At 72.2% G+C, this 112,774-nt stretch carries 97 protein-coding genes (1 of these 97 cut by a window edge); 42 read left to right on the forward strand and 55 right to left on the reverse strand.

The features are described 5' to 3' along the window. Positions 1 to 86 precede the first annotated feature (86 nt). Positions 87 to 1,439, forward strand: coding sequence for an MFS transporter (locus tag AB0M29_RS23070; RefSeq protein WP_365385405.1), 1,353 nt, complete (start codon positions 87 to 89; stop codon positions 1,437 to 1,439). Here AB0M29_RS23070 and AB0M29_RS23075 read toward each other — a convergent pair. From AB0M29_RS23075 to AB0M29_RS23085, 3 genes are all read right to left on the reverse strand, one after another. After that, the gene (locus tag AB0M29_RS23075; RefSeq protein ID WP_365385408.1) at positions 1,379 to 2,233 is read right to left on the reverse strand and encodes a fused MFS/spermidine synthase; all 855 of its coding nucleotides are present in this window, start codon (positions 2,231 to 2,233) and stop codon (positions 1,379 to 1,381) included. The two genes, AB0M29_RS23070 and AB0M29_RS23075, sit on opposite strands and share 61 nt — an antisense overlap. 168 nt (positions 2,234 to 2,401) lie before the next feature. After that, positions 2,402 to 3,583 carry an elongation factor Tu gene (tuf, locus tag AB0M29_RS23080; protein WP_365385411.1) on the reverse strand — a complete coding sequence of 394 codons (1,182 nt, stop codon included), beginning with the start codon at positions 3,581 to 3,583 and terminating at the stop codon, positions 2,402 to 2,404. A gap of 133 nt (positions 3,584 to 3,716) precedes the next feature. Further along, positions 3,717 to 3,857, reverse strand: coding sequence for a hypothetical protein (locus AB0M29_RS23085; protein ID WP_365385413.1), 141 nt, complete (start codon positions 3,855 to 3,857; stop codon positions 3,717 to 3,719). A 158-nt stretch (positions 3,858 to 4,015) separates the two neighbouring features. Here AB0M29_RS23085 and AB0M29_RS23090 point away from each other — a divergent pair, with 158 nt between their 5' ends. Beyond that, on the forward strand, positions 4,016 to 5,239 hold the full coding sequence (locus AB0M29_RS23090) for an MFS transporter (RefSeq protein WP_365385416.1): 1,224 nt from the start codon (positions 4,016 to 4,018) through the stop codon (positions 5,237 to 5,239). A gap of 171 nt (positions 5,240 to 5,410) precedes the next feature. Beyond that, entirely contained in the window at positions 5,411 to 6,187 is a 777-nt protein-coding gene (locus AB0M29_RS23095; RefSeq protein WP_365385418.1) for a TVP38/TMEM64 family protein, read from the forward strand. Here the strand turns inward: AB0M29_RS23095 and AB0M29_RS23100 are convergent. Further along, positions 6,141 to 6,755 carry a flavin reductase family protein gene (locus AB0M29_RS23100; protein WP_365385421.1) on the reverse strand — a complete coding sequence of 205 codons (615 nt, stop codon included), beginning with the start codon at positions 6,753 to 6,755 and terminating at the stop codon, positions 6,141 to 6,143. The two genes, AB0M29_RS23095 and AB0M29_RS23100, sit on opposite strands and share 47 nt — an antisense overlap. Before the next feature lie 152 nt (positions 6,756 to 6,907). Between AB0M29_RS23100 and AB0M29_RS23105 the strand changes: the two genes are divergently transcribed. Next, the gene (locus tag AB0M29_RS23105; protein WP_365385424.1) at positions 6,908 to 7,561 is read left to right on the forward strand and encodes a winged helix-turn-helix transcriptional regulator; all 654 of its coding nucleotides are present in this window, start codon (positions 6,908 to 6,910) and stop codon (positions 7,559 to 7,561) included. Positions 7,562 to 7,579: 18 nt separating this feature from the next. Beyond that, positions 7,580 to 8,365 carry a methyltransferase domain-containing protein gene (locus tag AB0M29_RS23110; RefSeq protein ID WP_365385427.1) on the forward strand — a complete coding sequence of 262 codons (786 nt, stop codon included), beginning with the start codon at positions 7,580 to 7,582 and terminating at the stop codon, positions 8,363 to 8,365. Here the strand turns inward: AB0M29_RS23110 and AB0M29_RS23115 are convergent. After that, positions 8,358 to 11,279: an AAA family ATPase gene (locus AB0M29_RS23115; protein WP_365385429.1), complete on the reverse strand. Its 2,922-nt coding sequence runs from the start codon at positions 11,277 to 11,279 to the stop codon at positions 8,358 to 8,360. The two genes, AB0M29_RS23110 and AB0M29_RS23115, sit on opposite strands and share 8 nt — an antisense overlap. Before the next feature lie 279 nt (positions 11,280 to 11,558). On the opposite strand from AB0M29_RS23115, the gene AB0M29_RS23120 reads away from it, so the two are divergent. Next, positions 11,559 to 12,023, forward strand: a complete 465-nt coding sequence (locus AB0M29_RS23120) for a recombinase family protein (protein WP_365385432.1) — start codon at positions 11,559 to 11,561, stop codon at positions 12,021 to 12,023. Here AB0M29_RS23120 and AB0M29_RS23125 read toward each other — a convergent pair. Further along, positions 11,927 to 13,300: a tetratricopeptide repeat protein gene (locus tag AB0M29_RS23125; RefSeq protein ID WP_365385653.1), complete on the reverse strand. Its 1,374-nt coding sequence runs from the start codon at positions 13,298 to 13,300 to the stop codon at positions 11,927 to 11,929. The two genes, AB0M29_RS23120 and AB0M29_RS23125, sit on opposite strands and share 97 nt — an antisense overlap. 200 nt (positions 13,301 to 13,500) lie before the next feature. Here AB0M29_RS23125 and AB0M29_RS23130 point away from each other — a divergent pair, with 200 nt between their 5' ends. Continuing rightward, on the forward strand, positions 13,501 to 14,418 hold the full coding sequence (locus AB0M29_RS23130; RefSeq protein ID WP_365385435.1) for an EamA family transporter: 918 nt from the start codon (positions 13,501 to 13,503) through the stop codon (positions 14,416 to 14,418). A gap of 41 nt (positions 14,419 to 14,459) precedes the next feature. On the opposite strand, the gene AB0M29_RS23135 is transcribed toward AB0M29_RS23130, so the two are convergent. Next, positions 14,460 to 16,841, reverse strand: coding sequence for a discoidin domain-containing protein (locus tag AB0M29_RS23135; RefSeq protein WP_365385438.1), 2,382 nt, complete (start codon positions 16,839 to 16,841; stop codon positions 14,460 to 14,462). A gap of 424 nt (positions 16,842 to 17,265) precedes the next feature. Between AB0M29_RS23135 and AB0M29_RS23140 the strand changes: the two genes are divergently transcribed. The 3 genes from AB0M29_RS23140 (at position 17,266) to AB0M29_RS23150 (ending at position 20,592) form a co-directional block, all read left to right on the forward strand. Beyond that, positions 17,266 to 18,663, forward strand: coding sequence for an alpha/beta fold hydrolase (locus AB0M29_RS23140; protein WP_365385441.1), 1,398 nt, complete (start codon positions 17,266 to 17,268; stop codon positions 18,661 to 18,663). A gap of 82 nt (positions 18,664 to 18,745) precedes the next feature. Further along, positions 18,746 to 19,495: a neprosin family prolyl endopeptidase gene (locus AB0M29_RS23145; RefSeq protein ID WP_365385444.1), complete on the forward strand. Its 750-nt coding sequence runs from the start codon at positions 18,746 to 18,748 to the stop codon at positions 19,493 to 19,495. Positions 19,496 to 19,731: 236 nt separating this feature from the next. Then, on the forward strand, positions 19,732 to 20,592 hold the full coding sequence (locus AB0M29_RS23150) for a neprosin family prolyl endopeptidase (protein WP_365385446.1): 861 nt from the start codon (positions 19,732 to 19,734) through the stop codon (positions 20,590 to 20,592). Positions 20,593 to 20,696: 104 nt separating this feature from the next. On the opposite strand, the gene AB0M29_RS23155 is transcribed toward AB0M29_RS23150, so the two are convergent. From AB0M29_RS23155 to AB0M29_RS23165, 3 genes are read right to left on the reverse strand one after another with little or no spacing between them, the layout of a single operon-like run. Continuing rightward, entirely contained in the window at positions 20,697 to 21,524 is an 828-nt protein-coding gene (locus tag AB0M29_RS23155) for a carbohydrate ABC transporter permease (RefSeq protein ID WP_365385448.1), read from the reverse strand. Then, the gene (locus tag AB0M29_RS23160; RefSeq protein WP_365385451.1) at positions 21,521 to 22,516 is read right to left on the reverse strand and encodes a sugar ABC transporter permease; all 996 of its coding nucleotides are present in this window, start codon (positions 22,514 to 22,516) and stop codon (positions 21,521 to 21,523) included. Before AB0M29_RS23160 ends, AB0M29_RS23155 begins: the two co-directional genes overlap by 4 nt. Position 22,517: 1 nt before the next feature. Further along, positions 22,518 to 23,831, reverse strand: a complete 1,314-nt coding sequence (locus AB0M29_RS23165) for an extracellular solute-binding protein (RefSeq protein ID WP_365385453.1) — start codon at positions 23,829 to 23,831, stop codon at positions 22,518 to 22,520. Positions 23,832 to 24,062: 231 nt separating this feature from the next. Here AB0M29_RS23165 and AB0M29_RS23170 point away from each other — a divergent pair, with 231 nt between their 5' ends. The 7 genes from AB0M29_RS23170 to AB0M29_RS23200 all read left to right on the forward strand — a co-directional run bounded on the left by AB0M29_RS23170 (position 24,063) and on the right by AB0M29_RS23200 (position 32,286). Beyond that, the gene (locus AB0M29_RS23170) at positions 24,063 to 25,091 is read left to right on the forward strand and encodes a LacI family DNA-binding transcriptional regulator (protein ID WP_365385454.1); all 1,029 of its coding nucleotides are present in this window, start codon (positions 24,063 to 24,065) and stop codon (positions 25,089 to 25,091) included. Further along, entirely contained in the window at positions 25,088 to 27,256 is a 2,169-nt protein-coding gene (locus tag AB0M29_RS23175; protein WP_365385456.1) for an alpha-galactosidase, read from the forward strand. Before AB0M29_RS23170 ends, AB0M29_RS23175 begins: the two co-directional genes overlap by 4 nt. Positions 27,257 to 27,298: 42 nt before the next feature. Continuing rightward, on the forward strand, positions 27,299 to 27,751 hold the full coding sequence (locus AB0M29_RS23180) for a DUF5990 family protein (RefSeq protein ID WP_365385458.1): 453 nt from the start codon (positions 27,299 to 27,301) through the stop codon (positions 27,749 to 27,751). Positions 27,752 to 27,847: 96 nt separating this feature from the next. Continuing rightward, positions 27,848 to 28,045, forward strand: a complete 198-nt coding sequence (locus tag AB0M29_RS23185; RefSeq protein WP_365385460.1) for a DUF1918 domain-containing protein — start codon at positions 27,848 to 27,850, stop codon at positions 28,043 to 28,045. A gap of 101 nt (positions 28,046 to 28,146) precedes the next feature. Beyond that, positions 28,147 to 28,923 (forward strand): hypothetical protein, encoded by a 777-nt coding sequence (locus AB0M29_RS23190; protein WP_365385462.1) that lies wholly within the window; start codon positions 28,147 to 28,149, stop codon positions 28,921 to 28,923. Positions 28,924 to 29,120: 197 nt separating this feature from the next. Further along, positions 29,121 to 31,811, forward strand: a complete 2,691-nt coding sequence (locus tag AB0M29_RS23195; protein ID WP_365385464.1) for a hypothetical protein — start codon at positions 29,121 to 29,123, stop codon at positions 31,809 to 31,811. Between the two features lie 265 nt (positions 31,812 to 32,076). Beyond that, entirely contained in the window at positions 32,077 to 32,286 is a 210-nt protein-coding gene (locus tag AB0M29_RS23200; protein WP_365385466.1) for a hypothetical protein, read from the forward strand. Positions 32,287 to 32,400: 114 nt separating this feature from the next. On the opposite strand, the gene AB0M29_RS23205 is transcribed toward AB0M29_RS23200, so the two are convergent. The 12 genes from AB0M29_RS23205 to AB0M29_RS23260 all read right to left on the reverse strand — a co-directional run bounded on the left by AB0M29_RS23205 (position 32,401) and on the right by AB0M29_RS23260 (position 44,827). Next, positions 32,401 to 34,053: a ubiquinol-cytochrome c reductase cytochrome b subunit gene (locus AB0M29_RS23205; RefSeq protein WP_365385467.1), complete on the reverse strand. Its 1,653-nt coding sequence runs from the start codon at positions 34,051 to 34,053 to the stop codon at positions 32,401 to 32,403. Positions 34,054 to 34,259: 206 nt separating this feature from the next. Continuing rightward, complete coding sequence (locus AB0M29_RS23210) at positions 34,260 to 34,430, reverse strand: hypothetical protein (protein WP_365385469.1); 171 nt, start codon at positions 34,428 to 34,430, stop codon at positions 34,260 to 34,262. A gap of 22 nt (positions 34,431 to 34,452) precedes the next feature. Continuing rightward, entirely contained in the window at positions 34,453 to 34,809 is a 357-nt protein-coding gene (locus AB0M29_RS23215; protein WP_365385471.1) for a PRC-barrel domain-containing protein, read from the reverse strand. A 100-nt stretch (positions 34,810 to 34,909) separates the two neighbouring features. After that, positions 34,910 to 36,514 (reverse strand): CYTH and CHAD domain-containing protein, encoded by a 1,605-nt coding sequence (locus AB0M29_RS23220; protein WP_365385473.1) that lies wholly within the window; start codon positions 36,512 to 36,514, stop codon positions 34,910 to 34,912. 168 nt (positions 36,515 to 36,682) lie between these two features. Then, positions 36,683 to 37,123 (reverse strand): hypothetical protein, encoded by a 441-nt coding sequence (locus tag AB0M29_RS23225; RefSeq protein WP_365385475.1) that lies wholly within the window; start codon positions 37,121 to 37,123, stop codon positions 36,683 to 36,685. 128 nt (positions 37,124 to 37,251) lie between these two features. Next, on the reverse strand, positions 37,252 to 38,337 hold the full coding sequence (locus AB0M29_RS23230) for a hypothetical protein (RefSeq protein WP_365385477.1): 1,086 nt from the start codon (positions 38,335 to 38,337) through the stop codon (positions 37,252 to 37,254). Further along, positions 38,334 to 39,248, reverse strand: coding sequence for an ABC transporter ATP-binding protein (locus AB0M29_RS23235; RefSeq protein WP_365385478.1), 915 nt, complete (start codon positions 39,246 to 39,248; stop codon positions 38,334 to 38,336). The genes AB0M29_RS23230 and AB0M29_RS23235 overlap by 4 nt, the downstream gene beginning before the upstream one ends. Beyond that, on the reverse strand, positions 39,245 to 39,706 hold the full coding sequence (locus AB0M29_RS23240) for a GntR family transcriptional regulator (RefSeq protein WP_365385480.1): 462 nt from the start codon (positions 39,704 to 39,706) through the stop codon (positions 39,245 to 39,247). Before AB0M29_RS23240 ends, AB0M29_RS23235 begins: the two co-directional genes overlap by 4 nt. Positions 39,707 to 39,862: 156 nt before the next feature. Next, complete coding sequence (locus AB0M29_RS23245; RefSeq protein ID WP_365385483.1) at positions 39,863 to 40,693, reverse strand: slipin family protein; 831 nt, start codon at positions 40,691 to 40,693, stop codon at positions 39,863 to 39,865. Between the two features lie 54 nt (positions 40,694 to 40,747). Next, the gene (locus tag AB0M29_RS23250) at positions 40,748 to 41,143 is read right to left on the reverse strand and encodes a helix-turn-helix transcriptional regulator (protein ID WP_365385485.1); all 396 of its coding nucleotides are present in this window, start codon (positions 41,141 to 41,143) and stop codon (positions 40,748 to 40,750) included. Positions 41,144 to 41,180: 37 nt separating this feature from the next. Then, positions 41,181 to 43,997, reverse strand: a complete 2,817-nt coding sequence (locus AB0M29_RS23255; RefSeq protein ID WP_365385487.1) for a molybdopterin cofactor-binding domain-containing protein — start codon at positions 43,995 to 43,997, stop codon at positions 41,181 to 41,183. Then, positions 43,994 to 44,827 (reverse strand): FAD binding domain-containing protein, encoded by an 834-nt coding sequence (locus AB0M29_RS23260; RefSeq protein ID WP_365385489.1) that lies wholly within the window; start codon positions 44,825 to 44,827, stop codon positions 43,994 to 43,996. Before AB0M29_RS23260 ends, AB0M29_RS23255 begins: the two co-directional genes overlap by 4 nt. Positions 44,828 to 45,049: 222 nt before the next feature. Between AB0M29_RS23260 and AB0M29_RS23265 the strand changes: the two genes are divergently transcribed. Then, positions 45,050 to 46,756: a helix-turn-helix domain-containing protein gene (locus tag AB0M29_RS23265; protein ID WP_365385491.1), complete on the forward strand. Its 1,707-nt coding sequence runs from the start codon at positions 45,050 to 45,052 to the stop codon at positions 46,754 to 46,756. Here the strand turns inward: AB0M29_RS23265 and AB0M29_RS23270 are convergent. Then, positions 46,652 to 47,059: a TOBE domain-containing protein gene (locus AB0M29_RS23270; RefSeq protein WP_365385493.1), complete on the reverse strand. Its 408-nt coding sequence runs from the start codon at positions 47,057 to 47,059 to the stop codon at positions 46,652 to 46,654. The genes AB0M29_RS23265 and AB0M29_RS23270 overlap by 105 nt on opposite strands. Before the next feature lie 166 nt (positions 47,060 to 47,225). On the opposite strand from AB0M29_RS23270, the gene AB0M29_RS23275 reads away from it, so the two are divergent. Then, a complete protein-coding gene (locus AB0M29_RS23275; RefSeq protein WP_365385495.1) occupies positions 47,226 to 47,492 on the forward strand; it encodes a hypothetical protein in 267 nt (88 codons plus the stop codon). 101 nt (positions 47,493 to 47,593) lie between these two features. Here the strand turns inward: AB0M29_RS23275 and AB0M29_RS23280 are convergent, their stop codons facing one another. The 5 genes from AB0M29_RS23280 to AB0M29_RS23300 form a co-directional block, all read right to left on the reverse strand. Beyond that, positions 47,594 to 49,978 carry a glycoside hydrolase family 3 N-terminal domain-containing protein gene (locus AB0M29_RS23280; RefSeq protein ID WP_365385497.1) on the reverse strand — a complete coding sequence of 795 codons (2,385 nt, stop codon included), beginning with the start codon at positions 49,976 to 49,978 and terminating at the stop codon, positions 47,594 to 47,596. Beyond that, positions 49,975 to 50,793: a carbohydrate ABC transporter permease gene (locus AB0M29_RS23285; RefSeq protein ID WP_365385500.1), complete on the reverse strand. Its 819-nt coding sequence runs from the start codon at positions 50,791 to 50,793 to the stop codon at positions 49,975 to 49,977. The genes AB0M29_RS23280 and AB0M29_RS23285 overlap by 4 nt, the downstream gene beginning before the upstream one ends. Continuing rightward, the gene (locus AB0M29_RS23290) at positions 50,793 to 51,722 is read right to left on the reverse strand and encodes a sugar ABC transporter permease (protein WP_365385502.1); all 930 of its coding nucleotides are present in this window, start codon (positions 51,720 to 51,722) and stop codon (positions 50,793 to 50,795) included. The genes AB0M29_RS23285 and AB0M29_RS23290 overlap by 1 nt, the downstream gene beginning before the upstream one ends. Positions 51,723 to 51,736: 14 nt before the next feature. After that, a complete protein-coding gene (locus AB0M29_RS23295; RefSeq protein ID WP_365385505.1) occupies positions 51,737 to 53,038 on the reverse strand; it encodes an extracellular solute-binding protein in 1,302 nt (433 codons plus the stop codon). Positions 53,039 to 53,241: 203 nt separating this feature from the next. Next, positions 53,242 to 54,576 carry an AlkA N-terminal domain-containing protein gene (locus AB0M29_RS23300; protein ID WP_365385507.1) on the reverse strand — a complete coding sequence of 445 codons (1,335 nt, stop codon included), beginning with the start codon at positions 54,574 to 54,576 and terminating at the stop codon, positions 53,242 to 53,244. A 165-nt stretch (positions 54,577 to 54,741) separates the two neighbouring features. Between AB0M29_RS23300 and AB0M29_RS23305 the strand changes: the two genes are divergently transcribed. After that, positions 54,742 to 55,089 (forward strand): antibiotic biosynthesis monooxygenase, encoded by a 348-nt coding sequence (locus tag AB0M29_RS23305; RefSeq protein ID WP_365385509.1) that lies wholly within the window; start codon positions 54,742 to 54,744, stop codon positions 55,087 to 55,089. A 152-nt stretch (positions 55,090 to 55,241) separates the two neighbouring features. Next, positions 55,242 to 56,093, forward strand: coding sequence for an isocitrate lyase/phosphoenolpyruvate mutase family protein (locus tag AB0M29_RS23310; RefSeq protein WP_365385656.1), 852 nt, complete (start codon positions 55,242 to 55,244; stop codon positions 56,091 to 56,093). On the opposite strand, the gene AB0M29_RS23315 is transcribed toward AB0M29_RS23310, so the two are convergent. The 8 genes from AB0M29_RS23315 to AB0M29_RS23350 all read right to left on the reverse strand — a co-directional run bounded on the left by AB0M29_RS23315 (position 56,050) and on the right by AB0M29_RS23350 (position 64,155). After that, positions 56,050 to 56,601, reverse strand: coding sequence for a GNAT family N-acetyltransferase (locus AB0M29_RS23315; protein ID WP_365385511.1), 552 nt, complete (start codon positions 56,599 to 56,601; stop codon positions 56,050 to 56,052). The genes AB0M29_RS23310 and AB0M29_RS23315 overlap by 44 nt on opposite strands. Then, complete coding sequence (locus AB0M29_RS23320; RefSeq protein ID WP_365385659.1) at positions 56,598 to 57,632, reverse strand: PHP domain-containing protein; 1,035 nt, start codon at positions 57,630 to 57,632, stop codon at positions 56,598 to 56,600. The genes AB0M29_RS23315 and AB0M29_RS23320 overlap by 4 nt, the downstream gene beginning before the upstream one ends. A gap of 103 nt (positions 57,633 to 57,735) precedes the next feature. Beyond that, a complete protein-coding gene (locus AB0M29_RS23325; protein WP_365385513.1) occupies positions 57,736 to 58,305 on the reverse strand; it encodes a dihydrofolate reductase family protein in 570 nt (189 codons plus the stop codon). A gap of 36 nt (positions 58,306 to 58,341) precedes the next feature. Then, the gene (locus AB0M29_RS23330; protein ID WP_365385515.1) at positions 58,342 to 59,376 is read right to left on the reverse strand and encodes a LacI family DNA-binding transcriptional regulator; all 1,035 of its coding nucleotides are present in this window, start codon (positions 59,374 to 59,376) and stop codon (positions 58,342 to 58,344) included. A gap of 82 nt (positions 59,377 to 59,458) precedes the next feature. Then, positions 59,459 to 60,553, reverse strand: coding sequence for a rhamnose ABC transporter substrate-binding protein (gene rhaS, locus AB0M29_RS23335; protein ID WP_365385517.1), 1,095 nt, complete (start codon positions 60,551 to 60,553; stop codon positions 59,459 to 59,461). Between the two features lie 11 nt (positions 60,554 to 60,564). Next, positions 60,565 to 61,593 (reverse strand): ABC transporter permease, encoded by a 1,029-nt coding sequence (locus AB0M29_RS23340; protein WP_365385518.1) that lies wholly within the window; start codon positions 61,591 to 61,593, stop codon positions 60,565 to 60,567. Further along, complete coding sequence (locus tag AB0M29_RS23345; protein ID WP_365385519.1) at positions 61,586 to 62,638, reverse strand: ABC transporter permease; 1,053 nt, start codon at positions 62,636 to 62,638, stop codon at positions 61,586 to 61,588. Before AB0M29_RS23345 ends, AB0M29_RS23340 begins: the two co-directional genes overlap by 8 nt. Beyond that, positions 62,635 to 64,155 carry a sugar ABC transporter ATP-binding protein gene (locus tag AB0M29_RS23350; RefSeq protein WP_365385521.1) on the reverse strand — a complete coding sequence of 507 codons (1,521 nt, stop codon included), beginning with the start codon at positions 64,153 to 64,155 and terminating at the stop codon, positions 62,635 to 62,637. Before AB0M29_RS23350 ends, AB0M29_RS23345 begins: the two co-directional genes overlap by 4 nt. A gap of 251 nt (positions 64,156 to 64,406) precedes the next feature. Here AB0M29_RS23350 and rhaI point away from each other — a divergent pair, with 251 nt between their 5' ends. From rhaI to AB0M29_RS23370, 4 genes are all read left to right on the forward strand, one after another. Continuing rightward, positions 64,407 to 65,576 (forward strand): L-rhamnose isomerase, encoded by a 1,170-nt coding sequence (rhaI, locus tag AB0M29_RS23355; RefSeq protein WP_365385523.1) that lies wholly within the window; start codon positions 64,407 to 64,409, stop codon positions 65,574 to 65,576. A 113-nt stretch (positions 65,577 to 65,689) separates the two neighbouring features. Next, positions 65,690 to 67,744, forward strand: a complete 2,055-nt coding sequence (locus AB0M29_RS23360) for a bifunctional aldolase/short-chain dehydrogenase (protein WP_365385526.1) — start codon at positions 65,690 to 65,692, stop codon at positions 67,742 to 67,744. A 255-nt stretch (positions 67,745 to 67,999) separates the two neighbouring features. Further along, positions 68,000 to 69,484, forward strand: coding sequence for a rhamnulokinase family protein (locus tag AB0M29_RS23365; protein ID WP_365385529.1), 1,485 nt, complete (start codon positions 68,000 to 68,002; stop codon positions 69,482 to 69,484). 182 nt (positions 69,485 to 69,666) lie between these two features. Further along, on the forward strand, positions 69,667 to 70,653 hold the full coding sequence (locus tag AB0M29_RS23370; protein ID WP_365385531.1) for a LacI family DNA-binding transcriptional regulator: 987 nt from the start codon (positions 69,667 to 69,669) through the stop codon (positions 70,651 to 70,653). 68 nt (positions 70,654 to 70,721) lie between these two features. Here AB0M29_RS23370 and AB0M29_RS23375 read toward each other — a convergent pair whose 3' ends face one another. Together AB0M29_RS23375 and AB0M29_RS23380 are read right to left on the reverse strand one after the other, a co-directional pair. Continuing rightward, the gene (locus AB0M29_RS23375) at positions 70,722 to 72,404 is read right to left on the reverse strand and encodes a beta-propeller fold lactonase family protein (protein ID WP_365385533.1); all 1,683 of its coding nucleotides are present in this window, start codon (positions 72,402 to 72,404) and stop codon (positions 70,722 to 70,724) included. Between the two features lie 374 nt (positions 72,405 to 72,778). After that, the gene (locus tag AB0M29_RS23380; RefSeq protein ID WP_365385535.1) at positions 72,779 to 73,645 is read right to left on the reverse strand and encodes a hypothetical protein; all 867 of its coding nucleotides are present in this window, start codon (positions 73,643 to 73,645) and stop codon (positions 72,779 to 72,781) included. Positions 73,646 to 73,748: 103 nt separating this feature from the next. Here AB0M29_RS23380 and AB0M29_RS23385 point away from each other — a divergent pair, with 103 nt between their 5' ends. Then, on the forward strand, positions 73,749 to 74,072 hold the full coding sequence (locus tag AB0M29_RS23385; RefSeq protein WP_365385536.1) for an L-rhamnose mutarotase: 324 nt from the start codon (positions 73,749 to 73,751) through the stop codon (positions 74,070 to 74,072). A gap of 51 nt (positions 74,073 to 74,123) precedes the next feature. Here the strand turns inward: AB0M29_RS23385 and AB0M29_RS23390 are convergent, their stop codons facing one another. The 6 genes from AB0M29_RS23390 to AB0M29_RS23415 form a co-directional block, all read right to left on the reverse strand. After that, on the reverse strand, positions 74,124 to 74,999 hold the full coding sequence (locus tag AB0M29_RS23390; RefSeq protein WP_365385539.1) for a carbohydrate ABC transporter permease: 876 nt from the start codon (positions 74,997 to 74,999) through the stop codon (positions 74,124 to 74,126). Then, on the reverse strand, positions 74,999 to 75,994 hold the full coding sequence (locus AB0M29_RS23395) for a sugar ABC transporter permease (protein WP_365385541.1): 996 nt from the start codon (positions 75,992 to 75,994) through the stop codon (positions 74,999 to 75,001). The genes AB0M29_RS23390 and AB0M29_RS23395 overlap by 1 nt, the downstream gene beginning before the upstream one ends. A gap of 33 nt (positions 75,995 to 76,027) precedes the next feature. Then, positions 76,028 to 77,356: a sugar ABC transporter substrate-binding protein gene (locus AB0M29_RS23400; protein ID WP_365385543.1), complete on the reverse strand. Its 1,329-nt coding sequence runs from the start codon at positions 77,354 to 77,356 to the stop codon at positions 76,028 to 76,030. A 220-nt stretch (positions 77,357 to 77,576) separates the two neighbouring features. Next, entirely contained in the window at positions 77,577 to 78,500 is a 924-nt protein-coding gene (locus AB0M29_RS23405) for a carbohydrate ABC transporter permease (protein WP_365385545.1), read from the reverse strand. After that, positions 78,497 to 79,507 (reverse strand): sugar ABC transporter permease, encoded by a 1,011-nt coding sequence (locus AB0M29_RS23410; protein WP_365385548.1) that lies wholly within the window; start codon positions 79,505 to 79,507, stop codon positions 78,497 to 78,499. The genes AB0M29_RS23405 and AB0M29_RS23410 overlap by 4 nt, the downstream gene beginning before the upstream one ends. Continuing rightward, the gene (locus AB0M29_RS23415; protein ID WP_365385661.1) at positions 79,507 to 80,820 is read right to left on the reverse strand and encodes an extracellular solute-binding protein; all 1,314 of its coding nucleotides are present in this window, start codon (positions 80,818 to 80,820) and stop codon (positions 79,507 to 79,509) included. Before AB0M29_RS23415 ends, AB0M29_RS23410 begins: the two co-directional genes overlap by 1 nt. An 859-nt stretch (positions 80,821 to 81,679) precedes the next feature. Between AB0M29_RS23415 and AB0M29_RS23420 the strand changes: the two genes are divergently transcribed. Together AB0M29_RS23420 and AB0M29_RS23425 are read left to right on the forward strand one after the other, a co-directional pair. Beyond that, a complete protein-coding gene (locus AB0M29_RS23420; protein ID WP_365385551.1) occupies positions 81,680 to 82,378 on the forward strand; it encodes a glycoside hydrolase family 75 protein in 699 nt (232 codons plus the stop codon). A gap of 279 nt (positions 82,379 to 82,657) precedes the next feature. Then, complete coding sequence (locus AB0M29_RS23425) at positions 82,658 to 83,206, forward strand: hypothetical protein (RefSeq protein WP_365385554.1); 549 nt, start codon at positions 82,658 to 82,660, stop codon at positions 83,204 to 83,206. 95 nt (positions 83,207 to 83,301) lie between these two features. On the opposite strand, the gene AB0M29_RS23430 is transcribed toward AB0M29_RS23425, so the two are convergent. The 4 genes from AB0M29_RS23430 to folE all read right to left on the reverse strand — a co-directional run bounded on the left by AB0M29_RS23430 (position 83,302) and on the right by folE (position 87,019). Beyond that, positions 83,302 to 84,549 (reverse strand): hydrolase, encoded by a 1,248-nt coding sequence (locus AB0M29_RS23430; protein WP_365385556.1) that lies wholly within the window; start codon positions 84,547 to 84,549, stop codon positions 83,302 to 83,304. A gap of 168 nt (positions 84,550 to 84,717) precedes the next feature. Then, positions 84,718 to 85,962: an FAD-dependent oxidoreductase gene (locus AB0M29_RS23435; RefSeq protein WP_365385557.1), complete on the reverse strand. Its 1,245-nt coding sequence runs from the start codon at positions 85,960 to 85,962 to the stop codon at positions 84,718 to 84,720. 11 nt (positions 85,963 to 85,973) lie between these two features. Continuing rightward, complete coding sequence (locus AB0M29_RS23440) at positions 85,974 to 86,345, reverse strand: arsenate reductase family protein (RefSeq protein ID WP_365385559.1); 372 nt, start codon at positions 86,343 to 86,345, stop codon at positions 85,974 to 85,976. A 71-nt stretch (positions 86,346 to 86,416) separates the two neighbouring features. Next, on the reverse strand, positions 86,417 to 87,019 hold the full coding sequence (gene folE, locus AB0M29_RS23445; RefSeq protein ID WP_365385561.1) for a GTP cyclohydrolase I FolE: 603 nt from the start codon (positions 87,017 to 87,019) through the stop codon (positions 86,417 to 86,419). Between the two features lie 210 nt (positions 87,020 to 87,229). Here folE and AB0M29_RS23450 point away from each other — a divergent pair, with 210 nt between their 5' ends. Next, complete coding sequence (locus tag AB0M29_RS23450; RefSeq protein WP_365385563.1) at positions 87,230 to 87,970, forward strand: transcriptional regulator; 741 nt, start codon at positions 87,230 to 87,232, stop codon at positions 87,968 to 87,970. On the opposite strand, the gene AB0M29_RS23455 is transcribed toward AB0M29_RS23450, so the two are convergent. Further along, positions 87,964 to 92,295: a bifunctional nitrate reductase/sulfite reductase flavoprotein subunit alpha gene (locus tag AB0M29_RS23455; protein WP_365385565.1), complete on the reverse strand. Its 4,332-nt coding sequence runs from the start codon at positions 92,293 to 92,295 to the stop codon at positions 87,964 to 87,966. The genes AB0M29_RS23450 and AB0M29_RS23455 overlap by 7 nt on opposite strands. Positions 92,296 to 92,618: 323 nt before the next feature. Here AB0M29_RS23455 and AB0M29_RS23460 point away from each other — a divergent pair, with 323 nt between their 5' ends. Then, positions 92,619 to 93,380: a DeoR/GlpR family DNA-binding transcription regulator gene (locus tag AB0M29_RS23460; protein ID WP_365385567.1), complete on the forward strand. Its 762-nt coding sequence runs from the start codon at positions 92,619 to 92,621 to the stop codon at positions 93,378 to 93,380. Between the two features lie 4 nt (positions 93,381 to 93,384). Here the strand turns inward: AB0M29_RS23460 and AB0M29_RS23465 are convergent, their stop codons facing one another. Both AB0M29_RS23465 and AB0M29_RS23470 read right to left on the reverse strand, forming a co-directional pair. Further along, complete coding sequence (locus AB0M29_RS23465) at positions 93,385 to 94,119, reverse strand: Ada metal-binding domain-containing protein (protein WP_365385570.1); 735 nt, start codon at positions 94,117 to 94,119, stop codon at positions 93,385 to 93,387. Positions 94,120 to 94,165: 46 nt separating this feature from the next. Further along, positions 94,166 to 94,900 carry a 2OG-Fe(II) oxygenase gene (locus AB0M29_RS23470; protein ID WP_365385572.1) on the reverse strand — a complete coding sequence of 245 codons (735 nt, stop codon included), beginning with the start codon at positions 94,898 to 94,900 and terminating at the stop codon, positions 94,166 to 94,168. Positions 94,901 to 95,283: 383 nt separating this feature from the next. On the opposite strand from AB0M29_RS23470, the gene AB0M29_RS23475 reads away from it, so the two are divergent. Beyond that, positions 95,284 to 96,522: a GAF domain-containing protein gene (locus tag AB0M29_RS23475; protein WP_365385574.1), complete on the forward strand. Its 1,239-nt coding sequence runs from the start codon at positions 95,284 to 95,286 to the stop codon at positions 96,520 to 96,522. A 114-nt stretch (positions 96,523 to 96,636) separates the two neighbouring features. Beyond that, positions 96,637 to 98,154, forward strand: a complete 1,518-nt coding sequence (gene adh, locus AB0M29_RS23480) for an aldehyde dehydrogenase (protein WP_365385576.1) — start codon at positions 96,637 to 96,639, stop codon at positions 98,152 to 98,154. Between the two features lie 59 nt (positions 98,155 to 98,213). Here adh and AB0M29_RS23485 read toward each other — a convergent pair whose 3' ends face one another. After that, positions 98,214 to 98,951 carry a hypothetical protein gene (locus tag AB0M29_RS23485; RefSeq protein WP_365385578.1) on the reverse strand — a complete coding sequence of 246 codons (738 nt, stop codon included), beginning with the start codon at positions 98,949 to 98,951 and terminating at the stop codon, positions 98,214 to 98,216. 125 nt (positions 98,952 to 99,076) lie between these two features. Beyond that, positions 99,077 to 100,975 carry a helix-turn-helix domain-containing protein gene (locus AB0M29_RS23490; RefSeq protein WP_365385580.1) on the reverse strand — a complete coding sequence of 633 codons (1,899 nt, stop codon included), beginning with the start codon at positions 100,973 to 100,975 and terminating at the stop codon, positions 99,077 to 99,079. Positions 100,976 to 101,160: 185 nt separating this feature from the next. Between AB0M29_RS23490 and AB0M29_RS23495 the strand changes: the two genes are divergently transcribed. Then, complete coding sequence (locus AB0M29_RS23495) at positions 101,161 to 101,679, forward strand: ATP-binding protein (protein ID WP_365385582.1); 519 nt, start codon at positions 101,161 to 101,163, stop codon at positions 101,677 to 101,679. Positions 101,680 to 101,772: 93 nt separating this feature from the next. Continuing rightward, on the forward strand, positions 101,773 to 102,078 hold the full coding sequence (locus tag AB0M29_RS23500) for a putative quinol monooxygenase (RefSeq protein ID WP_365385583.1): 306 nt from the start codon (positions 101,773 to 101,775) through the stop codon (positions 102,076 to 102,078). A gap of 34 nt (positions 102,079 to 102,112) precedes the next feature. On the opposite strand, the gene AB0M29_RS23505 is transcribed toward AB0M29_RS23500, so the two are convergent. After that, positions 102,113 to 103,084 (reverse strand): LysR family transcriptional regulator, encoded by a 972-nt coding sequence (locus AB0M29_RS23505; protein WP_365385584.1) that lies wholly within the window; start codon positions 103,082 to 103,084, stop codon positions 102,113 to 102,115. A 138-nt stretch (positions 103,085 to 103,222) separates the two neighbouring features. Here AB0M29_RS23505 and AB0M29_RS23510 point away from each other — a divergent pair, with 138 nt between their 5' ends. The 3 genes from AB0M29_RS23510 (at position 103,223) to AB0M29_RS23520 (ending at position 105,865) form a co-directional block, all read left to right on the forward strand. Next, positions 103,223 to 103,546, forward strand: coding sequence for a cupin domain-containing protein (locus tag AB0M29_RS23510; protein ID WP_365385587.1), 324 nt, complete (start codon positions 103,223 to 103,225; stop codon positions 103,544 to 103,546). Between the two features lie 16 nt (positions 103,547 to 103,562). After that, complete coding sequence (locus AB0M29_RS23515; protein WP_365385590.1) at positions 103,563 to 104,468, forward strand: sugar phosphate isomerase/epimerase family protein; 906 nt, start codon at positions 103,563 to 103,565, stop codon at positions 104,466 to 104,468. 74 nt (positions 104,469 to 104,542) lie between these two features. Then, on the forward strand, positions 104,543 to 105,865 hold the full coding sequence (locus tag AB0M29_RS23520) for an MFS transporter (protein ID WP_365385592.1): 1,323 nt from the start codon (positions 104,543 to 104,545) through the stop codon (positions 105,863 to 105,865). Here the strand turns inward: AB0M29_RS23520 and AB0M29_RS23525 are convergent. Next, positions 105,794 to 106,165: a helix-turn-helix domain-containing protein gene (locus tag AB0M29_RS23525; protein ID WP_365385594.1), complete on the reverse strand. Its 372-nt coding sequence runs from the start codon at positions 106,163 to 106,165 to the stop codon at positions 105,794 to 105,796. The two genes, AB0M29_RS23520 and AB0M29_RS23525, sit on opposite strands and share 72 nt — an antisense overlap. Positions 106,166 to 106,313: 148 nt before the next feature. Here AB0M29_RS23525 and AB0M29_RS23530 point away from each other — a divergent pair, with 148 nt between their 5' ends. From AB0M29_RS23530 to AB0M29_RS23550, 5 genes are all read left to right on the forward strand, one after another. Further along, entirely contained in the window at positions 106,314 to 107,099 is a 786-nt protein-coding gene (locus AB0M29_RS23530; RefSeq protein WP_365385596.1) for a glycine betaine ABC transporter substrate-binding protein, read from the forward strand. Positions 107,100 to 107,156: 57 nt separating this feature from the next. Continuing rightward, complete coding sequence (locus tag AB0M29_RS23535; protein ID WP_365385598.1) at positions 107,157 to 108,194, forward strand: zinc-binding alcohol dehydrogenase family protein; 1,038 nt, start codon at positions 107,157 to 107,159, stop codon at positions 108,192 to 108,194. A 198-nt stretch (positions 108,195 to 108,392) separates the two neighbouring features. Then, positions 108,393 to 110,786, forward strand: a complete 2,394-nt coding sequence (locus tag AB0M29_RS23540; RefSeq protein ID WP_365385599.1) for a SpoIIE family protein phosphatase — start codon at positions 108,393 to 108,395, stop codon at positions 110,784 to 110,786. A 70-nt stretch (positions 110,787 to 110,856) separates the two neighbouring features. Next, complete coding sequence (locus AB0M29_RS23545) at positions 110,857 to 112,023, forward strand: substrate-binding domain-containing protein (protein ID WP_365385601.1); 1,167 nt, start codon at positions 110,857 to 110,859, stop codon at positions 112,021 to 112,023. A 33-nt stretch (positions 112,024 to 112,056) separates the two neighbouring features. Further along, positions 112,057 to 112,774, forward strand: partial view of an ATP-binding cassette domain-containing protein gene (locus AB0M29_RS23550; RefSeq protein WP_365385603.1) — the 5' portion only. The gene runs 68 nt beyond the window's last position; only the first 718 of its 786 coding nucleotides appear in the window; the start codon lies at positions 112,057 to 112,059; its stop codon lies off the right edge, out of view.

Below are 112,774 nucleotides of genomic sequence, written 5' to 3' on the forward strand. Positions count from 1 at the left end.
GCGGCGCGGACTCCGTGCCGCGGCCCGGCGCCGTACGCGCGGCAAACCGTTTGGCACGAGGCCAGGTGGGACGCCATAGTCCCGGGATGACCTCGAACGACGCGCGGCGTCACGACACTTCTCAGGACGCCGGGACGGGGCGTCGGCTGCCCGCGTGGGCGGGCCGGAACTTCCGGCTGCTCGTCACCGCGTCGTTCATCACCAACCTCGGTGGCTCCGGCGCCCTGATCGCCGCCGCCTACGCGGTCATCGACTCCGGCGGCAGCGCGACCGATGTCGGTGTCGTCGCCGCCGCGCGGACCGCGGCCATGGTGGTCTTCCTGCTGGTGGGCGGCGCGGTCGCGGACCGGCTGCCGCGCGAGCGGGTCATGGTGGCTTCCAACTGCGTCAACGCCCTCTCGCAGGCGGCCTTCGCGCTGCTGGTGCTGGCCGGGCATCCCACGCTGTGGCAGATGGCCGTCCTCACCGCCGCGGGCGGCGCCGCCCAAGCCTTCTTCTCGCCCGCCTCCGAGGGCCTGGTGCTCTCCACCGTCGACAGCGCCCACGCGAGCAAGGCGTTCTCCGTCTACCGGCTCGCCCAGAACGGCGCGAGCATCGGCGGCGCCGCGCTGGGCGGCGCGCTCATCGCGGCGTTCGGCCCCGGCTGGGTGCTCGCCGTGGACGCGCTCGGCTTCGCGGTCGCGGCGGGCCTGCGGGCCAGGATGAAGGTGGTGCGGGCCCCGCGGCCGCCGCGCGGCGACGGCCTTGTCGCCGAGCTGCGCGAGGGGTGGCGGGAGGTCGTCTCCCGGTCCTGGCTGTGGGGCATCGTGGTGCAGTTCGCCGTCGTCAACGCGGTGGTCGGCGCCGCCGAGGCGGTCTACGGCCCGCTGGTCGCCCGTGCGCATCTGGGCGGCGCCGGGCCGTGGGGCCTCGCGCTGGCCGCCTTCGGCGTCGGTACGGTCGTCGGCGGTATGCTGATGATCCGCTGGAAGCCGCGCCGCATGCTGCTGGTGGGCACCCTCGGCGTCTTCCCGATGGCGCTGCCGAGCGCGGCCCTGGCGCTGGCCTCGCCGGTCTGGCTGCTCTCCTTGTGCATGTTCGTCAGCGGCGTGGCCGTCGAGGTGTTCGCCGTCGGCTGGATGCTCGCCCTGCACCAGGAGATACCCGAGGAGATGATGTCGCGGGTCTCCGCGTACGACTGGCTCGGTTCCGTGGCGATGACGCCGATCGCGATGGCGCTCGCGGGTCCGGCGGCGAGCGCCTTCGGCCGTACCCAGGCGCTGTGGGGCTGTTCGGTGACCGTCGTCGTCCTCACCGCGGCGGTGCTGCTGCTGCCGGGCGTACGGCGTCTGGAGCGGGCCCACGGTGACGGTGAGGTGGTGGCGGCCGCCGAGGCCGCTCAGCCGACGGTGAAGGCGCCGTCCGGCGGTGCGGGCGAGGGCGTCGCCGAGCTGTCGTAGACCGGTGCGGCGCCGCGGACCAGCAGGTCCAGCGCGTCGCCGTGCACCACCCTGGCCGGGAAGGCGTCGGCCGCGCAGAGCCGCGCCAGCGCGTCGACCGGCAGCGGGCGGTCGGCGGCCACCAGCACCGCGTTGCCGTAGCGGCGGCCGCGCAGCACACCGGGCTCCGCGAGCAGGCAGAGGTCGGCGGCGTCGCCGAAGGCCGTCCGGATCGTGGCGAGTTGGGCGCGCAGGAAGGCGAAGGGGGCGGCGTCGGCGATGTTCGCCACGTAGACGCCGCCGGTACGCAGCACCCGGCGCGCGTCCCGGACGAACTCCACCGTCGTGAGCGGCGCGGGCACCCGGGAGCCGCCGAAGACGTCGGCGACGACCGCGTCCGCGCTTCCCTCCCCCGCCGCCGCCAGCCACTGCCGCGCGTCCGCGGTGTGCACCGCGACCGAGGGGTCGTCCAGCGGCAGATACTCGGCGACCAGCGCGACCAGGCCCCGGTCCGCCTCCACCACCCGCTGCCGCGACCCCGGCCGCGCCGCCGCCAGATACCGCGGCAGCGTGCACGCCCCACCGCCCAGGTGCACCACGTCCAGCGCCTCGCCCGCCCCGAACCCGGCCTCCAGCACATAAGCGATCCGCCGCACGTACTCGAACTCCAGATGCCCCGGATCATCGAGGTCCACATACGACTGCGGCGCCCCGTCCACCGTCAGCAACCACGCCCGCTCCCGGTCGACATCGGGCATCAGCTTGGCCACCCCGAAGTCCACCCCCCGCGTCACCGGCACGGCCTCGTCTCCCATGCCCTCATTCTCTCCCCGCCCGCCCACCCCTCATCGCACCGGGGGAACCCGGCCCCGCGGGGGCGCGGCGGCGGGCACGCCGACGGGCGCCACCCCAGCGAGCCACCGGCCGGAGCGTGCTGGGTGACCCGCGCGGCGCGTATGGTCACGCGCCGCGCGGGCTGGCCTTCAGGCGAGGGCTGTCACCGTGCCCGCGCCGACGGTGCGGCCGCCTTCGCGGATGGCGAAGCCGAGGCCGGGCTCCAGCGGGAGGGGGCGGCCGAGGTGGACGGTGATGTCGGCGGTGGCGCCCGGGAGGGCGATCGCGCCGGGGCCGCCGAAGTCGACGTCGCCGACGACGTCCGCGGTGCGGAGGTAGAACTGCGGCCGGTACCCGGTGGTGACCGGGGTGTGGCGGCCGCCGTCCGCCGCGGGCACCAGGAAGACGCGCGCGATGAAGCGGCGGTGCGGCGTCACACTGCCCGGCGCCGCGACGATGTCGCCGCGCCGCACCTGTGTGCGCTGCACCCCGCGCAGCAGCAGCGCGACGTTGTCGCCCGCCTGCGCGGACTCCATCGGCTTGCCGAACGTCTCCAGCCCGGTGACCACGCTGGCCAGCGCCGCCTCCCCCTCGCCGTACACCTCGACCTTGTCCCCGGGACGCACGGTCCCGCGCTCGACCGCCCCGGTCACGACGGTGCCGCGACCGGTGATGCTGAGCACGTTCTCCACCGACACCAGGAACGGCGCGCCGGTGTACCGCACCGGTACCGGCACCGCGGTGTCGACGGCGTCGAGCAGCTCGCCGATCGCCTCGGTCCACCGCGGGTCGCCGTCGAGCGCCCGCAGTCCGGAGACGCGGACGACCGGCAGCGTCGCCCCGGGGTAGCCGTGCGCGGTGAGCAGCTCACGTACCTCCAGCTCGACGAGGTCGATCAGCTCGGGGTCGCCCGCGTCGGCCTTGTTCAGCGCCACCACGATGTGCTCGACCCCGACCTGACGCGCCAGCAGCACGTGCTCGGCGGTCTGCGGCATCACGCCGTCGAGCGCCGAGACCACCAGGATCGCCCCGTCGAGCTGAGCCGCGCCCGTGATCATGTTCTTCACGTAGTCGGCGTGCCCGGGCATGTCGACGTGCGCGTAGTGCCGGGTCGCGGTCTCGTACTCGACGTGCGAGATGGTGATGGTGATGCCGCGGTCCGCCTCCTCCGGCGCCCGGTCGATCCGGTCGAACGGCACGAAGGTGCCGGTGCCGCGGTCGGCCAGGACCTTGGTGATGGCGGCGGTCAGCGTGGTCTTGCCGTGGTCGACATGGCCCATGGTGCCGATGTTGAGATGCGGCTTGGTACGGATGTACGCCTGCTTGGACATGACGGTCTACGTCGCTTCCTGTGACGATGCGGCCGCTGTCGCGTGGGACGCGGCGGCCGGCTGACGGGCCCGGACCCCGGGGAGTGACCGACCCTCCCCCTGCGGGGTCCGCCGGATGACTGTCCGGGGAGGGTCAGCGTCGTGCGCCGTCGAAGAAGGCGAGCCGTGCGGCCTGTGCGGCCGGTGCGCACCGCGCGTTCCGGGCAGCCTTCAGCGCGACCGCTGCTGCGGCGGCGTCTGCGAGGAAGGTCTGCGGGAACATGTCAGCGATCATGACGGCTCCGGGGCCCGTCCGTCGAACGGTTTTCGCCCGCCCGTCACACGCGGGAAATCCTCGGGATGCGAGAATGCGGTGAGTTTGTTTCGACGAGGAACTTACGCCCGCCTGGCCCGTACAGTCCGCACAGCCGCACCTACCCCAAGGAACCCTCCATGCCCCTGGCCATCCTCGCTCTCGCGGTGAGCGCCTTCGGTATCGGCACGACCGAGTTCGTGATGATGGGCCTGCTGCCCAACGTCGCGGGCGACCTGGGCACTTCGGTGCCCACCGCGGGCTACCTCGTCTCCGCCTACGCCCTCGGCGTCGTCCTCGGCGCCCCGCTGCTGACCGCCCTCGGCTCGCGTGTCCCGCGCAAGCGGATGCTTCTGCTGCTGATGGCCCTGTTCACCGTCGGGAACCTCGCCTCCGCCGTCGCCCCGGGCTACGACACGCTGCTGGCCGGACGGTTCCTGGCCGGGCTGCCGCACGGCGCGTTCTTCGGGGTGGGCGCGGTGGTCGCGGCGCGGCTGGTCGCGGAGGAGCGGCGGGCGCGGGCCGTCGCCGCGATGTTCCTCGGCCTGACCATCGCCAACATCGTCGGCGTACCGGCCGCCACCGCCCTCGGCCAGCACCTGGGCTGGCGCGCGACCTTCCTGGTGGTCTCCGTCATCGGGCTGCTCTCGCTGGCCGCGCTCGCCCTGCTCGTCCCGAGGCTCCCGCCCGAGGAGCACACCGGTGTGGGCCAGGAACTGCGCGCCCTGCGCGAGCCGCAGGTGCTGCTCGGCCTGCTCACCGCGGTGTTCGGCTTCGCGGGCGTCTTCGCCGTCTACAGCTATCTCGCCTCGATGATGACCGAGGTCACCGGCTTCTCCGACTCCTCGGTCACCGTGCTGCTCGCCCTGTTCGGCATCGGCATGACGCTGGGCGCGCTCGCGGCGGGCCCGCTCACCGACCGGGCGCTGCGGCCCACGCTGTACGGCTCGCTGGCCGCGCTCGCCGTCGCCCTGGTCGGCTTCCACTACGCGGCGGGCTCGAAGGTGGCGGCGCCGATCGCCGTCGTCGTCCTGGGCGCGGTCGGCTTCCTCACCACCACCCCGCTGCAGATGCTCGTGATGAACAAGGCGCGGCACGCGCCCACCCTCGCCTCCGCCTCCAACCACTCCGCCTTCAACCTCGCCAACGCGGGCGGCGCCTGGCTCGGTGGCGCGGCGATCTCCGCGGGCTGGGGCTGGACCTCCCCCGCCCTCGTCGGCGCGCTCCTGGCCGTCGTGGGCCTCGGCATCGCCGTCACGGCGGGCGTCCTCGACCGCCGGGCGTCCGGCGATCCCGCGCCCTCCGCGATCGTCGCGGGTGCCACCGCCGCGCCGCGCGACCAGCGGCGGGCGACCGCGGGATAGGCCGGGGTGGGTACGAGGGCGAGTCCGCGCGGCGTGGGGCGGGTGGGCGGAGAGCCGGAGGGTCCCGAGCCGCGACAGCCGACGGTGGTCGACCGTCGGACGTCGGACGTCGGCCGAGGAGTGCCCGGGCCGCCCCGAACGCCGAGCCCCCGGCTCGGTTAGGCTCCCTGGGTGCCCGCCCGCGTCCGCTCCCCGTACGGCCTCGCCGTCCGCTGCTCGCGTGCGCTGCTCTCGCCCTGGGCACGGTTCGCCCTGCTGGTCGCCGTACTCGCGGCGGCCGGGGCGGCGGTGCTCACCTGGCAGCCGCAGCGCCTCCTCACCCATGGACTGCACCCGCGGGCGTACGGCGCCACGGAGATCGTCGTCTTCGCGGTCGCGTACGGGCTGTGCACCGTCGCGTTCGTGCCACGCCCGCTGCTGAACGCCGCCGCGGGCGCGCTCTACGGCATCCACGCCGGACTGCCCGCCGCCATCGCCGGGACCGTGCTCGGCGCGGGAATCGCGTTCCTGCTGGGCCGCTTCCTCGGCCGCGACGCCCTCCGGCCGTTCCTGCGCGGCCGGTTGGCGCTCTCGCTCGACCACCAGCTCGGCAGGCACGGCTTCCGCAGCACCCTGGCTCTGCGGCTCTTCCCCGGTGTGCCGTTCGCCGCCGCCAACTATGTGGCGGCGATCTCCCGGGTCCGCCTGCTGCCCTTCCTCACCGCCACTGCGGTGGGCAGCGCCGCCAACACCGCCGCCTATGTCGTCGCGGGCAGCCGCGCCGCCTCCCCCACCTCACCGGTGTTCCTGCTCGCGCTCGGCTTCCTCGGCGTCACCGGCGTGGCGGCCGCCGCGGTGGCCCGCCGCGGCCGTGGCGGCGGCGCGGCGGTGGCCTCGGGCAGCGCCGAACCGGCGCCGGGCGTCAGCGGGTCGGACCGCCGTGCCAGTCCGCCAGCCGGATCCGCTTGATCTCCAGCACGTCGCCGATCGTGCCCCACTCGTCCTTGCCCAGCCGCGACAGCGGCCGCAGCTTGCTGATGTCCGGGTGCCCGTCCGTCATCACGGCCTCCGACACCGCGGCGTGCACCACCCGGCCGAACACCACCGTCGAGTCCCCCAGCCGTACGGTGCTGTGCAGCTCGCACTCCAGCGCGACGGGCGACGCGGCCACCCGCGGCGGCTTCACCCGCAGGCTCGGCTCCCGCGCGATCCCGACCTCGTCGAACTCGCTCACCGCCCGCGGAAAGTCCGTCGCCGTCGCGTTGATCTGCTCGAACAGATGCTCCGGCGCCAGGTTCACCACGAACTGCCCGGTGTCCTCCACGTTCCGCACCGAGTCCTTCCGCCGCACGGACGTGAACTGGACGATGGGCGGGCTCACACACGACACGGTGAAGAAGCTGTGCGGCGCCAGGTTGTCGGTCCCGGCCGCCGACGTCGTCGACACCCAGGCGATCGGCCGGGGCACGACCACCGAGGTCATGAGCTTGTAGAACACATTCCGGTCGGTCTGTCCCGGATCGATGTCAATGCGCATGGCGCCCAGTATCCACGCGCCACCCCACCCCCCCGACGCCGCACCTCCGCCACCGGTCGCACCCGCCTCCCGGACGATGACGTCAAATCACTCACTTGATTTTCTCAAGCACACGCTTGAGAAAATCAACCACCGATGCCTATGCTCGGACCATGAGGAGTTACCAGCAGTTCTGCTCGGTCGCCCGCGCCCTGGACGTCGTCGGGGACCGGTGGGTGCTGCTCATCGTCAGGGAGCTGATGGCGATGGGGCCGAGCCGGTACAGCGATCTGAAGCGGGGGCTGCCGGGGATCGCGACGAATCTGCTCGCCGAGCGGCTGAAGGTGATGGAGGCCGAGGGGCTGGTGGAGCGGTACGAGGCGCCGGCGCCGGTGGGGGCCGTGTTGTTCCGGCTGACGGAGAGCGGGCGGGAGCTGGAGGGGGTGCTGCTCGCGCTGACGCGGTGGGGGCTACGGCGGATGACGTCGGGGCCCGGGCCGCGGGACGCGGTGCAGCCGCAGTGGATGGCGTTGCTGGGCGGGCTGGAGCTGCCGGGCCGGCTGGCGCCGGGCGCCGAGGTCACCGTGGGGATCGAGTGCGGTGACGAGGCGATGCACGTGGTGCTGCGGCCCGACGGGTTCGAGATCCGCCGGGGCGCGGACGCGGACGCCGATGTGACGCTCAGCGGTCCGGCCCAGCTCGTCGGCGCCGTCCTGTCGGGGCTGCTCACTCCAGCCCAGGCGGCGGACGCCGGCCTGCGCATCACCGGTGCGCGGGCGTTGTTGCAGGAACTCGTGGACGCGGCGCCGCCCGGCGCGGCCGTCTGACCCGTGAGGAGCACAGTCATGACCTATGCGGAGACCGACATCGTCACCACCATCGAGCGGCTCGCGGGCACCGGAGTGTCGCAGATGCCCCCGGCGCAGTGGGACGGGATCGACCAGTACCACGTCGGCGGGCCCGCCGCGATCGAGCGCCTGATACCGCATCTGGCGCTCACGCCCGGGGCGACCGCGCTGGACGTCGGCTCGGGGCTCGGCGGCCCCGCGCGGCAGATCGCCCGGGCCACCGGGTGCAACGTGGTCGGCGTCGACATCACCCCCGCCTACGTGGAGGCGGCCCAGGTCCTCACCGACGCCGCGGGGCTGGCGGAGCAGACCCGGTTCTTCTGCGGTGACATCGGCGCCTTCGGCCACTCCGGGTTCGACGCCGCGTACACCGTCCACGTCCAGATGAACATCGCGGACAAGAAGGTGTTCTACGCCGAGATCGCCCGCCGTCTGCGGCCCGGGGCGCGGCTGGCGGTCTTCGAGGTCTGCCGGGGCGCGGGCGGCGAGGCCGCCCTGCCGCTGCCGTGGTCGCTCGACGGCACCGACAGCCATCTGGTCACCGGCGACGAGCTGCGCGACGCGATCGAGGCCGGCGGCTTCACCGCGCTGGAGTGGACCGACGAGAGCGCCTGGGCGCGGGAGTGGTTCGACGACCTCGGCCGCCGGCTCGCGTCAGGGCCCGCCCCCGCGACCCTCCCCGCGCTGCTCGCCGACGGCCCCACCCGCATGCTCAACTTCGCGATCGCCGTGGCCTCGGGCGCGGTGACCGTCCACCGGGGAGCGTTCACCGTCGCTACGTGAGCGGGCGGTTGCCGGGTCCCGGCGCCTCCGGCGGGCCCTGGGAGGCACGCTCCAGCGCGGTCCTGACCTCGCCCCGGGTGACACCGAGCTTGCCCAGGACGCGTGCGACATGGTGCTCGATGGTCCGCGGGGACAGGAAGAGTGCCTGGGCGATGTCCTGGTTGCTGAGGTCCTGGGCGAGGAGTTCGGCGACCTGCCGCTCCCGCGGGGACAGGTCCTGGCCGTAGCCGCGGCGGCCGCGCGAGGAGGGGCGGGCCAACCCCAGGTCCCGCAGGGCGTGTTCGCAGCGGGCCCGGTCGGAGGTCGCGCCGAGCCGGGTGAAGATCTCCACGCTGCGGGCCAGATGCGCGGCGGCCTTCGCCGGGTCGTCGTCGGCGGCGAGGGCGTGGCCGAGGCGTTCGTTGGCCAGCGCGGTGTTGTAGGGGCGGCCGATGTCGGCCCACATCCGCTGCGCCGCCTCGAAGTGCGCGGCGGCCGCGGCGCTGTCGGTGTCCCGGTCCAACAGGCCGCGGGCGAGCCGGAGTTCGGCCGCCGCGGCGGGTGAGTCGCAGCCGCGCAGCCCCTGCTCGGCGTCGTCGGCGAGCCGCCGCGCGGCGTCGCGGTCACCGGCGGCGAGCGCGGCCTCGACGGCGGCCGGCACCAGCCCAGTGGCGCGCGCCCACGCCCGGGCCCTGCGCAGCTCCGCCACCGCGGGGGCGGCCGTGGCCCAGGCCGGCGCGGGATCGCCCTGGGCGAGCTGGAGCGAGACGATCGCGGCGGCGGCCCGCAGCGAGGGCGTCACGGTGAACCCGGTCTCCCTGACCGCCGCGACGGTGCCGAAGTGCTCCAGCGCGCGGGCCCACTGACCGCGGGCCGTGTCCAGCCAGCCGAGCGCCATGTGCTGCTCCTCCTCCCCCATCTCCAGGTCGGGGAACTCCCTGCCGATGTCGCCGAAGCGCGCCTCCAGCCCGTTCCAGTCGCCCGCGAGCGAGGCGAGACGCAGCCTGTTGATCAGGACATAGCCCTCGGTCTTGGTGGCACGCGCGCGCCGGCTGACGTCCATTGCCTCGGTGAGCAGTTCCGCGGCCTTCCTGTCGTGGCCCAGCTCGATGGCGAGGTCGCCGACGTTGTACAGGGCCCGCATGCTGTGCCGCAGGACCTCCAGGTCCTCCGAGTGCCGGGGCAGGTCGTCCAGGAGCGTCCAGACCTCGGGGTTCCCCTCCCGGGCCAGCAGGGTGAGCCGGGCGGTACGGACGGCGGCGACGCCCGCCTCGCCGCAGCCGCCGTCCGCGACGGTGCGCTCGGCCCGCTCCAGCCACTCCCAGCCCTCGCCCTTCTCGTCGATGGCCAGCGCGACCATGGCCCGTACCGCCCGGGAGGGACGGGTGGCCAGTTCGTCGACGGCGCGCTCGATCTCCCGGAAGCCCGCCCGGTCGTACGCCTGGGTGACCAGCAGCAGGCCGAGGCCCAACCGGATCTCGCCCCGGTCGGCCACCGGCAGTCGCGGGTCGGTGAGGATCCGCCCCAGGACCCGGGTGCTGGCGGCGGCGTCGGCGAAGTCCAGGGAGATCTTGCCCAGCGCCAGCGCGGCCCGGCTGCGCAGGTCACCGGGCAGATGGTCCTGGTCGAGGATCTGGTGCAGCAGTGTGACGGCGGTGCCGGGGTCGTCGACCGCGATGGCCTCCTTGGCCGCGGCCTCCGCGGCCTTCAGCCACTCCTCCCGGTCCCCCAGCGCCAGCAGGTGGTGGGCGATGTGCACCCGCGGTGGCGGTGTCCGCTCGGTCAGCGCGTCGATCGCCCGGCGGTGCAGCCGACGGCGGCGCGGCCCGGGTATCCGCTCGTAGGCGACCTGCTGGGCCAGCACGTGCCGGAAGGCGTACTGGTCGGGCGCGGTCTCGCGCAGGGACACGGTCTGCAGCGCCTCGGTCAGCCCCCGGCTGCTCTGCTCGGCGTCCAGATCGGCCACCGCGGCGAGCACGGACTCGGCGGCGGGCCCGGCGAGCACCGCGGCGGCGTCCACGATCGCCGCGCCGTCCGGGGACAGTCCCGACAGGCGCTCGCTCACGGTCTCGCGCAGGGCCGTCGGTACGGCGGCCTGCTCCAGGTCGGAGGCGAGGGTGTCGGCGCCGGGCCGCTCCCCGTGGCGTTCCGCGAGGGTCAGCAGATCCTCCTCCGCCACCAGCGGAAGGCCCTCGCTGCGCCGGAAGAGCACCCTGACCAGCGAAGGGCTGCTGTCCTGCCCGAGCGCGGCCTCGGCGAGGTCGGCCACGTCCTGCTCCAGCAGCGGGCGCAGATGGATGGTGGCGCCGGAGGTCCTCGGCGGCCGGCGGTAGGCGGGGCCGAGGACATGGCTGCCCTGCGGCACGTCCTCCGCCCGGTAGGACAGCACCAGGCTGAGCGTCGGCGGCAGGTCCCGCGCGAGCAGGAGCAGCAGTTCCCTGGTGGCGACGTCCACCCAGTGCAGGTCGTCGATGATCAGCACCGAGGGGCCGACGGCCGCCAGCAGGGACCGTATCGCCGCCACCCGCAGCTCCCGCTCGGCCGGGCCGTCCTCGGTGTGCGGCAGCGGGGGCGGCAGCCGGTCCGCGAGGTCCGGCAGCAGGGGTGCCAGCGCCCCGACGGCCCTGGGCAGCCGGGCCACGGGCGGCAGCCACGCCTCCGCCCCGCGCAGCGCGTCGACGACCGGGCCGAAGGGCACCGGCTCGCGCAAGGGGTGGCACAGGCCCTGCAGCACCGGCCAGTCGTCGGCGGCCAGCGCGCTCGCGGCCTCCTGGAGCAGCCGGGTCTTCCCGATCCCCGCCTCGCCCTCGATCAAGACCACCGCGGGCTGGTGGCGCACCGCGTCCAGGACACGCGCCAGCTCCCGGCGCCTGCCGACGAAGCTGAAGCCCGCGCCGGTCGCCGCGGCCTGCTGCCCCCCTGGGTCGTACGTCACGCGCTCACCTGCCACGTCGTCCCGGCTGCGGCCCGGAACAGCTCCGGTGGTGGTCCCCTCCTCAGTCTCGTCGGGCCCCAAACGGCACACAACACGAGAGGCCCGCTGGACCGGCCACGGCCGCCCGCTGACACCGGATTGTGGTGAGTACCCAGTATTCGGCCCAGGAATAGGTGCCCGGTACGTATTGATGCGGTACGCCCCGCGGGGTCTCATGGAGGCCAGGACACCCCGCACGGGGACCGCCCCCGTGCCCGCTCGTTCCGACGGATGTGCTCTATGACCACCACCGGCCGCGGCACCGACCAGCCGATAGCCCGCACAGCGGCCTATCTGCGCTGCTTCCCGTACGACGATCTCGGTACGGGGCCGCACCACAACGCGGTGCTCGCCTACGCCCAGAACCTCTCGCTGCCGGCTCCGGCGATCTACTTCGACAACGGGAGGCTGTCGTCGGGGCCGCTGCCGGAGCTGTCACGGCTGCTGTGCGCGGTGGCTGTCGGGCACTACGACACGGTCCTCGTCCCCGGGCCCTTCGTCCTGTCCCTGGACGACCGCAAGGCGCAGGCGGTCGTGCGGGAGTTCTCCGCCCTCGGCTGCCGGGTGATCGAGGTGCCGTCGCTGAGTGCCCGCGCGGGCACCCTTCGTCAGGTCGCGTCCGGGCCCAGGGTCCGCAGCGGCGGGGTGGCGGGGACCGGGCCGAGGGTGACCGTGCCCGGCCGCGCGAGCCGGGTCAAGCCGTGACGGTAGACGGTGATCGCCTCCTCGGTACGGCCCTGGGCGTGGAGCAGGTCGCCCAGCAGGCGTGAGGTGTCGGCGAGGTCGCCGGTGACGTCGGCCTCCTCCTGCAGGGGGATCGCGGCCCGGTAGTGGCGCTCGGCCTCCGCCGTCTCGCCCCGCTCCTCGTGGATCAGGCCGAGCAGCCGGTGGGCGGCCGCGGCGTGCACGGCGCCCCGGCCGGGTCCGAGCCCCTCCAGCAGGCCGCGCAGCAGCTGCTCGGCGTCGGTGTCGTGACCGCGACGGCGGCGTACGTCGGCGAGTTCGACCTCGACCTGCGCCGCGTAGAAGGTGCCACCGGTCTCCCGCAGCATCTCGCGGGCCGTGTGCAGTTCCTCCTCCGCCTCGGCGAGCCGGTCGTGCTGGGCGTGGAGATAGCCGCGCATCCAGTGGCACAGGGCGAGTTCCGAGCGGATCTCACGGCGCTGGTACAGCTCCTGGGCCTTGACCAGATAGGTCTCGGCGTCGTCGTGGCGGCCGCGGGCGACCAGGGTGCGGGCGACGGAGCGGTGCAGTCCGGCGACGGCGACGGGGTCCTTGACCTGGGGAGCGAGATCGAGGGCGAGCCCGGCGGCCTTGGTGGCGCGTTCGTAGGCTCCGAGGTCCATGTACGGGGTGATGACGGTGGCGTACATCAGCATCAGCGCCTCGGGGTCCGGCAGCCCCTCGGCGTTGAGTTCGTTGATGGTCCGCTCCAGCAGGTAGCAGGCGTAGCGGACGTCGCCCTCCAGCTGGTGGGCGGTGGCCAGCCCGCGCACCGCGTGCACCCGTGACGGGAGCGGCTCGTCCGCCAAGAGGGCGTCGGCCCGCTCGAACTGCTCGCGCCCTGCGGCCAACGCGCCGCGGCGCAGCAGGCAGTGCCCGAGCGGGACCCGCAACCGCGCTTCGAGGTCGCGCAGTTGATGCGCTTCGGCGCGCTCGATGAGGCCGGTCAGCAGGGGTTCCGCGGCGCCGCTCGACCCGCTGTCCATCAGTTCGCTTGCCTGTGCCAGGCCCTCGCGCAGTTCGGCCCGCAGCCCTACGGGGACGCCGGTCGCCAACTGCTCGTAGGTGGTGGCGAGTTTGCCCGCGAAGTAGCGCAGCGCCGTCTCGGACGCCCTGACCTTGCCGGATTCCACGGTGGAGACATACGCGGCGGTGTACTTGGGCTCGGCCAGCTGGCGCTGGGTGAGCCCGAGACCGGTCCGCAGCGACTGGACGCGCTCCCCGATCTCCCTCGCGTCGTCCGTACCACCGATCGGCATGCGCACCTTCCAGTCGTCGCGCGGGCGGATGGTCCGGCCCAAGTCCTATCACGCCCTCCGGTGCGGGCCGTCTCCGGACGCGTCGCGTGACTTAAGATCAAAGATAACTCAACTTACATCACTGTTTACATCCACCTCGCTGGGCCCGCGACCCGGGAAAACCATGTGCCGTGCGGCGCCCGATGGTCGAGAATCCGGCCGTGGCCCCCTCGAACGCCGACACGGCTCGGCGCACCCCGTCCCGCCGGTCCGCGCTGACGGCGCTCGGCGGGCGGACGTCCGGCGCGGTGCCGCCGACGGTGCTGGTGCTGCTGGGCATCGTGAGTGTGCAGCTGGGCTCGGCGCTGGCCACGCACCTTTTCGACGCGGTCGGCAGTTTCGGGACCGTCGCGCTGCGGCTGTTCTTCGCGGCGGCTGTGCTGTTGCTGTGGTGGCGGCCGTCGCCGCGCACGGACCTCCGTACGTGGACGGTGGTGCTCGGCTACGGCGTGGTCCTCGGCACGATGAATCTCTGCTTCTACCAGGCGCTGTCGCGCCTCCCGCTGGGGATCGCGGTGACCGTCGAGTTCCTCGGGCCGCTCGGGGTGGCACTGGCCGGGTCGCGGCGCTGGCTCGACGCCTTCTGGGCGGTGCTCGCCGCGGGTGGCGTGGTCCTGCTGATGGAGGGACGCGGCGATCTCGTCACCGTCGGCTTCCTCTTCGCGCTCGCCGCGGGGACCTGCTGGGGCCTGTACATCCTCGTCGGCGCGGCGCTCGGGCGACACACCACGGAAGGCGACGGCCTGGCCCTCGGCATGGCCGTCGCGGCCCTGGTGGCCGTGCCGTTCGGCGTGGCCGACAGCGGCACGGCCCTGCTGCGTCCCTGGGTCCTGCTCGCCGGACTCGGCGTGGCGCTGCTGTCGTCGGTGATCCCGTACTCGCTGGACCTGGCGGCCCTGCGCCGAATCCCCCCGCGCGTCTTCGGCATCCTGATGAGTCTGGAGCCGGCGATGGCCGCCCTCATCGGCCTCGTCGTGCTCCAGCAGTCCCTGCGCTGGACCCAGTGGATCGCGGTGCTCTGCGTGGTGGCCGCCTCGGCGGGCGCCACCCGCGGCGCCCGCCCCTCGGACGCGGACTGACTCCCGTCGCGCCGGAGACGGCCTGACTTCCGTCGCCTCGGTCAGCGCACCTCGAAGGCGTAGAGCGAGTACCCGTACGTGCTGCCGCGGGTGATGCCGTGCATCCGTACGTAGCGGGCGGTCGTGGGCGGGAAGGTGAGGGTGTCGGCGCCGGACCCGGTGCGGCCGCGGCGGGAGGCGACCGTGGTCCAGGTGGCGCCGTCCGGGCTCGTCTGGATGTCGTAGTCCTTGCCGTAGGCCGCCTCCCAGGTGAGGCGGGCGCTGCCGTACGCGGTACGGGAGGTGCCGAGGTCCACCGCGAGCCACTGGTCGTCGGTGTACGCGCTGGACCAACGGGTGGATGGCAGGCCGTCGGTGGCGAAGGAGGCGGGGAAGGCGGAGGTCTCGGTGGAGGACGCGGTGGTGGTCTTCCGGAGGGCCTGGTCGGCGGGGGCGCGCAGTTCGAAGGCGTAGAGCGAGTACCCGTACGTGCTGCCGCGGGTGATGCCGTGCATGCGGACGTACCGGGCGGTGACGGGTGCGGTGAAGGCCAGGTCGTCGATGCCGGGTCCTGACAGGCCGCGGCGGGAGGCGGCCGTGGTCCAGGTGGCGCCGTCCGGGCTGGTCTGGATGTCGTAGTCCTTGCCGTAGGCCGCCTCCCAGGAGAGCCGGGCCCGCCCGAGGTACTGGGGCGAGCCCAGGTCGACCGCCAGCCACTGGTCGTTGGTGTAGGCGCTGGACCAGCGGGTCGAGGGGTTGCCGTCGGTGGCGTACGAGGCCGGGAAGGCGGAGGTCTCGGTGGAGGACGCGGTGGTGGTCCTGCCTTGGGCGAGGTCGGGGTCCGCGGGGGCGAGCAGCGGGTTGGGCAGGTAGGAGGTGCCGGGGCCCTGGCCGACCGCCCCGGCCGCGCCGAGGAAGACGCCCGTGTCGCTGCCCGCCTTGGTGCCGGACCAGCTCTTGGTGGAGCAGGCCGCCAGGTACTTGCCGACCAGGCCGTGCACGTCCAACTCGGTGTAGGTGGCGTGCACGAGGTCGTTCCAGACGGCGGGCATGGCCCCGAGCAGCCCCGGTTGCTGCGGGGTCAGCGACTCGCTGCCCGCGAAGACGTGCGGCTCCCAGTCGGCCAGGATCGCGGCCGGGTCCAGGCCGTTGGGGTGGTAGTAGGTCGCGAACGGCACCACGTACAGATACGCGTCGTTGGTGTTGATCACCTGGTAGCCGTCCGCCAGCGCCTCCTTGGGGCCGTACCAGCCGTTGTTCCAGCTCTCGACGACGATGTCGCGGTCGTAGCCCGCGGCCGAGCCGGACTCGCTGGTGATGCTGCCCCACATGGCGGGCTTCTTGCCCAGGGTGCGGATGTGGGCCGCGATGGCGTTGACGTACGCCTGGTACTGGGCGGCCGGGCCGTTGTACTCGTCGGCGCCCATGTGGAGGGTCGGCCCGCGGAACCACGGGGCGAACTCGGTGAAGACCGTCTTCATGAACGCCGTCGCGTCCGGGTTGGACAGGTCCAGATGGTCGGACTTGCCGCCGTTCTGGCCGATGGACGGCTTGAAGGCGGTGAACGCCCGGGCGTGGGCGGGCGCGTCGAACTCCGGGATGAGGGTGAGGGCGTTGGCCGCCGCGGCGTCCTCCAGCGCGTCCCAGTCGGCGCGGGTGTACGCGCCGTCGGCGGCGGCGAGCCCGGCGAAGGCGGGGTTGTCGGTCTTCAGCCGGAACGCCTGGTAGGCGGTCGACCAGTCCGACGGGCCGATCTCGTTGTCGTTCAGGTGCAGATGGAAGGTGTTGAGCTTCAGCCACCCCATCCAGTGGATGTACGCGGTGAGGAACTTCGGGGTGAAGTAGCGGCGGCTGGCGTCCAGCATGAAGCCGCGCACCGCGTAGTTGGGGTAGTCGGTCGCGGTGCCCCGCGGCAGCGTTGCCCGGTCGGAGGCGGCCAGCAGCGCCTGCAGCAGGCTGCGGGTCCCGTAGTACGCGCCCGCCTCGGCTCCCGCGGTGATCTGCACGCGGTCGCTGATCGCCAGCCGGTACGCCTCGCCCTTGAGCGCGGCCAGGGCGCCGCCGTACGAGCCGTTCGGGTCCACGGCCAGGGCGATGTCCCCCGCGCCGGCCGTGCCCGTGGCGGCCGTCAGCGTCCAGCCGAGCACCTCGCGTGCGTCCGCGACCAGTTGCGCGGCGATCTGCGTCAGGCGGGCGGACGCCCCCGCGGGGGTGACGACCCGCGCCGTGCCGCCGAGCGTGAGCGTGCCCGTGCCACCGGCCCATTCCTGGATGGCCGGGACGACTCCGAGCGGCGAGGGGCCCAGCGCGGCTGCCGCTGATGTCGCTGCGGCGGCGCGTGCTCGGGCGGGGTCGGCGAGGGCGGCGGCGGCCGCGACGGCGATGGCTCCGGCGAGCAGCGAACGGCGGCTGAGGCCGGGAGCGGGCACGCCAGAAGATGGCATGGTCATGACTACCTCGCAGAGATGAAGGAGCAGCGGTGGGGGCGCACGCACATGGGGGGACAAGCGAGTTGCGGGCTATCAACCCACCCCCGGGGACCGGTGTCAAGACTCGGGCAAATGGCACACAGGTCTATACCTATCTAGCGGAAGACGGTGAACCCGCAGGTCGGAGCGGGTAGTTGGACACGCGAGGCGTACGAAAAATAATTCTGGTCACCGAACAAATGGCGAACACCGGCCGTCCGCACACCCATCGGGCGACTCCTCCGGGCCGGACGACCGTGACGGAAAAAATCCCGGGCAACCCACCGGTAGCCCTTGCGGGGCCGACTCGCGGCCCCTAACTTAACTCGACATGTAAGTGAAGTTACTTCCTCACTTACGTGACTGACTCCGTGCTGGCCCTGGTGATGTGAGGCGGCGTATGTCCCAACCGCAGCAAGCCGTACCGCCCCCGGCGGGGACCCGGTTCCGCGCGGACCGCATCGACGGACCCGACCGCGCCGGGCAGGCGACCGCCTACCGGCAGGCCGGGCTCCGGCTGGCCGACCATGTCTTCACGGTGCCGCTGGACCACCACCGCCCCGACGGCGAGCAGATCGAGGTCTTCGCCCGCGAGGTCACCGCCCCCGGTCCCACCGCCGCCGAACGCCCCTGGCTGCTCTACCTCGAAGGCGGCCCCGGCCACCCGGCTCCCCGTCCGACGGACTCCCAGCTGGAGGGCGGCTGGCTCGCCCGCGCCGCACACGACTACCGCGTGCTGCTGCTGGACCAGCGCGGCACCGGGCGTTCCACCCCGCTGAACCGGCAGACCCTCCCGCTGGTCGGCACCCCTCGCCACCAGGCGGAGCGCCTGCCCTTCTACCGGGCCGACTCCATCGTCCGCGACGCCGAGCTGATCCGCCGTCAACTGACCGGCGGCAGGCCGTGGAGCGTGCTCGGGCAGAGCTTCGGCGGGTTCTGCGCCGTCACGTATCTCTCGCTGGCGCCGGAAGGGCTGAGCGAGGTGTTCCTCGCGGGCGGTCTGCCGGGTCTGGACGCGGACGCCGAGGCCGTCTACCGCGCCGCCTATCCGCGGATGGAACGCAAGAACACCGCGTACTACGCCCGTTACCCCGAGGACGAGGAGCAGGCCAGGGCCATCGGCCGATACCTCTGGGAGCACAAGGTCGTCCTGCCCGGCGGCATCCTGCTCACCGTCGAGGCGTTCCAGAGCCTGGGCATCCTGCTGGGGACCGCCGACGGCGCGGCGCGTCTGCACTACCTCATGGAAGGCGCACTGCTGTCCGGCTGCCGGGGACCGGAGTTGTCCGACGCCTTCCAGCACCAGGCGCAGTCGCTGCTGTCGTTCGCGGCCCGGCCGCTGTACGCGGTGCTGCACGAGTCCGCCTACGCCCAGGACGAGCGGCCGACCGCATGGGCCGCCGAACGCGTCCGCGCCCGGTTCCCGCAGTTCGACGCCGGCGCCGCGCTCGCGTCACCGCACGCCCGGCTGCTGTTCACCGGCGAGACCATCCACCCCTGGCACTTCCATGTCGACCCCGCGCTGCGGCCGCTGCACGACACCGCGCATCTGCTGGCCGAGGACGCGTCGTGGACCCCGCTGTACGACAAGGCGGTGCTGGCCGCCAACGAGGTGCCCACCCGCGCAGTCGTCTACCAGGACGACCTGTACGTCGACGCCGGTGACTCGCTGCGGACCGCGGCGGCCATCCGCGGCGCCCGCACCGTGGTGACCGGCGAACACGAGCACGACGGGCTGGCGGCGAGCGGCACCGCCGTACTGGACCTGCTGCTCGCCCCCGACCGCGCCGACGGCTGACACCCAGCCGTCCTCCACCCCCCACCACTCCCGGTGCCTCCCGCCCGGGCAGCTCCCCCCACACGCACAGAAAGGCCCCACCGTGTCCAGGAGACGCATACTCACCGCGCTCAGCGCGGCACCGGCGCTGGCACTGGCGCTGCTGCTCCCCGCGCAGAGCGCCCACGCCACCACCTGCTGGTACGGCTCGTGCTTCAGTTATGTCTCGGGCCAGCAGGAAGTCAGCGCCACCGGCGCGAGCGTGACCATGACGCAGGCCACCCCCCAGGTCACCGGTGGCCACAGCCTGCAGGAACTCGCCCTGCGCACCGACGACCGCAGCGCCATCGTCGAAGTCGGCTGGACGGTCGACCCGGCCGTCAACGGCGACTACCAGCCGCATCTGTTCGTCTACCACTGGGTCGACAACCAGACGTCCTGCTACAACGGCTGCGGATTCGTGCCGGCCTCCAGCAGCGTCCGGGCCGGGATGACGGTGCGCTCCGGCACCTCGGCGACCTTCACCATCGCCAACTACGGCGGCGACTGGTGGGTCTACTACAACAACCAGGCGTTCGGGTACTTCCCCGGCTCGCTGTGGAGCGGGCGGTTCACCGCCGCGCAGAACGTCAGCGCCTTCGGTGAGGTGGCCGACTCCGGCCAGACGAGCTGCGACGACATGGGCAACGGGCAGTACGGCAGCGGCTCCGGCGCCTCCGCCATCTCCGGCTACCAGGTCTACGGGGCCAGTGCCGCCCCGTACCTGTCCGTCTCCGCGACCGATCCCGGCCGCTACAACTCCGGCCATGTGACCGCCACTTCCTTCACCCTCGGCGGTCCCGGGGCCTGCTGACCGGCGCGCCACCCGACCGGGTGCGGCTGCGGAGGCCCCTCCCTCCCGTCCCAGCAGCCGCACCCCCGCACGTTCGTGACGGACCGTCATCCCGCATCCGCGCGCCGGCCGGACGGCTCCGCCCCGAACGCCCAGGCCACAAGCCGACATCCCAGGTGGCGTGCGTCGACCACGCACGCCACCGCTTCCCGCCCCCCACGAACCACCGTGACCCCTCTCCCGCTTTGGAGCCCGCAATGTTCAGACGCACCGCCCTCGCCGCCGGCATCGCCGCCGCCGCCCTGGCCACGCTGCCCGGCCCGTTGGCGCACGCCGCCGCGCCGTCGACCGCCACCAGCCCCACCGGCGCCGCGTCCGCCGCCAGCGCGCCGACGGTCCCGCCCGCCGCGGGGGCCACGGCCCCGACCGGCCCGACCTGCTGGTTCGGCGCCTGCTACGACTACGTCTACGGCCGCCAGACCACGGACACCGCCGGCGCCTCCGTCCGTATGGAGATCGCCGCCCCCGAGGTCAACCCGGCGCAGACCGGTGAGCACTCCCTCCAGGAACTCGCCCTGCAGGACACCGCGCGCGTGTCCACCGTCGAGGTCGGCTGGACCGTCGACCCCGAGCTGAACGGTGACGCCAAACCGCACCTGTTCGTCTACCACTGGGTCAACGGCCAGGAGTCCTGCTACAACGGCTGCGGCTTCGTACCGGTCTCCACCAAGGTCACCGCCGGGATGGCCCTGCGCCCGGGCCGGGCAGCGGACTTCGCCATCCGCAACATCGGCGGCGACTGGTGGATCTCCTACGACCACCACGACGTCGGCTACTTCCCCGGCGCGCTGTGGAACGGCACCTACAACCGCGCCCAGGTCGTCACCGCCTTCGGCGAGGTCGCCGCCAACACCGACGACGACCCCTCCTGCACCGACATGGGCAACGGCCACCCCGGCGACTCCCCGCGCGCCTCCTGGATAGCCGACTACCGCCTCCTCAAGGCCAAGGACCGCCCCGCCTTCACGGTCACCGCCAGCAGCCCCCAGCTCTACTCCTACGGCACCCCCCGCCCCACGTCCTTCCGCCTCGGCGGCCGGGGCACCGGCCCCTGCTGACGCCTCCACGGGCCCTCGTAGGCGACCCCACACTCGCCTACGAGGGCCCTGGGGCGGCCACCACGACCGGCGCTGCGTGACCGGCCCGGTGGCAGCAGGGGTGGTCAGCCCTTGGTCGCTCCCCCCGTCAGGCCCTTGATGAAGTGCTTCTGGAGGGCGAGGTAGAAGGCGAGGACGGGGAGGGTGGCCAGGAACATCAGGGCGAAGACGGAGCCGAAGTCGGTCTGGTACTGGCCGATCGAGCGGTAGACGCCGGTGGTGACGGTGGTGCCGCGCCCGGGGCCGAGGATGACCAGCGGGTCGATGAAGTCGTTCCAGATCCAGACGCCGAGGAAGATCATGACGCTGGCGCTGGCGGGCCGCAGCAGGGGGAACACGACACGCCAGAAGATCTGGAGACGGCTGGCCCCGTCGACCCGGGCGGCTTCCTCCAGTTCGACGGGGATGGTGCGGACGAAGCCGATGAAGACAAAGACGCCGAAGGGCACGTAGTAGCCGACGTTGAACAGCACCAGGCCCTGGATGGTCGCCATCAGATGGGCGGCCTTGAGGACGTCGGTCACCGGGATGAGGATCACCTGGGGCGGGATCATCAGGCCGGTGAGCAGCACGAGGGTGAGCGCCCTGGCCCAACCGCTCGCGTTGCGCGCCAGATAGTGGCCGAGCATCGCGGACAGCACGGTGAGCGCCACCACGGAGACGCTGGTGATGAGGACGCTGTTGGTGAGGCTGACCCAGAACAGGTGGTCCGGCCGGGACAGCACCGCCCGCACGTTGGCCAGGGTGGGAGGCCAGGGCAGCGCGGCCGGGTGCCCGGAGATCCGGCCGCTCTTCTTGAAGACGTTGGCCAGCACCAGATACAGCGGCACGAAGAACAGGGCGCTGACGGCCAGCGCCACCACGGGCCGCAGCCAGGGCGTCCGCCGGTTCACAGGTCGATCTCCCTCGCTCGCAGGATCCGCAGGGCGACCGCCGTGGCGAGGCAGACGATCGCGAGCATCACGACGGCCATGGCGGAGGCGTAGCCGACGTGGTTGGAGTCGAAGCCGGTGGCCAGCACGTCGAAGGCGATGGTGGCGGTGGTTCCGGCCCCGGGGCCGCCGTTGGTGATCACCTTGATGTAGTCGTACGTCTTGAACGCCGAGATCAGCAGCACGACGGTGTTGATGGTCACCGCGGGCGCGAGAAGCGGCCAGGTCACCGCGCGGAACCGGCCGAAGGCGCTCGCACCGTCGATGGCGGCGGCCTCGTGCAGTTCGACCGGCACACTCTGCAGACCGGCCAGATAGACCACTACGCAGAAGCCGAGCATCTGCCAGGAGATGATCGAGGCCACCGAGTACAGCGCCACATCGGGGTCGGACAGCCACGCCGGGGGGTGGTGGACGCCGAGTCCCCGCAGCGCCTGGTTGAGCGGCCCGTCCACGTCGAGGAGCCGGGTCCAGATGACGCTGACGACGACCGAGCTGAGGATCATCGGCGTGAAGAACACGCTGCGCATCGCGTGGTAGAACCGGCCACGCCTGTCGAGCAGCAACGCGACCAGCAGACCGAGGACGTTGGGGACGATGACCACGATCACGGTTAAAGTCACGGTCACCCGTAGCGCGGTGTGGAACTGCTGGTCGTGCAGCAGCATGCGGTAGTTGCGCAGGCCCACCCAACGGCGCGGTGGATTGAAGGGGTTGGCGTTGGTCAGGCTGTAGTAGACGCTCAGTCCGATCGGCACCAGGACGAACCAGGCGTAGACGAGGACGCCAGGGGCGCCGAACACCCCGAAGTGCGCCAGCCCCGACCGGATGGCGGCCGCCCGGCGTCCGGGCGGGGAGGGAGCCCGGACGCCGGACGGCCGGGTCGGTTCCGGATCGCCGTGGGTCACGTCGGCGGCGGCCGGGCCGTCGGCGGTCCGCGGGTGCGAGGTCATGTCAGCTCGCCGCCTTGGCCCATTCGCCGTCCAGGTACGCCGCCGCCTGCGCGGGGGTCTTGCGCCCGGTGATCAGGTCCTGGGCGGCGGCGTCGACCTTGTCGGCCATGCCCGGCAGCAGGCCGTCGTCGGCGGTCTCCCAGCGGAAGGCGTGTACGACGGCGTTCTTCCCCACGGCCTGCTGGTAGAGGTCGTAGCCCGCCTTGAAGACCGGCCCGGTGTCGGCGGGCGGGGTGTAGCCCTTGATGGCCGGTATCAGACCGTCGGCCTTCACCGACGCGTCGAGCTGGGTCTTGTCGAGCTGGAAGGCCAGGGCGAACCGCTTGGCCGCGTCGAGGTTCCCGGCCTTGGCGCTGACCAGGATGCCACCGCCGGTGTACGCGGGGACGATCAGACGGCCGTCGGCGGCGGGGAAGTTGAAGACCCCGATGTCCTGGCGGTGCTTGGAGTCGGCGCTCGCGGCGAACCAGTTGCCCATCGGGTACATCGCGCCCTTCCCGTCGAGGAACGCCTGCTCGGTGCCGGCGTAGTCACGGGAGACGTCGGACTTGGCGAGGTACCCCTTGTCGGCCAGGTCGGCGAACTTGGCCAGCGCCGCGGTGAAATCCGGGTCGGCGAACTTCACCGTGCCCGCACGGCGCCGCGTCATCCAGTCCGGGGTCCTGCCGTAGACGTCGACGCTGACGATGCCGGAGAGGATCATGGAGGAGGCGAAGCCGTCCTTGCCGCCACCGATCACGAACGGCGTGTGGCCCGTGGCCTTCAACTTCGCGCAGGCGCTGAGGAGTTCGGCCCAGGTGGTCGGGGTGGCACTGATCCCCGCCGCGGTGAACACCGTCTTGCTGTAGTAGACCGGCGGGATGGTCTGGGTGTTGGCCGGGAGCTGGTAGTACTTGCCGCGGATCGGGTTGGCCGTGGGGAAGACGAAGTCCTTCAGCTCCGTCGGCGTCCACGCGTACAGATCCCCGGCCTCGGCGAACCCGGCCGGTGTGACCCCGACCATGACGTCGGGGAACTGCCCGGACTGCAGCAGCTGCTTGGCGTAGTCGGTGCGGCCATCGGCGGTCGGCGCGATCAGCTTCTTCACCTTGATGTCCGGGTACCTGGCGGTGACGCGCTTGATCGCCGCGTCCCAGTAGGCCGCCGTGAGGTTGGGCGTCTCGAACGTCAGGAAGCTGATCGTCTTCGTGCCCGGCTTGCCGGAGCCGTTCGACGAGCCGTCGCCCGTGTCGGTGGTGGAGCAGCCGGCCACCGCGGGGCCGGCGACGAGGGCCACGGCGCCGGCGAGCATGGACCGTCTGGTGAGCGATGTCATGAGCGGAGTCCTTCCGAACGCCCTATGAACGCGCGTACATCTGAAATGCGACGGTGACGCTACGCTGAGCGGGCAGTGCCGTCAACGGTCCTGTACACAAAGGCAGGTCGCGTTGACGGCAGTCGATGGGCCGTCTCATACTGAAGCGGGGGAAGCGTGCACACGCGTTCATAGGACACTGAACACCGGTCACGGCGGCGGCCGCCGCACGGTTTGCGCGAAAGGTGGACGATGGCCACGAGCGAAGAGGTGGCACGACTCGCGGGGGTCTCCCGTGCGACGGTGTCGCGCGTCCTGTCGGGCACGGTGAAGGTCAGCGACGACACGCGCCGGCGGGTCGAGGCGGCTGCCGCCAGCCTGGGCTACGAGCCGGACGTGGCGGCGCAGAGCCTGTCGGGGGCGCGCTCCAGGACGATCGCGCTCGGCTTCTTCGCCAACGACGTATGGGCGCTGTCCCAGTTGACCCGGCCGCAGTACCACTTCCACCTCGACGTACTGCGCCACATCGAGGAGTCCGCGGGACAGGCGGGCTACGACCTGCTACTGCCCTCCCGGCCGTCCAGCACGGTCAGCGACAGCTACGTACGGCTGCTGCGTTCCCGCCGGGTGGCGGCCGCGATCATGGTCGCCTGCCCGCCGGGTGACGTAAGGACCCAGGCCCTGATCGAGTCGGGGCTGCCGACCGTCTTCATCGACGCGATCGGCCAGGGGCCGAAGGCGACGTTCGTGACGTCCGACAACACCGAGGGCGCGCGCCGGATCACCGAGCACCTGCTGGATCTCGGGCACCGGCGGATCGCCCGCGTGACCGGCACCGAGACCGATCCCTCGGGCCACGACCGGCTGACCGGGATCCGCCAGGCACTGGCCGCCCGCGGTGTCCCCGAGGACCCGGGGCTGGCCCGCAGATCGGACTGGTCGACCGAGGGGGCGTACCGCGAGATGCTCGATCTGCTGGCGGTACGGCGGGACTTCACCGCGGTCGTCGCCGAGAGCGACATGATGGCGATCGGCATCCTGCGCGCGCTGCACGAGCACGGCCTGCGGGTGCCCGAGGACGTGTCCGTGACCGGCTTCGACGACATCGACCTGTCGGCGTTCACCGGTCCGCCGCTGACGACCGTGCGGCAGAACGCGAAGGACATGGGGACCGAGGCCGTCAGCGCCCTCCTGCGGATCATGGAGGGCGAGACCGTGCCGCCGGTGGTGCTGCCCACCGAGGTGGTCGTGCGCCTGTCGACCGCGGCCCCGCGTTCATGACGGCGACGGGACGGCCCGGTGACGTGATCGTCCTCGCCGCGGCGGGCACCGCGCTGGTGCTGGACGCGACCGGGCCCGGGGTCCCCCGCGTCCTGCACTGGGGCGCCGATCTGGGGTCCGCGGACGGGCCTGGCGACCTCGCGCTGGCCACGCTCCCGGCCGCGCCCGTGGCCTCGGTCGACGCACCCGTCCTGCTGCGGCTCGTCCCGCAGCAGTCCGACGGCTGGGCAGGCCGGCCCGGCGTCGCGGCGGACCGGGAGGGCCGCTTCCCGCATCTGCGGCTGGAGCTGGTCCGGCTGTCCGGGGGCGCCGAGGCAGGTGGCCGGACCGGCGGCAGGCTGCTGATGGAGAGCCGCGACGCCGAGGCGGGCGTGTCGGTCACCACCGAGCTGCTCATGGAGCCGTCCGGTGTGCTGCGCCTGCGGCACGAGGTGCGCAACGACGGGCCGGGAGTCCTCGCCCTGGAGTCGGTCACCTGTGTGCTGCCGACCGGTGACACGGCGGCGGAGCTGCTCGACTTCGGCGGACGCTGGTCGGGTGAACGCGTACCGCAGCGCGGCCCGTTGCGGCACGGGGCGCATCTCAGGGAGTCCCGCCGCGGCCGTACCGGACACGACGCGACCGGTCTGCTGATCGCGGGCGAGGCGGGCTTCGGCTTCCGGCACGGCGCCCTCTGGGCGGTGCACGCGGGGTGGAGCGGCAACCATGTCCACTACGCCGAGAAGCCGCCGGACCACGGACCCGTGCTGGGAGCCGGAGAGCTCCTCACCGCGGGCGAGATCAGGCTGGCCCGGGGAGGGTCGTACCGCAGTCCGTGGGTCTGGTTCGCCTGGTCGGGCGACGGGCTCGACGGGCTCGCCGACCGGCTGCACCAGCGGCTGCGGGACCGGCCGCACCATCCCCGTACGCCACGGCCCGTCGTCCTCAACACCTGGGAGGCCGTCTACTTCGACCACCGGCTCGACACGCTCACCGCCCTCGCCGAGCGTGCCGGCCGCGTCGGGGTGGAGCGGTTCGTGCTGGACGACGGCTGGTTCACCGGCCGCCGCGACGACACCGCGGGACTGGGCGACTGGGCGGTCGACCCGGCCGTGTGGCCCGAGGGGCTGCACCCGCTGGTGAAGCGGGTGCGGGAGCTGGGCATGCAGTTCGGGCTGTGGGTCGAGCCGGAGATGGTGAACCCGGACTCCGACCTGGCCCGCGCGCACCCGGACTGGCTGCTGACCGCCCCCGGCCGCCCCGCGGTACCCCACCGCTCCCAGCAGGCGCTCGACCTGGCCAGGCCCGACGCGTACGCCTATGTCCTGGACCGGCTCTCCGCCCTGGTCGGCGAGTACGCGCTGGACTACCTGAAGTGGGACCACAACCGCGATCTGCTGGAGGCGGTGCACGGCGGTACGGCCGGTGTGCACGCCCAGACGCTGGCCGCCTACCGGCTCCTCGACGAGCTGCGCGCCCGGCACCCCGGCCTGGAGATCGAGTCGTGCGCGTCGGGCGGCGCCCGGATCGACTACGGCATCCTGGAGCGCACCGACCGGGTGTGGGCCTCCGACACCATCGACCCGCTGGAGCGGCAGGCGATCCAGCGCTGGACCGGACTGCTGGTGCCGCCCGAACTCCTCGGCTGCCATGTCGGCGCGGCCACCGCGCACACCACGGGCCGCACCACCGCGCTGGGCTTCCGGCTGGCCACCGCCCTGTTCGGGCACGCCGGGATCGAGTGGGACCTCACCGCCTGCACCGACGCGGAACTCGACCGGCTCGCCGCGTGGGTGCGGCTGCACAAACGGCTACGGCCCCTGCTGGCCACCGGCCGGAGCGTCCACGCGGACCACCCGGAGCCGCACACCTGGCTGCACGGCGTCGTCTCCGCCGACCGCGGGCACGCGGTGTTCAGCCTCGTCCAACTCGCGAGCGCCGCCGACTCCGTCCCCGCCCGCCTGCGCTTTCCCGGCCTGGACCCGGTCGCCCTGTACACCGTCTCGGTCTGCCCCGAGATCGGCCTGCCCAGCGGCTTCCCGCCCCGGCCCGTCCCCTGGCTCACCCATGGATCCGTCCGCCTGACCGGATCGGAGCTGGCCACCGTCGGCCTGGCCGCTCCCCTGCTCGACCCGGCGCAGGCCGTGGTCCTCGAACTCCTGGCGGCCCCTCCCACCGGCACCTGATCCGGCAAGGGGCCGCCGGTCGCCGCGTGCCACCATGGCGGCATGCTGCTCCGTATCGAAGGCTACGACCTGCCGGGACGCCGCTGCGGGCCCGGACCTGACTTCCCCGGCGCCCAGAACATCCATGTCGCGGTGCAACGCAAGGACAAGCCGGCCGAGTTGCTCGACGTGCAGCCGGGGGACGCGGACGCCGTGGAGTGGGACCTGGAGTGCGAGCCCTTCACCGACGCCGACGGGGTCCTGACACTGCGCGGCCGCTACATCCAGAACCGGCTGGGCGGGCGCTTCGTCTACCTCTCCTGGGGTGAGGTCGCCGCGGACGGCACCTTCACCATGTTCCGGCGGGCCAAACTCCTCCTTTCGGGGGTCGCACCGGAGGTCATGGCCGCGGCGGTCGAGCGCGGCACCCTGCTGGGCAGGATCGGCCTGACCGACGCCAAGGGGAACCCGGCGTGCGCCACGACGGCCCTGCGGTGGAGCGCACCGAACGGCTGAGAGGTTCCGGACCCGCGACCGGAGGCGGGGACGGCCCGACTCCTTAGACTGGTGGGAGACGAGTCGACCGTCTGCTACGGAAGGAGGTCGGTTCGGATGCACGCCAGCAAGGGTGATCAGTTGCGGCTGCACGGCCGTGTCGTGGGACAGCACGACCGGCTCGCGGACGTCATCGACGTGCTCGGCACCGAGGGCGAGCCGCCGTACCGGGTCAGGTTCGAGGACGGCCACGAGGCGATCGTCTCGCCGGGTCCTGACTCCGTGGTCCAGCACAAGACGGCACCGGGGGCGTAGCGGCGGCAGGTGGCCTGACCGACGCCACATCGCTCACAGAAGCATCCGTACGCTCCGGCGTGCACACCCGCCGCAGCGTGATGCGGATGCCACCATTCCGTATGCGCATTTCGGAGTGGTACCACCGGGAGATCATCGATCCCGGGAAGCAGCCGCTGCTCTTCGTCTTCATCGGGCTGCTCGGCGCCTTCCTCTTCATCAGGATCAGCGTCCGGATGATCCGGTCCGAGGTGTCGTGGTGGCCCAAGAACGTCGAGTCGTCGGGCGGTCTGCACATTCACCACGTGGTGTTCGGCATCGTCTTCATGATCATCTCGGGCTTCGGGCTGGCGTCGCCCGCCGGGGACAACCGGCCCTGGGGCGAGATCCTCGGGGCCCTCTTCGGCATCGGGACCGCCCTCGTCCTCGACGAGTTCGCGCTCGTCCTCCATCTGCAGGACGTCTACTGGTCGGAAGAGGGCCGGTTGTCCGTGGACACCGTGGTGCTGGGGGCTGCCGCCTGCGGGCTGCTGCTCGTGGGCGCGGCGCCCTTCGGGGCGGATGACACGTCCACGAACGGCGAGCCGGCCTCCGGCTGGTCCTACGCCGTCACCATCGGCTTCAACGCCTGCCTCGTCCTCATCACGCTGAGCAAGGGCAAGGCGTTCACCGGCCTGATCGGCATCATGGTGCCGCTCTTCGCCCTCGTCGGCGCCATCCGCCTCGCCCGCCCCGATTCCCCCTGGGCGCACCGGTTCTACAAGGACGGCAGCCGCAAGCAGCGGCGGGCGCTGGCCCGCGGGCAGCGGGAGGGCTGGCGCCGCAACGTCCGGATCAAGGTCTACAACGCGGTCGCGGGCCGCCCCTCTCAGCCCGATCCGCCGGCACCCTCGGAGTAGGTCCTCCCGGACGGGCCGGCGGGTGGACATCGCACCCCGCCGATGGCAGTACTCTCTTGATCCTCACGCCGCCCCCACCGTGTCTCCGGCCGGGAACAGCCGTGTGAGCCCCGGCAGATCGGCCCGCTGCCGGCGACGTCCCAGGACGTCAGGGGGACACGGGCCGACCACCAGCGCGGCGCAAGGGACGGGATCGAGTGGACGACCACGACGGCACGGGCATACCCGCCGACACCAACAACGCGGCGGCCCCCGCCCCCGCACCCCAACCGGCCCCCGCCGGCCGGTCCACGGCACCAGCAGCCGACACCACGTCAGCGGCCGAGGGAACGGATTCGGGGACTGCCGGGGCCGCGGGGCGCGCGGGCAGCGCGGGCAGCGCGGGCAGCGCGGGCAGCGCGGGCAGCGCGGGCAGCGCGGAGACGGCGCAGGCGGGTGCCGTGCGGGACGGCCAGCCGAAGAAGCGGGCGGCCGGTGCCGCAACCAGGAAGACGGCGGCTGCCGCAACGGGCGCCAAGCGCACCGCGGCGCAGGCGAAGAAGGCCGCCGGGACCGTGGCCGCCGCGCGAGCGGCCGAGGTGCAGGACGGCAAGGCCGCGCCTGCGAAGGCGGCAACCGCTGCACAGCAGCAGGAGACCGCCGACGGCGATGACGGCGCGGCTGCCGTCGAAGGGGCAGGGGAGCCTGCGGCCGCCGCAGGGGCGGCTGTCGTGCAGGACAGCCAGCCGAAGAAGCGGGCGGCCACCAACGGGCGGGCCGCGACCGGGAAAACGGCGACTGCGGCACCGGGCGCCAAGCGCACGGCAGCGCAGGCGCAGAAGGCCGCCGGGGCCTCGGCTGCCGCGCGAGGGGCTGAGGTGCGGGAGGGCGAGCCAACGCAGGTCGCGAAGGACGCCGCGGAGGCGACGGCCGTGCAGGACCGTAAGCCGACGAAGCAGGCGGCGGCCAACACCCGAGGCGCGGCTGCGAAGACGGCTGCTGCGGCACCGGGCGCCAAGCGCACGGCAGCGCAGGCGAAGAAGTCCGCCGGGACCGTGGCTGCCGCGCAAGCAGCTGAGGCGGGGGAAGGCGAGGCCGGACAGGCCGTGGACACCAACGGCCAGGCCGCACCTGGCAAGACGACGGCTGCCGCACCGGGCGCCAAGCGAACCTCGGCGCGGGCGAAGAAGACCACCGCCCGGACCGCACCCGCGACGCAAGCAGCTGAGGCGGGGGAAGGCGAGGCCGGACAGGTCCGGGACGCCAACGGCCAGGTTGCGCCTGGCGAGACGGCGGCTGCGGCACCGCGCGCGAAGCGCACCGCGGCGCAGGCGAAGAAGACCACCGCCCGGACCGCGCCCGTGGCGCGAGCGGGTGAGGCGCGGGACGGCGAGGCCGGGCAGGCCGTGGACGCCAACGGCCAGGCCGCGCCTGGCGAGACGGCGGCTGCGGCACCGCGCGCCGGGGGCGCGGCGGAGGCGGGTGCCGCCGGGCGCGGACGGGCGAAGAAGCGGACCACGCCCGCGAAGGCGGCGGCGCAGGTGAGGAAGACCGCCGGGGGCGGGGCCCCGGGGGGCGGGGTGGGGTTGGATGGGGTGTTGCGGGGGCGGGGGGCGCTGGGGGTTGAGGCGGGGCTCGCGGTGTTCAAGGGGTCGCTGTTGGGGCTGGCGGCGGCGCATCATGGCGGCGAGGTGCGGGGGGACCACCGGCCCGCGGCGGTGCTGGTGACGGCGGAGGGCACGGTCGCCCTGGCGGCGCCGCAGGCGGCCGCGGACGCGGACGCGGCGGCGGCGTACACCGCGCCCGAGCGGTGGGCCGGGGGGCCGGCGTCGGCGGCGGGTGATCTGTATGCGGCGACGGCGGTGCTGTGCGAGTGCCTGACTGGCGCGCCGCCGTACGAGGGGCCGGGCGCGGCGGAGTGGGCCGCGCAGCACGCCGAGGCGCCGGTGCCGGTGGAAGCCCTGCCGGAGCCGGTGAGGCCGCTGGTCGTACGGGGGTTGGCGAAGGATCCGCAGGAGCGTCCGTACGCGGGGGACTTCCTGGCGGAGCTGGAGGCCGTCGCCGTAGGGGCGTACGGGAAGGACTGGGAGGAGCGGGGGCGGCGGGAACTGGCCGCTGAGGTCGGCGCGTTGCTGGCTCCGCCGCCACCGCCACCGCCCGCGGCCGCGCCCCTCGTCGTCCCGCTGAAGACGGACGTCCCGCCGGTCGCGACGGCGGGCGACGACGACGGCCGCGAGCCGCGGTTCGGACGGCGCGCCAAGATACTGGCCGTCATCGCCGCGGCGGCCGTCGCCGCCACCGTGGCCGTCACGGCCGTGGCCTCGGGCAGCGACGGCGACTCCGCCACCGCCCGGCCCACCGCCTCGGCGGTCACGCAGCCCGCGGCGGACCCGGCCACCACAGCGGCCACCGCCACGCCGACGACAAGCCCGTCACCGTCGCCGACCACGGCCTCCCCGTCCCCGGCGAAGCCTTCGGCGACAGCGACCACGCACGTCCCGCGCACCCCGTCGGCGAGCCCGACGGTGGCGCCGACGCCCACCGCGACCACTCCCCCGGTGACCGGCGCGCCGGTCACCGGCCCGCATGTGGCCTCCGTCGCCGTCACCAGCTTCACCTGCTCCACGGGCAACCACCGGACGGCGACCGCCACGGTGCTGGTGCGCTACGACGGGACCGCGGCGGGCACGCTCCACCTCACCTGGTGGCGCAGCGCCACGGGCGGCCCGCAGGGCGCGCTGACGAAGCCGCAGCAGATCGCGCGGTTCCCCAAGGGCTCGCAGAGCTACACCTTCACCGACAGCTTCACCTTCACGGCCGACAGCCATCACCCGTACGTCGGCCTGACCGTCTCCACCTCCCCGGGCGCGGCCTCGGGCGACGGCTCGTACGGCGTCGGCTGCCACTGACACCGGCAGACCTCCGTGCTTCCCGCTGCGACGGTCGGCGGGAGGCACGGAGCGGGCACCGCTTCACGCGCGACACGAGTGGTAACACTGTGCGTAACTGTGGTCGCGGTGCGTAGGCGATGCTTAGATGCTCACATAAGGGCGTTTTGCCGACAAAGGTGGCGTTTGCCCCCTCGGCATCCCTGGAGGTGACGTCGTGGCGCGCATGCCTGCCTGGTTTCGCCGGAGGCGATCTCAACCGGCGCCGTACGGGTTGCTGCTGCCCGTGGCGCGGGTCGCGACCCGGACCGCGGCGGACGAGGTCCAGCGGTTCCTCGACGTCGTGGGGATCCGCTCCACCACGGCGCCCTGTCCCGAACGGTCCAATGCCGCCGCACCCGTGCGGTGGCGCTTCCAGGTGCTGGTCTTCGCCGAGGACGTCTCGCGCGCCAGGCTGCTGGTGGACCAGTGGACCCGGCCGGTCGGCACGCCGTGACACCGATGACACCGTGACACCGATGACCTGAGGCCCTGGCTCCGTCGGAGCCAGGGCCTCAGGTCATCAGGTCGGCAAGGCGACAGATCGACAGGGCCTCAGCCCCGCGACCCGTCAGTGGTGGCCACTGGTCGTCTCGTTGTACTCCTCGGCCGTCGGCTTCGCGATCTGCCCGCTCTCACCGAAGTAGCTCTCGGAGAGCCGGACGCGGAACTTGGTGAGCCGGCTCACCTTCCGCTCCACGCCGTTCTCGTCCACCGAGGGCGGCAACTCGGCGGGCTGGTACTGCTTGTGGGCGGTGAGCATGTGGACCTGGGTCTGCGACAGCGGGTGGTGCACCTCGACGTAGGCCCCGTACGGCAGGCGCTCGATGATCCCGCTCTCGTGGCCGTGCAGCACCTTGTCCTTGTCCCTGCGCTGCAGGCCGAGGCAGAGGCGTTTGGTGAAGACGAAGACGATCGGTGGCACGACGAAGATGCCGATCCGTACGGCCCAGGTGATCGAGTTGAGCGACAGTGAGAAGTGGGTGGCCAGCAGGTCGTTGCCGCCACCGGCGAGCAGGACCATGTAGAGCGCGATCCAGGCGGCGCCGAAGCCGGTACGGATGGGGGCGTTCCGCGGGCGGTCCAGGATGTGGTGCTCGCTCTTGTCGCCGGTCACCCACGACTCGATGAACGGATACGCCCACAACGCGCCCAGCACCAGCGGGAAGACCACCAGCGGGATGAACACCCCGAGTACCAGGGTGTGGCCCCAGGCACGGATCTCCCAGCCCGGCATGATGCGCAGCAGACCTTCGGAGTAGCCCATGTACCAGTCGGGCTGGGCGTCGGTGGACACCTGGTCGGCGCGGTAGGGGCCGTACGCCCAGATCGAGTTGACCGAGGCCACCGACGCCATCACGCAGATGACGCCGAAGACCAGGAAGAAGAAGCCGCCCGCCTTGGCCATGTAGATCGGCAGCAGCGGCATGCCGACCACGTTCCTGTTGGTCTTGCCCGCACCCGCGAACTGCGTGTGCTTGTGGTAGAAGACCAGCATCAGGTGCGCCACCAGCAGCCCCGCCATGATGCCCGGGATCAGCAGCACATGGACGGTGAACAGCCGCGGGATGATGGCGCTGCCGGGGAACTCGCCGCCGTACACGAACATCGACAGATAGCTGCCCACGATCGGGACCGACAGGATCGCGCCCTCCATGAAGCGCAGACCGGTGCCGGAGAGCAGGTCGTCGGGGAGCGAGTAGCCCATGAAGCCGTCGAACATGCCGAGGATCAGCAGCGTGGCGCCGATGAGCCAGTTCAGCTCGCGCGGCTTGCGGAAGGCGCCCGTGAAGAAGATCCGCATCATGTGCACGAGCATCGCGCCGACGAACACCAGCGCGGCCCAGTGGTGGACCTGCCGCATGAGCAGGCCGCCGCGGACCTCGAAGCTGATGTGCATGGTGGAGGCGTACGCCTCCGACATCGTGACACCGTTCAGCGGCGTGTACGGGCCGTGGTAGACGACCTCGCCCATGCTCGGCACGAAGAACAGGGTGAGCCACACGCCCGTCAGGATGATGATGACGAACGAGTAGAGCGCGATCTCGCCGAGCATGAAGGACCAGTGGTCCGGGAAGATCTTGCGCAGGTTGGACCGCGCGAGGGCGTAGAGGCCCGTGCGCCCGTCGGCCCAGCGCGCGGCGGCCTGCCCCGCGGCGGCGGCCTTGCTGCTCGGGCCGCCGGGTGTCCCGGTGCCCCGCGGGGCGTCGGTCGTGGTGGTCACGCGCACCACCCCCCGCGGACGAATCCCTGACGCACTACGTCTTCACCAAGCACCACGGACAGCCTTCTCACGGTGGGTAATCCAGTCATTACGGTGAGTATGCTGCCGCGTGCCCGGCCCGTACGCACGCTCATCCCGCCGCGCCGCCTACGCGTGTCGTGACCGCGCCCAGGACGACCGGCCCGCCCGGAGCGGCGTCCGGCGGGTCAGCGGACGGGACGGCGGCGGGCGCCGCGCCGCAGGCGCAGTGCGCCCAGCGCGAGCGCGCCCACGAAGACGAGGACGCCGATGACCAGCAGATAGAGCAGCCCCTTGGCGACCGCGCCGATGAGGCCGAGGACGAATGCCAGCAGAATCAAGGCCAGGACCCAGACCATGGTCGAACCCTCCCGTTCGGGGTCAGGGGCGGGCCAGGCGGCGCTCGCCGCGCGCGCCGGGCACGTACTCCAGCTTGTAGTGCGCGAAGACCTCCGGTTCCTGCTCCGCGGCCAGCACCCCGTCGGTGTCGATCGCCGGGGCCTCCTTGACCAGCGCCTTGGGGAACGCGACCCGCACATAGCCGGGACCGACGACGGCGCCGGTCAGCGGCACGAACACCAGCCGGTGGCGGGTCGGCAGCCCGGTGGTCACCGTCGCGAAGAACGGCTCGTCGCTGACCGTGTCCACGTAGATCGATTCCAGCCTGCCGATCCGCTTGCCTTCCTCGTCCACGACATCATGCTCACGCCACTCCCGGATGTCGGCGATCTCGATCACCCACGCACCTCCGATGCCGTTGGTCGCTCTCCATCCTGCGCCCGCCCCTCACCCACCGCTACGGGGAGCGACCGGACGTGGGATCCGCTGGTCATGGCCGTCAGCCGAACCGGGTCAGCCGAGGGGCGCGGGCCCGGTGGCCGAGACGGGTCACCTTGCGGGACGCGGCGGCCATGCGGTCGGCCTGCGCCGCGTGCAGCAGCCCGTAGCCGAAGGTGTCCGCGCCCCGCTGGTGGGCTTCGCGCGACAGGGACACCAGGGCGCGGCGGGCGACGGCGGCGTCCTGGTGGTCGCCGAGCACCTGCTGCAGTGCCTTGGTGCGCTCGCGCAGCTTCGCGGCCCGCTTGCCGCCGTAGCCGAGCGCCGTCTCCGCGGTGTGCCGGGCACGCCGGGCCGCCTTGCGTGCCTCGTGCAGGGCCTTCTCGCGCGCGGGCCCCTTGTCGGCGTGCTCCGCGGCGGCCAGCCGCTTCGCCAGGCGCCGCCGGTCGCGTTCCGCGGCCTTGCGCAGCTGCTCGACGGCGGGCTCGCGCGCCCCGCGCCGTAGCGGCGGGTCGTCGAGCAGGCCCTCCAGGGCGTCCAGCAGCGCGAAGTAGCGGGCGCTGTCGAGGGTGGCGACGGCGGTGCGCCAGGCGGCGTCGTGCCGGGTGGTCTGCTGCTCCCGCACCCGGCCGGTCAGCCCCTTGAGCGCGGAGCGCAGGTCCGGATCCCGGCTGCGGCGGCGCAGCCGGGCGGCCTGCCGGGGAAGCCGTTCGCCGAGCACCTCCTGGTCGCGGGCGTCCGCCAGGACGCCGGTCAGCCAGTGCAGTTCTGCGGCCACCGGGTCGGTACGGGACCGGTCCAGGACCCGGCGCTGGCCGCGCAGGGCGTTGCGCAAGCGGCGGGTCGCCGAGCGCATGCGGTGCAGCGCGTCGGGCGCGTCCACGCGGGTGCCGGGGTCGGCCCGCAGCAGTTCGCTGACCTGTTCGCGCAGCCGGTTCATCGCCGCCTCGCCCGCCGAGCCCGCGCGGACCCGGGCGCCGCGCCGGTCCTTGCCGCCGCGGACGGCGGCGAGTTCGTCGGCGAGCGCGCGGTCGAGCTTGCGCGGGGTCGCGGCGGGGTGCCAGCCCGCAGCCTTCATACGGCGGGCGGCGGCGTCGAGCAGTTCGGTGCCCGCGTCGGCCAGCTCGACCTCGACCTCGGACCACTGGGTGATCCGCGTACGGGTGCCCGCGTCACCCGAACCGCTCTCGGCCCGCCGCCGCTGCGGCTGCCGCGGGTCCAGCGTCTGGGCGGCCACGGCGTCCTGGGCCACCTCGGCCAGGCAGCGGCCGCGCTTGTCCAGCAGCAGGTGGCGGCGGCGGTGGGTGCGCAGATGCGCGACGGGCACCAGCGGGCGGCCTCGGGCGTACGCGGCGGTCCTGCGCAGCAGTTCGCCGGGGACGGCGCCGTTCCTGCCCGCCTTCAGCGGGGCGTGCACCTCGATGCGTTCGGGTCCCTCTCCTGGGAGCTTGGCGTGCCAGCCGCTGTCATGACCGCCGTCGCGGCGGCGCAGGGTGACGCCGTGCGTGAGCAGGTGCAGTTCGGCGGTGTCGTAGTAGATGGCGTCGAGTTCCTCGGACGCCTCCTCCCGCACCCGGGCCACGGCGGCGAGCCGTCCGAGGTCCTGCGGGTCGAAGAGTCCGGTTCCCTCGAACGTGGCCTCGCGTTCGGAGTGGACTGTGGTCATACTCTTCGGCTGCCCCTGACCGGGCCGGGCATTCGCCGGACCCGCGCTCGTACGGGCCCGTCCGTCGGCCGGTCCCGGGGGCCCCGGACACACGGCGGAACCGCGTCGGCGACACCACCCGTGTCCGGGGGTGTCGCCGACGCGGTCCGCCGTCTCCGTGGGCCGGTCTCAGTGGCCGAAGTGCAGCCGGTGCCGGTGGCGGTGGGTGGCGGGCTTGGTCGTGACCGTGGTGGGCTCGTCGGCGGTGTCGTCGCCCGCGGCGGCGCTCCGGTCGGCGAAGGCGTTCTGGCCACCGAAGGCGTTGCGGTCGCCGAAGGCGTCACGGTGGGCGACCGGCCGGTCGTCGGCGGGCGCCGACGACCGGGCCTCGCGCAGCGCCGCCCTGCGGCGGCGGGCCAGGGTGCCACCACCGGCCATCATGGCGAGGCCGAGGCTGAACACCAGTGCCAGGGCGAGTCCCGCCACGAAGATCGACAGGCTGTTCATGGTGGCGAGGTGATGTCCGAGAATCGTCGCACTGTAGTCCGGTCCGCCGGAGCGGTTGTCGGTGATCAGCAGCCCGGCGAAGGCGCCACTCGCGCCCAGGAGGAGAAGTCCCAGCAGCAGCATCGTGTCCGTCCTTCCATGACGCTTGGGGCCTTGTTGTCATCGTCCGGCTACCCCGCGAGGTCCGCGGGTAACGCGTTCGCGCCCATTCCCGCGCCCCCGCGCGCGCTCCTCGCCCCCTCCGGCGCCGCTCAGCCCGCGCTGAGGCTGGTGCGGCGCACCAGCAGCCAGAGGGCGGCGAGGGCGAGCACGCCGAGGGACAGGTAACCGGTGGCCAGGATGAGGTGGAAGTCGCCAATACGGCTGGCGGGTTGGTACTGCACGAAGGTCAGGAAGTGGTGGCGCACCATGCAGTCCGGGAGGCTGCCCGGGCCCAGGTCGGGGCAGACGGCGCGCAGCCGGGTGTAGTCGAGGGCGTGCCGGGAGGAGTCGTAGAGGTTCGTCACCCGGTCGGCGCCGACCGAGATACCGCCCTTGATCCGCAGGTCGTTGATGCCCAGGGCGCCGCCCGGGTCGTCCGGAGCGCCGACCGCCTGGAAGCGGCTCATCGGGGTCATGAGGGTCGGGTAGCGCCATTCGACGAAGTAGAGCAGCCCGATGAAGCCCACGATGACCGCGACCGCGGCGGGCAGCACCCGTCTGACGGCGGCGCCGAGCGCGAGGCCGATCGCGAACCAGCAGAGACCGGCGGCGAGCGGGAGCATGCCGGAGTCGAGGAACATGGAGCCGGAGAACAGGCCCCCGGCGCTGACGTCGGCCATCGCGTGCGCCACCCGGGTGGAGGCGACGGAGAACGCCGTGGTCAGCGCCGCCACCACGAGGCCGAGCACCGCCACTTTGGTCCACAGCCACCGCATCGGCGAGACGTCCTGGCTCCAGGCGAGCAGCAGCGTGCGCTGCTCGTGCTCCCTGGCCAGCAGCGGGACGCCGAGGAACATGCCGATCAGCAGCGGCAGGAACTCCACGAACTGCAGCAGGTCGTTGGCGATCCTGAACGGGCCGAAGCTGGCGGTCAGCCGGGCCTCCTGGACACTGCTGTCCGGGCACATCGTGTCGTGGCACTGGTGGTAGATGGACATCAGGTCGGACGCCAGATAGGTCATCCATCCGGCGAGGGCGGCGGTCAGGACGACCGAGCCGATCAGCGCCCAGCGGTGCTGACGCCAGGTCAGCCAGAGCAGTCCGGCCAGGCCGCCGCCCTGTCCGGCGTCCGGGCCCGCGCTCTCGCGGCGCTCCGACCGCCGCGCGGACAGCGGAGGGTGGGTGAGTGGGCTCATGCTGCTTCCTCCACGCTCTGGCGCGCCTTTCCCGACGACTTGAGGTAGGTGAAGACCAGGTCTTCGAGGGAGAGCGGCTGGGCGCTCCAGCCGGGGGCGACCACGGGCGGCGCGCCGGCCTCGACGGGCGTCCGCACGATGAAGGTCGACTGCCGTCCGGTGTGCTGCGCCGACACCACGGTGCCCGGGCCCGGCGGCTGGTCGGCGCGCGGACCGGAGAGCCGGGTGTGGCCGGCGAGCAGGTCGTCGACGTCGCCGGTGAGGATGGGGTGGCCCGCGGCGAGCAGCAGCAAGTGGTCGCTGACCCCGGCCAGTTCGGCGACGATGTGGGTCGACAGCATGACGGTCATGCCCGTCTCGGCGGCCTCCGCCATCAGTTCGCCGGTCACCTCGGTACGCGCCACCGGGTCGAGGTTGGACAGCGGTTCGTCGAGCAGCAGCAGTTCCGGGCGGGTGCCGAGGGCGACCGCGAGGGCGACCTGCGCCCGCTGGCCTCCGGAGAGCCGTCCGCAGCCGCGGTCCAGGGGGACGTCGAAGCGGGCCAGCCAGGACAGCGCGCGCCGCTGGTCCCAGACGCGGTTGGTGCTCCGGCCGAAGCGCAGCATGTCCGCGACGCTGAAGTCCCGGTAGAGCGGCTTGTCCTGGGCGAGCAGTGCGACCCGGCAGGCGGACTCGTCCGCCCTCCTGCCCCCCTTCGCGACCGGGCGGCCGCCGACCAGCAGCGAGCCGCCGGTAGCCGGCAGCATGCCGCTGATGATGCTCATCAGCGTGGACTTTCCCGCCCCGTTGGCCCCGACGAGCGCGATGACGCGGTTCGCGGGCAGCTGGAAGCTGCACTCGCGCAGCGCCCACACCTGGCCGTAGCGCCTGCTCACCTCGCGTGCCTCCACGGCGATCGGCTCGTCGCTCACGCGGCCCCTCCCTCTTCCCGCGTTCCGGCGTCCGCCGCCGGCCGCTCTCCCGGCGGGGTGCCGCCCGCCCGCATCATCCGCAGGGTGTCCTCGGCGATCACCGAGGCGATCAGCGCCTGCACGTCCTCGTCCTCGAGACCGGCCTCCCGGGCCTGCCCGAGCCAGCGGGCCAGTCCGCCGCGCAGCCGCGCCATCACATGCGGGTCCGCCCCGCCGAGCGACCCGCTGACGAAGGTGCCCGCCCCCTGCCGCGCCTCGACCAGCCCGGACAACTCCAGTTCCCGGTAGGCCTTCAGCACCGTGCTCGGGTTGACCGTGCACGAGGTCACCACGCTGCGCACCGTCGGCAGCTGGTCCCCCGGGTGCAGCAGCCCCATCCGCAGCGCCTCGCGCACCTGCCGCACCAACTGCGCGTACGCCGGAACGCTGCTGGACCTGTCGACGTGGAAATCGATCACGTCATGTCCCTCTCCCTGCCAGAGCAAATTGTTTCGCTTAAGTAGAACACCAGTCAACCATTACGGCAAGGCAGGGGCAGGGACGGGGCGGTGGGAGGGTCCGCGGGGGGCGGCCGAAAGGCCGGCGGGAGCAGCCGGAGCGGTGGTCGGGGACGCTCAGTGAGCGTCGTCCGAGTCGCCGCGGCGCAGCGGCGTCGGTTCGGGGGCCGGGGCGAGGGCCGTGGGGGTGGCCGGGGGCTTGGGCGCGGCGCCGGTCCTGGATACCGCGCCCCGGCTCTCCTCCGAGACGAAGCGGGAGATCGCGCTCGCGCTGTCCAGCAACTGGGCCGGGAAGACGATCGTGCTGTTCTTCTCGGCGGCGATCTCGGCCAGGATCTGCAGGTTACGCAGCTGGAGCGCGATCGGGTGCTCGGCGATGACATCGGCGGCCTCGGCCAGCCGTCCGGCGCTCAGCGCCTCGCCCTCCGCGGCGATGATCTTGGCGCGCTTCTCCCGCTCGGCCTCGGCCTGGCGGGCCATCGCCCGCTGCATGGACACCGGCAGCTCGATGTCCTTCAGTTCGACGAGGAGGACATAGACGCCCCATTGCTGGGTGGTGCGGTCGAGGATCTCGCGGATGGCCAGGTTGAGCGTCTGGGTGTCGGTGAGCACCTGGTCGAGCAGCGAGCGGCCGACGATGTTGCGGACCGTGGTCTGGGCGATCTGGCCGACGGCGTCGGAGACGTTCTCGATCTCGACGATCGACTTCACCGCGTCGGAGCGCCGGTAGTACGCGACGGCGGCCACGCCGATCGAGACGTTGTCCTGGGTGATCACCTGCTGGGAGGGCACCGGCATGGTCACCGTACGGAGGCTGACCTTCCACATGCGGTCGGTCAGCGGGATCATGAAATGGATGCCGGGCTTGCAGACCCCGCGCAGGCGGCCCAGCCGGAAGACCACCCCGCGCTCGTACTGCCGCACCACGGCGACTCCCAGATTCGGCATGGCGTTCCGCCTCCTCAGGTCTGCCCTCGCATCCCCCTTCCTCCAGCATCCCTCTCAGACGCGGTCGATGTGGACGCTGGTGGACTTCACCCGGGCGGTGGCCTCGACGCCGACCTCGAGGCCGAGTTCCTCGACGGCCTCCCGGGTGAGCAGCGAGACCAGGCGGTGCGGACCGGCCTGGATCTCGACCTGGGCGGCCACGTCGCCGAGTTTCACGGCGGTGACGATGCCGGGGAAGGAGTTGCGGGCGGTGGTGTACGAGGCGTCGTCGTCCCCGCCCGCGGCCTGGGCCAGTTCGACGGAGAACGCGGCCAGGTCACGGCCGTCGATGAGACGGCGGCCCGCGTCGTCCCGGTGGGTGGCGACGCGGCCGCCGTCCGCCCAGCGGCGGGCGGTGTCGGGGCTGACGCCGAGCAGGCGCGCCGCCTGGCCGATCGTGTAGGACTGCATGCCGCCACGATAGGGCCAGTGATCGGCGGGACCGCGCTCACCCGGCGCCGTGCGCACCGCGAGCCCCTCCCCCGCCGTCCTCGCCGCAGGCGCCCTCCACCGCCCGTCGCGCCGTGTCCATGCCCAGCCACACCGTGTCGCGCAGGAACGGCGTCTCGGTGAAGCGCACCCCGGTCGCGTCGCGCAGGGCGTTGGCGAAGGCGGGGGCGACCGGGTTGAACGGGCTCTCGCTCATCGACTTGGCGCCGAGCGGCCCGATCGCGTCGCTGGTCTCCGTGAAGTGCACCTCGGTCCGCGGGACGTCGGCGTAGGCGGGCAGCCGGTACGCGCGGAAGGCGGCCGTGGTCACCTTGCCGTGGTCGTCGACCCGTACCGTCTCGAACAGGGTCGCGCCGAGTGCCTGGGCGACGCCGCCCTCGACCTGGCCGCGGCACTGCATCGGGTTCATCACCTTGCCCGCGTCGGCCCCGTGGACGCTGCGCAGGATCCTGGTCTCCCCGGTGTCCGGGTCGACGGCGACCCGGAACCACTGGGAGTTGAAGGCCACCGAGCGCGGCGAGCCGCCCCAGTGCCCGTCCGCCGTGAGTACGGTCCCGGCGCCGCTCGCGGCCTCGAAGAGCTCCTTGAGGGAGACGAGCCGCCCCTCGCACTCGACGGCGTCGGCGGTGAGCCGCAGCAGGCTGCGCGGGGTGCGGGCGTACTCGGCGGCGAAGGACAGGATCCGCTCGGCCAGCGCGTTCGCCGCCTTCATCACGGCCTTGCCCGCCACGACGGTGCCCGCCGAGCCGAAGGCGCCGGTGTCGTGTCCCACCACGTCGGTGTCGGACTGCCGGATCGCGATCCGGTCCACGGTGGTGCCCAGCGCGCCCGCGGTGATCTGCTGATGGACGGTGGTGGTGCCGTTGCCGAACTCCGCGGTGCCGACGGCGACGTCGTAGCTGCCGTCCTCCAGCAGGGTGACGGTGGCGTCGGCGAAGTGGCCGCCGGGCGGCCCGGTGGCGATGGCCGACATCGCGAAGCCCTGCCCGACCAGCCAGCCCTCGGGCGCCAGTTCGGCGCTGCGGTCGCCGGCCAGCGCGTCACGCACCACCTGGAGGCACTGGTCGAGGCCGTAGCTGGCGATGTGCAGGTCCTCCTCCTCGCCGCAGGGGCCCTCCATGTGGTCGCCGGGCCCGATGACGTTCCTCTCGCGCATCACCAGCGGGTCGATGCCCAGCCGCCGGGCGAGTTCGTCCATCGCCGACTCCAGCGCGAAGGTGACCTGGCCGAGCCCGTAGCCGCGGAACGCCCCGGCGGGCACACCGTTGGTGTAGACGGAGTACGCCTCCACCTTCTTGTGGGGCGCCTTGTACACGCCCATCGACTCGCCCACGCTGTGGAACATCACCGCGGGTCCGTGGTTGCCGTACGCGCCGGTGTTGGCGACCACCCGGAACTGCACCGCGGTCAGCGTGCCGTCGCGCCGGGCGCCGATCTTCACCGTGACCTTGAACGGGTGCCGGGTGGTGGCGCCGAAGAACTGCTCGGCGCGGGTGAACTCCAGCTTGACCGGCCGGTGCAGCCGCAGCGCCGCCAGGACGGCGATGTCCTCGGTGAGCATCTCCTGCTTGCCGCCGAACCCGCCGCCGACCCGGCCCGCGACCACCCGGACCTTCTCCCTCGGCAGGTCGTACAGGTCGCACAGGGCGCGCCGGGTCAGGAACGGCACCTGAGTGCTGGAGCGCACCACGATCCGCTCCCCGCCGCCCTCGCCGTCCTCCCCCGGTTCGACGTCCTCGAAGTAGGCGACGCAGCCGTGCGTCTCCAGGCTGGCGTGCTGGACGCGCTGCGTCCGGAAGGTCTCCTCGTAGACGACGTCGGCCTCGGCGAAGCCCTGCTCCACGCTCCCCATCTCGCCGTGCACCTCGCCGCAGACGTTGTTCTCGGCGCGGACGATGCGCGACTCGGGGCCCTTGCGGTGGATCACCGGTGCGCCCGGCAGCATCGCCAGCTCCGGGTCGAGGACGTACGGCAGCACCTCGTAGTCCACCTCGATCAGCCGGCAGCCCTCCTCGGCGGCCCCCTCGGTGTCGGCGACGACGGCCGCCACGCGCTGGCCGACGAAGCGGACCACGTCGTCGAGCACCCGGGTGTCGTCCGGGTCCTCGGTGGGGTGCTCGTGGCGGGCCGAGGAGTACAGCTTGCCGGGGGCGTCGTGGTGGGTGAACACCGCGTGGACACCGGGCACGCGCAGCGCACGCGAGGTGTCGATGGAGCGGATGCGGGCGTGCGGGTGCGGGGAGCGCAGCAGCTTCATGTGCAGCAGTCCCTCGACGGCGACGTCGAAGGTGTAGCGGGCAGTGCCGGTGACCACCAGCGGTCCCGCGGGCGCGCCGGGACTGCGCCCGACGGCCTGCCCGGCGCCGGGTTCCTCGGCGTGCTTGACCCCGCGCACGGCGTCCTCGATCGCCCGGTAGCCGGTGCACCGGCACAGGTTGCCCTTGAGCGCGCGCGGCAGGTCGGCGAGCTTGTCCTCGTCGAGCGCGGCGGTCGTCATCAGGAATCCGGCGGTGCAGAAGCCGCACTGGAACCCCTGCGCGTCGAGGAAGCGCTGCTGTACGGGGTGCAGCCGGCCGTCGGTCCCGGCCAGTCCCTCGACGGTGGTGACGGCCCGGCCGTCCGCGCGGAACGCCGGGTACAGACAGCTGTGCACGGCCTCGCCGTCGACATGCACGGTGCACGCCCCGCAGTCCCCCGCGTCGCAGCCCTTCTTCACCCCGAACCAGCCCTGGTCCCGCAGGTACGTGCGCAGGCACTGGCCCGGCCGCGGCTCCGCGTCGAAGCTCTCGTCGTTGACGCTGACCCGGAAGCTCATCGCCCGGCCTCCCCTGTGTCGCGGCCGAGTTCGCGGCGGATCTCCTCGGCGAAGGTGTACGTCATGTGCCGCCGCCAGACGGGCAGTCCGTGGATGTCGTCGAAGTACGACGCCTCGCCCGCGGCCTCGTCGAGCGCCGCGCTCAGCCTGCGGGCGTCGGGCAGCAGCGGGAACCACAGCCGGATCGGGCGTACGGTCGCGGCGGTCACGGTCAGCGCGAAGGAGCCGTCGGCCGGGTCCAGCGTCCCGATCAGCAGCGCCCCGGAGCGGCCGAGACCGTAGAGCGACGCCTGCCGGAAGGCGGTACGCCGGGCCAGGGCGGCGGCGGGCAGCCGTACCGAGCGCAGCAGTTCGCCGGTCTCCAGCACATTGCGGCCCGCGCCCGTGACGAAGTCCGCCACCGGCAGGGTGCGGACCGCGCCGGTCTGGGCGCGCAGGGTGCACACACCGTCCAGGGCCGCGGTCAGGGAGATCATCGGACCGGCGGGCAGCGCGTTGCAGAGGTTGCCGCCGACGGTGGCCATGTTCCAGATCTTCCACGAGGCGAGGAAGGCCCGGCAGCACTGCTCGAACAGCGGCCCGGCAGCCCAGCGGCACTTCCCCGGGAACCGGGACAACTCGGCGATCGTGCACGTGGCGGCGATCTCCAGATCGCCTTCGGCGGTCACCCGCAGCGGCTGCCAGCCGGTACGGCTCAGATCGACCAGCCGTCTGATGTGCGGCTGCGGCTCGGAGAAGAGGTAGGTGCCGCCGCCGAGCCAGGCGTCACCCGGCCGCCAGGTCTCCCGGCTGCGTGCGTCGCAGACTTCCACCACCGTGTTCTGATCCACGCTGTCCCACCGTCCTCGGCTGCTCGACCCGCCGATTGAAGCAACCGGCGGCGGGCCGGGACGACTGGTGTGGCACACGGTTTTCCACCAGCCGGGACGATCCCGGCTGGAGGATCCTCCAGTCGGGATATGCCAGGGAAAGGCTTGCATCTACGGTGTGACTACTCGTACTCACCTCGCGGGTGTGAGAAGGACCGGGGAGAAGGACCAAGGGAGCGGCACGTGCGCGTCGGAGAACTGCTCGGCCTCGAGGCCCTCGATCTGCGGTTGCTCAGCGGCGACGCCGGGCAGCTCGCCCGGGAGATCACCGGGGTGACCGCGACCGACCTCGAGGACCCCAGCCGGTTCCTGCAGCGCGGCGAACTGGTCCTCAGCGGGCTGGTCTGGTGGAGCGCCGAGGAGGGCCACCGCAAGGTGGACCGGTTCGTCGAGGCGCTGCGCACGACGGGTGCGGCGGCGCTGCTGGCCGGGGAGGAGACCCACGGCGAGGTGCCGGGCCAGCTCGTCGGCGCGTGCCGCACCCACCGGATCGCCCTGCTGTCGGTGCCCGCGCACATCACCTTCCGCACCATCACCGACGCCGTCTATCTGCGCCGGTGGGGCGATCTGAACCGGCAGCCCGACAGCACCCGGGCGCTGCCGGACAACGTCCGCGGCCAGCTCTCCGCCCTGCTCGCCCGGCAGGCGTCCGTCACCGAGCTGCTGGCCTGCGCCTTCTCCCATCTGGGCGGGGCCGCGGCGTATGTGGTGACCGCCTCCGGGCGCACGCTGGCCGCCACGCCGGACGCCCCGGCGCCGGAGCCGTCGGCGGTCCGCGCCGCGGCGGCCCGCACACCGGCCGCGATGGTGCCGCTGGACCCGTCGGCGTCGCCTTACGACGCTCCCTCGCTCTTCCTGCCCGACCCGGGTATGGCGCCGCCGCGGGTCCTGCACGAGATCGCCGACGTCCTCGCGCAGCGGCTCGCCTCGGCCCGGATCGGCGCCGCGGCACGGCGGCAGGCGGGAGGACGGCTCGCCGCGCTCGTGGCCAGGACCGCGGCCGAACCCGCCGCGGTGGCCGCCGCCCTCGCCGCCTGCGGGCTGCCTACGGACGGGCCCGCGCTGGTGGTGACCGCGCGTGTCGCGGCGCCCGCGGCCCCGGCGGGCCAGTCGGCCGTGGGGGAACGCGACGAGTGGGCCGCGGCGGCGCTGCGCGAGGCCCTGCACAGCGTGGGCGCCGGGCAGTTCGCGGTGGGTGTGGTGGGGGCCGCGGGCGCGGCCGGCGGTGAGGAGGCGGTCGCCGTCGTGGCGGGCGAGTCCTCGGCCGATCCGGCCGGACTCACGGACCGGCTGCGGGAGATCTGGCCGGTGCTGGGCGCGCTCGCCCCGCGGACACCGCTGCACGGCGGCGCCGGCCTCGCGGCCACCGCGGACCCGCAGGCCCTGCGCGCCGGTCTGACGACGGCACGCTACGCGCGGACCTCCGAGGCGTCGGCGCACCCCGACCGCTCCGGTCTGCGCACGGCCGACGACCTCGGCACCCTCGGCGACCTGCTCGACGGCATACCCGCCGAGGTGCGCGCCGCCTTCCACGAACGGGTGCTGGGCGCGCTCACCGCGCAGGACAGCAAGACCCACGGGACGCTCATCACGACGCTGGAGACCTTCCTCGCCCACGACGGGTCCTGGTCGCGCTCGGCAGAGGTGCTGCACGTCCATGTGAACACCGTCCACTACCGCCTGCAGCGGATCGAACAGCTCACCGGGCGGGACCTTTCGCGGCTGGCCGACCGGCTCGATCTGCGGACGGCGCTGCTGTGCCGCCCGGACGCGCGGGAGCGGCCGCTACCGGGGCCGGTCGATATGAACGTTCGTCGACTTCACGCGGGCCGTCGCCTCGACGCCCACCACGAGCCCGAGGTCCTCGACCGCCTCCCGCGTCACCAGTGAGACCAGCCGGTGCGGGCCGGCCTGGATCTCCACCTGCGCCGCGACCTCGTCCATCCGCACGGCGGTGACGATGCCGCGAAACGAGTTGCGCACCGAGGTCTGCGGCTCCGCCCCCTCGTCCCGCCCGGCGGCCCCCCGCGCGCCGCGCGAGGCGGCGAGTCCGGCCAGACTCGCCCCGTCGATCACCCGGTTGCCCGTGCCGTCCCGCTCGGTCAGCAGCCGTCCCGCGTCGGCCCACCGCCGCACCGTCTCACCGCTGACGCCGAGGACACGCGCGGCCTGTCCGATGCTGTACGAGGGCATGCCCGCACTCTAACGACCCGGCCACGGCCCCCTCCCGGGGCGGCGCCGCGCCGCGTCCGCCGCTCCCCGGCCGACCGTGTGCCCGCGCCCGACCGGACCGATCGACCGGCGGTTTCGTGCGACTCTCTAATCGCACATGTATTCGAACATGTGCCAGAATCCCTGCATGCCCCACACCTTCCCCTCCGACCTCGTCCAGGCTCAGCGCGACTGGTACACCGCCTACCGGCAGCTCGCGGACGCCGACGGCACGCAGACGACGGTGCTGCGCCGACGGCTCGTACGGCTCTCGGTCCAGGTGACGGCGCACCCGTACTGGGCCACCATCCCGGCGACCGCCCCCGCGGCCCGTATGGAGCTCAAGGAACTCGCCTGGGCCGACCCGGCGCCCCACCACGACACCCCACCAGGACGGACCGACATGACGGCCTGACCCGACCGCCTCAGCTGACCGCCTGACCCGACCGCCTGACACGCACACGAAAGGCCCGGCCCCCGGCGTGTTCGCCGGGGGCCGGGCCGCCGCGCCGGGCACTACCCGGCGTGGAACTCCGCGTGCAGGCGGCGCGTGTGGTCCACCACGCGCGCCGGGCCGGTGAGCGTCACCGCCGCCACCAGCCGCGGGTCGGTGCTGGACGCGCTCAGCCGCAGCTCCAGCGCCCCGGGCTCGACGATCCTGCGGCCGTCGCGGCCGGTGAAGGACGCCAGGTCGGCCGGGACCGTGCAGCGGACCCGCCGCGACTCGCCCGGCGCCAGCGGCAGCCGCAGATAGCCGACCAGCCGCCGTACCGGCTGCACGACCGAGGCGACCGGGTCGTGCAGATAGAGCTGGACCACCTCCACCCCCTCGCGCTCCCCGGTGTTGCGGACCGTGAAGGCCAGCGCCACCTCGCCGTCCGTCGGCACCGCCGGGTCGTCCACGGTCAGGTCCGACCACGCGAAGGTGGTGTACGTCAGACCGTGGCCGAAGCCGAAGGCCGCGGTGGGGTCGATGTTCGACACCTCGGTCGGCCCGCCGAGCCGGGCGGCGAGATACGTCGACGGCTGCGCCCCCGGTCGCCGCGGCACGCTCACCGGCAGCCGGCCCGAGGGATTGACCCGGCCGCTGATGACGCCCGCGAGCGCCGTCGTGCCCTCCTCGCCGGGGAAGAAGGACTGCACGATCGCCGCCGCCTCGGTCAGCGCCCGGCCCAGTGCGTACGGCCGCCCCGCCAGCAGGGTGACGATCACGGGCGTGCCGGTGTCGAGCAGTGCGTCGAGCAACTCCTGCTGGTTTCCCGGCAGTCGCAGCGACTCCGCGTCGCACCCCTCGCCACTGGTGCCGCGGCCGAAGAGCCCGGCCCGGTCGCCGAGGGCGACCACGACGACCTCCGCGGCGCGCGCCGCCTCGACCGCCGCGGCGATACCGGAGGTGTCACCGCCGTCGATGCCGGTGCCCGCGGCCACGTCGATCCGGCTGGCGGGGAACTCCGCCGCCAACGCCTCCCGCAGGGTGGGCAGTTCGATGCCGGCCGGTGTCTCGGGGTGCTGCTCCCCCACGTGCACGGGGAAGGCGTAGCAGCCCAGTACCGCCTTGGGGGTGTCGGCGTTGGGGCCGACCAGCGCGATCCGGGCGGGGGGCGCCAGCGGCAGGACGCCGTCGTTGGCCAGCAGCACGACGGCCTGCTGGGCGACCCGGCGGGCGATCCGCCGGTTGGCCTCGGTGTCGAGGTCGACGCTGCCGCGCAGCGCGGCGGGGTCGCTCAGGTCGGCGCCGGACAGCGCCCGGGGCAGCGGGTCCCAGTCGGGGTCCAGCAGCCCCAGTTCGGCCTTCTGCACCAGCACGCGCCGTACCGCCCGGTCGACCAGCGCCTCGGGCACCTCACCCGCGGCGACCGCGTCGCGCAGCGGCTGTCCGAAGGTCCGCACCGTGGGCAGCTCCACGTCGACCCCGGCGGCCAGGGCGGCGCCCGCCGCCTCGGCCCAGGTGTCGGCCACGCCGTGCAGGGTCTTGAGGAAGGCGACACCGAAGTAGTCGGCGACCACTGTGCCGGTGAAGCCCCAGGTGTCGCGGAGCAGCCCGGTGAGCAGCCATTCGTCGGCCGCCGAGGGCACCCCGTCGGTGTCGGTGTAGGCGTGCATCACCGAGCGCACACCGCTCTCCCGGACCGCCATCTCGAAGGGCGCCAGCATCACGTCGGCCCGCTCGCGCGCGCCCATGGGCACGGGCGCGAGGTTGCGGCCCGCCCGGGAGGCGGAGTAGCCCGCGAAGTGCTTGAGGGTGGCGACGATCCCGGCGGACTCCAGGCCCTGGATGTACGCGGTGCCGATGGTCCCGACCAGGTACGGGTCCTCGCCGATGGTCTCCTCGACCCGGCCCCAGCGGGCGTCGCGTACGACGTCGAGGACGGGCGCCAGTCCCTGGTGGATGCCGAGCGCGCGCATGTCGCGGCCGATCGCCCGGGACATCGTCCTGATCAGTTCGGGGTCGAAGGTGGCGCCCCACGACAGCGGTACCGGATAGGCGGTGGCGCCCCAGGTGGCGAAGCCCGCCAGGCACTCCTCGTGGGCGACGGCGGGGATGCCGAAGCGGTTGGCGGCGGCGATCGCGGCCTGGGTGCGGGTCAGCGACAGCGCGCCGAGCGCGGGGTCGACCGGTGCGGTGCCGAACGGCCGGGTGAGCTGGCCGAGTCCGTGCGGCAGCAGCGCGTCGAGGTCGACCGGCTCCTCCATCTCGTGCTGGTAGGGGGCGACTTCGCCGCCTCCGTCGGACGCGGCGACCCAGACGCCGAAGAGCTGGGCGATCTTCTCCTCGACGGTCATCGCGGCGATCAGGGCGTCGGCGCGGGTCTGCGCGCCGAGGGCGGGGTCACTCCACACGGGGGTGACGGGATCTGTCCCGGTGACGGGATCTGTCTCTACGGCCACGGTGGCGGTCACTTTCCTCCGACGCCCATGAGCCCCTGGACCAGGGTGCGCCGGGCGAACAGGTAGACGATGAAGATGGGCAGCATCGACAGCACCACCGCGGCCAGCAGGCCGGGGATGTCGATGCCGTGCTCGGTCTGGAAGTTGAACAGGCCGAGGGTGATGACCTTCGACGAGTCGGACTGGGTCAGCACGAGCGGGAAGAGGAAGCCGTTCCACGCCTGGAGCGCGGAGAAGACCACGACGGTGGACAGGCCGCCCTTGGACAGCGGCAGCACCAGTTGGAAGAAGACCCGCGTCGGCGACGCCCCGTCCATCGCCATCGCCTCGTAGAGGTCGGAGGTGATGTCCCGCATCACACCGGTCAGCACCAGGGCGCACACCGGGAGCGAGAAGGCCGCGGTCGGCAGGATCACGCCGATGAGGTTGTCGTAGAGCCCGGCCTTGCTGATGACGTAGAACATCGGCACGATCACGGCCTGCGCCGGGATCGCCAGGCCCAGCAGGAAGAGCCGCAGGACGCCGGTGGTGATCCGGCCGCTGCTGCGCACGATGGCGTACGACAGCGGCGGCACCACCAGCAGCACGATCGCGACGACCGCGAGGGTGACCAGGAGGGTGTTCAGGAAGAAGTGGCCGAAGCCGTTGGAGAAGTCCTGCGTGTAGTTGTGCAGCGTGAGGTGTTTCGGGAAGGCCAGCGGGCCGTTCGCCGCGTAGTCGGAGCGGTTCTGGAGGGTCGCCGCGAGCATCACGTACAGCGGCAGGCCGATCAGGAACAGCCAGACCAGGGACCCGAGTCCGGCGAGGTAGTTGGGACGGCGCTTCATCACAGGCCCTCCGACGAGCTGCGCATCTTGTCGTAGCCGGAGACCTTGACCACGACGAGCGAGATGACCGTGGCGACGAGCACCAGGACCAGGGCGATGGCCGAACCGCCGCCGAAGTCGAAGCTCTTGAACGCCTGCTCGTACATGTAGTAGGCGCTGATGGTGGTGTCGGTGCCCGGGCCGCCCTGGGTCAGGATCAGCACGGTGTCGAACGTGGTCAGGCCGCCCACCACCATGAGGATCATCGAGGTGATCATGGTGTTGCGCAGCTGCGGCAGGGTGATGTGCCAGAACTGCCGTACGGTGCCGGCGCCGTCGATCTCGGCCGCCTGGTAGAGCACCTGCGGGATGGCGCGGGCCGCGCCCTGGTAGATGAGGGTGTGGAACGGCGTGTACTGCCAGGCGCCCACGAAGACCAGCACGCCGATGGCGCTGGCCTGCCTGCCGAACAGGTTGCCGTCCCCGAACAGCCATCTGGCCTGCGCCGGGACACCGAAGTTCGGGTCGAGCAGGGCCCGCCAGAGAATGGACACCGCGGTCGCCGACAGCAGCAGGGGTACGAAGTAGACCGCGGACAGGACGGCGCGGTTGCGCTGGTGGCCGGCCGCCCACACGCCGAGCAGGATGCTCAGCGGGGTCTGGACGGCGACGCCGAGAACGGTGATGAGCACGCTGAGCCACAGGCTCTGGATCATCGTGTGGTCGTGGATCAGCGCCTTCCAGTTGTCCAGGCCGGCGTACTGGGGCGCGCCCAGGCCGTCCCAGCTGGTGAAGGAGAGCACCGCGACCAGGATCAGCGGGACGACGGCGAAGAGCAGGAAGAACAAGGTGGCGGGCGCCGCCCAGACGAAGCCTGGGCGGGCCACGGCGGCGCCGGACCGGCGTGCGGACCGGCGCCTTTCCACCCTGGGGTCAGCAGAGGTGGTCATGTGGGGTTCCCGGTTCAGGACGTGGGCAGGGCCTGCATGGCCTTGATGAATCCGTCGGCGTCGAGCTTGCCGTCGAAGAACTCCTGCACCGCGGTGTGCATGGCCTCACTGGCCTTCTGCGGGTAGGCCTGGTCCCACGAGAGCTGGAACGAGGGCGCCGCCTTGACCAGGTCGTACTGGAACTTCGAGTACACCGGGCTGGCCGCGGTGTCCAGGAAGTTCTGGGTGTTGGTCGTGGTGGGCAGGTTGCCGATGGCCATCTGCGCCTTGACGAACTCGTCGGAGTACTGGAGCTTCAGGAACTGGGCCACCGCGTCCGGGTACTTGGTCTTCTTCAGCACCGAGTAGAAGTTGTTGGTGTTGCCCACGACGTCGTTCGGGTCGCCCTTGCCGCCGCTGACGGTCGGGAAGGAGCTGAAGGCGAGGCCGGTCTTGGCGAAGTCGGGGTTGTCCTGCTGCTGCTGGGAGTAGTACCAGGAGCCCATCAGCTCGAAGCCGGCCTTGCCCTGCGCGACGAGCGCGACCGAACCGCCGTCGGTGTACTTCACCGAGTCGAAGTTGCTGCCGAAGGCGCCCGCGTCGATCAGTTCCTTGAGCTGCGCGAGGGCCTTGCGGCTGTCGGGGCTGTCCCAGGCGGACTTGTCGCCGCCCATGGCCTTCTCGAACAGGCCGGGGCCCGCGATGCGGTCGTACATGTACTCGTACCACATCAGGGTCGGCCACTGGTCGCCGCCGCCGAGCGCGATCGGTGTGATGTGCTTGGCCTTGAGGGCCTTGACCGCGTTGAGCAGGTCGTCCCAGGTCTTGGGCGCGGTGACGCCCGCCTCGGAGAGGACCTTCTGGTTGTTGAAGAGCAGCACGGGCTGGGTGCCGCGCATCGGTATGCCGTAGGACTTGCCGTCCAGGACCGCGCTGTTGAACACGGACGGCAGGAAGCTGGACTTCAGGCTGGGGTTCTTCGCGATGAAGTCGTCCAGCGGGAGCAGGAGTCCGGCCTTGACGAAGGGCGCGATGCTGCCGCCGCCCCAGTTGAAGAAGACGTCCGGGGCCTGCTTGGTGTTGATGATCGTCTGCAGCTTCGTCTGGTAGTCCGCACCGGGGATGGTCTGGAGTACCGCCTTGACCTTCGACGTCTTGTTGAACGTGTCGACGATCTGCTTCTCGACCTTGTTGCTCGCGTCACCGTAGACGAGAACCTTGAAGGTGCCGGAGCCGCTGCCTCCGGAGCTGCTGCCGCCGCAGGCGGCCAGGGACAGACCGAGTGCGAGCGTCACGCCGCCAGCCGCGGCGCGGGAGAGCCATGCGCGCTTCTTCATCGTCCAGCCTTTCGAAAGGTTTCGGCATCTTCGCCGAAATTTGCTGCGCGAGGTGACGCTAGGCTGGGGTGAATGGGAGGGTCAACCCTCGATCATCGGGTTATCAAAGCGTTACGGGCACACATACGTGCAGGGGTGGGCACATCGAAACCAGCGGCGACTGCGCTTCGACAGTTTCGGAGAGGTGAGCGCGTGCGGGATGCTCAGGAGGTTGCGGCGGGCGCCGTGGCCCGAGCGAGCACATGGGTCGCGGCGAGGGCGCGCCAGGGGCGCCAGGCCGTGGCGGTGCGCTCGGCCGAGTCGTGCGCGGCGAGGGGGAAGGCGTCGCGGTGGCCCAAGCGCAGGGCGATGTGGTGGGCGGCGGTGGTTCCGGTGCCGGGGAGGGCGGTGAGGGACGCCACCAGATCGGCGAGCGGGGCGCCGCCGTCGAGGACGACCCGTCCGTCGGCCACCGCGGCGGCGAGGTCCCGGACGGCGGCGGCCGCTTCCGCGGGCAGCGCGGTGCGGTCGGCGGCGGCCAGGACCGCGGCCGAGGGGAAGAGGTGGGTGAGGCCGGGGTCGAGGCCGGGGACGGTCTGGCCGAGGTCGCGTACGAGCGCGGCCATGGTCCGGCGGGTGGCGGCGGGGTCGAGCCACTGGGCGACGACGGCGTGCACGGCCACCTCGAAGGCTCCCCAGGCCCCGGGAGCGCGCAGCCCCGGCCGGGCGGTGACCAGCGGGTCGCCCGCGAGGTGCGCCACGGCCGGCGCGGTGTCCACATCGGTGCCGACCATCCGGGCGGCCCGCTCCACGACGTGGATCAGCCCTTCCCAGTACGGCAGATGGGCCCGCAGCAGCAGATGGTCGGCGCCGCCGAGCCGCACCTCGAGCACGCCCGCGGCGCCGTCGAGGCTGATCGTGCGGCGGTAGACGCCGTCCTCGACGGACTCCACCCCGGGCACCGCCCGCTCGCCGAGGAAGGCGAGCACACCGTCCCAGTCGTAGGGCGCGACGAAGGGCATCCGCATGGTCAGGCCGCCGTCGGCGGTGAGCCGGTCGCCGCGCCGGCGGCGGTCGCGCAGTTCACGGGGCGAGGCGCGGAAGACCGCGCGCATGTCGCGGTTGAACTGCCGCAGGCTGCCGAACCCGGACGCGAACGCCACGTCGGCGACGGTGAGTTCGGAGTCGTCCAGCAGCCGCCGGGCGAAGTGGGCGCGGCGTGAGCGGGCGAGCTGGTCGGGGGTCACGCCCAGGTGGTCGTGGAAGAGCCGGCGCAGATGGCGGGGCGAGACCGCGAGCCGCGCCCCGAGCGCGGCCTCCGTACCCTCGTCCAGCGTGCCGTCGATGATCAGCTGCACCGCCTGGCAGACCAGCTCCGGCGGATCGGCCGCGACCGGCCCCGCGACCCGGTACGGGCGGCAGCGCAGGCAGGCGCGGAACCCCTCCGCCTCCGCCGCGGCGGCCAGTGCGAAGGTGCGGACGTTCTCGGCGAGCGGCTTCGCGCCGCAGCCCGGCCTGCAGTAGATGCCGGTCGTCACCACCGCCGAGTACGTCGTCATCCCTCAGGTATAGAAGATCGGCGGGCGGCGTTCCAGCCACATCCGGACACGTCGCAACCGGCGTTCTGACCGTTTCGGACCGTTGGGGAGGCGCCGGGAGCGGCCGCACACCGTGACGTCCGAATCTGGCCAGACGTGCCGTGCGGCGGCGGCGAGGCTGGGTGCGTGCCGCGGCGCAGGGCCGCGGCACGACCGTCCGACCAGGAGGATCTCCCGTGCTCACCAAGGTGTTTCCCATCAAGCTCAAGCCCGGCATGCAGGCGGAGGCCGAGGCGCTCGTCGAGGAGTTCGCGCCCAAGGGCCCGGGGCAAGGAGCCGGGAACCCTGTCGTTCCGCGTCTACCGGCACCCCGCCAACCCCGACTACCTGCTCTTCGTCGAGCACTTCGCCGACCAGGCGGCGTACGACGCCCACACGGGTTCCGCCGTCTACGCGGAGATGATCGCCGGGCGGTTCGCCGGGATGGTCACGGACTTCGTGGAGCTCGACCACGAACTGCTCGTCGCCCTCTGACCGTTCGGGCGCCAGGGCATCCGGGCGTCATGAGGTTCGGCGCCGCGCCCGGCATGGCGCCGGGCGCGGCGTCGCGCTTCCCCGTACACAACTACCGCACCGGCACCGGCGTACAGAAGTGCCGGGACGTACGAAGAAAGGCTGACGAGATGGTGGAGACGGTCCAGCGGGACAGGGCGGCCCGGTTGCGCGCCCTGCACGCGAGCGGCGTACTGGTGCTGCCGAACGCGTGGGACGCGGGCAGCGCGGTGCTGGTCGCCCACGCGGGCGCGCGGGCGATCGCCACGACCAGCGGCGGCGTGTCCTGGTCGGCGGGCCGGCCGGACGGGCACGGGCTCACCCGCGCCGAGATGGCCGAGCGGGTCCGGTGGATCACGGCGGCGGTGGACGTGCCGGTGACGGCCGATGTCGAGGGCGGTTACGGTCCCGGGGCCGAGGACGTGGCCGACACCGTGGCGGCGGTGGTCGCGGCGGGCGCGGTCGGGGTGAACCTGGAGGACTCGCGGGCGCCCGGCGGCCCGCTCTTCGACGCCACCGACCAGGGGGCGCGGCTGCGGGCGGCCAGGTCCGCGGCGACGGCGGCGGGACTGCCCGATCTGGTGGTCAACGCGCGCACCGACGTCTTCCTCTTCGGCATCGGCGCGCCGGAGGGACGCGCGGCCGACGTGCTGGCGCGCGCCCGGGTCTACGCCGAGGCGGGCGCCGACTGCCTGTTCGTGCCCGGCCTGGTCGACCTCGACGTGGTGGCCGCACTCGTGAAGGACTGCCCGCTGCCGGTCAATGTGATGGCGGGGCCGGGCGCGCCGAGCGTCGAGCGGTTCGCGGCGGCGGGTGTCCGCCGGATCAGCGTCGGCACCGGACTCGCCCAGGCCGCCTACAGCGCCGCCCACCGCGCGGCGAAGGAACTGCTGACCACCGGTACGTACGAGGAACTGGACGGGGCCCTCGACTTCGGGACGGTCAACGCGCTGTTCCCGACCGCCGCGCGTACTCCTCCGCGGTGATCGCGTAGACCCGGACCAGCCGTCCCCTGGCGGGGTCCACCAGCTCGCGGTCGGGGCGCATCCCCAGTTTCACCATGACGCGCTCCGATGCGGCGTTCCCCACCTGGACGAGGCTGATGACGCGTGCGAGACCGCGGTCGGCGATCCCGTAGCGCAGAGCGGCCTCGGCCGCCTCCGTGGCGATCCCGCGGCCCCAGAAGGACCGGCCGAGGCGCCAGCCGATCTCGACGGCGGGCATCACCGCGGGCAGGAAGTGCGGCACCGACAGGCCGGTGAACCCGGCGAGTTCACCGGTCTCACGGATCTCGACCGCGAACAGGCCGAACCGCTCGGCCTCCCACAGCGCTTCCATCGTCGCGATGGCGGCGCGCGTCTGCTCCTCGTCGCGGACCGAGCCGTCGCCTATCCAGCGCATCACCTCGGGGTCCGCGTTGATCGCCGCGAACGGCGCCAGGTCGTCGTCGCGCCAGCGGCGCAGGAGCAGCCGGGGGGTCTCGATCGTGATCATCCGTCCATGGTGCCCGGGGTCTCGCGGGTACGGGTCCAGGTCAGCAGTTCCTCCGCGGTCCAGGTGTTGATGATGCGGTCGGCGGCGATGCCGCCCTGCTCGGCGCGGGCGCAGCCGTAGATCTGCCAGTCGAGCTGGCCCGGGGCGTGGGCGTCGCTGTCGACGGCGAAGAGGGTGCCCGCCTCCAGGGCCAGTGCGAGGAGACGGCGGGGCGGGTCGAGCCGCTTGGGGCTGCTGTTGATCTCGACGGCGGTCCCGGCGGCGGCGCAGGCGGCGAAGACGGTCTCGGCGTCGAAGGTGGACTCGGGCCGCTTCTTGTCACCGATGAGGCGGCCCGTGCAGTGGCCGAGCACGTCGACCAGCGGGTTGGAGACGGCGGCGACCAGCCGGCGGGTGAAGGCGGGGGCGGGCATCCGCAGCTCGGAGTGCGAGGAGGCCACCACGACGTCGAGGCGCTCCAGCAGCTCGTCCTCCTGGTCGAGGGAACCGTCAGGCAGGATGTCGCACTCGATACCGGTGAGCAGGCGGAACGGCGCCAGCCGGGTGTTGAGTTCGGCGACCACGTCGAGCTGCCCGCGCAGCCGCTCCGCGGTGAGCCCGCGGGCGATCCTCAGCCGGGGCGAGTGGTCGGTGAGCACCGCCCACTGGTGCCCGGCGGCGCGGGCGGCCAGCGCCATCGCCTCGATCGGGCTGCCACCGTCCGACCAGTCCGAGTGCAGATGGCAGTCCCCGCGCAACGCCGCCCTGAGCCGCTCGCCGCCCTCGGCCAGCGGTGAGGGCGGCGCCTCCTCCAGCGCGGTCAAATACTCGGGCGCGCGTCCGGCGCAGACCCGGGCGAGGACCTTGCCCGTGGTGCTGCCGATGCCGGGCAGATCGGTGAAGCGGCCGGTGCGCGTACGCCGCTCCCGCTCCTCCTCGGGCAGCGCCGTCAGCACGTCGGCGGCGTGCCGGAACGCCCGGATGCGGTACGTGGGCGCGTCCGCCCGCTCCAGGAGGAACGCGATCCGCTCCAGCGCCTCGACAGGTTCCATGGTCACCGCCGTTCCCGCTCGCCGCCGCGCTCATGCCGCGCTCGCCCGGATGGCTCCGGGCGAGCGGGGTACGGCCGGGTACGGCCGCGACCGGCCACGACGGTCAGTCCGAGCCGACGGGCCCGACGCCGTACGTCAGATACGCGAACTGCCCGACCTGCTCGACGGCGGTGAGCGTCAGCCGGGACGAGGTGATCCGCCGCGGCAGCAGCGGCGCGCCCGCGCCGAGGGTGACGGGGGCGACGCCGAGCACGATCTCGTCGAGCAGCCCCTCGTCGGCGAAGGCGCCGACGAGTGCACCGCCGCCCGCCAGCCAGATGTTGCGGCCACCCGCGGCCTCGGTCATCGCCTGGTGGACCGGGCGGACGTCGCCGCGCACGAAGGTGATCGCCGCGCCGGGCAGCACCGGCAGCTCCCGGTGGGTGAAGACCCAGGCGGGCGTGGCGCCGTACCACTCCTGCCATTTCCCCGGCTGCTCGACGAGCTTCTCGTGCGCCACGATCCACTCGTACGTGGTGGCGCCCATCGCCATCGCGCCGACCTGGGCGAAGAACGGGGCGAACCGGTCCTCGGGGCCCGACTCGACCGCGAACAGCCACTCCAGGCTGTTGTCCTCGTCGGCGATGAAGCCATCGAGCGTGGTGGCGGTGTAGTACTGGCTTCTGGTCGTCATTCCTTCAGCGTGCCACCGGGGTACGACAGCGGCCCCTCAGCGCGCGCCGAGGCTCGATCCGCGCACCACGAGTTCGGGCTGCAGCACCACCTGCCGGTGCTGGTGCCCGCCGGAGTCGCCGTCCGCGCCGCGCCCGCCGGTCTCGTCCATCAGCATCTCCGCCGCCAGCCGCCCCATGGCCGCGGCGGGCTGGCGTACCGAGGTCAGCGGTACGGCGGCGGCCGCGGCGAACTCGATGTCGTCGTAGCCGACGATCGCCATGTCGTCGGGGACGGCGACCCGGGCGGCGAAGACGGCCTGGAGCACGCCCAGGGCCAGCAGGTCGTTGGCGCAGAACACGGCGGTGGGGCGGGGGGCGAGGCCGAGCAGCCGGGCCCCGGCGTCGCGCCCGGCGGGGACGTCCAGCCGGTCGGCGGAGACCTCGGTCAGCGCCTGCGGAGGCAGCCCCGCCTCGGCCAGTGCGGCGAGCGCCCCGGCCCGCCGGTCGCGCACCTGCGGCAGTTCCGGCGGGCCGCCGACGTAGACGATCGAGCGGTGCCCCGCGGCGATCAGGTGCTGTGCGGCGAGTCTGCCGCCGACCACGTCGTCGACCGAGACCGAGCAGACCTCGGGGTCGGCCGAGACCCGGTCCACCAGGACGAAGGGGATGCCCTGGCGGCGCAGCGCGTCGAGCGAGCGGCCGGTCGGGTCGGCGGGGGTGACCAGCACGCCGCGCACCCGCTGCTCGGCGAAGAGCGACAGGTACTCGACCTCCTCGCTGGTGCTCTGCGCGCTGTTGCAGACCATCACCCCCAGGCCCGCCTTCCTGGCCGCGCGCTCGGCGCCGCTGGCCACGTCGACGAAGAACGGGTTGCCCATGTCGAGGACGAGGAGCGCCACGATACGGCTGGCGCCGGCCCGCAGCTGGCGGGCGGACTCGCTGCGGATGTAGCCGAGCCGGGCGATCACCGACTGGACGCGGGTCCTGGTCTCCTCGGACACCAGGTCGGGCCGGTTGATGACGTTGGAGACCGTACCGACCGAGACGCCGGCCTGCCGTGCCACGTCCTTGATGCCCACCATGGACCCCACCGCTCCGTCCCGCCCGCCGCCGGCCGGGCCTCTCCACGCAGTGAACCTATTCAATCACCGCGCGTCCGGCGCGGAACCGGACTCAGAAGTCGAACTGGCCGATATTGGACTTGTCGAACACCGTGGGCTTGCCGAGCACCACCACACTGTCCGCACCGATGGTGAAGGTGCCCAGGTCACCGGCGGTGTAGGTCTGCCCGGGAGCGCCGCTGATCTGGCCGGACGCGAGCGCCACGGCGGTGTACCCGGCGAGCGCGCCGAGCTTGGCCGGGTCCCACAGCTCGAACGCCTTGACCGTGCCGTTGGTGACGTAGGCGCGCATGTCGTTGGGCGTGCCGAGGCCGGTGAGCTGGACCTTGCCCTTGTACTTGGAGCCGGACAGGTACTGGGCGGCGGCCTTGATGCCGACGGTGGTCGGGGAGATGATCCCCTTCAGGTTCGGGTACTGCTGGAGCAGACCTTGTGTCTGCTGGAACGACGTCTGCGCGTCGTCGTTGCCGTAGGCGACCTTCACCAGCTGGATGTCCTTGTACTGCGGCTTCTTGAGCTCGTCCTTCATGAAGCCGATCCAGGTGTTCTGGTTGGTGGCGGTCTGGGCCGCCGACAGGATCGCGATCTGGCCCTTGCCGCCGATCTGCTGGGCCATCAGCTGCACCTCGGTACGGCCGAGGTCCTCGGAGCTGGCCTGGGAGACGAAGACGTCACGGCAGCCGGCGTTGGTGTCGGAGTCGTACGTGACGACCTTGACGCCGCCTCGGCGGGCCTGGTTGAGCGCGGTGCACATCGCGCCGGGGTCCTGCGCGGAGACCGCGATGGCGTTGACCCGCTGCTGGGTGAGAGTGTTGACGTAGGAGACCTGGCCCGCGGTGTCGGTACCGCTGCTGGTGCCGACCTCCTTGTACTTCTCCCCCAGCGCCTCGACGGCCTTCTTGCCGCCGGTGTCGGAGATGGTGAAGTACGGGTTGTTGACCTGCTTGGGCAGGTAGGCGACGGTGAGGCCCTTCTTGGTGGGCGCGCCGGGGTTCGCGGACGCCGACGGCTTGGGCCCGCCGCCGCTTCCGGCGTTGTCGGTGGAGTTCTTGGTGGTCCCGCCGCAGGCTGCGGCGCCGAGCGCGACAAGGCCGGCGACGGCGACCGCGGCCACGACGCGGTGGGCGGGGGCGGTTCTCACGGACATGAGGGTTCCTCTCAGAGGGTGGCGAGGGCCGCGGGCGGCGGGGCGTCGGCCGCCGCGCGGCGCGCTCTGGCCCGGCTGATCTGCCGGGCCACCCGGGGGGCGAGTACGGAGATCACCAGCAGGACGCCGGTGACCACGGTCTGGGACTGGGCGGAGACGTTGACCAGGCTCATGACGTTCTGCAGGGCGCCGAGCAGGAAGACCCCGGCGAGCGCGCCGCCGAGGGTGCCCCTGCCGCCGTCGAAGTCGATGCCGCCGAGCAGCACCGCGGCGATGACGGACAGCTCCAGGCCGGTGGCGTTGTCGTAGCGGGCGCTGGCGTAGTGCAGGGTCCAGAAGACCCCGGTGAGCGCCGAGACCGTGCCGGTCGCCACGAACATCGACAGCTTCAGGCGCTTGGTCCGGATCCCGGCGAAGCGCGCGGCCTCCTGCGAGGCGCCGACGGCGAAGAGCGACCGGCCCACCGGGGTGGCGTGCAGCACGATCACGGCGATCAGCGCCAGCACCGCCCAGGGGACGGCGGCCTGCGGGACGAAGGTGTTCCCGATCCGGCCGGAGCCGAAGTCGAGGTACTGCTGCGGGAAGTCGGTGACCGAGTCGGAGCCGAGCACGATCTGCGCGATGCCCCGGTAGGCGGCGAGCGTGCCGATGGTGACGGCGAGCGAGGGCAGTCCGAGGCGGGTGACGAGCAGGCCGTTGACCAGTCCGCAGACCACGCCGAGCAGGACGCACAGCGGGATGATCGTCTCGATCGCCATGCCGCCGTTCCAGAGCCTGCCCATCACGGCGCCCGCCAGGCCGGCGGTGGAGCCGACGGACAGGTCGATCTCGCCGGAGACGACCAGCAGGGTCATCGGCAGCGCGATCAGGGCGATCGGCAGGGTGTTGCCGATCAGGAAGGACAGGTTCAGCGCGTTGCCGAAGTTGTCCACCAGGGAGAAGGAGCACACCAGCAGCACGACGAGCAGCGCGCCGACGACGGTGTCCCAGCGCAGGGCGTCCCGCAGCAGTGTGGCCGAACGGGCGGAGGTGTCAGTCATGGTGGGCGCTCCTTGTCTGTGCGGCCCGCCTGCGCAGCAGCGCGGCGACCCGCAGCGCCACCACCCGGTCCACCGCGATGGCGAGCAGCAGCAGGACACCGTCGATGGCCTGCACCCATACGGAGCTGACGCCGATGGAGGGCAGCACGCTGTTGATCGAGGTGAGCAGCAGTGCGCCGAGCGCGGCGCCGTAGAGGCTGCCGGAACCGCCGGTGAAGGCGACGCCGCCGACCACCACGGCGCTGACGACGGTGAGTTCGTAGCCGGAGCCGGTGCCGGAGTCGACGTTGCCGAACCGGGCGAGGTACAGCGCTCCGGCGAGGCCCGCGAGCGCGCCGCAGGTGACGTACGCGGCCAGGATCCGCTTGCGGACCGGGATTCCGGCCAGCCGGGCGGCCTCAGGGCTGGAGCCGAGCGCGTACAGGTCCCGACCGCTGCGGTAGCTGCGCAGGCAGTAGGCGGCGCAGACCAGCACCGCGGCGGTGAGCAGGGCGAGATACGGGACGGCGCCGAGGCCGTCATGGCCGAAGGTGGTGAAGCCGGACGGCAGGTCGGCCGCGGTGATCTGGCGCGACCCGGTCCACAGCGAGTCCACGCCGCGGATGATGTAGAGGGTGCCGAGGGTGACGACCAGCGCGGGCACCTGGCCGAGGCTGACGAGCAGTCCGTTGACGATGCCGAGGCCCGCGCCGAGGGCGACCGCGAGCAGCACCGCGACCAGCGCGTTGCCGCCGCCCTGGAGGTAGTCGCCGGCGGCGAAGGCGGTGATGCCGAGGACCGAGCCGACCGACAGGTCGACATTGCGGGTGATCACCACCATCGCCTGGCCGCAGGCGACCAGGACCAGGATGGTGGCGTTGAGCAGCAGGTCCTTGATGCCCTGCTCCGACAGGAAGGCGCTGTTGTCGAGCTGGGTGGCGGTCAGCATGGCCACCAGCACGGCGGCGATGGCCAGTTCACGGACCTTCAGCACCCGGTCGAGGAACCCGGCGGTCGGGGGTGCCTGCGGGACGGCGGCGGGCGCGGGTTTGGCGGTCATCGTCATGCCGCGCTCCGCCCGCGGCCGGTGGCGGCGGCCATCACCGCTTCCTCGGTGGCCTCCTCGCGGGGGATGTCCGCGGCCAGCCGCCCTTCGTGCATCACCAGGACGCGGTCGGCCATGCCGAGGATCTCCGGCAGGTCGGAGGAGATCATCAGCACCGCGAGGCCGTCGGCGGCGAGTTGGGAGAGCAGCCGGTGGACCTCGGCCTTGGTGCCGACGTCGATCCCGCGGGTCGGTTCGTCCACGATCAGCACCCGGGGGTCGGTGGCCAGCCACTTGGCGAGCACCACCTTCTGCTGGTTGCCGCCGGACAGGGTGGAGACGAGGTCGCCGAGCCGGGCGTACTTCACCTGGAGGCGCACCGCCCAGTCGACGGCGCGGCTGCGTTCCGCGGCGCGGTCCATCAGCCCGGCCCTGGTGGTCGCGCGCAGCCCGGTGAGGTTGATGTTGCGCTCCACCGACATCTCCATCACCAGGCCCTGCGCGCGCCGGTCCTCGGGGACGAGGGCGAGTCCCGCGGCCATCGCCACGCTGGGCGCGCCGGGGCGCAGCGGGCGCCCGTCCACCTCGACCTCGCCCGCGTCCCAGCGGTCGACGCCGAAGACGGCACGGGCGACCTCGCTGCGTCCCGCGCCGACGAGCCCGGCGAGCCCCACGATCTCGCCGTGCCTGACGTCGAACGAGACGTCGGTGAAGACGCCTTCGCGGGTCAGCCGCCGGACGCTGAGGGCGATGTCGCCGGTCGCCGCGTCCTGCTTGGGGTACAGCTCGCCGAGGTCGCGGCCGACCATCCGGCGCACCAGGTCGTCCTCGGTCAGCCCGGCGACCGGCTCACTGGCGATCCAGGCGCCGTCCCGCAGGGTGGTGACGCGCTGGCAGAGGGCGAAGACCTCCTCCAGCCGGTGCGAGATGAACAGCACCGCGGCGCCGTCCTCACGCAGCGCGCGCACCACGCCGAACAGCCGTGCGACCTCGCTGCCGGTCAGCGCCGCGGTGGGCTCGTCCATGATGAGCACCCGGGCGTCGAAGGAGAGCGCCTTGGCGATCTCCACCAACTGCTGGTCGGCGATGGACAGTCCGCGGGCGGGCTGGTCGGGGTCGAGGTCGACGCCGAGCCGGCGGAAGAGCGCGGCGGTGGCCTGCCGTACGGCCTTGTGGTCCACCCGGCCGAGCGAGCGGCGCGGCTGGCGGCCCACGTAGATGTTCTCGGCGACCGAGAGGTCGGGGAAGAGCGTCGGCTCCTGGTAGATGACGGCCACTCCCGCGTCGCGGGCGTCGGCCGGGCCGTGGAACACCACGGGGGCGCCGTCGAGCAGGACGGTGCCGCTGTCCGGCCGGTGCACTCCGGCGAGCGCCTTGATCAGCGTCGACTTCCCGGCGCCGTTCTCACCCGCCAGGGCATGGGCCTCGCCCGCGTACAGCCTCAGGCTCACATCGCGCAGCGCCCGTACCGCGCCGAAGGACTTGCTCACCCCCTCCAGCGCGAGGACCGGAGTCCGTTCCGGTGCGGGGTCGGTCATGGTGTCTCCTGGGTTTCCCGGTCGTGTGCCATGGGTCGTGTGCCAGGGATGGCGAGCGAACGGTCACCTCGGTGCCGTCGATCGGTGAATTGTTTCAATCGAGTTGCCGGGACCGTAGCCCCGGTCCATTCAGGGCGTCAAGACTTCACCGCCCGACCTTTGGCGGAACCTTTCCCCGCTCAGGAGTCATTGACACAGGTCAGCGCCACCCCTAGGGTGACCGCTAAATGAAACGATTCACAGAGGTTGCCATGACAGACCGGTCGGCCGCGGTGAAGGCGGCGCTGAAGTCCCAGCGGATCGAGACGCCGTCGTGGGCGTACGGCAACTCGGGCACCCGTTTCAAGGTGTTCCGGCAGCAGGGTGTGCCCCGTGACCCGTACGAGAAGCTGGACGACGCGGCCCGGGTGCACGCGGCGACCGGTGTCGCGCCCGTGGTGTCGCTGCACATCCCGTGGGACCGGGTCGGCGACTACGCGGCGCTGGCGAAGTACGCGCGGGACCGCGGTCTGGCGCTGGGGGCCATCAACGCCAACGTCTTCCAGGACGACGACTACAAGCTCGGGTCGGTCACCCACGCCGACAGCGCGGTACGCCGCAAGGCGGTCGGCCATCTGCTGGAGTGCGTCGACATCATGGACGCCACCGGCTCGCGCGACCTGAAGCTGTGGTTCGCCGACGGCACCAACTACCCGGGCCAGGACGACATCACCGCCCGCCAGGACCGGCTGGCGCAGGCGCTGGCCGAGGTCTACGAGCGGCTCGGCGACGACCAGCGGATGCTGCTGGAGTACAAGCTCTTCGAACCGGCCTTCTACACCACCGACGTGCCGGACTGGGGCACCTCCTACGCCCACTGCCTGAAACTCGGACCGAAGGCGCGGGTGGTGGTCGACACCGGGCACCACGCGCCCGGCACCAACATCGAGTTCATCGTCGCCTTCCTGCTGCGCGAGGGAAAGCTCGGCGGGTTCGACTTCAACTCCCGCTTCTACGCCGACGACGACCTGATGGTCGGCTCCGCGGACCCGTTCCAGCTCTTCCGGATCATGCACGAGGTCGTCAAGAACGGCGGCCTGGCACCGGAGACGGGCGTGGCCTTCATGCTCGACCAGTGCCACAACATCGAGGCGAAGATCCCCGCGATCATCCGCTCGGTGATGAACGTGCAGGAGGCCACCGCCAAGGCGCTGCTCGTCGACGCCGCCGCGCTGACCGCCGCCCAGCGCTCCGGCGACGTACTCGGCGCCAACGGTGTGCTGATGGACGCCTACAACACCGACGTCCGCCCGCTGCTCGCCGAGATCCGCCAGGAGATGGGCCTGCACCCCGACCCCATGGCCGCCTACCGGGCCACCGGGCACGCCGAGCGGATCGCCGCGGAGCGGGTGGGTGGCACCCAGGCGGGCTGGGGCGCCTAGGCCGCACCCGCTTCCGCTGCCGTCCCACCTGTCCGCGCCCGTTCGTCCGCGCCCTCCGTCCGCGCCCGTCCGATCGTCCGTGCCCGCCGCCGTACCGCAAAGGACCCGCACTCATGGCTTCCGTCCCCCGCCCCGACGCCGAGACGGTCGGCGCGCTGCTGGAGCGCTCGCACCGGCTCGGTTCCGACCCCCGCAACACCAACTACGCGGGCGGCAACACCTCCGCGAAGGGCGTCGCCACCGACCCGGTCACCGGCGCCGGCACCGAGCTGATGTGGGTGAAGGGCTCGGGCGGCGACCTGGGCACCCTCACCGGGCCCGGGCTCGCCGTGCTGCGGCTCGACCGGCTGCGGGCGCTCGCCGAGGTGTATCCGGGGGTCGCGCGGGAGGACGAGATGGTCGCCGCGTTCGACTACTGCCTGCACGGCAGGGGCGGCGCGGCCCCGTCCATCGACACCGCGATGCACGGCCTGGTCGACGCCGCGCACGTCGACCATCTGCACCCGGACTCCGGTATCGCGCTGGCCTGCGCCGCCGACGGCGAGGCGCTCACCAAGGAGTGCTTCGGCGACCGGGTCGTCTGGGTGCCGTGGCGCCGCCCCGGCTTCCAGCTCGGCCTGGACATCGCCGCCGCCAAGCGCGCCAACCCGCGTGCGGTGGGGTGCGTGCTCGGCGGGCACGGCATCACGGCGTGGGGCGACACCTCCGAGGAGTGCGAGCGCAACTCGCTCTACGTCATCCGCACCGCCGAGACCTTCCTGCGGCAGCGCGGCAAGGCCGACCCGTTCGGCGCGGCGCTGCCGGGCCGCGAGCCGCTGCCCGAGGAGCTGCGCCGCGAGCGCGCCGCCGCGCTCGCCCCGGTGCTGCGCGCCCTCGCCTCCCAGGACCGGCCCCAGGTGGGCCACTTCACCGACTCACCCGCCGTCCTGGACTTCCTCTCCCGCGCCGAGCACCCGCGGCTGGTCGCGCTCGGCACCTCGTGTCCCGACCACTTCCTGCGCACCAAGGTGCGCCCGATGCTGCTCGACCTGCCCGCCGACGTGCCGCTGGAACAGGCGGTGGCGCGGCTGCGGGAACTGCACACCGCCTACCGCGCGGAGTACGCCGCCTACTACGAACGGCACGCCACGCCCGGCTCCCCCGCCATGCGCGGCGCCGATCCGGCGGTCGTCCTCGTCCCGGGCGTCGGGATGTTCAGCTACGGCAGGGACAAGCAGACCGCCCGGGTCGCCGGGGAGTTCTACGTCAACGCGATCAACGTGATGCGCGGCGCCGAGGCGGTCTCGTCGTACCGGCCGATCGAGGAAGCCGAGAAGTTCCGGATCGAGTACTGGGAGCTCGAGGAGGCCAAGCTGCGGCGGATGCCGCCGCCCAGGCCGCTGGCGACCCGGATCGCGCTGGTCACCGGCGCCGCCTCCGGTATCGGGAAGGCCATCGCGCACCGGCTGGCGGCGGCGGGCGCCTGCGTGGTGGTGGCCGACCGGGACGTGCCCGCAGCCGAGGGCGTCGCCCGTGAACTGGGCGGCCCCGACACGGCGGTTGCCGTCGGCGTCGACGTCACCTCCGAGCGGCAGATCGCCGCGGCCTTCGACGCGGCGCTGCTGGCTTTCGGCGGCGTCGACCTGGTGGTGAACAACGCGGGCATCTCGCTGTCGCGGCCGCTGCTGGAGACCACCGCCGATGACTGGGACCTGCAGCACTCCGTGATGGCCCGCGGCTCCTTCCTGGTCTCCCGGGAGGCGGCCCGCGTCATGACCGCGCAGGGCCTCGGCGGCGACATCGTCTACATCGCCTCCAAGAACGCGGTCTTCGCCGGGCCGAACAATGTCGCCTACTCCGCGACCAAAGCCGACCAGGCACACCAAGTGCGGCTGCTCGCCGCCGAGTTGGGCGAGCACCAGATCCGCGTCAACGGCGTCAACCCCGACGGGGTCGTACGCGGCTCCGGCATCTTCGCCGGCGGCTGGGGCGCGCAGCGCGCGGCGACGTACGGCATCGAGGAGGAGCGGCTCGGAGAGTTCTACGCTGCGCGCACGCTTCTCAAACGGGAGGTGCTCCCCGAACACGTCGCTGCCGCCGTCTTCGCCCTCACCGGCGGCGACCTCACCCACACCACCGGGCTCCTCATCCCCGTCGACGCGGGCGTCGCGGCCGCCTTCCTGCGCTGAAGCGCGCTGCGCTTGCGGAAGAGGTCGAGCCCCGAAGGGGCGCGGGGAACTGCGCGACCAGCCGTCGCGCTCCTGCAGGTCACCACCGGCCCCAATGGGGCAGACGCGTTGTTTCCCGACCACCGGTCGGTGGGGGCTGAGCGCGCAGTTCCCCGCGCCCCTAACGGGGCACGTCCGGTGCCTGGATCACCGCAAGCGCAGCCCGCGTCCCCGCGCCCCTAACGGGGCACGTCCGGTGCCTGGAGAAGGAGACGTATGAACGGCAACTCGCCGAAGCCGCACAGTGCGGCGTTTGCCGCTGTCGATCTCGGGGCGACGAGTGGGCGCGTGATCGTGGGGCGGGTGGGTCGGGGGGAGATGGAGCTCAGGGAGGTGAACCGGTTCGGGAACGGGCCGGTGCGGCTGCCGAGCGGGCTGCACTGGGACCTGCCCGCGCTCGTCCGGGGCGTCATGGAGGGCTTGCGGGCGGCGGGGCGGGCGGGCGGGGTGGCCTCGGTGGGAATCGACAGCTGGGCGGTGGACTACGGCCTGCTCGACGCCGACGGCGCGCTGCTGGGGCTGCCGTACCACTACCGGGACGCGCGGACGGCGGGCGTCGCCGAGCGGGTGCGGGACGAGATCGGCGCCCGGGAGCTGTATGCGCTCAACGGCCTGCAGCATCTGCCGTTCAACACCGTCTTCCAGCTCGCCGCCGCCCGCGGCAGCGCCCAACTGGCCGCCGCCCGCACGCTGTTGCTCATGCCCGACCTGCTCGGACACCGGCTGACCGGCGAGATCGGGGCCGAGGTCACCAACGCCTCCACCACCGGGCTGCTCGACGCGCGGACCGGCGCCTGGTCGCGGGAGCTGGCCGGGCGGATCGGCCTCGATCCCGGGCTGCTGCCGCCGCTGCGGGAGCCGGGCTCCCGGGTGGGCACGCTGCTGCCGCGGATCGCCGCCGCCACCGGCCTCGCGCCCGGCACGCCGGTCACCGCCGTCGCCTCGCACGACACCGCGTCCGCGGTGGCCGCCGTGCCCGCGACCGCGCCGGGCGCCGCGTACATCTCGTGCGGCACCTGGTCGCTCGCCGGTCTGGAACTGGACGCGCCCGTGCTCGGCGAGGCGTCGCGCGCCGCGAACTTCACCAACGAGCGCGGTGTCGACGGCACCGTCCGCTACCTGCGCAACATCATGGGCATGTGGCTGCTGGAGGAGTGCCGCCGAGCCTGGGCCGCGCAGGGGCAGCCGACGGAGCTGGCGGCGCTGCTGGACGAAGCGGCGGACGCCGAGCCGTTCGCCGCGCTGGTGGACGCGGAGGCGCCGGAGTTCCTGGCGCCCGCCGACATGCCCGCCGCGATCCGCGCCTTCTGCGTCCGTACCGGGCAGCGGCCGCCCGCCGACCGGGGCGCGGTGGTGCGCTGCGTGCTGGAGAGCCTCGCGCTGGCCCACCGCCGGGTGCTGCGCCGGGCCGCCGAGCTGGCCGACCGCGACGTCACGCACATCCACCTCGTCGGCGGCGGCAGCCGCAACGCGCTGCTGTGCCGCTTCACCGCGGAGGCCACCGGGCTGCCGGTGATCGCGGGCCCGGCCGAGGCGACGGCCCTGGGCAACATCCTGGTCCAGGCCCGCGCGCACGGCCTCGTCGGCGATCTGCCCGCCATGCGGCGGCTGGTGGCCGCTACCCAGCGGCTGCGCCGCTACGAGCCGGGCGGCGGCACCGCCCGCTGGGCCGCGGCGGCGGACCGTCTCCCGCGGGACTGAGCCGCCCGCCGCGGCGTAGGTGCCTACACTGCTGTGACCAGCGGCCGGACCTGCGGCCGAGCGGGGTGACAGTGAGGTGCGAGAGGCGCGTGAACGGCATCGGCGACAGTGCGCGGGACGGCGTCGGCGGCACGGCGGGCGGCGGGTCAGGCACGGGGACACGGCGCCGGCGCGGCGCGTCCATGGCGGATGTCGCACAGCTGGCCGGCGTCTCGTCGCAGACCGTCTCCCGGGTCTCCAACGGCTTCCCCGGGGTCGTCGACGCGACCCGGCAGCAGGTGCTGGCCGCCATGAAGGAGCTGGGCTACCGGCCCAACAGCGCGGCGCGCGCCCTCAAGAGCGGGGAGTTCCGCACCCTCGGCGTCGTACTGTTCAACCTCTCCACGACGGGCAACATGCGCACGCTGGAGGCCGTCGCCTCGTCGGCGGCGCACGAGGGGTACGCGACGACCCTGCTCCCGGTGGCCGTCCCCACCCAGGACGGCGTGCGCGGCGCCTTCACCCGGCTGGGAGAGCTGGCCGTGGACGGCATCATCGTGATCATGGAGGTGCACCTGCTGGACGCGGCGACGGTCTCGCTGCCGCCGCACGCCCAGGTGGTCGTGGTGGACTCCAACGCCGGTGACCGCTACTGCGTGGTCGACACCGACCAGAGCGGCGGCTCGCGAGCGGCCGTACAGCACCTGCTGGACCTCGGGCACCGGACGGTGTGGCACGTGGCGGGGCCCGAGGAGTCGTTCGCCGCCGAGCGGCGGGTGGACTCCTGGCGGTCGACGCTGGAGGCGGCGGGGTGCGAGGTGCCGGAACTGCTGCGCGGCGACTGGTCGGCGGAGTCCGGCTACCGCGCGGGACGGCGCCTCGCCGCCGACCCGGGGTGCACGGCGGTCTTCGTCGCCAACGACCAGATGGCGATCGGCGTGCTGCGCGCGCTGCACGAGCGCGGCAGGTCCGTTCCGGGCGATGTCAGCGTGGTGGGCTTCGACGACCTGGCCGAGTCGGCCTCGCTGGTGCCGCCGCTGACGACCGTACGGCAGGACTTCGCCGAGGTCGGCCGCCGGTGCGTGGACAGTGTGCTGCGGCAGATCCGCAGCGACGAGCCGGAGCGCGGCACCACCCTGGTCCCCACCCGGCTGGTGGTGCGGGAGAGCACGGCGCCGCCGCCGCAGTAGGGCGCGGGACGGGCGGCCGCGGTCGTGACCGCACGCGGTGGTGCGGTCACGTCCACGGCCGGCGCCGCTCAGTCGCAGCTGATCAGCAGCGAGGTGAGCACCGTGCAGGTACGGGTGGCACGGTCGTTGGCGGAGTTGAGGTCGACCGGCGCACTGGCGGTACGGGTCGCGGTGACGGTGTAGGGCAGGTTGAGGCTGAGCAGGCCGACGGGGACGCTGAAGTGGCGTGCCGCGTGGGCACCGTCGGCCAGCGGGCCGACGGTGCAGGTCACGCTGTTCGCGCCGACCGCGCAGTCACTGGAGGTGGCGCGCAGCGGGGAGGACAGCGGGATGGTGACGGTGGCCGAGGTCAGGGCGGAGGGGCCGTGGTCGGTGACGGTCACGGTGTAGTCGATACGGCCGCCGAGCAGTCCGGAGGCGGGGGTGGCCTTCAACGTCACGCCCGCGTCGGCGGCGGCGTAGCTGAAGCGGTCGGCGGCGCCGGTCGCGCTGGTGCCGCCGGCGGTGGTGACCTGGACGTCCACGGTGCCGACCGTGCCCGCCGGGGAGTGCGCGGTGCACGAGGTGTCCGAGCAGTCGACGCCGGTGGCGCTGTTCCCGGCGCCGAAGGTGACGTCGGTGGCCCCTGACAGGTGGCTGCCGGAGATGGTGACGGTGGTGCCGCCCGCGGGCGGACCCGTCGCGGGGCTGACCGCGGTCACCACGGGTACGGGCACCGGCGGCACCGGTGCGACGGAAACGGCCACGCCCGAGGGGCTGTTGCCGACGGGCATGGTCGCGCTCACCGTGGAGGTGGCGGTGTCGACCACCGACACGGTCCCGGAGTGCAGGTTGGTGACGTACAGCCGGCCGCCGTCGGGTGTGACGGCCAGCCCCTGCGGGCCGCTGCCCACCGCGATGCCGTCCGAGACGGTGCCGGAGGAGGTGTTCAGCACCGACACCGCGTTGGCGGTGGAGTCGGCGAGGTAGACATGGGCGCCGTCCGGGCTGACGGCCAGCGCGTAGGGGGATGTCGTCGTGGGGATGGTGGCGGTGACGGTGTCGCTCGCGGTGGCGATCACCGAGACACTGCTGTCGACCAGGTTGGCGACGTAGGCGTGCGCGCCGTCCGGGCTGACGGCCACGGCGATCGGGAACGCGCCCGCGGTGAGCGTCGCCGAGACGGTGTCGGTGGCGGTGTCGATCACCGAGACGCTGCCGCCCGCGCCGCTGTTGGTGACGTAGGCCCGCGTGCCGTCGGGAGTGACGGCCACCGCGTCGGGACCCGGTCCCACGGCGATGGTGGAGACGACCGCGTCGGTCGCGGTGTCGATCACGGACACCGAGTTGGAGCCCAGGTTCACCACGTAGAGGCGGGAGTTGTCGGGGCTGACGGCGACGGCGGTCGGGCTGGCTCCGACGTGCGTGGTGGCCGCGACGGTGTTGCCGTCGGTGTCGATCACCGAGACGTTGTTGGAGCCGATGTTCGGGACGTACACGCGGGTGCCGTCGGCGGAGGCCGCGGCGCCCTGCGGGCCGAAGCCGACGGGGACGGTGGCGGTGACGCTCCCGGTGGCGACGTCGACCACGGAGACCGTGTTGTCGCCCGCGTTGGCCACGTAGGCGGAGGTGGTGCCCGGCGCGTTGGCGTGCGCCGCGGGAGCGGTGGCCGCGGCCAGGCCCGTGAGGCCCAGTGCGGCGGTGGTGGCCAGCGCCGTGAGGCGCCGGCGCGGTCTGGGACGTGGCGTTCCGACATGATGGTGCGTGGTCATGGGCACTCCCCCTCGTTCCGACCCGCGGCGGCGGGGCGCCGGAGGGGCCCCTGGAACCAGCGCGGCGCGGCACTTCATGACGGGCGGGACACCGCTTAAGAGCCCGCCCGCAGGGCGTACGGGCCCGCGGGCCCACTCGTCCCCCCGGACGCGTACCGGGCCTGGCGCGGCGCGACACGCGCGTTCACCAAGGGGGTTCGCCCGCACACACTACGTCGTGAGGACGTCTCGCGTGGCCCCAATGCGCGCATCCCATGAGACCGGTTTCCCCGCTGTCGCCGCCCCTCCGGAACGGGGCGCTCCGGCGGCGCGGGCGGCTCGATCAGACGCTCGAATCCGCTGGTCGCATCCCGTGGGCCCCTCCGCGGTCCGCGTCAGGCGCTGGGTTCCGCGGCCTCGATCGGTGGCATGCCCATGGGGTTGGGGAACGGCAGACCGCCGCCGTCGACGATGCGGCGGGCGAGCGGGCGCAGCAGGTCCGCCAGCCGCCGGGTGCCGTCGTCGCCGAGCGCGGCGAGGCCGGGGCGGGCCAGCCGCTCGGTGGTGGCCTCGACGGCGTCCCGTGCGGCGCGGCCCTCGGCGGTCGGCGTGCCGTCCGCGGCGAGCCAGCCGCGGGTACGCAGCCGGTCGGTCGCCGCGGCCCACTCGTCGGTGGTCCAGCCGCGGTACTCCCGCTGTTCGTCGGTCGCCATGCCGAGCTGGACGGTGAGCACATTGGCCTCGCAGCCGTCGATCCCGGCGGTCAGGAGGGCGGCGGCATGGCCGTCCCCGCGGAACTCGCGCAGGGCGGTGGCCGCCCACCACAGCGCCGCCGGCGGCTCGTCGGGCGTCGGCACCGCCGCCTGCGCGGCGAACAGCGCGCGTCCCGCGACCGGGGCGCCGTCCACGGCCCGCCGTGCCAGCGCCGCGGCCTCGGCCACCGCGGCGTCGTCCGCCAGGTCGCCGAGCAGCCGCCGCAGCGCCTGCCGCGCCACACCCAGCCGTGCGTCGAGCACCTCACCGGGCGTCGCGAGGCTCCAGCAGTCCGGCACCGCGCGGTGCACCCGTGCCGCGGCGAAGTTGTAGAAGGCGGCGGTGACCACCGGAGCCGGGACCACCCCCAACGCCGCGGACCGCGAGGCGAAGTACCCCATCCAGTAGCCCTTGAGCCCGTCACCGACGCCGCTGTACGCCGCGTGCGCCTCGGGTGCGAAGTAGACCGGCGCGTGCACGCACTCCAGGAACCGCCACACCTCATCCATACCGCGAAAGGCTACGAGACGGCGGCCCGCCGGGAGGCATGATCTAGAGTGTCGCCGACCCGGCGCAATGCCGCGTCCGCCCGGCGGAGGGAAGTGGTGAACGGTGCAGCGTTTCGCGTCGGTTATCCGGCTGCGGCCCGAGAAGGAGGCCGAGTACCGCGCGTTGCACGCGGAAGTGTGGCCCGGTGTGCTGGCGGCGCTGAAGAAGGCGCACATCGGCAACTACTCGATCTTCCTGCGTGACGGCCTGCTGTTCAGCTACCTGGAGTACTCCGGGGACGACTACGCGGCCGACACCGCGGGCATCGCGGAGGACCCGGTCACCCGCGAGTGGTGGACGGTGACCGACCCGTGCCAGCAGCCGGTGGAGAGCGCCGCGGAGGGTGAGTGGTGGGCTCCGGCCGAGGAGGTCTTCCACCTCGACTGAGCCGGAGCCGGGGCCCACGGCCACCCTCGCCCTGCCGCGGCGCGCCCCGCGTCACCCCTTCAACGAGCCGTTGAGCATGCCGCGTTCGAAGAGCCGCTGCAGCAGCAGGTAGACCAGCACGCTGGGCACCATCAGCATCAGCGACGCGGCCATCCGTACGCCCTCGGACTGTTCCTGACTGGTCGACAGGCCGGTGACCACGAGCGTCATGGTGTACATGTGCGGGCTCTGCGCGACCAGCAGCGGCAGCAGGTACTGGTCCCAGATCATCAGGAAGCCGAAGACCGCGCAGGTGCCGAGCGCCGGGCGGCACAGCGGCAGGATGATCTGGAAGAAGATCCGCAGGTCCTTGGCGCCGTCGACGCGTGCGGCCTCCTCCAGTTCGAGCGGGATGGTCTTCATGAAGCCGGTGAGTACGTAGATCGGCAGCGCCCAGCCGACGACGGGCAGGATCAGCCCGGAGTACGAGTCCAGCAGGTCGCCGCCGCCGAGCGGGTCGGGGACCTTGCCGAGCACCAGGTACAGCGGGATGGCGATGACCTCCTCCGGCATCATCATCGTGGCGAGCACGGCGAGCATGACCAGTGCCCGGCCGCGGAACTTCTTGCGGGCCAGCGCGTAGGCGGCGAAGGCGCTGACGGTGACCTGGAGGAACAGCCCGACCCCGGTGACGATCACGGAGTTCAGCAGGCCGCGGCCGACGCCGTACCGGAAGGCGGCCCTGAGGTTGCCCAGGGTGAACTGGTGCGGCACGACCGATACTTGGCCGAGCTTGAGCGGGACCCCGCTGAAGACGGTGGCGACCATCGTCCACAGCGGCATCGCGAACACGAACAGGACCAGGGCGTACAGCAGGACGCGTACGCCGATCCGCAGGGCGCCGCTGCGGGGCATCCGCAGCCCCAGTGCGCTGGTGGGTACGCTCATCACGCCTCCCTCCGCCCGCGCCACCACAGGGTGAGGCAGGTCAGCAGGACGGTCACCAGGAACAGCAGGGTGGAGACGGCGGAGGCCATGCCCAACTGGTTGTTCTGGATGCCTTGTTTGTAGGTGTAGGTGACGATGGTCTCGGTGGAGCCCGCGGGGCCGCCGCCGGTGAGGACGTAGATCTCGGTGAAGACCCGCAGGCCGCGGATGATGCCCAGGGTCAGCACGATGGTGGTCACCGGGCGCAGCGAGGGCAGGGTGACGTGCCGCAGCCGGTGCCAGGCGCCGGCGCCGTCGATGGCGGCGGCCTCGTACAACTGCCGGTCGATCCCGGCCAGACCCGCCACGAAGATCACCATGTCGTAGGGGGCGCTCTTCCAGACCTGGATGAGCATCACCGACGCCAGCGAGGAGTGGGGGTCGGACAGGAACGGCTGCGGGCCGATCCCGAGGTGGCCCAGCAGCGAGTTGAGGCTGCCGTAACTGCCCGGGAAGAGCAGGGTGTTCCACAGTTCGGCGACCGCGACCATGGCGGTGACCACCGGCAGGAACGCCACGGTCCGCAGGATCCGCAGGTGCCGGGCCGGGCCTTCGAGCAGCAGCGCGAGACCGAAGCCGAGCAGCGCGGAGGCCGCCACGGTGACGAGGGCGTCGATGACGGTGTGCTCGACGGCGGAGCGCAGCAGCGGATCGTGCAGCGCGGTGGTGAAGTTGTCCCAGCCGACCCACTTGTTGCCGAGGTAGGGGCGTACCTGGAAGAAGCTGAGGTACATCCCCCACACCGTCGGCCAGAACTTGAAGACGCCGAAGAGGGCCAGGACGGGTGCGAGGAAGAGCCACGGGGTGGCGGTCCTGCCGATCGCCGACCGCCGCCAGGCGCTGCCGCGCGGCGCCCGTCCGGTGCCGCCCGCGGTGCCCGCCGCCTTCCGCGGGCCCGCGCCGTGCCGGGCCTGCCCCGGGCGGGACTCGGGGGTTGTTCTGGTCAGTGCTGCCATGTCGTCGTCTCCGCGCCCGTCCCCTCCCCCGCCCTACTTCTTCAGCAGCGAGCTGAACTGGCCGTTCAGCGACGACAGCGCCTGCTGGGAGTCGCCGCAGCCGGACAGCAGCTTGTTGAGCGTCTCGGCCGCGTCGTTGCGGTACGTCTGCCAGTCCGGCGCGCTGACCGGTTCGTACCTGCCGCTGTCGTTGTAGACCTGCTGGGCGAGCTGCCAGCGCGGGTCGCCGCCGTGCGCCTTCGCCGGGTCCACGGTGGTGTTGATCGGCAGCCGGACGATGGTGGCGGTCGGGACGCCGGTCATCCCGGTCGTCTGGGCCTGCGGGGAGACCATGTACGAGGCGAACTTGGTGAAGTCGTCGGACCGCTGGGAGCCCGCCATGGCGTAGATCGTGGTGCCCTCGGCGAGGCTGCCGGAGCCCTTGGGCCCGGCGGGCGGCGCGATGGCGGTGTACTTGCCCTTGACCGCGGTGGCGTCGGTGGTGGCGTAGGCGTACGGCCCGGTGAGGTACATACCGGCGACGCCGGTCTGGAACGCCTTGTTGGTGTCGGTGGTGACGTTGTTGAGCGCGCCGGGCTGGACGACCTTGTCGGTGCAGTACAGCTTCTTGAGGAAGTCGGCGGCGGTGACGGCCTCGGGCGAGCCGATGGCGGAGGTGAAGCCGCCGGAGCCGGACGGCTGGAGGAAGCTGCCGCCCGCCTGGTAGAGGAAGTTCGACCAGTACCAGGACAGATAGCCGCGCTGGGTGGAGCCGGGGACGTCCAAGCCGTAGGTGTCGTTCTTGCCGTTGCCGTCCGGGTCCTGGGTGGTGAACGCCTTGGCGACCTTCTCCAGGTCGTCCCAGGTCTTCGGCGGCTGCATGCCGACCTTCTTCAGCCAGTCGGTGCGCACCAGCAGGACGTTGGCCTGGGCGGAGTACGGCACGCCGTAGGTCTTGCCCTCGTTGTCGGTGACGGACTTCCAGGCGGCCGCGCTCACCTGGGCGTTGCCGCCGACCTTGGACTTGTCGACCTCGGTGATGATGCCCTGGTTCTTGAACGTGCCGAGCTGCGCCCCGTCGTCGATCACCACGTCGGGCAGCTTGTGGGCAGCGGCGGCGGCGTTGAGCTTGGTCTCGAAGTCGGTGTTGGTCATGAAGAGTTCGACCTTGATCCCGGTCTGCTTCGTGAAGCCGTCGAAGACCTTGCCGTAGGCCTTCCCCGAGTCGCCCGCGCCGCGGACCCACACCTTGAGCGGCCCCGTCGCCGAGCCGCCTCCCGAATCACCTCCGCCGCACGCGGTCAGCCCGGTGGACGCGGCGGCGAGCGTGACCGCCAGTGCGGTCAGGGGAAGCATGCGTCGGTGGCTTCTGGGCTTGCTCATCGCCACACTCTCCGTTCACAAGTAGGAACAGCGTCTACATCCTGGAAAACGCGACGCTAGAACTCCCCTTGCTCCGGGGTCAAGTGGTTGAACGGATCTTCCGCCGCCACGGCATGACAAAGCCGCGGTCGGCACCCTGGTGTCAGGAGACCGGACCGCGGCTTCGGTTCAGGAGTATGAATGTGTGGAGCGATGTACCCGGCGTTGCGAAGGTACGGGTTCAGCCCTTGCTGCTGCCGAGCGAGAGACCGGCGATGAACTGCTTCTGGAGCAGGATGTAGACGACCAGCGTGGGGATCGCGGCGATCATCGCGGCGGCCGCGATGAGGTTCTGGTTGCTCACGAACTGGCCCTGGAGATTGGCCAGCGCGGAGGTGACCGGCCGCTTGTCGCCGCTGGACATCAGGGTGATGGCCCAGAAGAAGTCGTTGTAGATCCAGGTGGTCAGCAGCGTCGCCAGCGCCGCGAGCGCCGGACGGCACAGCGGGATGGTGAGCTTCCAGAACCGGGTCCACAGCGTCGCGCCGTCCACCAGCGCGGCCTCGTACATCTCGCCCGGGATCGACTTCATGTAGTTGCTCAGCACGAAGACGCAGAAGCCGAGCTGGAAGGCCACGTTGATGGTGACGAGACCGAAGATCGAGTTGTACATCAGGCCGCTGCTGCTCAGGAAGTGCGGCAGCGTGATCTTGAGGTAGATCCGGTACAGCGGGGTGATGATGACCTGCTGCGGGAGCAGGTTGCCCGCGGTGAACAGGATCAGCAGCGCGATGTTGAGCCTGCTGTTGACCCGGGTCAGCACGAAGGCCACACCGGAGGCCAGCGCGAGGACGATGATCACCGCGGGCACCGTGATCATCACGGAGTTCCAGAAGAAGTGCAGCATGTCCGACTGCGTCCACGCCTCGCTGAAGTTCTTCAGCGTGAAGCTGTGCGGCATCGAGACATAGCCGTACTTGCGGGTCTCGGAGTACGGGCGCAGGGCCACGTACAGCGCGAACGCGATCGGCAGCAGCCACAGCACCGAGGCGCTGATCAGGAAGACCTGCGAGGCGATCTGGCCCCAGGGCTTCGGTTTGCGCGGGCCACCGGCGGCGGGCTGCTCGGGACGCGACGTTCGCCGGGTCAGGGTGTCGGTGGTCATCGCGATTCCTCACGGCTGAACGTCTGGTACAGGAAGATGGAGATCGGCACCAGGGAGATCATCAGCAGGACGACGCCGAGCGCCGAGCCGAAGCCGACGCGCTGGGTCTCGCCGACGATGTTGGAGGTGACCAGTACCGAGAGCAGTTCGAGGCCGTTGATGCCCTTGTTGGTGATGTAGACCAGGTCGAAGGCGCGCAGCGACTCGATGACGGTCACCACCATGATGACGATGTTGATCGGCCGCATCACGGGGAAGACCACGCGCCAGAAGGTCTGCCAGGCGTTGGCGCCGTCCACCAGGGCCGCCTCGCGCAGGCTGGGGTCGACGGCCTTGAGGCCGGCCAGATAGAGCACCATGACGTATCCGGCTTGCCGCCAGGTGGCCTCGACCAGCACCGCCCACAGGTTCAGATGCGGATTGCCCAGCCAGTCGATGGCGTTGCTGTCGCCGTTGCGGTGGATGACGGTGTTGATCAGCCCGAAGTTCTGCGAGTACATGAACTCCCAGATGATGCCGACCAGGGCCAGCGAGAGCATGACGGGCAGGAACAGGATCGACTGGTACATCCGGCTGCCGCGGATGCCGCGGTCGATGACGACCGCGAAGAGCATGCCGAGCGGGGTGGCGATCACCACGAACACGGCCAGCCAGATCAGGTTGTGCCGTACCGCGGGCCAGAACTCGGGGTAGATCGTGGCGGCCTGGTGGTAGTTCTGCACGCCGTACACACAGCCGTTGTTGAGGATCGACGGCATGTTCGGGACGCAGGATTTGGTGTGCAGGCTGCCCACGCCGTTCCACTTGGTGAACGACAGCAGCACCGTGCCGATCGCCGGGAACCATACGAACGCCAGGTCCAGCAGCAGCGGGATGCCCAGCAGGACGGCGACAACTATGCGGTCGCGGCCGGTCAGTCTGCGCGCGCCCCGGCGGCGGCCGGCCTTGACCACGGGGGTCTTGGCCGGTGCCGCTGCCGGGGTGTGCGTCTGAGAGGTGGAACTCATCAGGAGTAGATCGCCTTCGCCTGGGATTCCGCGGACTTCTGCAGCGTCGCGATGTTGCCCGTGCTGGGGTCGTCGATGAACTTCTGGATGATGGAGATCATGGCGGTCGCCATCGCGGGGTCGGCGTCGCGGTCCATGAACTGCGCCACCGCCTTGCACTTGCCGATCTCCTCGACCGACTTCTTCTGGATCGCGTTGTACGTCGGCACCTGCAGGCCGTTGGCCAGGCCGACGTCCCACTGGTCGGTCTTGAGGTACTCGGCCTCGGCGGCGCCGCTGCCGATGTACTCCAGGATCGCCTTGGCGGCGTCGGGGTTCTTGGCCTTCTTCGACAGCATGAACCCGTCGGTGGGCGCGTCCATGTAGTCCTGGCCCCACTGCGGGTTGATCGCCGGGAAGGTGAAGAAGTCCAGGTCGTCCAGGTTCGCCTTGTCGGTGACGTACTGCGCGGCGACCTGGTTGGTGCCCTGGAACATCATTCCGGCCTGCTTGGTCTCCAGCGCCTTGGCCGCGTCCTGCCACAGCCGGCCGTTCGCGCCGGACTGCAGGTAGGGCATCATCTCGGCCCAGTGCTGGAAGACGGTGTGCACGCCCTGGTCGGTCCAGGGGATCTCGTGCTTCATCAGCTTGACGTGGTAGTCGTAGCCGTTGATGCGCAGGTTGAGGATGTCGAAGGTCCCCAGTGCCGGCCAGCCGTCCTTGTCCGCGAAGGCGATCGGGATGATCCCGTCGGCCTTCATCTTCTTGGCCAGCTTGATGTAGTCGTCCCACGTGGTGGGGACGGTGTAGCCCTTGGCCTTGAAGACCGACTTGTTGTAGAACACCACCCACGGGTAGTTGTAGATCGGCACCAGGTACTGGTGACCGTCGAGACCGGTGGAGAGCTGCTTGGCCGCGGGACCGAAGTTGCCGCCGATCTTCTCCCACACGTCGTCTATCGGCTCGGCCAGGCCCTGGGCGGCGAAGTACTGCATGCGGTACCCGGCGAACCAGGTGAACAGGTCGTCCGGGGTGCCCTGCAGATAGCTGGTGATGTTCTGCTGGAACGTGTTGTGGTCAACGGTGTTGACCTTGATCTGGGCCTTGGTCGATGCCGTCGCCGCCGACGTCAGTGCCGCGAACGCCGACTTCGCGGCCGGGTCGGAGTAGTTGGACCCGAAGGTCACCGTGCCCCCGACCTTGCCGCCTGACGAACTACTGGGCTTGCTCGACTTCTTGTCGTCGCTGCAGGCCGTCAGCAGACCGCCGGACACTACGGCGAGACCGGCTGCCCCGGCCGCGCCCCTGAGCAGATTCCTACGAGTCGGCGACATCCCGATCTCAGTGCTGCCCGACGAGTCGACATCCGACATGGTGCCTCCATGTGTGTGTGGTCGTTCCGCGGCGTAGACGGAACGCTGGTCCGTGGGTGTCTTCCGGAGGCTTGTTGGCCCAACCGATTCCAACAGAAGTCACCAAGATGAAACGCCCACTCAACCGCAGGGGTAGTTCTACGCCAGATAAGAGGGGTCGTCAACGTCCTATTACGGATGCGTTGCCGGACCGTGATCTGCGAGTGAAGGCGTCCTTTGGCTCGAAGATGTCCCCTTTGTCCTTGGGGAACGTCCGGACCACGGCAGGAGGGACGGCCGCCGACCAGCCACCGGATGGCGGAATCAGGAGAGAACACGTTGCCACAACATGCACCAGTGGACCACCACGCCTCACGGGCGGCGCGCGGCGGCAGCACCGATCACCAGCGACGGGACGGGCGCAGCCGGCGCCCGGAGCCGCCCCTGGCGTGCCGCCCAGGCGGCCACTGAGGGGCCGATTGCGCCGGTCCGAGCGGTCGCACGGCGTTCCTCACGCGCCCCGTGCGTCTCGCGCCGCACAGGGCGCCCGAGGGTCCGCGACACGGCCGCCGGGCGGCTGGATCGCGCCGGTGCCGCGAACCCCGCGCGACGGCCCGCCCTCGGCACCCCTGCGGAATCCAGGTCACCGAGCCTGTTGACTTGCTTAGTTTAATGTTCGTAAGTGTTGGTTCCCGTTGGATCCATGCCCCTTGATGGGGGATCGGGCTCCGGCGGCCGGGCCCGAGTGCCCCCTCCCGTCATAGGGGTTGACGCACGTAAACGATGACGGCATTTTTGACGCGAACCTGTAAGGAAACTTTCCTATCAGAGGGAGCCCCCCATGCGCCGTCGCCTGATCGTCGCGCTCCTCGCCACCGCGGCGTTACCCCTCGCTGCCGCCAACCCCGCCCTCGCCAGCGCCCACAGCGGCGCGAAACCGCACACCGCCCAGGAAGGCTCGGTGAGCGCCGCCGCGCTGCTGGCCAAGGTCACCGGCTGCTCGCAGATCTCCAACGGCAAGTACAAGACCGACGACGAGACGTCGGCGACCGTCCCCGTCTGCGGCAAGAACGGCGCGGTCTTCTGGAAGGCCGACATGGACATCGACTGCGACGGCCAGGTCACCACGCAGTGCAACAACAACACCGACCCGTGGTTCCAGGACGACACCGCTTTCCACCAGTCCAACGGCCAGCCGCTGAACTCCGCCAAGCTCCCGTACGTCGTGGTGCCGAGCACCAGCAGCATCTGGAAGTACACCTCGTACGGCATCAAGGGCGGCGGCATCGTCGCGGTCATCTACAACAACAAGGTGGAGTACGCGGTCGTCGGCGACACCGGCCCGACGAAGATCATCGGTGAGGCGTCGTACAGCACCGCCCAGGCGCTCGGTATCGACCCCGACCCCGAGTTCGGCGGCGCGGACTCCGGTGTCACCTACATCCTGTTCAAGAACTCGCAGGCCAGCCCGATCGAGAGCCACGCGGACGCGGTCTCGCGCGGCCAGGCGCTGGCCAACCAGTTCATCGCCGCCAACTGACGGCCGGCGGCGCGCCGCGCCCGTACCGTCCGCGCGGTACCGCCGGGCCGCCCCGCCACTCGACGCGGGGCGGCCCGCCCGCGTCCCCGGCGGCTGAGCCCGCGTCCCCGGCGGCTGGGCCGGTACGCGATTCCGGCCGGGCGAACCCATCGGCAGCGGCCCCGCGCGTCGCTACCATGCTGCTGCTCGTGCTCCTGCTCCTGCACCGCTCGCACAGTTCGCCCCAGGTCCATGCCCGTGGGGCCGCCGATGGCCCCATCCGCCACTTCGGAGGTAGACATGCGCAGCAGGCACCACCAGGAAAGGCACCGCTTACCCCGCTCCCGCGCCCTCGGCAGGCTCGCCGCACTGGCCCTGACCGGCGGCGCGGTGGCGCTGTCGACGGCGGGACCGGCCGCGGCGGGCGTCGTCGACCCGGCGCCGATCGCCCCGCACCAGCTGTTCGTCGGGCAGGTCAACGGCGTCACCGTCGGCGCCGTCATCAAGGTCGGCTGCTTCGGCCCGGTGACGCCGGGCGAGACCGGCCACCCGATGGCGGGCCAGACCGTCGACGTCATGCCCGACGTCGCCGTCCCCACACCGGCCGACGCCGGCTACACCGGAGAGCTCGCCGACCACATCAACGTCGGGTTCGGCAACGCGATCTCCGCCGGGCCGGTCGTGGCCCTGCGCTGGTACGCCGTCCGCGTGGCCATCCCCACCTCGCTCAACCTGCCCTGCTACGGCGACGGCAAGGTCTATTTCGTCCCCGCGCCCACCAGCCCCTCGGCCCGCAACGCGACGGTGCCGGTCTCGTATGTCAGTGAGGGCGCCACCCCCGCACCCTGACCGCCCCTTCCACACCCCGGCCCCCGGGCCCGCACCGCTTGTCGCGGCGGTGCGGGCCCGGGGGCCGCGGGGCGGGGGACCGCGGGCCGCCCGGCTCAGGCGAAGAAGGTCATCCGCGGATAGCGGGCCGAGGGGCCGTCGAGCAGTCCGTCGTCGTCCCGGCCGCGCAGCCAGCGGTCGAAGAAGGCGGCGAGGTAGGCGCGGTCGGCGGGGACCGCCTCCGCGGGCGGGATGTCGCCGATGTTGGCGACGACCGTCTCGCGGTCCAGGCCGAGCGGCCCCGCGAGCTGCGGGACGATCACCTCCAGGTCGGTGAAGGAGACGTGCTCCGCGCCGGTCAGCGTCAGCCCCCGGTACCAGCCGTGGCTGTGGCTCAGCAGCGCGTCCCAGGAGGGCACCGTGCCGCGGGTGTTCCCGTCCTTGCCCACGAGCAGGAAGGGGCGGTCCAGGCCGTCGACGGCTACCGACGACAGGTTGCCCGGGTCGGAGTCGTTCTGCACGTACGACACGACGCAGTCGAAGTTGGCGGCCGCGGCGATACGGGGGTCGTCGTGCATGGTCTGCAGCGCGGTGAAGCCGCCCGCCGACTGGCCGAACATACCGATCCGGCGCAGGTCCGCGGCGGCGCGCAGCCGGCCCGGCAGTGCCCTCGGCAGCGCGTCCAGGACGAAGCGGGTGTCGGCGACCCGGATGTCCTCCGTCTTGTGCAGCAGTTCGCCGATCTTCTTCTGGTCGTCCTGGACCTTGAGGAACTCGGCGAGCAGCACGCTCTTCTCGACCCGGTTGCCGGGGAACTCCACGGCGGACGCGTCGTAGGTGTGGTCGACGGTCACCACGACATACCCGCGGGAGGCGAGGTCGTCGCAGAGGGTGGTCCCCAGCGAACGCGGGTCGCCCGCCCCCGGCGAGTAGAGGACGACGGGGTACGGGCCGCCGTGCGCGGCGACGGGCGCGTACTCATGGGCGTGGGTGCGGGTCGCCGCCCAGTCGACCCGCTCCGCGGGCACCTTGTAGAGGCTGTTCAGCTCGACCCAGCCGGCGGCCTCGCCCGGCAGCATGTGCGGCGCGTACGGGTGTCCGCCGACGTCCCGGGCCGGGTAGCGGACGCTGACCATCAGCTCCCGGAACGGCTGGGTGGACACCCACGGATCGGGGCGTGAGCCGTCCACCAGGTGCAGCGGGACGGTCCCCACGGGATACGGCCCGCTGGGCTTCGGCAGCCCGAACCGTACGAGCCCGGCGCCGCCGCTCGCGCGAGGCGTTCCCGCGACCGCCCGGGACGGGACGGCGGCGAGGGCAGCGGCGGCGACGGACGACAGCACGACGGCGCGGCGTGTCGGCATGGGAGATCCTCCTGGACCGGGCGGGGCACGATGACCCCTCCAGGGTTCCGGGTACGGCCCACCGCTCCCATCCAGCAGGCCGGTTGATCGTCAGGGGGGTTATCCCGACCACCCTTTCGGGCCAGGGCGTGTCCGGCGGACGCGACCTGGCCCGGGGATCGCCCGGTGTCAGCCCCGCGCGTCGTCCAGCAGCGACTCCAGCGGTACGTCCGGGTCGGCGAGGGCGCCCGCGTCGATCCGGGCGCCGGAGCGGATCAGCGCCTGTACGGGGCCGGTGACGTCCCAGACGTTGACGTTCATGCCCGCCAGCACGCGGCCGTCGGCGAGCCAGAAGGCGATGAACTCGCGGGCGGCGACGTCGCCGCGGAAGACGACCCGGTCGTAGCCGCCGGAACCGAGGTGGCCGGTGTACTCCATGCCGAGGTCGTACTGGTCGGTGAAGAAGTACGGCAGCCGGTCGTAGCTCACGTCCTGGCCGAGCATCGCCTTCGCCGCGGCCTGCGGCTGGTTGAGGGCGTTGGCCCAGTGCTCGACCCTTACCCGGGTGCCCAGCAGCGGGTGCTCGGCGTTGGCGACGTCGCCCGCGGCGAAGACGTCGGGGGCGGAAGTGCGCAGGGCCGCGTCGGTGACGATGCCGTTGTCCACGGTGAGGCCGGCGGCTTCGGCGAGCGCCGTGTTGGGCGTGATGCCGACCCCGACCACCACGGTGTCCGCGGCGATACGGGTGCCGTCGGCGAAGCGTACGCCGGTGGCGCGGCCCGCGTCGCCGGTGATCTCCGCGACCTGGACACCGCAGCGCAGGTCCACGTCATGGGCGCGGTGCAGCTCGGCGAAGACCTGGGCGGCCTCGCGACCGAGCGGGCCGAGCAGCGGCAGTTCCGCCGACTCCAGTACGGTGACGGCCGCCCCGGCGGTCCTGGCCGCGGCGGCGGCCTCCAGGCCGATCCAGCCCGCGCCGACGACGACCACGGCGGCGCCCGGTCGCAGCGCCTCCTTGAGCCGGTCGCTGTCGCCGACGCGGCGCAGGTAGAGCACGCCCTCCTGGTCGGCGCCGGGCACGGTCAGCCGGCGCGGCGAGGACCCGGTCGCCAGCAGCAGCTTGGCGTAGTCGAGCCGGGTGCCGTCGTCGAGGGTGACCTGGTGCGCCGCCGGGTCGACGGCGGTCACCGTAGTGCCCAGGCGCAGCTCGACGGAGTGCTCCGCGTACCACTCCCGCGGGTGGACGTAGATCTTCTCGCGGGCGTCGTTGCCCATCAGGTAGCCCTTGGACAGCGGCGGACGCTCGTAGGGGTGCTCGCTCTCGTCGCCGATCAGCACGAGCGGGCCGTCGTAGCCCTCCTCCCGCAGGGTCTTCGCGGCCGAGGCCCCGGCCAGGCTCGCTCCGACGATCACAAATGCCGGGCTGCTGCTCATGAGTGGCTCCTTCAGTGGGTGGCGGACGGCGGAAGGACGGAGCGGACGGCGCTCTCGGAACGGCCGATCACGGTCGTGCCGTCCTCCGCGGTGATGATCGGCCGCTGGATCAGCGAGGGGTGCCCGGCGAGCGCGGCGATCCAGCGCTCACGGGCCTCGGCGTCGCGCGGCCAGGTGGTGAGGCCGAGTTCGGCTGCCGCGGGCTCCCCGGTGCGGGTGATGTCCCAGGGCTCCAGGCCGAGCCTGCCCAGTACCTCGGTCAGCTCCGCGGCCGTGGGCGGGTCGTCGAGGTAGCGCCGCACGGTGTACTCGGCTCCCTCGGCGTCGAGCAGGGAGAGCGCCGAACGGCACTTGGAGCAGGCGGGGTTGATCCAGATTTCCACGGTCTCGGTGGGCTTTCTGTGGTGGGCGTGCGGTGGTGGGTCTCCCGCCGCGGTCTCCCGCCGCGGGGATGTCAGGTGGCGACGCCGGACAGCGCCAGGAACTCGGCCCGGGAGCGTGGGTCGTGCCGCAGCGTCCCGAGCAGTGTCGAGGTGATGGTGGTGGAACCGGTGGCCTGCACGCCGCGCAGCGTCATGCAGGTGTGCTCGGCGACCAGGACCACGCCGACGCCCTTGGGCGCGAGCTGCGCCTGCAGCCAGTCCGCTATCTGCTTGGTCAGCCGCTCCTGCACCTGCGGGCGGCAGGAGAAGTGCTCGACCACCCGGGCCAGCTTGGACAGCCCGAGGATCCGCTGCCCCGGCAGATAGCCGACGTGGGCGGTGCCGACGAAGGGCAGCAGGTGGTGTTCGCAGACCGACCGCACGGGGATGGAGCGGGCCAGCACCAGCTCGTCGTACCCCTCGTCGTTGGGGAAGGTGGTGAGGTCGAACGCCCGGGGGGTGAAGAGCTCGGCGTAGGCGCGGGCCATCCGGCCGGGCGTCGCCGCCAGCCCCTCCGTGTCGGTGGGGACGCCGAGCGCGCGCAGGAACGCGCGAGCCGCGTCCTCCGCCGCCGCCATGTCGATGCCGTCGGTCTCATGGACCACGCGCAGCGCGGCGCCGGGACGGGGTGCCATGGCAGACCCTCCTAGAGAATTGATTTCACTAGCGAGTATTGGTCTTATTCCGTGGAGGCGTCAAGCTGGCCGGGTAGCAGCCGTGTCGCTGTCGGTTACGCCCATGACAATAGGCGTTATCCTGGTGTTGTGGCAGTCGATCCGAGTCTTCCAGAAGCCTCCGCGGACGCCGTGCCGGACTCGCCCGCGTCCTCCAGGGCGCACTCTTCCATGGACGCCGTCGCGGTCCTCGCGGACGCGCAGCGGCGGCGGATGTACGGCTTCGCGCGCCGCGCGCGGCGGCCCGTCACCCGCGAGGAGGCCGCGTCCGTCGCCGGGATCTCCGCCAAGCTCGCCGCGTTCCATCTCGACAAGCTCGTGGCGGCCGGGCTGCTGAGGGCCCGCTACGAGAGCCCGGCCGGAACGCGCAAGGTCGGCCGCAAGCCGAAGGTCTACGAGCCGACCGAGGCCGACATCCGGGTCAGCATCCCGGAGCGCAGGCCGGATGTGATCGCCGGAATCCTCATCGACGCCGTCCTCACCGAGGAGCCCGGCGAGGGCGCGCGGGCCGCCGCGCTGCGTGCGGCGCGGCAGCACGGCGAGGAGACCGGCGCGGCCGAGCGGGACCGGATCCGCCCCGGCCGCCTCGGCCCCGAGCGTTCGCTGACCGTCAGCGAGAACATGCTCGCCCGCTACGGTTTCGAGCCGGAGCGCCGGGCCGCCACCGGCGTCCGGCTGCTCAACTGCCCCTTCCACCAACTGGCCGCCCGCTCCCCCGAGTTGGTCTGCGGCCTCAACCACGCCTTCCTCGGCGGCCTGCTGTGCGGCCTGGAGACCACCGGCGTCGAGGCCGTGCTCGCCCCCCACGCGGGCCGCTGCTGCGTGGAGCTTCGCCGGCCCGCGGACGGCGCGGGCCCCGCCGGGGATCCGGCGGCGGGCAACGGCGACCGCGGCGCGGGAACCTCTCAATAGACGTCCCGCACATAGCGTTTGTCGGCGGCGAGCTGCTTGAGATAGGCCGCGGCCTGCTCCGCGTCGAGGCCCCCGTGGATCGAGGCGATCTCGCGCAGTGCCGCGTCGACGTCCTTGGCCATCCGGCCCGCGTCGCCGCAGACGTAGAAGTGGGCGCCGCGCTGGAGCCAGTCCCACAGCCGGGGGCCGTGCTCGCGCATCCGGTCCTGGACGTAGACCTTGTTGCGCTGGTCGCGGGAGAAGGCCAGGTCGAGGCGTTGCAGATCGCCGGTGTGGCGGAAGTCCTCCAGCTCCCGGCGGTAGTAGTGGTCGGTGGCCTGCCGCTGCTCGCCGAAGAACAGCCAGGTGCTGCCGGTGGCGCCGCGTTCCCGGTGCTCCTCCAGGAAGCCGATGAAGGGCGCCACGCCGGTCCCCGGGCCGACCATGATCATCGGTGTGCCGGGATCGGCGGGCGGGCGGAAGTGCGGGGAGCGCTGGACGAAGACGGGTACGGGCCCGTCGTCCGCGCAGTCGGCCAGGAAGGTGGAGCACACTCCCCCGCGGTTCTCGCCGTAGCGGACCACCGACACGGTCAGCCGGACCTCGTCGGGGTGCGCCAGCGGGCTGGAGGAGATCGAGTACAGCCGCGGCTGCAGGCGCCTGAGCACCCCGGCCCACTCACGGGCGGTGGCCCTGACCGGGAACCCGCCGACGACGTCCACGGCCTGGCGGCCCCAACTCCACTTCGCCAGCTCGTCCTTGTTGTCGGGCCGCAGCAGCCGCCGCAGATCCCGGTAGTGGGTACGGTCGGCGACGAAGCGCAGCAGCTCCGGTGTGATCCGCGCGATCTCCAGCCGGGTGCGCAGCGCTTCGCCGAGCGGCGCCTCGCCCATCCCGGGCACCGGCACCGGCTCGTCCGCGTCCAGTCCGGTGACGGCCAGCCAGTCGGCCACCAGAGCGGGCGAGTTGGCGGGCCAGACACCCAGCGCGTCGCCCGCCTCGTAGGACAGGCCGCCGAGTTCACCACCCCGGGTGTCGAAGGCGAACTGCCTGACCTCCTTGGCCGAACCGGGCAGGCTCAGCAGCCGGTTGCCCACCAGCAGCGTGGGGAAGGGCGCGGCCTTGGAGTACGGGGACGCCTCCAGCAGCCGGGGCTGTGCGGAGGCGGGGGCGGGGCCGTCGCCGCGGATCACCGCGCGCGGGAAGGCGATGCCGCCGCCCGGCTGCGGTGGCTTCGCAGCCGGGGGCCCGGATTCCGCCTCGGGCCCGGCCTCTTCGGCGAGCGCGGCGAGCACCGCGTCCAGCCAGCGCTCCGCGGCTTGGTCGTAGTCCGCGTCGCAGTCCACGCGGGGCGCGAGGCGGGTGCCGCCGAGTTCCGCCAGCCGCTGGTCGAGGCGGCGGCCGTGGCCGCAGAAGTCGTCGTAACTGGAGTCGCCCAGCGCCAGCACCGCGAAGCGCACATCCGTCAGCGCGGCGTGGTCGGGTGCGGCGAGCGCGGCCCAGAACGCGGACCCGTTGTCGGGTGCCTCGCCGTCGCCGAAGGTGCTGGTGACCAGCAGCAGCGTCGTACCGGCGGACAGCGGCTCCTCCTTCGTGGAGTCATCCATCCCGGCCAGCCGCGGACGGTGCCCCTCCGCCGCCAGCCGCTCGGCGCAAGTCCGCGCCACCTCCTCGGCGTTGCCGGTCTGCGAGGCCCACAGGACGACGACGTCCGTTCCCGGTGTGCTCGCGGGCACCGCGGGGGCGGCCACGGGCGGGAGCTGCGGCGCCGCCGGCGTGGTCCGCGAGAACATCCCGGCGAGCAGCCCGTCCACCCACAGCGCGTGGTCAGGAGCGAGCGGGGCCGACGCGGGCAGTACCGGCACCGCGCCCGAGGCCGCACCCGCGCTCGCGCCCAGCCCCACCAGGAAGCCCGCCAGATACAGGTGCTCCTCGGCCGCGAACCGCGGCGGCGCCAGGTCCCCGATGCCGAGCAGCGCGCCCAGCGTGGCGGCGTCCACGCCCCGCGGACCGCCCGGATTCCCGGGCCCCCCGACGGCCGGGCTCTCCGCGGACCCGGGCGGCGGCCCCGCCTCCCCGGACGCCGACGGGTCGACTGGCTCCTGCCGCGGTCCCGGAAGCACGACCCTTCCCGGCGCGGGCGCGGGCACCTTCGTCAGCGCCACGGCGCACACCTTGTACTCCGGCTGGAACGACACCGGGTCGACGGCGTCGCTGGTCACCGCGTTGACGCTCAGGTACTCGCCGAACAGGTCGTTCCAGTGGAACGGGGCGAAGCAGTCGCCGGGCCGCACCCGGTCGGTGACCACCACGGGCAGCACCGCACGGCCGCGCCGCGACGCGACCTCGACATGGTCGCCCTCCCCGATCGCCAGCGCCTGGGCGTCGGCGGGATGCAGCTCCACGAAGGGGCCGGGGTTCAGCTTGTTGAGCTTGGCGACCTTCCCGGTCTTGGTCAGGGTGTGCCACTGGTGCTGCAGCCGACCGGTGTTGAGCACGAACGGGTAGTCGTCGTCCGGCAGTTCGGCCGGTGGCAGATGCGGCCGGGCGAAGAAGGCGGCGCGTCCGCTCGCCGTGGGAAAGAGCAGCCGCGGTCGCGCGCCGTCCGCCCGTACCGCCGCGGGGTGTTCGCCGCCGTCGTTGAGGTAGCGGATCGGGTTGCGGTCGCCGCCGGTCGCCGAAGCACTCGGCCACTGCACGGGCGTCTCCCGCAGCCGCTCGTACGTCACGCCCCGCAGGTCGTAACCGGTCCTCGGGTTGTACGCACCCTTGATCTCCTCGAAGATCTCCTCGGCGCTGGTGTACCCGAAGGCGTCCGCGTACCCCATCTCGCAGGCGACGCGCGCGATGAGCTGCCAGTCGGGCAGCGCCTCGCCCGGCGCGTCGGCGGCCTGCCGGAGCAGGGTGACGTTGCGCTCCGAGTTCACCATCACGCCGTCGGTCTCCGCCCACATCGCCGCGGGCAGCACCACATCGGCGTACGCGTTGGTCTCCGTCTCCGCGTACACGTCCTGCGTGACGACGAACTCGGCCGCCTCCAGGCCCGCGATGACCGTCTTGCGGTTGGCGACCGAGGCGACCGGGTTGGTGCAGATGATCCAGCACGCCTTGATGTCGCCCTCCGCCATCCCGGCGAACATCTCGACGGTGCCCTTGCCGCCCTCCGCGCGCAGCGTGCCCGGCGGCAGATCCCACAGCCGCTCGGTGAAGTCGCGCTCCTCCGCCACCAACGCCGAACGCTGGCCCGGCAGTCCGGGACCCATGTACCCCATCTCCCGTCCGCCCATGGCGTTCGGCTGGCCCGTGAGCGAGAACGGGCCGCTGCCGGGGCGGCAGATCGCGCCGGTCGCGAGGTGGAGGTTGCACAGCGCGTTGGTGTTCCAGGTGCCGTGCGTGCTCTGGTTGAGCCCCATGGTCCAGCAGCTCATCCACTCCCCCGCCTCGCCTATCCACCGGGCGGCGCGGCGGATGTCCTCCTCGGGTATGCCGGTGATCTCGGCGACCCGGGCGGGCGGGTAGTCCGCGAGGAACGCGGGCATGGTCTCCCAGCCCTCGGTGAACTCCTCGATGAACGCGTCGTCGGTGTGGCCGTTCTCGACCAGCAGATGCAGCAGGCCGTTGAGCAACGCCAGGTCCGTACCGGGCCTGATCTGCAGGAAGAGGTCGGCCTTGGCGGCGGTGGTGTTGCGCCGCGGGTCGACCACGATCAGCTTCGCGCCCGCCTTGACCCGGTCCATCAGCCGCAGGAAGAGGATGGGGTGGCAGTCGGCCATGTTCGAGCCGATGACGAAGAAGACGTCCGCCCGCTCGAAGTCCTGGTACGAGCCGGGCGGCCCGTCCGCGCCCAGCGACAGCTTGTAGCCGCTGCCCGCACTGGCCATGCACAGCCGCGAGTTGGACTCCACGTGGCTCGTCCGCAGATACCCCTTGGCCAGTTTGTTGGCCAGGTACTGCGCCTCCAGGGTCATCTGGCCCGAGACGTAGAGCGCGAGCGCGTCCGGGCCGTGGGTGTCGACGATCTCGCGCAGCCGGCGGGCCGTGCGGGATATCGCGGCGTCGACGCCGAGGGGTTCGGGCTCGGCGCCGCGGTCGTCGCGGGCGAGGGCGGTGGTGAGGCGGCCTTCGGTGGCGGTGAGGAGGTCGGCGCTGGTGGCGCCCTTGGTGCAGAGTCTTCCGAAGTTCGCGGGGTGTTGTTTGTCGCCGGACGCGCGCACGACGGTGCGCCGCCCGGTGGCGGCGTCGGTGCTGACGTCGAGGACGAGACCACAGCCCACTCCGCAGTACGAACAGACGGTCCTGACGGCTTCGAGCTGGCCGGCAGAGTCCCGTGCATCGGCTTGCGCCACGGACGCACCCTCCCCTTCGGTGGGTTGAGCGAAACCCACACTCGTCACCGTAGAAAACGGTCGTTGCGCCCAGATCTCGCCCGGCGAACAAGATCGGTTACGGCGGTCGCACAGTCGGGGACGGTGGAGCGTGAGGGCGGGGGCCGCGGGGGCTCCGTGGTGGATCAGGGGATACGGCTGTGAGCTGGTAGTTTTTCGGAACCGAAGCGGGTGGTTCCGGGCGGGATCTTGCCCGGTCTGGGCCGGCGCATGACACTGGTGGGGCGGTAGAAGTCTTCTGCGTCCCTTATGTGTGTGGGTGTGGCGGCGGGCAGGAGCGGGTGATGCGTGCGGAGGAGCGGCAGCATCGGATCCTGGTGCTGGCCCGGCAGGAGGGCCGGGTGGAGGTGGCCAGGACGGCGGACGACCTCGGGGTGGCGCCCGAGACGGTTCGGCGCGATCTGAGCGAGCTGGAGCGCAGGGGCCTGGTGCGGCGGACGCACGGTGGGGCGTATCCGGTGGAGAGCGCGGGCTTCGAGACGAACCTGGCGCAGCGGGTCACGCTGCATGTGGAGAACAAGCGCCGGATCGCGGCGGCGGCGGTGAAGCTGCTGGGGGACGCCGAGACGGTGTTCATCGACGAGGGGTACACACCGCAGATCCTCGCCTCGCTGCTGCCGACCGACCGGACACTGACCGTCGTGACGGCGTCACTGTCGACGGCGGCCGCGATCGCCGACTCCGACAACACCACCGTCCTGCTCCTGGGTGGCCGGGTCCGGGGCCGGACGCTGGCCACCGTCGGGTCCTGGGCGTCGGCGATGCTGACCGGCTTCGTGATCGACCTCGCGTACCTCGGGTCCAACGGCATCTCGCGGGAGTTCGGCCTCACCACCCCCGACCCCGCCGTGGCCGACGTCAAGGCGAGTGCCCTGAAGGTCGCCCGGCGCCGTGTCTACATGGGCGACCACAGCAAGTTCGGCGCCAGCAGCTTCTGCCGCTTCGCGGAGGTGGCGGACTTCGAGGCCATCGTCACCGACACGGGCCTCTCGTCGGCCGAGGCCCACCGGTACACCCTCCTGGGCCCCCAGGTCCTCCGCGTCTGACACCTCAGACCGGGAGCAGGTGGGTGACCCAGCCGTTGCGGATCTCCCAGGTGCCGCCGTCGGCATCGGCGCCGCGCAGGCCGTGCACGGCGGGTGCGCCCGCGAGGCGGACGAGGCGGGTGGTGGCCAGGCTGGCGAATCCGTACGTACGGGCCGGGTCCCAATCCGTGGACTGCCGCAACCGCCGCACCAGACGCCCTACCCCGACCGGAGCCCCCGCCAGCACCCAGGCATCGGGCGCCCCCGCGGTGAGCCGGGTCGCCGCCCGCAGCCAGGAAGCGGCATCCTCGGGCCAGTCGACAACCGCCAGCACATCCCGCCCCCGCGCCTCCCACGCCTCAACGAAGGCCCGCGCGGCGGCACAAGAGGCCGCATCCCGACCGTGTCCCACGGAGACCATCCGGGGAGCGGCCCCCAACTGTGCGAGAAGCGAGCCGAGTTCGGCCTCGGTGTGCGGCACCGGCACCTCACCCGCCGCCCGCGAACGCCCCGCCCGCCACTCCCGGTACCGCGCGGGCAGACACACCGCACACGGCCGGTACCCGGCGGCCACGGCAGCCGACTCGTCGGCGAAGAAGACCCGCTGCCGTGCGTAGTGCGGGCCCCGCGCGAGCGCCCGCAACGCGGAAGGACAGTCCAGACGCCCGTACAACCTCCCCCGCCGATGCCCCCCGAACACCCCCGGAACGGCACTCACATACGGCTCCCCGTCCGCGCCGACCAACCTGTACCCACCCATCAGAGACCCTCCTTCCTCCACCCGCTCGTCCCGACCCGCCCCCGGTTCACGCGGCGTCGTGGAAGACCAGGCCGAGCGTGTGCCGACGCCCGGCCCGCACCGTACTCACCCCGTGCCGCATCGGCGCCGCCGACCACCCCCGCGCCGACCGCACCGGACGGTCACGGGTGGTGAAGACCAGGCCGTGCCCCTGCGGGAGGAGGGTGGCCGAGCCGCGGGACTGGGCCCGCGGGCGCTGCTCGGTCATGAGGAACTCGCCGCCGGTGTAGTCGGTCCCGGGCGCGTCGAGGCCGATCACGACCTGGAGGGGGAAGACGGCGTCGCCGAACAGGTCGCGGTGCAGGGCGTTCCAGTCGCCCGGGCCGTAGCGGAGCAGGATCTGGGCGGAACGGGGCTGGCCGGCGCGGTGGCAGATGGCGAGCCACTTCTCGAGGGTGTCGGGCCACGGCGCGGGGCGCCCGAGCTTGGCGGCCCAGTCGCGGGCGACGGGGAGAAGGTACGGGTAGAAGGCCGCGCGCAGCTCCCGCACGGGGTCGGGCAGCGGCTCGGCGAAGTAGCGGTACTGGCCGGAGCCGAAGCGGTGCCTGGCCATGTCGACGGTCGAGCGGAACCGCGCGGTGTCGCCGTAGAGCGCGGCGAGGTCGCGGCACTCCCGCGGGGAGAGAAGCGGGCGGGCGGTGAGCGCGCTGCCGAACTCGTCGAGTTCGGCGGTGAGTTCGGCCCAGTCGACGGCCGCGACCCGAGCGGCGGGGGCGTCGCGTGGCGCGAGGGTGTCGGTCATGATGCGAAGACCTCCGAAGGTGCGATGTGGGGCACGCCGCCCCGGCGTGAGGAGCCGCGGCCTGTGTTCCGGGCCGCCTCTCCCGCGGCAGCGGGCGCCGCACCTTCGAGCCTGGTCCGCCGGAACCGCCTGTGCTGGCGTGATTCGGACGTCACGCTGGACGTCCCGTCGGGCACCCCGTCGGACGCCCCGCCAGGCACCCCGCCAGGCACCCCGCTCACCGGCCTCCGGGAGAGCACCGGACGGGCCCGACAGCGGCCTTCCCGAGACCGAGGTGTCCGCTTATGATGCGGATCACGGCGCCTGTCCAGGAGACAGTGCCGCCGGCGCCCGGACCTGCACGTCGATGACGATGAAGTGACGACGAAGAAGTCGGGAAGACAATGTCAGAGCATGGTGCACTCCGGCAGCGGCGTACCGTACTGGAACACGAATGGGCGCGCCGTGTACCGCAGTTGAAGACGGCGGCCCGGCATCCGGCCGCGACCGCGCCGCTCCGGCGCGAGGTCACCGAGTCGTGGCGGCGCTGCGTCGGGACGGTGGACCCCGGCCGGGACAGCGCCCCGGTCTCCGAGGACGGCGAGGTCCATCCGCGCTGGTACGACTCGCCGTTGCACCGCCCGGTGACCGATCTCGCCGACGAACTGCACAGCATCGCCGAGGACGCGGGGTTCGTGGCCGCGGTGACCGACGAGTCGGGCACCATCTTGTGGACGTGCGGCGGCAGGGTGATGCGGCGCCGGGCGGAGCAGGTCAACTTCGCTCCCGGCGGCCGCTGGGACGAGCGCGCGATGGGCACCAACGCGCTCTCGCTGGCCCTGCGCAGCGGCCGCCCGAGCACGGTCTTCTCGGCCGAGCACCTCGTGGCGGCGCTGCACGGCTGGGTCTGCTACTGCGCGCCGATCCGCACGCCCGACGGCCGGGTGCTGGGCGTGCTCGACCTGTCTACCACATGGGACCGCTCGCACCCGCTGGCACTGCCGACGGTGCGCAGTCTGGCGTCGGCGATCGAGGCGCGGCTGCGCCCCGGCCCCGGCGTGGACCGAGCAGCGGGGCCGGGCACCGTACGGCTGAACTGCCTGGGCGCCGCGCAGGCGTCGAGCGGCGACCTGCCGCTGCCGCTGCGGCCCCGGCAGCTGGAGATCCTGGCGCTGCTGGCGCTGGAGCCGGGCGGCCTGGCACCCGAGCGGCTGCGCGCCGCGCTGTACGGCGACCGCGCGGTCACCGCCTCCACCGTCAAGGCGGAGGTCTCGCATCTGCGGCGGGCACTGAACGGCGGTGTGGCGGTGCGCAGATACGCGCTGACGGCGCCGGTCGCCTGCGACGCGGTGGAGGTGCTGCGGGCGCTGGAGCGCGGCGACACGGCCACCGCCCTCCAGCTCTACCGCGGTCCGCTGCTGCCGCTGTCCGAGGCGCCGGGTGTGGTGGAGTGGCGTGAGCATCTGGAGGTCGTCGTCCGCGAGGCGGTCCTGGCGAGCGGGCAGCCGGAGCAGGTCCTGCGGTACGGCGAGCACGCCCCGTACGACGCGGAGATCCACCGGCACGCGCTGCGGTTGCTGGCCCCCGACGACGCGCGGCGGGCGATCGCGGCGGGCAGGCTCAGCGCCGCGCTGCGCATCTGACGCCGGCGCCCGGGGACGCCAACCTTTCGCCAACCTCGGGCGCGCAGAGTGGGGCGCAGTGGCGACGGCGCGGGCCGCCGTCGTACCCGCAACCCCACCCAGAGGAGCGCCACCATGGTCTACGCGCAGCCGGGCAGCGAGGGCAGCATCGTCGAATTCGCCGCGCGGTACGACAACTTCATCGGCGGCGACTGGGTCGCGCCGGTCGAAGGCGGCTACTTCGACAACCCGACGCCGGTGACCGGTGAGACCTTCTGCCAGGTCGCCCGGTCGACCGCCCCCGACATCGAACTCGCCCTGGACGCAGCGCACTCCGCGGCCGGTGCCTGGGGCCGTACGTCCGCCACCGAGCGGGCGAACATCCTCAACAAGATCGCGGACCGCATCGAGGGCGACCTGGAGCGGCTCGCGGTCGCCGAGACGTGGGAGAACGGCAAGCCGGTACGCGAGACACTGGCCGCCGATCTGCCGCTGGCGGTGGACCACTTCCGCTACTTCGCCGGTGCGCTGCGCGCCCAGGAGGGCAGCATCTCGGAGATCGACGCCGAGACCGTCGCATACCACTACCACGAGCCGCTGGGTGTGGTCGGGCAGATCATCCCGTGGAACTTCCCGATCCTGATGGCCACGTGGAAGCTGGCGCCCGCGCTGGCCGCGGGGAACTGCGTGGTGATCAAGCCCGCCGAGCAGACCCCGGTCAGCCTGCTGCTGGTGATCGAGCTGATCGCCGACCTGCTGCCGCCGGGTGTGGTGAACGTGGTCAACGGCTTCGGGGTGGAGGCCGGGAAGCCGCTCGCGTCCAGCCCGCGGGTGGCCAAGGTGGCGTTCACCGGTGAGACCACCACGGGGCGGCTGATCATGCAGTACGCCAGCGAGAACATCATCCCGGTGACGCTGGAGCTGGGCGGCAAGAGCCCCAACATCTTCCTGCCCGACGTGATGGCCGCGGACGACGACTTCCTGGACAAGGCGGTCGAGGGTTTCGTGATGTTCGCCCTCAACCAGGGCGAGGTCTGCACCTGCCCGTCGCGGGCGCTGATCCACTCCTCGATCTACGACGAGTTCATGGCCCGCTGTCTGGAGCGCACCCGGGCGATCACCGGCGGCAACCCGCTGGACCCGGCGACGATGCTGGGCGCGCAGGCGAGCAACGACCAGTTCGAGAAGATCCTCTCCTACTTCGACATCGGCAAGCAGGAGGGCGCCGAGGTGCTGACCGGCGGCAGCGCCCGTACCGTGCCCGGCCTGGAGGGCGGCTACTACATCGAGCCGACGATCTTCCGCGGCACCAACGACATGCGGATCTTCCAGGAGGAGATCTTCGGCCCCGTGGTCTCGGTCACCACGTTCGACTCCACCGACGAGGCACTCAAGCTCGCCAACGACACGCTGTACGGCCTCGGCGCGGGCGTGTGGACGCGTGACGGCAGCGCCGCGTACCGCCTCGGCCGGGAGATCAAGGCGGGCCGGGTGTGGACCAACTGCTACCACGCCTACCCGGCGCACGCGGCGTTCGGCGGTTACAAGAACTCCGGTATCGGCCGCGAGAACCACAAGATGATGCTGGAGCACTACCAGCAGACGAAGAACCTCCTCGTCTCGTACTCGCCGAAGAAGCTGGGCTTCTTCTAGAGCGGCACCAAAGGGCGCCTGACCTGGCCATACGTCCGGTCGGGCGCCCTGTCCCGCGCCTACCAGCCGCTCGCGGTCCTGTCGGACCCGACGTTGCCGTTGCCGTTGCCGTTGTCGTTGCCGTTGTTCTGACCGTTCCCATTCCCGTTGCCGCTGCCGTTCCCGTTCCCGTTGCCGCTGTCACCGCCGGGAGCTCGGTCTCCGGTGCGGGTGTTGCCGTTCTCGTTGCCGTTGGTGTTGCCGTTGTTCTGACCGTTCCCGTTCGCGTTGTCACTGCCGTTCCCGTTCCCGTTGCCGACTCCGTCGCGCCCGGCTCCGCTTCCGACGGAGGCTCGCTCCCCCAGGGTGCAGGGTGCGAGGGCTTCCATCGTCTGCCGCTGTCCGCTCGTGTCGAGGAGCGTCACGATGTGCCGGATCGTGGTCAGCCGTTGGTCCCTCAACGGGCCGAGCAACTCCTGCTGGATCGCTCCGGGGTCTTGTCGGCCGTTCGCCGTACTGTTCACGAGCGTCTGGTTGGCGGTGGCCAGCTGAGAGTCCATCACGGCCAGTGAGTCGTCGACCGCCGCCCGCTGTCCCGTCGGGACGTCCGGGATCTCAGCGCGTACGTCCGGGCAGCTGATCACCGACGTCAGCTGCTCACCCTGCTCGCTCTCGGCGTGGATCCGACCCGTTCCACTCGCGTCGGCCTCGGCGGACGCGCGGACCCCCACCAGGGCCACTCCGCCCAGGACCAGTGCGGCGGAGATGCCCGTCAGCCGTCCGGTGAGTGCCCGGTCCCGCCTCGCGGTATGTCGCATGGAATTCCTCCGGTGCCGAGGGAACATGAGATTGCCGTTCTATACGGGCAGGAACGGCCTCGTGTTCAACGCCCGCCTCACTTCGGGGCGGTGAGCCGTTGGCGGTGGGCGGGGACGATCAGCCGTCAGGAGGTGGTGGACGGGCGTTCGGGCGACATCGCTGCGGAGACGTCGGACACCATCAGGGCCAGTTGCATCTCCAACCCGGTCTGGGGAGAGGCGAGATCGGCCCCCAAGAGTTCCTCGAGACGGGTCACCCGGTTGAGCACGGTGTTGCCGTGCACCATGAGATCGGCCCCCACCTCACTCGTGCGTCCACCGTGCTTGAGATACGCCCGCAGTGTTCTCATCAGGTCGGTGCCACGTCGCTCGTCGTACTCACGCACCGCGGCCAGTCTCCGCGACGCGAACTGGAGCAGCGGAGCTGGGTCGGAGCAGCGCAACAGCACGGAGTACAGGCCGAATTCGCCGAGGTCGACAACGCCTCCCCTGGAGGAGGCGAGGGCGGCCAGACGCAGGGTGCTTCGCGCCAACGTGAAGGCCGGAGAAAATTCGGGTGGCCGGTCGCACGGCTCGGTCACGACCACATGCGCTACGGCGGCGGGTGACTGGTGTTCCAAAGCCGAGCGCCATGCCTCGGCGACCGCACTGGGGCTGCGGGGGGACGACGACTCGACGGGCAGCACGATCACGCCGAGTCCCTGCGCGAGGCCGACGAGCGGCTTGGGCGCGATCCCGTCCACCGTGCGCAGCGCCGCCGAGATGATCCGCTGCCCCGCCACATCCGACCCGCAGGGGACCGGTCCCAGTCCGGTGAGCGCGGCAACGATCAACTGGTTCGGCCTGCTCAGATCGTGGCCCAGGTTCCGCGAAAGCTCCAGCAGGTCGTCCGGCTGATGCTCCCCCTCGTCCGTCACCAGTGCGGTCAGGACATCGCGCGCCAGCCGCAGTTCGACCTCGAGGGCGGTGCGCCGCTTCAGCAGTGCCATGGCCATGGCCATCGCGCCCCGTTCGACGGCCTGGGCCTCGATCGGCCCCAGGGCCGCCAGTGGCGCCCTGACCCACAGCCACGCCGTCGGTTCGCCCTCGACCAGCACCGGGCACAGCCAGAACTCCCCGTCCGGGCCCGCTTCATCGCCGTCGGCACGGACACCTGTGACCCGTCGGCGGAAGTGCTGGTTGGCCACGACGGCGCTCACCGGCGCGCGCCGCGCATCAGGCAGCGGCTGAGCGCTCATACCCGAGTGGTCGGCCCGCGCCAGCACGTAGCCCTCGGTGTCCACCAGCGCGAGCGGGGCCTGAAGCGCGTTGGCCATACCGGCTACGATGTCGTCCAGTCCATGCCCGGCCAGCACCGTCCGCATCAGTTGATGGTGAAGCCGCTCGGACTTCTCCAACATTGCCTGGCGGCGCGTCAGATCCTGTTCCTTCTCCTCCAGCTGCACCAGTGTTGACCGAACCGTGGACCGCAGTCGTGCGGTCACGATGGCCGAGGACGCCTGACCGGCAATGGCTTCGAGCACGCTCGCCCGAGAGCCGTCCACGCTGACAGGACCGCGCCCGTAGCAGCACAGCACCCCGGTCGGACTGCCGTCGGCCATCAGCGGCACGGCGATCGACGCGGGGGATTCGGCCCCCACGGTGGGGACTTGCTCCGGTACGGCGTCCGGGTCCGCCGCAAGCCCGGCTTCCGGGATCTCGACGGTGCGCCCTTCCCTGAAGGCACGCAGCGTGGTCCCGGCCGGCAGGCCGCCGTCGACGTCCGCCGGGGAACGCCGTCCGACAGGCTCAAGGACACCGATCTCCCGCCGATCGACCCCGGAAGCAGCCACGCAGTGCAGGCTCCGGGACTCGGGGTCGAGCTGCAGAACGACGCAGCAGTCGTAGCCGGACAGCTGGGTGGTGCGCTCGGCTATGAGATCGAGGACATGATCCGCGTCGTCGCCACTGCCCACCCTGCCGATCTCCGCAACGGCATGCGCCCAGCGTGTCCACCGATCGCCGTCGGCACTCTCACCTCGCATGACATCTCCGTCTGTGGTTGCTCACACGCCTCGACCGCAAAGTCTGGGGGCCCACATATAGGCCATAGCGGCACATAGCGTCATTCTTTCACCAAGGACGCCAAAGCATCCACGACGGTGACCGCACCTTCGTCGACCGCACCACCAGCGGTCCGAGCGGGACACCTCATGACGAGGAGGCAGCCATGCATCGCCTGCACGATCGCGACGTAACCGAGAGAGAGTGCGGTCACACGCTCCGTATGCGACTCGTGGACGAGTTCAGACCGACCGCGCGGGCACGCGATGCCGCTTCCGCTTTCCTGAAGTACGTCGCCTGTTCCGAGGGCACCGATCCCATGCCGTGTCCGCTGATCGAGGGCGGGATCCTGGCGGTTTCCGAGCTGGTCACCAACGCCTGGCGCCACGGGGGTGGCGCGGTGGAGATGCGACTCGGCTGGGGTGAATGCGGCTTCCGCGTCGAGGTGGACGACCTGAGCAGCATCCCGCCGACGATCGTCCCGGAGGGGAGCAGGGGCTCGGACGGCGGGTACGGGCTGGCACTGATCGACCAGTTGGCAGAGTCATGGGGCACCACCTCTCGGCCCTTCGGCAAGACGGTGCACGCTCAATTGGTGCGCGGGAGCGGGAGCGGGCCGAATTCCAGCGCCACCGCACACCGCTCTGAACTGGATACTTCCCCGACGGAAAGTTCCCGCCCTTGAGGGTAACCACCCCTGAGGGATTACGGTCACGCGCACCCGACCGCTTCCGCGCGTCCGACCGGCCGCAAGCGTGAAGCCAACCCTGGAGGTCCCATGCCCGTCGTCATCGCCACACTCATGACCAAGCCCGGCCGACGGGACGAGGTCCTGGAGGCTTTCGAGCACCACAGTCCGGCCGTGCACGCCGAACACGGTTGCCTGCTGTACGTCGTACACGCCGGGCCGCATCGCGTCACGGTGGTGGAGAAGTGGGCCGACCAGGCAAGCCTGGACGCGCACCGCGACGGGCCGGTGATCAGCACCATCATCGCCGCGACGGCGGACGCGCTCGCGGCGCCACTCGACATCGCCGTCCTGGACGCCTTCCCGACCGGGGTCGGCCGCAAGGGCGTTCTGTGACCGCCGTCCCCCCGGGGCCGGCCGGCGGGGTCGCTCAGCCACTCCCCCGGCCGGGGGACCGCACCTGCCCCGGCTCGACACCCAGGGCCTCGGCGCCCTCCGGCCGGCTCTCGACCAGCCCCAGGGGCGTGCGGCGCAGCAGTGCGGCGAACTCCCTTGCCAGACCCTGGGGTTCGCCGCGCAGATAGCACGTGAGCTCCCGGAAGAGACGGGGCCGCGCGGGCCGGACGTCCGCGTCCAGCCCCGCCGGGAGCGCGTTGTCCGGCAGAAGGGCGGGGCCGACTCCCGCCGCCGCCAGCCGGGCCGCCGCATCGACCTGCCAGGTGCGCACGGCCGGGACCGGCTGGAATCCCTCCTTCGCACAGGCGGCGCGGACCAGATCGTCGAGACCGTGTTCCTGACCGAACATGACCCAGGGACGATCGGCGAGATCCAGCAGGGAGACTCCGTCGGCGTGGTGAGCCGATCCGGCGCCCGGTGGCAGCACCACGACGAATTCCTCGTGCCCGAGGGAGAGCACCGGACCGTCCCACGCGAGCGGGCGGGGTCCCACGGCAAGGTCACCGAGACCCTCACGCACCTGCTGTTCGAGCAGGCTCCGATGGTGGAACTCGTGGAGCCGGACGGCACTGTCCGCCAACTCCCCGTGCCACCTGCGCAGCACCGGGGGCAGGATGCCGGACGCGATCGAGGAGACGGTCGCGATCTCGACCTCTCCGGCCTCTCCCGCGGCCACCGCCCGCGACACGGCATAGGCGCGCTCGGCGGCCCGCACCGCGGCGCGGGCGTGCGGCAGGAAGGCCCGCCCCGCCGGGGTCAGCCGCATGCCCCGGGACAGCCGCTCGAACAGCGGGCCGCCGGCTCGCCGCTCCAACGCTCTGAGCTGCTGGGACAGAGAGGGTTGTGCGATGTGCAGCTTGGCCGCGGCGTGGCTGAGGGAACCCTCGTCCGCGATGGCGAGGAAGTACTCGAGCTGGCGCAGGCTCACGCCGTAGAGCATAGGCATAGCCATCTCCTATGTGAACCCTCAGTGAACAAGTCTTGGACTCAGGGTCTAGGAGGAGCGCACTCTTCCGTCACGAGCAACCACGAACAGGTCATCCCCACCCAGGAGGAACGGGCGGCGGCCCGGGACAACCGGTCGGTGGGGACCAGCCTGCTGTTCGAGAACGAGTCGGTACGCGTCTGGGAGGTGCGGCTCGCCCCCGGTGAACGTGCCCCCCTGCACTGCCATGCGCTCGACTACTTCTGGACCTGCGTCGAGGCCGGAACCGCACGCCAGCTCACGTTGAACGGCGACGCAGGGCAGTGGGCCCGCGTGGACTACGCGCCCGGGGACACCCGGTTCTTCCGGCACCAGGACACGCAGACCATCCACGACCTGCACAACATCGGGGACACCGCCTTGCGGTTCATCACGGTCGAGCTCCTGCACCCCACACCGACACCACTCGGGACGACCTCATGAGACAAGGAACATCGCCATGAGCATGCTGCTTTCGATGCACAACTGGATGCGGCCGGAACCCCTGGAGCAGACCGTCTCCCGGCTCGCCAGGCATGGATACGACGCCATCGAGATCTCGTCGGACCCGCGGAACACGGATGTCCCCGCCGTGCGCCGGCTGCTCGGCGACCACGGCATCGCCTGCTCGGGCACTCTTGCCCTGTTCATGGGCGGGCGGGATCTCGTCCACGAGGACGCCTACATCCGCGAGGCCGGGCTGACGTACCTCCTGGACACCATCCGGTTGACGGAGGAACTCGGCGGCAGGTTCGTCACGGTTCCGTGCACCGTCGGCAAGGTGGTCCCGATGGCCGACGCCGAGACCGAGTGGGCCTGGTACGTGGAGGCCCTGCGGCTCGCGCAGCGCCGGGCCTCGGACTGCGGGATCAGGCTCGCCATCGAACCGCTCACACGGTACGAGACCTATCTGATCAACCGCGCCGACCAGGCCCTGCTCCTCGCCGAGGAGGTCGGCGCCGACTGCGGAATCTGCCTCGACATCTTCCACATGAGCATCGAGGAGGCCGACTGGAAGACCGCGATCCGCACCTGCGCCCCTCGCCTCGTCAACTTCCACGTGGCCGAGAACAACCGGCTGGCCCCAGGTGCGGGGGCCGTCGACTGGGCGGCACTGATCGAGGAACTGGGGAGGGCCGGATACAACGGCCATCTCTCCGTGGAGTTCATGCCCGCCGTCGACCGTACGCCGCTCTCCGAGCGCCGGATACTCGACGCCGACGAGGCCGTCCTGGGGCACGCAATGGCGCAGTGGCTGCGTGACCACGCCTCGGGCGTCCTCCCCGAGGACCTTTACGACGCTTACACCGCCCAGTCGGCCCAGACCCTCCGCCACCACCTGGCGAAGGCATCCGCCGGACTCTGACCGAGCCACACACCCTCGCGCGCGATCCGTCCGCCGCTGCCCGCAACCCTCCCCGTTCCCCCCGGAGCCGCAGCATGCCCAGATCCACCCCGTTCCCGTCCGCTTCCGTATCCATGTCGGACCTGTCCCCGTCCGACGTGCGACGCCTCTTCGCCGGCAGTTGTGCGGCTCTGGCCGCAACCGGGATGACCTTCTCCGTCCGCGGCGACATCATGAGCGCGCTCGGGCAGCAGTTCTCGCTCGACCATTTCCAACTCGGCCTCATCGCGGGGGCCGCCTTCTACGGCTATGTCGCCGCCATCCTGGGCGGTGGTCTGCTGGTCGATGTGCTCGGTGCGGGACGTATCCTCCAGGCGGCGTTCGTCGCACAGGTGCTGGGACTCCTGCTGACCATCGCCTCGCCGGGGTTCGCGCTGCTGTTCGTCGGCACCCTGGTAGTGGGCCTGGGTAACGGGTTCGTGGAAGCCGCCGCCAATCCTTTGGTCGCCACTCTCTACCCGCGGCGCAAGAGCCAGCGCCTGAACGCCTTCCACGCCTGGTTCGCCGGGGGCCTGATCACCGGTGGGCTGGTCGGTTACGGCTTCACCCGGGCCGGGCTCGGCTGGCAGGCCAAGCTGGCGGCGATCATCGTGGCCGTGGCCGGTTACGGAGCCGTCCTGTTCCGGATGCGTTTCCCGCGCATGGAGCGGGTGACCGCCGCGGTGTCCGACCGGGACATGTTCCGGACGGCGGCACGTCCCGTCTTTCTGGTCTTCCTCGGCTGCATGTTCCTCACCGCGTCGACCGAACTGGGGCCCAATCAGTGGATCCCCGACACTCTCGGGCGCACCGCCGGCGCCTCCGGGATCCTGGTGCTCGTCTTCATCAACGGCATCATGTTCGCCTCGCGCACCCTCGGCTCCCGCCTGACCGACAAGGTCAGCCCGGTGGCCGTGCTCGCCGTCTCCAGCGTCCTGGCGGCCGCGGGGCTCCAGATGCTCTCCCACGCCCGCGCTCCACTGGCCGCGTACGGAGCGGCGGCGGTCTTCGCTCTCGGCATCGGGAGGATGTGGCCGACCATGCTGGGAGTGGTGGCCGAGCGCTGCCCCAGTGGCGGGTCCTTCGTGCTGGCGCTGATGGGATCCGGCGGGATGCTCGCCACCGCGGTCACCCTGCCGTGGATGGGGCACCTCATCGACAGTCAGGGGGTGGCAGGCACCTTCGCCACGGTGAGTGTCCTGCCGATGCTGTGCGCCGTGGTGTTCCTGGCGGTGTGGCTGCGTGACCGCGCGCTCGGCGGACACCGGGCCCAGACGCTGGACCTCGCGGCCGCACAGCCGCAGCGCTCAGGCAGCGCCGGGAAAGCGGTCGATGTTCTGCTCGACCCAGGTGCGCAGGTGGGCGAGAGGTACACATGAGTCCCTGCCCAGCGGTGTGAGGCTGTACTCGACGCGCGGCGGGACCTCGGCATAGATCTCACGGCTGACCAGGCCGTGATCCTCGAGTCGGCGCAGCGTCTGGGTGAGCACCTTGGGACTGACCCCCTGCAGCTGGGCGCGCAGCGCTCCGAAGCGCCGCGGGCCGTCCTCCAGGGCTCCCAGGGCCAGCGCGCTCCACTTGTTCGCGAGCAGGTCGAGCATGTCACGGCAGGGACAAGCGGCGAGGTAGACACTCTTGGGGTCCTCACAGGAGCCCGAGTGACTCGGAATGGGGTTCATTCACCAATGGTACCCAAAGGGAAGCAGTAACCCTTGCGGGTAACCACTACCCGTCGCATACCGTCTCTGACGTGCCCGGGATGACATTCTGTCCGATATGTGGCGATGTCCTGTAGTGCACCCGTCACCGAGGGGAAGGGGAAACCTCATGAACAGCCCGCTCGTCCTGGGCGCCATCGCCCTCTCCTTCCACCGGGCCGTGGCCGCCGTGACCCAACACGTCCTCGAGGCGTACGGCCACCGCGTAACCGCCGTGGAAGCCCCGCACGAGGAGCTGTTCCGTCGTCAGGCCGCCGGAGAGGTCGATGTGCTGGTCTCCGCCTGGCTGCCCACCAGCCACGGCACCTACCTGGCCGCCTACCGCGAACAGGTACACGTCCTCTCTCCCCACTACGACCCCTACTGCATCTGGGCCGTGCCACCCTATGTCCCCGCCGGGGAGGTCGGCGAGGTCGCCGACCTCGCCCGGCCGACGGTGGCGGCACGCATGACACGCACCATCGACGGCATCAACGCGGGAGCGGGCATCAGCCGCTTCTCGGCGCGGATGGTGTCCGCATACGGCCTCGACCGGGTCGGCTACCGATTCGTGCCCGGCACCGAGTCCGGATTCATCGCGGGCGTCGAACGCGGCCTCGCCCGCCGCGACTGGTTCGTCGTCCCGCTCTGGCGACCGCAGTACCTCAACCGCCTGTACGGGCTGCGGCCGCTGGCCGAACCCAAGGGCCTGCTGGGCCCGGTCGACGCGGCGGGCAGTGTCGTCCGCCGTGCGGCGCTGGAACGCATCCACCCGGATGCGCTCACCCGTCTCGACGGCCTGCGCCTCGGCAACGACGGCGTCGAAGAACTCGACGCACTCATCAACCACGGCGGCCTCACCCCCCTGATGGCGGCCGAGCGATACCTCGCCCGCCACCCCGAACACCTGCCGTAGTCCCCGCGCTCGGCACACCCCGGTCACCGTCACCGTCATCTACGCGAAGAGAAGGCCATGAACAACCTCCCCACGACCATGCGCGCCGTCGGCTACCGCAAGAGCCTGCCCGTCTCCGACCCCGAGAGCCTGGTCGACACCGAGGTGCCCGTGCCGGCCCCCGGCCCCCGCGACCTGCTGGTCCGGGTCGAGGCCATCGCACTCAACCCGGTCGACTACAAGATTCGTCAGAACGTCGACCCGGGCGGCGAGACCAAGATCCTCGGCTGGGACGCGGCCGGTACGGTCGTGGCCGTGGGGACCGACGTGGAGCTGTTCTCGGTCGGCGACGAGGTCTACTACGCGGGCGCGTTGGACCGGCCCGGCGCCAACTCCCGCCACCACGCCGTGGACGAGCGCATCGTGGCGCGCAAGCCCGCGACGCTCTCCTTCGCCGAGGCCGCCGCGCTGCCGCTGACCGCGCTCACCGCCTGGGAGGGCCTCTTCGAACGCCTCGGCCTGCGCACCGGCGCCCTGGAACAGACCGGTGCGCTGCTCGTCACCGCCGCCTCAGGAGGTGTCGGTTCCATGGTGGCCCAGCTCGCCCGCGCGCTGACCAGCCTCACCGTCATCGGCACCGCCTCCCGGCAGGAGAGCGCCGACTTCGCCCGGCGGATGGGTGCCGCGCACATCGTCAACCACCACCAGCCGCTCGCACCGCAACTGTCCGAAGTGGCGCCCGGCGGTCTCGACTTCGTGTTCAGCACCGCGGGCACCGACCGCAACCTCGCTGCCTACGCCGACTCCCTCCGGCCTTTCGGCCGGATCGTCGCCATCGACGATTTCGACGCGCTGCCGATCGGGGTGCTCAAGGCGAAGAGCATTTCCTTCCACTGGGAGTTCATGTACACCCGGTCGATGTTCCAGACGCCCGACCAGGCCCAGCAGCATCACATCCTCACCCAGATCGCCCGTCTGGTCGACCAGGGCACCCTCACCACCACAGCCACCCGCGACCTCGGCCCGGTGAACGCCGCCAACCTCCGCGAGGCCCACCGTCTGCAGGAGTCGGGCACCGCCATCGGCAAGACCACGCTCACCGGCTTCGAGGACTGACAGCCGTGCCCGGTCGGCGGCCCCGCGGGCCCCGCACCCCGCGGGGCCGCGCGGCCGGCCGTACGCCCCGCCGGGCGCCCTGGTCCGCGCCTCAGCGCCTATGGTGATAGGAGGGCCGGAATGGCCGTCCCGGCCTCGTACGACGCGGGGGCCGGGGAACGACGACGTCGCCCCACCGCTGAGAGGTCGCGGCTGACTATGACGGAGCGATTCCTGCCGTCCGTCGGGGTGGCGATGGTCGCCGTCTATGTGGTGGACGACGAGGCGCACGAACTGCGGCTGACCGAGACGGTCGGGGAGGGTTCCGGCGCCGCGTACGGGCTGTCGCCCCGATACGCCCTGTCCGGGGGTTCGTTCATCGCCGAGGCGTTCCGCGTCAGCCGCGCGCTGTGGCTGACTCCGGCGGAGGCGGCGGCTCCGGGCAGCGGCACGGGGATGCGCGTGGCCGGCGTCTCGCTGGGGGCGCTGCCGCTCCGGGCCGACGGCAGGCACCTGGGCTGCCTGGTCGTGGTGAACCGCACGGGCGACGGCTTCGGCGCCGAGCAGCGCGGCCGCCTGGAGCTGTGCGCGGGCCGGATCGCCGCGCGGCTCGAAGCAGGTGGCCCGGCGAGCAGCGGACTCGAACCCGGACCCGGACCCGACGGTGAGGCGGGCGGCCGCACCGGGTCCTTCACGCTGTTCCTGAGCACGGGGCGGATCGAGGCGGACGCACCGCTGCTCGAACTGATCGGCGTCGCCCCGGATGACTTCGACGGGCGGGTGGAGACGCTGCTGGCGCACACGGTCCCGGAGGATCTGCCCGCGCTCATGTCGGTGTTCGAGGCGGGGCACGCGACGCCGGACAACCGGGAACTGGAGTTCCGGATCCGCGGGCCCACGGGCGAGTTGCGATGGCTGCGGCTGCGCTGTCGTGCGCTGCTGGACCCCTCGGGCCGGCCGGACCGGCTGGCGGGTGTGCTCGTCGACGCCTCGCACCTGCGGTCGAGTACGGACGAGGTCTCCCGGGTGCAGCGGCTGTCCGCCCTGCTCGCGAACGCGATGACCGTACGGGACGTGGGCCGGGGCCTGGTGACCGCGCTGCGCGAACCACTGGGGGCCGACCGGATGGCCCTGTCGGAATTGCACGGCGGCCGGCTGGTGGCCACCACGCTGGCCCCGCCGGAACCCGCGGCGTGGCCGGAGGGCTGGCGCATCGACTGGCGGTCGGAGCTGCCCGACACACCGACCGGTGCGCTGCCCACACTGGCGGCCACGCTGCGTGAGGGCGCCCCGGGCCTGTGGACGACCAGTACCGGCCTGGAACCCGGCCTCGCCGATCTCGGCCGCGGCGGTCTCGCCGTACTGCCGCTGCCGGCCGACGGCAGGGTGGTCGGCCTGTGCCTGCTGGGCTGGGACGAGCCGCACCCGTTCGGCCCGGAGGAGCGCTCGCTGCTGACCGCCACCGCCGGTCTGGTGGGGCAGGCGCTGGCACGGGTGCGGGCGGTCGACGCCGAGCACGAACTCGCCGCGATGCTCCAGCGCAGTCTGCTGCCCCGCAAGCTCCCGTCGCTGCCCGGTTGCGGGACCGTCGCGCGCTATCTGCCGGCGACCGCGGGCCTCGAAGTGGGCGGTGACTGGTACGACGTCGTCCCGCTCTCGGACCGGTTCGTCGCGTTCGTCATCGGCGACGTACAGGGGCACAGCGCCGAGGCGGCCACGGTGATGGGCCAGATCCGCACCGCGATCCGCGCCTACGCCGTCGAGGGCCACCCGCCCGACGTGGTCGTCTCGCACACCAACCGCCTGCTCGCCGGTATGGAGACCGACGTCTTCGCCACCTGCTGCTACGCCGCCCTGGACACGGAGGACGGCGACGCCTGGTTCGTACGGGCCGGGCACATGCTGCCGATCGTGCGCGAGCCGGACGGCACGACCCGGGAGGTGGAGACCGAGGGCGGGCCCCCGCTCGGGGTGCTCCCGGACGCGGAGTTCCCCCTGAGCGCGGTCCCGCTGCCCCCCGGGTCGGTGCTCGCCCTGCTCACCGACGGCCTGGTCGAGTCCTCCAAGCTACGGCTGGAGGACGGTGTCCAGCGGATCTGCGAGAAGCTCTCGGCGGCGGATCCGTCGGACCTGGACCGGATGGCCGACGAGCTGATCCGCGGCGCCGAGACCCGCGACGACGACGTGGCGCTGCTGCTCGTGCGCTACGACGGACTGGCCGCGCGCCCGCTGCGGAGTGCCTGGACGGTCTGGCGGCTGCCCGACGCGGTCATGCACGCACGCCGTTTCACCGCGCGCACCCTGCGTGCCTGGCAGGTGACCGAGGAGACCGACACCATCCTGCTCGTCGTCTCCGAGCTGGTCACCAATGCCGTGGCGCACACCCAGGGCGAGGTACGCCTCGACCTCACCCTCGCGGGCAACCGGCTTCGGGTGGCGGTGAGCGACTCCTCGCCGCGCACGCCCGTCAAGCCGACCAGCATCGACTGGGAGGCGACCGGCGGCAGGGGGCTGCTGCTCGTGGAGGCGTTGTCGGCGGCGTGGGGCTCGGTGCCGCTGAGCGGCGGCAAGCAGGTGTGGGGGGAGATCCTCCTCCCGTCACGTGAGGTGTGAGGCGCGGCGACGCGGCAGGCTGCGGCGCCCCTCACGACGGACGACGGGCGACGGAGTATCGTCGGATGGGATGTCCTGCAAGTTCGCTTTTGTCCTCCGGGCGACCGACACGGGGCGCCGAGACGAGAGGGTACGACGTGCTGTCGGGCGTGCCGTCATCGGCGCCGCGGCGGCGTCTCTTGTCGCGGGCCTGGCGGCCTGCGGCACACCGCGACCGGCCGCGGCGCCGAGCGCGAGCACTTCGGGCGCGGGGGGTTTCACCATCGGCCTGCTGCTCCCCGACACCCACACCGCGCGCTGGGCCGGCTCCGACCGGCCGCTGATCCAGGCGAAGGTCAAAGAGCTGTGTCCCGCGTGCACGGTCAAGTACGCCAACGCCTCCGCGGATGTGGCCACCCAGCAGCAGCAGATGGATTCCATGATCGCCAACGGTGTGCGGGTCATGATTCTCGACCCGGTCGACTACAAGGCACTGCGCCCCTCGATCACCCGGGCGCACGACGCGGGGATCCCGGTGGTCTCGTACGACCGCCTCGCGCAGGGGCCCATCTCGGCCTACTCCAGCTACGACTCGGAGCAGATCGGGAGGCTCCAGGCCGAGGCGCTGCTCAAGGCGATGGGGCACATGACGCACGAACCGCGGATCGTGATGGTGAACGGCGATCCCGTCGACCCGAACACCGCCGCGCTGCAGAAGGGCGCGCGCGCCGTCTTCCAGGGCAGAGCGAAGATCGTCAAGTCGTCCTACACCGCCGGATGGATACCGCAGAACGCCTTCGCCAACATGTCCGCCGCGATCGCCGCGACGGGCCCGGGCCGTATCGACGGTGTCTACTCGGCCAACGACGGCCTCGCCTTCGGCATCCTCACCGCCCTCAAGGCCGAAGGCGTCAGGCCGCTGCCGCCCATCACGGGCCAGGACGCCAACCTCGGGGCCGTGCGGCGCATCGTCGCGGGCGAGCAGTACGTCACCGTCTACAAGTCCTTTGTCTCCGAGGCCGACGCCGCCGCCGAGATGGCGGTCGCCCTGGGCCGCGGCGCGTCCATCGACGGCATCGCGAAGGACCGGGTCAGCAACGACACCAGCAAGGAGATTCCGGCCGTCCTGGGCACCCTGACGCCCGTGACCGTCGGCACGATCAAGGACACCCTCGTCAAGGACGGTGTGTACACGATCGATCAGATCTGCACCCCGGCCCTCCGGGCGGCCTGCCAGAAGGCGGGACTCACGCCCTGACCACTCCCGGCCCCAGCGAAGGAGGTTGTCCCCGTGACCACCACACCGCTGCTGGCGCTGCACGGGATCTGCAAACGGTTCGGCGCCCTCAACGCGCTCACGGACGTGGAGCTGGAGATCCACACCGGGGAAGTCGTCGCCCTGGTGGGCGACAACGGAGCGGGCAAGACCACCCTCGTCAAGGTGATCACCGGTGCCGGCCCGGCCGACGACGGTGTGATCGAGTGGAACGGCCGGCCCGTGCGGATCACCCGGCCCCATGACGCCCAGTCGCTGGCCATCGCGAGCGTCTACCAGGAACTGGCCCTGTGCGAGAGCCTCGACGTGGTCGGCAATCTCTTCCTGGGGCACGAGATCTGCCGGGCGGGCGTGCTCGACGAGGTGGCGATGGAGCGCCGGGCGAAGGAACTCGACCTGCTGGACATGCTGTCCGTCCGCATCCCCAGGACGAGGGCGCCGGTCGCCTCGCTCTCCGCGGGGCAGCGGCAGGCGGTGGCGATCGCCCGGGCGATGCTGAGCGAGCCCAGGCTCCTCGTCCTCGACGAGCCCACCGCCGGGCTGGGCGTGGGGCAGACCGCCCACTTCCTCGATCTGATCGAGCTGTTGCGCGACCGCGGCCTCGGCGTCCTGCTGGTCAGCCACAACCTCGGTGACATCAAGGCCGTCGCGGACCAGGTCGCGGTGTTGCGCCTCGGCCGCAACAACGGGTTCTTCGACGTGCTGACCACGTCGCAGGAGCAGATCATCTCGT

The organism is Streptomyces sp. NPDC051976, from assembly GCF_040680795.1.
Lineage (GTDB): Bacteria > Actinomycetota > Actinomycetes > Streptomycetales > Streptomycetaceae > Actinacidiphila.

What these genes read in the sequence shown, in the direction of transcription:
- AB0M29_RS23320 (WP_365385659.1), bottom strand. Translation starts at nt 57,632, where the DNA reads ATGGAACCTGTCGAGGCGCTGGAGCGGATCGCGTTCCTCCTGGAGCGG.
- folE (WP_365385561.1), bottom strand. Translation starts at nt 87,019, where the DNA reads ATGGCACCCCGTCCCGGCGCCGCGCTGCGCGTGGTCCATGAGACCGAC.
- AB0M29_RS23340 (WP_365385518.1), bottom strand. Translation starts at nt 61,593, where the DNA reads ATGACTGACACCTCCGCCCGTTCGGCCACACTGCTGCGGGACGCCCTG.
- AB0M29_RS23135 (WP_365385438.1), bottom strand. Translation starts at nt 16,841, where the DNA reads ATGCCATCTTCTGGCGTGCCCGCTCCCGGCCTCAGCCGCCGTTCGCTG.
- AB0M29_RS23270 (WP_365385493.1), bottom strand. Translation starts at nt 47,059, where the DNA reads ATGCCCTCGTACAGCATCGGACAGGCCGCGCGTGTCCTCGGCGTCAGC.
- rhaI (WP_365385523.1), top strand. Translation starts at nt 64,407, where the DNA reads ATGACAGACCGGTCGGCCGCGGTGAAGGCGGCGCTGAAGTCCCAGCGG.
- AB0M29_RS23325 (WP_365385513.1), bottom strand. Translation starts at nt 58,305, where the DNA reads ATGACGACCAGAAGCCAGTACTACACCGCCACCACGCTCGATGGCTTC.
- AB0M29_RS23395 (WP_365385541.1), bottom strand. Translation starts at nt 75,994, where the DNA reads ATGGCAGCACTGACCAGAACAACCCCCGAGTCCCGCCCGGGGCAGGCC.
- AB0M29_RS23380 (WP_365385535.1), bottom strand. Translation starts at nt 73,645, where the DNA reads ATGGATGAGGTGTGGCGGTTCCTGGAGTGCGTGCACGCGCCGGTCTAC.
- AB0M29_RS23545 (WP_365385601.1), top strand. Translation starts at nt 110,857, where the DNA reads ATGTCCTGCAAGTTCGCTTTTGTCCTCCGGGCGACCGACACGGGGCGC.
- AB0M29_RS23165 (WP_365385453.1), bottom strand. Translation starts at nt 23,831, where the DNA reads ATGACATCGCTCACCAGACGGTCCATGCTCGCCGGCGCCGTGGCCCTC.
- AB0M29_RS23070 (WP_365385405.1), top strand. Translation starts at nt 87, where the DNA reads ATGACCTCGAACGACGCGCGGCGTCACGACACTTCTCAGGACGCCGGG.
- AB0M29_RS23300 (WP_365385507.1), bottom strand. Translation starts at nt 54,576, where the DNA reads ATGACGACGTACTCGGCGGTGGTGACGACCGGCATCTACTGCAGGCCG.
- AB0M29_RS23420 (WP_365385551.1), top strand. Translation starts at nt 81,680, where the DNA reads ATGCGCCGTCGCCTGATCGTCGCGCTCCTCGCCACCGCGGCGTTACCC.
- AB0M29_RS23410 (WP_365385548.1), bottom strand. Translation starts at nt 79,507, where the DNA reads ATGAGTTCCACCTCTCAGACGCACACCCCGGCAGCGGCACCGGCCAAG.
- AB0M29_RS23400 (WP_365385543.1), bottom strand. Translation starts at nt 77,356, where the DNA reads ATGAGCAAGCCCAGAAGCCACCGACGCATGCTTCCCCTGACCGCACTG.
- AB0M29_RS23245 (WP_365385483.1), bottom strand. Translation starts at nt 40,693, where the DNA reads ATGCCGAATCTGGGAGTCGCCGTGGTGCGGCAGTACGAGCGCGGGGTG.
- AB0M29_RS23465 (WP_365385570.1), bottom strand. Translation starts at nt 94,119, where the DNA reads ATGGGTGGGTACAGGTTGGTCGGCGCGGACGGGGAGCCGTATGTGAGT.
- AB0M29_RS23190 (WP_365385462.1), top strand. Translation starts at nt 28,147, where the DNA reads ATGCGCATTTCGGAGTGGTACCACCGGGAGATCATCGATCCCGGGAAG.
- AB0M29_RS23495 (WP_365385582.1), top strand. Translation starts at nt 101,161, where the DNA reads ATGCATCGCCTGCACGATCGCGACGTAACCGAGAGAGAGTGCGGTCAC.
- AB0M29_RS23535 (WP_365385598.1), top strand. Translation starts at nt 107,157, where the DNA reads ATGAACAACCTCCCCACGACCATGCGCGCCGTCGGCTACCGCAAGAGC.
- AB0M29_RS23515 (WP_365385590.1), top strand. Translation starts at nt 103,563, where the DNA reads ATGAGCATGCTGCTTTCGATGCACAACTGGATGCGGCCGGAACCCCTG.
- AB0M29_RS23315 (WP_365385511.1), bottom strand. Translation starts at nt 56,601, where the DNA reads ATGATCACGATCGAGACCCCCCGGCTGCTCCTGCGCCGCTGGCGCGAC.
- AB0M29_RS23150 (WP_365385446.1), top strand. Translation starts at nt 19,732, where the DNA reads ATGTTCAGACGCACCGCCCTCGCCGCCGGCATCGCCGCCGCCGCCCTG.
- AB0M29_RS23470 (WP_365385572.1), bottom strand. Translation starts at nt 94,900, where the DNA reads ATGACCGACACCCTCGCGCCACGCGACGCCCCCGCCGCTCGGGTCGCG.
- AB0M29_RS23500 (WP_365385583.1), top strand. Translation starts at nt 101,773, where the DNA reads ATGCCCGTCGTCATCGCCACACTCATGACCAAGCCCGGCCGACGGGAC.
- AB0M29_RS23345 (WP_365385519.1), bottom strand. Translation starts at nt 62,638, where the DNA reads ATGACGATGACCGCCAAACCCGCGCCCGCCGCCGTCCCGCAGGCACCC.
- AB0M29_RS23160 (WP_365385451.1), bottom strand. Translation starts at nt 22,516, where the DNA reads ATGACCTCGCACCCGCGGACCGCCGACGGCCCGGCCGCCGCCGACGTG.
- AB0M29_RS23090 (WP_365385416.1), top strand. Translation starts at nt 4,016, where the DNA reads ATGCCCCTGGCCATCCTCGCTCTCGCGGTGAGCGCCTTCGGTATCGGC.
- AB0M29_RS23540 (WP_365385599.1), top strand. Translation starts at nt 108,393, where the DNA reads ATGACGGAGCGATTCCTGCCGTCCGTCGGGGTGGCGATGGTCGCCGTC.
- AB0M29_RS23225 (WP_365385475.1), bottom strand. Translation starts at nt 37,123, where the DNA reads ATGCTGCTGCTGGGACTTCTCCTCCTGGGCGCGAGTGGCGCCTTCGCC.
- AB0M29_RS23405 (WP_365385545.1), bottom strand. Translation starts at nt 78,500, where the DNA reads ATGACCACCGACACCCTGACCCGGCGAACGTCGCGTCCCGAGCAGCCC.
- AB0M29_RS23180 (WP_365385458.1), top strand. Translation starts at nt 27,299, where the DNA reads ATGCTGCTCCGTATCGAAGGCTACGACCTGCCGGGACGCCGCTGCGGG.
- AB0M29_RS23075 (WP_365385408.1), bottom strand. Translation starts at nt 2,233, where the DNA reads ATGGGAGACGAGGCCGTGCCGGTGACGCGGGGGGTGGACTTCGGGGTG.
- AB0M29_RS23415 (WP_365385661.1), bottom strand. Translation starts at nt 80,820, where the DNA reads ATGTCGCCGACTCGTAGGAATCTGCTCAGGGGCGCGGCCGGGGCAGCC.
- AB0M29_RS23450 (WP_365385563.1), top strand. Translation starts at nt 87,230, where the DNA reads ATGGACGCCGTCGCGGTCCTCGCGGACGCGCAGCGGCGGCGGATGTAC.
- AB0M29_RS23525 (WP_365385594.1), bottom strand. Translation starts at nt 106,165, where the DNA reads ATGAACCCCATTCCGAGTCACTCGGGCTCCTGTGAGGACCCCAAGAGT.
- AB0M29_RS23350 (WP_365385521.1), bottom strand. Translation starts at nt 64,155, where the DNA reads ATGACCGACCCCGCACCGGAACGGACTCCGGTCCTCGCGCTGGAGGGG.
- AB0M29_RS23220 (WP_365385473.1), bottom strand. Translation starts at nt 36,514, where the DNA reads ATGACCACAGTCCACTCCGAACGCGAGGCCACGTTCGAGGGAACCGGA.
- AB0M29_RS23485 (WP_365385578.1), bottom strand. Translation starts at nt 98,951, where the DNA reads ATGCGACATACCGCGAGGCGGGACCGGGCACTCACCGGACGGCTGACG.
- AB0M29_RS23085 (WP_365385413.1), bottom strand. Translation starts at nt 3,857, where the DNA reads ATGATCGCTGACATGTTCCCGCAGACCTTCCTCGCAGACGCCGCCGCA.
- rhaS (WP_365385517.1), bottom strand. Translation starts at nt 60,553, where the DNA reads ATGTCCGTGAGAACCGCCCCCGCCCACCGCGTCGTGGCCGCGGTCGCC.
- AB0M29_RS23230 (WP_365385477.1), bottom strand. Translation starts at nt 38,337, where the DNA reads ATGAGCCCACTCACCCACCCTCCGCTGTCCGCGCGGCGGTCGGAGCGC.
- AB0M29_RS23175 (WP_365385456.1), top strand. Translation starts at nt 25,088, where the DNA reads ATGACGGCGACGGGACGGCCCGGTGACGTGATCGTCCTCGCCGCGGCG.
- AB0M29_RS23505 (WP_365385584.1), bottom strand. Translation starts at nt 103,084, where the DNA reads ATGCCTATGCTCTACGGCGTGAGCCTGCGCCAGCTCGAGTACTTCCTC.
- AB0M29_RS23140 (WP_365385441.1), top strand. Translation starts at nt 17,266, where the DNA reads ATGTCCCAACCGCAGCAAGCCGTACCGCCCCCGGCGGGGACCCGGTTC.
- AB0M29_RS23120 (WP_365385432.1), top strand. Translation starts at nt 11,559, where the DNA reads ATGACCACCACCGGCCGCGGCACCGACCAGCCGATAGCCCGCACAGCG.
- AB0M29_RS23365 (WP_365385529.1), top strand. Translation starts at nt 68,000, where the DNA reads ATGAACGGCAACTCGCCGAAGCCGCACAGTGCGGCGTTTGCCGCTGTC.
- AB0M29_RS23105 (WP_365385424.1), top strand. Translation starts at nt 6,908, where the DNA reads ATGAGGAGTTACCAGCAGTTCTGCTCGGTCGCCCGCGCCCTGGACGTC.
- AB0M29_RS23460 (WP_365385567.1), top strand. Translation starts at nt 92,619, where the DNA reads ATGCGTGCGGAGGAGCGGCAGCATCGGATCCTGGTGCTGGCCCGGCAG.
- AB0M29_RS23100 (WP_365385421.1), bottom strand. Translation starts at nt 6,755, where the DNA reads ATGCGCATTGACATCGATCCGGGACAGACCGACCGGAATGTGTTCTAC.
- AB0M29_RS23290 (WP_365385502.1), bottom strand. Translation starts at nt 51,722, where the DNA reads ATGACCACCTCTGCTGACCCCAGGGTGGAAAGGCGCCGGTCCGCACGC.
- AB0M29_RS23210 (WP_365385469.1), bottom strand. Translation starts at nt 34,430, where the DNA reads ATGGTCTGGGTCCTGGCCTTGATTCTGCTGGCATTCGTCCTCGGCCTC.
- AB0M29_RS23170 (WP_365385454.1), top strand. Translation starts at nt 24,063, where the DNA reads ATGGCCACGAGCGAAGAGGTGGCACGACTCGCGGGGGTCTCCCGTGCG.
- AB0M29_RS23475 (WP_365385574.1), top strand. Translation starts at nt 95,284, where the DNA reads ATGTCAGAGCATGGTGCACTCCGGCAGCGGCGTACCGTACTGGAACAC.
- AB0M29_RS23275 (WP_365385495.1), top strand. Translation starts at nt 47,226, where the DNA reads ATGCCCCACACCTTCCCCTCCGACCTCGTCCAGGCTCAGCGCGACTGG.
- AB0M29_RS23490 (WP_365385580.1), bottom strand. Translation starts at nt 100,975, where the DNA reads ATGCGAGGTGAGAGTGCCGACGGCGATCGGTGGACACGCTGGGCGCAT.
- AB0M29_RS23250 (WP_365385485.1), bottom strand. Translation starts at nt 41,143, where the DNA reads ATGCAGTCCTACACGATCGGCCAGGCGGCGCGCCTGCTCGGCGTCAGC.
- AB0M29_RS23390 (WP_365385539.1), bottom strand. Translation starts at nt 74,999, where the DNA reads ATGAGCGTACCCACCAGCGCACTGGGGCTGCGGATGCCCCGCAGCGGC.
- AB0M29_RS23110 (WP_365385427.1), top strand. Translation starts at nt 7,580, where the DNA reads ATGACCTATGCGGAGACCGACATCGTCACCACCATCGAGCGGCTCGCG.
- AB0M29_RS23255 (WP_365385487.1), bottom strand. Translation starts at nt 43,997, where the DNA reads ATGAGCTTCCGGGTCAGCGTCAACGACGAGAGCTTCGACGCGGAGCCG.
- AB0M29_RS23375 (WP_365385533.1), bottom strand. Translation starts at nt 72,404, where the DNA reads ATGACCACGCACCATCATGTCGGAACGCCACGTCCCAGACCGCGCCGG.
- adh (WP_365385576.1), top strand. Translation starts at nt 96,637, where the DNA reads ATGGTCTACGCGCAGCCGGGCAGCGAGGGCAGCATCGTCGAATTCGCC.
- AB0M29_RS23530 (WP_365385596.1), top strand. Translation starts at nt 106,314, where the DNA reads ATGAACAGCCCGCTCGTCCTGGGCGCCATCGCCCTCTCCTTCCACCGG.
- AB0M29_RS23370 (WP_365385531.1), top strand. Translation starts at nt 69,667, where the DNA reads ATGGCGGATGTCGCACAGCTGGCCGGCGTCTCGTCGCAGACCGTCTCC.
- AB0M29_RS23295 (WP_365385505.1), bottom strand. Translation starts at nt 53,038, where the DNA reads ATGAAGAAGCGCGCATGGCTCTCCCGCGCCGCGGCTGGCGGCGTGACG.
- tuf (WP_365385411.1), bottom strand. Translation starts at nt 3,583, where the DNA reads ATGTCCAAGCAGGCGTACATCCGTACCAAGCCGCATCTCAACATCGGC.
- AB0M29_RS23520 (WP_365385592.1), top strand. Translation starts at nt 104,543, where the DNA reads ATGCCCAGATCCACCCCGTTCCCGTCCGCTTCCGTATCCATGTCGGAC.
- AB0M29_RS23430 (WP_365385556.1), bottom strand. Translation starts at nt 84,549, where the DNA reads ATGCCGACACGCCGCGCCGTCGTGCTGTCGTCCGTCGCCGCCGCTGCC.
- AB0M29_RS23185 (WP_365385460.1), top strand. Translation starts at nt 27,848, where the DNA reads ATGCACGCCAGCAAGGGTGATCAGTTGCGGCTGCACGGCCGTGTCGTG.
- AB0M29_RS23285 (WP_365385500.1), bottom strand. Translation starts at nt 50,793, where the DNA reads ATGAAGCGCCGTCCCAACTACCTCGCCGGACTCGGGTCCCTGGTCTGG.
- AB0M29_RS23360 (WP_365385526.1), top strand. Translation starts at nt 65,690, where the DNA reads ATGGCTTCCGTCCCCCGCCCCGACGCCGAGACGGTCGGCGCGCTGCTG.
- AB0M29_RS23435 (WP_365385557.1), bottom strand. Translation starts at nt 85,962, where the DNA reads ATGAGCAGCAGCCCGGCATTTGTGATCGTCGGAGCGAGCCTGGCCGGG.
- AB0M29_RS23425 (WP_365385554.1), top strand. Translation starts at nt 82,658, where the DNA reads ATGCGCAGCAGGCACCACCAGGAAAGGCACCGCTTACCCCGCTCCCGC.
- AB0M29_RS23125 (WP_365385653.1), bottom strand. Translation starts at nt 13,300, where the DNA reads ATGCCGATCGGTGGTACGGACGACGCGAGGGAGATCGGGGAGCGCGTC.